At 72.8% G+C, this 115343-nt stretch carries 97 protein-coding genes (1 of these 97 running past the window's edge); 49 read left to right on the forward strand and 48 right to left on the reverse strand.

Annotated features, from left to right (window positions below):
- Positions 1–2978: polarized growth protein Scy (gene scy / locus ACX9I7_RS14760; RefSeq protein ID WP_459387662.1), on the reverse strand; the 2978-nt coding region annotated here is incomplete at its 3' end.
- 185 nt (positions 2979–3163) lie between these two features.
- Complete coding sequence (gene mce / locus ACX9I7_RS14765; RefSeq protein WP_189451386.1) at positions 3164–3604, reverse strand: methylmalonyl-CoA epimerase; 441 nt, start codon at positions 3602–3604, stop codon at positions 3164–3166.
- Between the two features lie 140 nt (positions 3605–3744).
- Here mce and ACX9I7_RS14770 point away from each other — a divergent pair, with 140 nt between their 5' ends.
- A complete protein-coding gene (locus ACX9I7_RS14770) occupies positions 3745–4962 on the forward strand; it encodes an acetyl-CoA C-acetyltransferase (protein WP_126916111.1) in 1218 nt (405 codons plus the stop codon).
- 37 nt (positions 4963–4999) lie between these two features.
- The gene (gene meaB / locus ACX9I7_RS14775) at positions 5000–5977 is read left to right on the forward strand and encodes a methylmalonyl Co-A mutase-associated GTPase MeaB (RefSeq protein ID WP_459387585.1); all 978 of its coding nucleotides are present in this window, start codon (positions 5000–5002) and stop codon (positions 5975–5977) included.
- A gap of 90 nt (positions 5978–6067) precedes the next feature.
- Here meaB and ACX9I7_RS14780 read toward each other — a convergent pair whose 3' ends face one another.
- The 4 genes from ACX9I7_RS14780 to ACX9I7_RS14795 all read right to left on the reverse strand — a co-directional run bounded on the left by ACX9I7_RS14780 (position 6068) and on the right by ACX9I7_RS14795 (position 8701).
- Positions 6068–6541 (reverse strand): MarR family winged helix-turn-helix transcriptional regulator, encoded by a 474-nt coding sequence (locus ACX9I7_RS14780; protein ID WP_126916113.1) that lies wholly within the window; start codon positions 6539–6541, stop codon positions 6068–6070.
- 107 nt (positions 6542–6648) lie between these two features.
- Positions 6649–7416 (reverse strand): AIM24 family protein, encoded by a 768-nt coding sequence (locus ACX9I7_RS14785; protein ID WP_126916114.1) that lies wholly within the window; start codon positions 7414–7416, stop codon positions 6649–6651.
- On the reverse strand, positions 7413–8063 hold the full coding sequence (locus tag ACX9I7_RS14790; RefSeq protein ID WP_459387586.1) for an AIM24 family protein: 651 nt from the start codon (positions 8061–8063) through the stop codon (positions 7413–7415). The genes ACX9I7_RS14785 and ACX9I7_RS14790 overlap by 4 nt, the downstream gene beginning before the upstream one ends.
- Positions 8063–8701 carry an AIM24 family protein gene (locus ACX9I7_RS14795; RefSeq protein ID WP_189451382.1) on the reverse strand — a complete coding sequence of 213 codons (639 nt, stop codon included), beginning with the start codon at positions 8699–8701 and terminating at the stop codon, positions 8063–8065. Before ACX9I7_RS14795 ends, ACX9I7_RS14790 begins: the two co-directional genes overlap by 1 nt.
- A gap of 170 nt (positions 8702–8871) precedes the next feature.
- Here ACX9I7_RS14795 and ACX9I7_RS14800 point away from each other — a divergent pair, with 170 nt between their 5' ends.
- The 3 genes from ACX9I7_RS14800 (at position 8872) to ACX9I7_RS14810 (ending at position 10176) form a co-directional block, all read left to right on the forward strand.
- Complete coding sequence (locus tag ACX9I7_RS14800) at positions 8872–9216, forward strand: DUF3817 domain-containing protein (RefSeq protein WP_189451381.1); 345 nt, start codon at positions 8872–8874, stop codon at positions 9214–9216.
- On the forward strand, positions 9213–9509 hold the full coding sequence (locus tag ACX9I7_RS14805; protein WP_189451380.1) for an MTH1187 family thiamine-binding protein: 297 nt from the start codon (positions 9213–9215) through the stop codon (positions 9507–9509). Before ACX9I7_RS14800 ends, ACX9I7_RS14805 begins: the two co-directional genes overlap by 4 nt.
- A 97-nt stretch (positions 9510–9606) precedes the next feature.
- Positions 9607–10176 (forward strand): Uma2 family endonuclease, encoded by a 570-nt coding sequence (locus ACX9I7_RS14810; protein ID WP_459387587.1) that lies wholly within the window; start codon positions 9607–9609, stop codon positions 10174–10176.
- Between the two features lie 21 nt (positions 10177–10197).
- Here ACX9I7_RS14810 and ACX9I7_RS14815 read toward each other — a convergent pair whose 3' ends face one another.
- Positions 10198–11178: an ArsR/SmtB family transcription factor gene (locus ACX9I7_RS14815; protein ID WP_459387588.1), complete on the reverse strand. Its 981-nt coding sequence runs from the start codon at positions 11176–11178 to the stop codon at positions 10198–10200.
- A 71-nt stretch (positions 11179–11249) separates the two neighbouring features.
- Here ACX9I7_RS14815 and ACX9I7_RS14820 point away from each other — a divergent pair, with 71 nt between their 5' ends.
- The 5 genes from ACX9I7_RS14820 (at position 11250) to ACX9I7_RS14840 (ending at position 15715) form a co-directional block, all read left to right on the forward strand.
- A complete protein-coding gene (locus ACX9I7_RS14820) occupies positions 11250–12476 on the forward strand; it encodes an MFS transporter (protein ID WP_459387589.1) in 1227 nt (408 codons plus the stop codon).
- Positions 12477–12502: 26 nt separating this feature from the next.
- Positions 12503–12853 (forward strand): hypothetical protein, encoded by a 351-nt coding sequence (locus tag ACX9I7_RS14825; RefSeq protein WP_387566128.1) that lies wholly within the window; start codon positions 12503–12505, stop codon positions 12851–12853.
- An 84-nt stretch (positions 12854–12937) separates the two neighbouring features.
- Entirely contained in the window at positions 12938–13477 is a 540-nt protein-coding gene (locus ACX9I7_RS14830) for a MarR family winged helix-turn-helix transcriptional regulator (protein ID WP_387566125.1), read from the forward strand.
- A gap of 70 nt (positions 13478–13547) precedes the next feature.
- Positions 13548–13886: a DUF3817 domain-containing protein gene (locus ACX9I7_RS14835; RefSeq protein ID WP_126916123.1), complete on the forward strand. Its 339-nt coding sequence runs from the start codon at positions 13548–13550 to the stop codon at positions 13884–13886.
- 128 nt (positions 13887–14014) lie between these two features.
- Positions 14015–15715, forward strand: coding sequence for an acyl-CoA mutase large subunit family protein (locus ACX9I7_RS14840; protein WP_459387590.1), 1701 nt, complete (start codon positions 14015–14017; stop codon positions 15713–15715).
- 9 nt (positions 15716–15724) lie between these two features.
- On the opposite strand, the gene ACX9I7_RS14845 is transcribed toward ACX9I7_RS14840, so the two are convergent.
- Complete coding sequence (locus ACX9I7_RS14845; RefSeq protein WP_459387591.1) at positions 15725–16354, reverse strand: TetR/AcrR family transcriptional regulator; 630 nt, start codon at positions 16352–16354, stop codon at positions 15725–15727.
- Between the two features lie 194 nt (positions 16355–16548).
- On the opposite strand from ACX9I7_RS14845, the gene ACX9I7_RS14850 reads away from it, so the two are divergent.
- The 4 genes from ACX9I7_RS14850 (at position 16549) to ACX9I7_RS14865 (ending at position 20786) form a co-directional block, all read left to right on the forward strand.
- Complete coding sequence (locus ACX9I7_RS14850; RefSeq protein ID WP_387566116.1) at positions 16549–17511, forward strand: tetratricopeptide repeat protein; 963 nt, start codon at positions 16549–16551, stop codon at positions 17509–17511.
- A 605-nt stretch (positions 17512–18116) separates the two neighbouring features.
- Positions 18117–18767: a DUF6230 family protein gene (locus ACX9I7_RS14855; protein WP_459387592.1), complete on the forward strand. Its 651-nt coding sequence runs from the start codon at positions 18117–18119 to the stop codon at positions 18765–18767.
- Between the two features lie 209 nt (positions 18768–18976).
- Positions 18977–19447, forward strand: coding sequence for a DUF6114 domain-containing protein (locus ACX9I7_RS14860; RefSeq protein ID WP_387566110.1), 471 nt, complete (start codon positions 18977–18979; stop codon positions 19445–19447).
- Positions 19437–20786: a hypothetical protein gene (locus ACX9I7_RS14865; RefSeq protein WP_459387593.1), complete on the forward strand. Its 1350-nt coding sequence runs from the start codon at positions 19437–19439 to the stop codon at positions 20784–20786. The genes ACX9I7_RS14860 and ACX9I7_RS14865 overlap by 11 nt, the downstream gene beginning before the upstream one ends.
- Before the next feature lie 98 nt (positions 20787–20884).
- Here ACX9I7_RS14865 and pyk read toward each other — a convergent pair whose 3' ends face one another.
- The 3 genes from pyk to pta all read right to left on the reverse strand — a co-directional run bounded on the left by pyk (position 20885) and on the right by pta (position 25792).
- Positions 20885–22312, reverse strand: coding sequence for a pyruvate kinase (pyk, locus tag ACX9I7_RS14870; protein WP_459387594.1), 1428 nt, complete (start codon positions 22310–22312; stop codon positions 20885–20887).
- 83 nt (positions 22313–22395) lie between these two features.
- Positions 22396–23607, reverse strand: coding sequence for an acetate kinase (locus tag ACX9I7_RS14875; protein WP_387566101.1), 1212 nt, complete (start codon positions 23605–23607; stop codon positions 22396–22398).
- Positions 23608–23695: 88 nt separating this feature from the next.
- Positions 23696–25792, reverse strand: a complete 2097-nt coding sequence (pta, locus tag ACX9I7_RS14880; RefSeq protein WP_387566098.1) for a phosphate acetyltransferase — start codon at positions 25790–25792, stop codon at positions 23696–23698.
- 224 nt (positions 25793–26016) lie between these two features.
- On the opposite strand from pta, the gene ACX9I7_RS14885 reads away from it, so the two are divergent.
- Positions 26017–27042 (forward strand): ATP-dependent 6-phosphofructokinase, encoded by a 1026-nt coding sequence (locus tag ACX9I7_RS14885; protein ID WP_358627176.1) that lies wholly within the window; start codon positions 26017–26019, stop codon positions 27040–27042.
- Positions 27043–27189: 147 nt separating this feature from the next.
- On the opposite strand, the gene ACX9I7_RS14890 is transcribed toward ACX9I7_RS14885, so the two are convergent.
- The 5 genes from ACX9I7_RS14890 to ACX9I7_RS14910 form a co-directional block, all read right to left on the reverse strand.
- On the reverse strand, positions 27190–29727 hold the full coding sequence (locus ACX9I7_RS14890; protein ID WP_459387595.1) for an ABC transporter permease: 2538 nt from the start codon (positions 29725–29727) through the stop codon (positions 27190–27192).
- 34 nt (positions 29728–29761) lie between these two features.
- Complete coding sequence (locus ACX9I7_RS14895) at positions 29762–30547, reverse strand: ABC transporter ATP-binding protein (RefSeq protein WP_358627182.1); 786 nt, start codon at positions 30545–30547, stop codon at positions 29762–29764.
- A gap of 178 nt (positions 30548–30725) precedes the next feature.
- Entirely contained in the window at positions 30726–31559 is an 834-nt protein-coding gene (locus ACX9I7_RS14900) for a carbohydrate ABC transporter permease (RefSeq protein ID WP_387566089.1), read from the reverse strand.
- Positions 31560–31701: 142 nt separating this feature from the next.
- Positions 31702–32124 carry a CBS domain-containing protein gene (locus ACX9I7_RS14905; RefSeq protein WP_387566086.1) on the reverse strand — a complete coding sequence of 141 codons (423 nt, stop codon included), beginning with the start codon at positions 32122–32124 and terminating at the stop codon, positions 31702–31704.
- A gap of 19 nt (positions 32125–32143) precedes the next feature.
- A complete protein-coding gene (locus tag ACX9I7_RS14910; RefSeq protein WP_387566083.1) occupies positions 32144–32593 on the reverse strand; it encodes a CBS domain-containing protein in 450 nt (149 codons plus the stop codon).
- Positions 32594–32813: 220 nt separating this feature from the next.
- On the opposite strand from ACX9I7_RS14910, the gene ACX9I7_RS14915 reads away from it, so the two are divergent.
- Both ACX9I7_RS14915 and ACX9I7_RS14920 read left to right on the forward strand, forming a co-directional pair.
- On the forward strand, positions 32814–33605 hold the full coding sequence (locus ACX9I7_RS14915) for a VOC family protein (RefSeq protein ID WP_387566080.1): 792 nt from the start codon (positions 32814–32816) through the stop codon (positions 33603–33605).
- Between the two features lie 68 nt (positions 33606–33673).
- Positions 33674–34141 (forward strand): hypothetical protein, encoded by a 468-nt coding sequence (locus ACX9I7_RS14920; RefSeq protein ID WP_459387596.1) that lies wholly within the window; start codon positions 33674–33676, stop codon positions 34139–34141.
- Between the two features lie 15 nt (positions 34142–34156).
- Here ACX9I7_RS14920 and ACX9I7_RS14925 read toward each other — a convergent pair whose 3' ends face one another.
- The 4 genes from ACX9I7_RS14925 to ACX9I7_RS14940 form a co-directional block, all read right to left on the reverse strand.
- Entirely contained in the window at positions 34157–35038 is an 882-nt protein-coding gene (locus tag ACX9I7_RS14925) for a carbohydrate ABC transporter permease (RefSeq protein ID WP_459387597.1), read from the reverse strand.
- Positions 35035–36399, reverse strand: a complete 1365-nt coding sequence (locus ACX9I7_RS14930; RefSeq protein WP_459387598.1) for an extracellular solute-binding protein — start codon at positions 36397–36399, stop codon at positions 35035–35037. Before ACX9I7_RS14930 ends, ACX9I7_RS14925 begins: the two co-directional genes overlap by 4 nt.
- Before the next feature lie 68 nt (positions 36400–36467).
- Positions 36468–37199, reverse strand: a complete 732-nt coding sequence (locus ACX9I7_RS14935; RefSeq protein WP_459387599.1) for a response regulator — start codon at positions 37197–37199, stop codon at positions 36468–36470.
- Entirely contained in the window at positions 37196–38842 is a 1647-nt protein-coding gene (locus ACX9I7_RS14940) for a sensor histidine kinase (RefSeq protein ID WP_459387600.1), read from the reverse strand. The genes ACX9I7_RS14935 and ACX9I7_RS14940 overlap by 4 nt, the downstream gene beginning before the upstream one ends.
- Positions 38843–38977: 135 nt before the next feature.
- Between ACX9I7_RS14940 and ACX9I7_RS14945 the strand changes: the two genes are divergently transcribed.
- Positions 38978–40348, forward strand: a complete 1371-nt coding sequence (locus tag ACX9I7_RS14945; RefSeq protein WP_459387601.1) for a cation:dicarboxylate symporter family transporter — start codon at positions 38978–38980, stop codon at positions 40346–40348.
- Between the two features lie 184 nt (positions 40349–40532).
- Here ACX9I7_RS14945 and ACX9I7_RS14950 read toward each other — a convergent pair whose 3' ends face one another.
- The gene (locus tag ACX9I7_RS14950; RefSeq protein ID WP_459387602.1) at positions 40533–40991 is read right to left on the reverse strand and encodes an ATP-binding protein; all 459 of its coding nucleotides are present in this window, start codon (positions 40989–40991) and stop codon (positions 40533–40535) included.
- A gap of 168 nt (positions 40992–41159) precedes the next feature.
- Between ACX9I7_RS14950 and ACX9I7_RS14955 the strand changes: the two genes are divergently transcribed.
- Together ACX9I7_RS14955 and ACX9I7_RS14960 are read left to right on the forward strand one after the other, a co-directional pair.
- Positions 41160–42011: a helix-turn-helix domain-containing protein gene (locus tag ACX9I7_RS14955; protein ID WP_459387603.1), complete on the forward strand. Its 852-nt coding sequence runs from the start codon at positions 41160–41162 to the stop codon at positions 42009–42011.
- A gap of 22 nt (positions 42012–42033) precedes the next feature.
- Positions 42034–42504 carry a DUF397 domain-containing protein gene (locus ACX9I7_RS14960; protein ID WP_459387604.1) on the forward strand — a complete coding sequence of 157 codons (471 nt, stop codon included), beginning with the start codon at positions 42034–42036 and terminating at the stop codon, positions 42502–42504.
- Here the strand turns inward: ACX9I7_RS14960 and ACX9I7_RS14965 are convergent.
- The 3 genes from ACX9I7_RS14965 to ACX9I7_RS14975 form a co-directional block, all read right to left on the reverse strand.
- Positions 42486–43721: a serine hydrolase domain-containing protein gene (locus tag ACX9I7_RS14965; RefSeq protein WP_459387605.1), complete on the reverse strand. Its 1236-nt coding sequence runs from the start codon at positions 43719–43721 to the stop codon at positions 42486–42488. The two genes, ACX9I7_RS14960 and ACX9I7_RS14965, sit on opposite strands and share 19 nt — an antisense overlap.
- A 63-nt stretch (positions 43722–43784) precedes the next feature.
- Positions 43785–44855 carry a serine hydrolase domain-containing protein gene (locus tag ACX9I7_RS14970; RefSeq protein ID WP_459387606.1) on the reverse strand — a complete coding sequence of 357 codons (1071 nt, stop codon included), beginning with the start codon at positions 44853–44855 and terminating at the stop codon, positions 43785–43787.
- A gap of 19 nt (positions 44856–44874) precedes the next feature.
- Positions 44875–45546, reverse strand: a complete 672-nt coding sequence (locus ACX9I7_RS14975; protein WP_459387607.1) for a DUF4097 family beta strand repeat-containing protein — start codon at positions 45544–45546, stop codon at positions 44875–44877.
- Between the two features lie 226 nt (positions 45547–45772).
- Between ACX9I7_RS14975 and ACX9I7_RS14980 the strand changes: the two genes are divergently transcribed.
- The gene (locus tag ACX9I7_RS14980) at positions 45773–46555 is read left to right on the forward strand and encodes a helix-turn-helix domain-containing protein (protein ID WP_459387608.1); all 783 of its coding nucleotides are present in this window, start codon (positions 45773–45775) and stop codon (positions 46553–46555) included.
- Positions 46556–46558: 3 nt separating this feature from the next.
- Here the strand turns inward: ACX9I7_RS14980 and glgB are convergent, their stop codons facing one another.
- The 4 genes from glgB to ACX9I7_RS15000 form a co-directional block, all read right to left on the reverse strand.
- On the reverse strand, positions 46559–48874 hold the full coding sequence (gene glgB / locus ACX9I7_RS14985) for a 1,4-alpha-glucan branching enzyme (RefSeq protein WP_459387609.1): 2316 nt from the start codon (positions 48872–48874) through the stop codon (positions 46559–46561).
- Between the two features lie 52 nt (positions 48875–48926).
- Complete coding sequence (locus tag ACX9I7_RS14990; RefSeq protein ID WP_459387610.1) at positions 48927–50288, reverse strand: maltokinase N-terminal cap-like domain-containing protein; 1362 nt, start codon at positions 50286–50288, stop codon at positions 48927–48929.
- A gap of 332 nt (positions 50289–50620) precedes the next feature.
- Positions 50621–52327 (reverse strand): maltose alpha-D-glucosyltransferase, encoded by a 1707-nt coding sequence (gene treS / locus ACX9I7_RS14995; RefSeq protein ID WP_387566034.1) that lies wholly within the window; start codon positions 52325–52327, stop codon positions 50621–50623.
- Positions 52324–54312, reverse strand: coding sequence for an alpha-1,4-glucan--maltose-1-phosphate maltosyltransferase (locus ACX9I7_RS15000; RefSeq protein WP_459387611.1), 1989 nt, complete (start codon positions 54310–54312; stop codon positions 52324–52326). The genes treS and ACX9I7_RS15000 overlap by 4 nt, the downstream gene beginning before the upstream one ends.
- A 552-nt stretch (positions 54313–54864) precedes the next feature.
- Here ACX9I7_RS15000 and glgP point away from each other — a divergent pair.
- Positions 54865–57492 (forward strand): alpha-glucan family phosphorylase, encoded by a 2628-nt coding sequence (glgP, locus tag ACX9I7_RS15005; RefSeq protein ID WP_459387612.1) that lies wholly within the window; start codon positions 54865–54867, stop codon positions 57490–57492.
- A 172-nt stretch (positions 57493–57664) separates the two neighbouring features.
- On the opposite strand, the gene ACX9I7_RS15010 is transcribed toward glgP, so the two are convergent.
- The 4 genes from ACX9I7_RS15010 to glgX form a co-directional block, all read right to left on the reverse strand.
- Entirely contained in the window at positions 57665–59956 is a 2292-nt protein-coding gene (locus ACX9I7_RS15010) for a M4 family metallopeptidase (protein ID WP_387566025.1), read from the reverse strand.
- Positions 59957–60220: 264 nt separating this feature from the next.
- Positions 60221–62074, reverse strand: coding sequence for an ABC transporter ATP-binding protein (locus ACX9I7_RS15015; protein ID WP_459387613.1), 1854 nt, complete (start codon positions 62072–62074; stop codon positions 60221–60223).
- Positions 62071–63891: an ABC transporter ATP-binding protein gene (locus ACX9I7_RS15020; RefSeq protein ID WP_387566019.1), complete on the reverse strand. Its 1821-nt coding sequence runs from the start codon at positions 63889–63891 to the stop codon at positions 62071–62073. Before ACX9I7_RS15020 ends, ACX9I7_RS15015 begins: the two co-directional genes overlap by 4 nt.
- A gap of 34 nt (positions 63892–63925) precedes the next feature.
- Positions 63926–66184 (reverse strand): glycogen debranching protein GlgX, encoded by a 2259-nt coding sequence (gene glgX, locus ACX9I7_RS15025; protein ID WP_459387663.1) that lies wholly within the window; start codon positions 66182–66184, stop codon positions 63926–63928.
- Between the two features lie 309 nt (positions 66185–66493).
- Here glgX and ACX9I7_RS15030 point away from each other — a divergent pair, with 309 nt between their 5' ends.
- From ACX9I7_RS15030 to ACX9I7_RS15055, 6 genes are all read left to right on the forward strand, one after another.
- A complete protein-coding gene (locus ACX9I7_RS15030; protein ID WP_387566016.1) occupies positions 66494–67699 on the forward strand; it encodes a L,D-transpeptidase in 1206 nt (401 codons plus the stop codon).
- 340 nt (positions 67700–68039) lie between these two features.
- Positions 68040–69218, forward strand: a complete 1179-nt coding sequence (locus ACX9I7_RS15035; protein ID WP_387566013.1) for a L,D-transpeptidase — start codon at positions 68040–68042, stop codon at positions 69216–69218.
- An 88-nt stretch (positions 69219–69306) separates the two neighbouring features.
- Positions 69307–70074 carry an enoyl-CoA hydratase/isomerase family protein gene (locus ACX9I7_RS15040; protein ID WP_126916163.1) on the forward strand — a complete coding sequence of 256 codons (768 nt, stop codon included), beginning with the start codon at positions 69307–69309 and terminating at the stop codon, positions 70072–70074.
- A gap of 278 nt (positions 70075–70352) precedes the next feature.
- Positions 70353–70868: an ATP-binding protein gene (locus tag ACX9I7_RS15045; protein ID WP_189451340.1), complete on the forward strand. Its 516-nt coding sequence runs from the start codon at positions 70353–70355 to the stop codon at positions 70866–70868.
- Positions 70869–71098: 230 nt separating this feature from the next.
- Entirely contained in the window at positions 71099–71671 is a 573-nt protein-coding gene (locus ACX9I7_RS15050; protein ID WP_387566009.1) for an N-acetylmuramoyl-L-alanine amidase, read from the forward strand.
- 37 nt (positions 71672–71708) lie between these two features.
- Positions 71709–71921, forward strand: coding sequence for an EF-hand domain-containing protein (locus ACX9I7_RS15055; protein ID WP_387566006.1), 213 nt, complete (start codon positions 71709–71711; stop codon positions 71919–71921).
- Between the two features lie 18 nt (positions 71922–71939).
- Here ACX9I7_RS15055 and ACX9I7_RS15060 read toward each other — a convergent pair whose 3' ends face one another.
- Entirely contained in the window at positions 71940–72251 is a 312-nt protein-coding gene (locus ACX9I7_RS15060; protein WP_358216641.1) for a hypothetical protein, read from the reverse strand.
- Positions 72252–72317: 66 nt separating this feature from the next.
- Between ACX9I7_RS15060 and cutA the strand changes: the two genes are divergently transcribed.
- The 6 genes from cutA (at position 72318) to ACX9I7_RS15090 (ending at position 77384) form a co-directional block, all read left to right on the forward strand.
- Positions 72318–72659, forward strand: a complete 342-nt coding sequence (gene cutA, locus ACX9I7_RS15065; protein WP_459387614.1) for a divalent-cation tolerance protein CutA — start codon at positions 72318–72320, stop codon at positions 72657–72659.
- 93 nt (positions 72660–72752) lie between these two features.
- Positions 72753–74351, forward strand: a complete 1599-nt coding sequence (locus ACX9I7_RS15070; protein ID WP_459387615.1) for an MFS transporter — start codon at positions 72753–72755, stop codon at positions 74349–74351.
- Positions 74344–74910, forward strand: a complete 567-nt coding sequence (locus ACX9I7_RS15075; RefSeq protein WP_459387616.1) for a helix-turn-helix domain-containing protein — start codon at positions 74344–74346, stop codon at positions 74908–74910. The genes ACX9I7_RS15070 and ACX9I7_RS15075 overlap by 8 nt, the downstream gene beginning before the upstream one ends.
- Positions 74907–75314 (forward strand): VOC family protein, encoded by a 408-nt coding sequence (locus ACX9I7_RS15080; RefSeq protein ID WP_387565993.1) that lies wholly within the window; start codon positions 74907–74909, stop codon positions 75312–75314. The genes ACX9I7_RS15075 and ACX9I7_RS15080 overlap by 4 nt, the downstream gene beginning before the upstream one ends.
- A gap of 42 nt (positions 75315–75356) precedes the next feature.
- Entirely contained in the window at positions 75357–76955 is a 1599-nt protein-coding gene (locus ACX9I7_RS15085) for an MFS transporter (RefSeq protein ID WP_459387617.1), read from the forward strand.
- 48 nt (positions 76956–77003) lie between these two features.
- Positions 77004–77384: a VOC family protein gene (locus ACX9I7_RS15090; protein ID WP_459387618.1), complete on the forward strand. Its 381-nt coding sequence runs from the start codon at positions 77004–77006 to the stop codon at positions 77382–77384.
- A 73-nt stretch (positions 77385–77457) separates the two neighbouring features.
- On the opposite strand, the gene ACX9I7_RS15095 is transcribed toward ACX9I7_RS15090, so the two are convergent.
- The 4 genes from ACX9I7_RS15095 to ACX9I7_RS15110 are packed head-to-tail and all read right to left on the reverse strand — an operon-like array spanning position 77458 to position 80792.
- Entirely contained in the window at positions 77458–78720 is a 1263-nt protein-coding gene (locus ACX9I7_RS15095; RefSeq protein ID WP_459387619.1) for an ABC1 kinase family protein, read from the reverse strand.
- Between the two features lie 19 nt (positions 78721–78739).
- Entirely contained in the window at positions 78740–79897 is a 1158-nt protein-coding gene (locus ACX9I7_RS15100) for an FAD-dependent monooxygenase (RefSeq protein ID WP_459387620.1), read from the reverse strand.
- Positions 79894–80358 (reverse strand): ester cyclase, encoded by a 465-nt coding sequence (locus tag ACX9I7_RS15105; protein WP_387565978.1) that lies wholly within the window; start codon positions 80356–80358, stop codon positions 79894–79896. The genes ACX9I7_RS15100 and ACX9I7_RS15105 overlap by 4 nt, the downstream gene beginning before the upstream one ends.
- The gene (locus tag ACX9I7_RS15110; RefSeq protein ID WP_126916175.1) at positions 80355–80792 is read right to left on the reverse strand and encodes an ester cyclase; all 438 of its coding nucleotides are present in this window, start codon (positions 80790–80792) and stop codon (positions 80355–80357) included. Before ACX9I7_RS15110 ends, ACX9I7_RS15105 begins: the two co-directional genes overlap by 4 nt.
- Positions 80793–80945: 153 nt before the next feature.
- On the opposite strand from ACX9I7_RS15110, the gene ACX9I7_RS15115 reads away from it, so the two are divergent.
- Both ACX9I7_RS15115 and ACX9I7_RS15120 read left to right on the forward strand, forming a co-directional pair.
- Complete coding sequence (locus tag ACX9I7_RS15115; protein WP_459387621.1) at positions 80946–81920, forward strand: Rieske 2Fe-2S domain-containing protein; 975 nt, start codon at positions 80946–80948, stop codon at positions 81918–81920.
- 29 nt (positions 81921–81949) lie between these two features.
- Entirely contained in the window at positions 81950–82954 is a 1005-nt protein-coding gene (locus tag ACX9I7_RS15120; protein ID WP_459387622.1) for a Rieske 2Fe-2S domain-containing protein, read from the forward strand.
- Here ACX9I7_RS15120 and ACX9I7_RS15125 read toward each other — a convergent pair.
- From ACX9I7_RS15125 to ACX9I7_RS15140, 4 genes are all read right to left on the reverse strand, one after another.
- Positions 82932–84197 carry a cytochrome P450 family protein gene (locus ACX9I7_RS15125; RefSeq protein WP_459387623.1) on the reverse strand — a complete coding sequence of 422 codons (1266 nt, stop codon included), beginning with the start codon at positions 84195–84197 and terminating at the stop codon, positions 82932–82934. The genes ACX9I7_RS15120 and ACX9I7_RS15125 overlap by 23 nt on opposite strands.
- Before the next feature lie 17 nt (positions 84198–84214).
- Positions 84215–85660 carry an alpha/beta fold hydrolase gene (locus ACX9I7_RS15130; RefSeq protein WP_459387624.1) on the reverse strand — a complete coding sequence of 482 codons (1446 nt, stop codon included), beginning with the start codon at positions 85658–85660 and terminating at the stop codon, positions 84215–84217.
- Positions 85657–87063, reverse strand: coding sequence for an alpha/beta fold hydrolase (locus ACX9I7_RS15135; RefSeq protein WP_459387625.1), 1407 nt, complete (start codon positions 87061–87063; stop codon positions 85657–85659). Before ACX9I7_RS15135 ends, ACX9I7_RS15130 begins: the two co-directional genes overlap by 4 nt.
- Positions 87064–87189: 126 nt before the next feature.
- A complete protein-coding gene (locus ACX9I7_RS15140) occupies positions 87190–88257 on the reverse strand; it encodes a class I SAM-dependent methyltransferase (RefSeq protein WP_459387626.1) in 1068 nt (355 codons plus the stop codon).
- A gap of 116 nt (positions 88258–88373) precedes the next feature.
- On the opposite strand from ACX9I7_RS15140, the gene ACX9I7_RS15145 reads away from it, so the two are divergent.
- The 8 genes from ACX9I7_RS15145 to ACX9I7_RS15180 all read left to right on the forward strand — a co-directional run bounded on the left by ACX9I7_RS15145 (position 88374) and on the right by ACX9I7_RS15180 (position 101362).
- Positions 88374–89090, forward strand: coding sequence for a winged helix-turn-helix transcriptional regulator (locus ACX9I7_RS15145; protein WP_459387627.1), 717 nt, complete (start codon positions 88374–88376; stop codon positions 89088–89090).
- A gap of 77 nt (positions 89091–89167) precedes the next feature.
- Entirely contained in the window at positions 89168–89932 is a 765-nt protein-coding gene (locus ACX9I7_RS15150; protein WP_189451320.1) for an SDR family NAD(P)-dependent oxidoreductase, read from the forward strand.
- Between the two features lie 175 nt (positions 89933–90107).
- Entirely contained in the window at positions 90108–91094 is a 987-nt protein-coding gene (locus ACX9I7_RS15155; protein WP_459387628.1) for a DUF1702 family protein, read from the forward strand.
- 43 nt (positions 91095–91137) lie between these two features.
- Positions 91138–93069, forward strand: coding sequence for a CRTAC1 family protein (locus tag ACX9I7_RS15160; protein WP_459387629.1), 1932 nt, complete (start codon positions 91138–91140; stop codon positions 93067–93069).
- Between the two features lie 23 nt (positions 93070–93092).
- Entirely contained in the window at positions 93093–94070 is a 978-nt protein-coding gene (locus ACX9I7_RS15165) for an enediyne biosynthesis protein (protein ID WP_459387630.1), read from the forward strand.
- Positions 94067–99982, forward strand: a complete 5916-nt coding sequence (locus ACX9I7_RS15170) for an SDR family NAD(P)-dependent oxidoreductase (RefSeq protein WP_459387631.1) — start codon at positions 94067–94069, stop codon at positions 99980–99982. The genes ACX9I7_RS15165 and ACX9I7_RS15170 overlap by 4 nt, the downstream gene beginning before the upstream one ends.
- Complete coding sequence (locus ACX9I7_RS15175) at positions 99979–100419, forward strand: acyl-CoA thioesterase (RefSeq protein ID WP_459387632.1); 441 nt, start codon at positions 99979–99981, stop codon at positions 100417–100419. Before ACX9I7_RS15170 ends, ACX9I7_RS15175 begins: the two co-directional genes overlap by 4 nt.
- A 16-nt stretch (positions 100420–100435) precedes the next feature.
- Complete coding sequence (locus tag ACX9I7_RS15180) at positions 100436–101362, forward strand: hypothetical protein (protein ID WP_459387633.1); 927 nt, start codon at positions 100436–100438, stop codon at positions 101360–101362.
- Positions 101363–101564: 202 nt separating this feature from the next.
- On the opposite strand, the gene ACX9I7_RS15185 is transcribed toward ACX9I7_RS15180, so the two are convergent.
- Positions 101565–102032 (reverse strand): NUDIX hydrolase, encoded by a 468-nt coding sequence (locus ACX9I7_RS15185; protein WP_387565935.1) that lies wholly within the window; start codon positions 102030–102032, stop codon positions 101565–101567.
- 18 nt (positions 102033–102050) lie between these two features.
- On the opposite strand from ACX9I7_RS15185, the gene ACX9I7_RS15190 reads away from it, so the two are divergent.
- Together ACX9I7_RS15190 and ACX9I7_RS15195 are read left to right on the forward strand one after the other, a co-directional pair.
- Entirely contained in the window at positions 102051–102830 is a 780-nt protein-coding gene (locus tag ACX9I7_RS15190; RefSeq protein WP_387565932.1) for a GntR family transcriptional regulator, read from the forward strand.
- A 332-nt stretch (positions 102831–103162) separates the two neighbouring features.
- Positions 103163–103459: a DUF6255 family natural product biosynthesis protein gene (locus ACX9I7_RS15195; RefSeq protein ID WP_387565929.1), complete on the forward strand. Its 297-nt coding sequence runs from the start codon at positions 103163–103165 to the stop codon at positions 103457–103459.
- A 19-nt stretch (positions 103460–103478) separates the two neighbouring features.
- On the opposite strand, the gene ACX9I7_RS15200 is transcribed toward ACX9I7_RS15195, so the two are convergent.
- The 6 genes from ACX9I7_RS15200 to ACX9I7_RS15225 form a co-directional block, all read right to left on the reverse strand.
- Positions 103479–104486: a methyltransferase gene (locus ACX9I7_RS15200; RefSeq protein ID WP_459387634.1), complete on the reverse strand. Its 1008-nt coding sequence runs from the start codon at positions 104484–104486 to the stop codon at positions 103479–103481.
- Positions 104487–104494: 8 nt separating this feature from the next.
- A complete protein-coding gene (locus tag ACX9I7_RS15205; RefSeq protein ID WP_459387635.1) occupies positions 104495–106591 on the reverse strand; it encodes a methyltransferase domain-containing protein in 2097 nt (698 codons plus the stop codon).
- Between the two features lie 61 nt (positions 106592–106652).
- The gene (locus ACX9I7_RS15210; RefSeq protein ID WP_386729427.1) at positions 106653–107324 is read right to left on the reverse strand and encodes a DUF6073 family protein; all 672 of its coding nucleotides are present in this window, start codon (positions 107322–107324) and stop codon (positions 106653–106655) included.
- A 46-nt stretch (positions 107325–107370) separates the two neighbouring features.
- Entirely contained in the window at positions 107371–108696 is a 1326-nt protein-coding gene (locus ACX9I7_RS15215; protein ID WP_358628275.1) for a HEAT repeat domain-containing protein, read from the reverse strand.
- 92 nt (positions 108697–108788) lie between these two features.
- Entirely contained in the window at positions 108789–110138 is a 1350-nt protein-coding gene (locus tag ACX9I7_RS15220) for a KR domain-containing protein (RefSeq protein WP_459387636.1), read from the reverse strand.
- Between the two features lie 85 nt (positions 110139–110223).
- Complete coding sequence (locus tag ACX9I7_RS15225; RefSeq protein WP_459387637.1) at positions 110224–111489, reverse strand: ABC1 kinase family protein; 1266 nt, start codon at positions 111487–111489, stop codon at positions 110224–110226.
- Positions 111490–111657: 168 nt separating this feature from the next.
- On the opposite strand from ACX9I7_RS15225, the gene ACX9I7_RS15230 reads away from it, so the two are divergent.
- The 3 genes from ACX9I7_RS15230 to ACX9I7_RS15240 all read left to right on the forward strand — a co-directional run.
- Positions 111658–112488, forward strand: a complete 831-nt coding sequence (locus ACX9I7_RS15230) for an SRPBCC family protein (RefSeq protein ID WP_459387638.1) — start codon at positions 111658–111660, stop codon at positions 112486–112488.
- A gap of 2 nt (positions 112489–112490) precedes the next feature.
- Positions 112491–113399, forward strand: a complete 909-nt coding sequence (locus ACX9I7_RS15235) for a helix-turn-helix domain-containing protein (RefSeq protein WP_459387639.1) — start codon at positions 112491–112493, stop codon at positions 113397–113399.
- A 151-nt stretch (positions 113400–113550) separates the two neighbouring features.
- Positions 113551–115343, forward strand: partial view of an FG-GAP-like repeat-containing protein gene (locus ACX9I7_RS15240; RefSeq protein ID WP_459387640.1) — the 5' portion only. Its footprint extends 253 nt past the window's final position; 1793 of the gene's 2046 nt are visible here — the first part of the coding sequence; it begins with the start codon at positions 113551–113553; the stop codon falls past the right edge of the window.

Raw genomic sequence — 115343 nt, forward strand, 5'->3', positions numbered from 1 at the left:
TTGTTGGCCGCCTCCCGGGCCTCGTCGACGGTACGGGCGGCCTCGGCGCGCAGCCGGTCGGCGTCCGCCTCGGCCTCCGCGCGGTGGGCGTCCGCCGCCTCCCGCGCCCGCTCCTCGAAACGGACGGCGTCGGCCTTCGCCGTCTCCGTCAGCTCCGCGGCCTCGGCGACGATCTTCTCGGCCTCGGCCGTCGCCTCGGCGATCAGCTCGTCGGCCTGCAGCGCCGCCTCGGTACGCCGGCCGTTGGCCGCCTCGCGCGCCTCGTCCAGCGCGCGCGTGGCCTCCGTGGCCATCTTCTCCGCCTCGGCGATGGCCTCGGCGATCAGCTCGTCCGCCTGCTCGGCCGCCTCGGAGCGCCGCTTGTTCGCGGCCTCCCGGGCCTCGTCCAGGGCCCGCGACGCCTCGGCCGACAGCCGCTCGGCCTCGGCCCGCATCTCGTCCGCGGCGGCCTTGGCCTCGCTGCGCGTCCGGGCCGCGTCCTCGTCCGCGCGCTCCCGCTCGGCGTAGGCGTCGGCACGGACCCGGTCCGCCTCGATCTGGGCGTCCGTGACGGTCCGTTCGGCGTTGTGCTCGGCCGCCGAACGCAGCCCGGCGATCTCCTCCTCGGCCTGCTCGTGCAGCCCGGCCACGGACTCCCGCACCTGCTGGGCGGTCTGCTCGGCGGCGGCCACGAGCTCGGCCGCCCGCGCCTCCGCCTCCTCGACCAGGCGCCGGCCCTCCTCCTGCGCCTCGGCGACCCGCTTGCGCGCCGAGGCCAGCAGCTCCTCGCTCTGCTCGTGCGCCGCCTCGCGCTCCGTGCGCGCCTCCGTACGGGCGTCACCGAGCAGCTCCTCGGCCTCCCGGCGCCGCCGGGCGGCCTCCTCCTGCGCGGCGGCCAGCGCCTCGGCGGCCTCCGCGGCCGTCCGCTCGGCCGCGGCGTTCGCCTCGGCACGCAGCCGGTCGGCGGTCTCCTGCGCCTCCGTGCGCAGCCGCTCGGCCTCGGCCTCCGCCTCCTCGCGCAGCCGCGCGCCCGCGGCCTCGCCCTCGGCGCGGGTCTCCGCCGCCTCCGCCGCCGCCTCGGCGCGCAGCCGCTCGGCGTCGGCCTCGGCCTGGCCGCCGATCGTCCGGGCCCGCTCCGCGGCCTCCGTACGCTGCCGCTCGGCCTCCTCGGCGGCCTCCCGGCGCAGCTTCTCCGCCTCCGCGCGCGCCTCGCGCAGCGCGGTCTCCGCCGCCTCCACGCGCTGCTCGGCCTCGCTCCGCAGCCGCTCCAGCTCGGCGGCGGCCTCCTCGGCCCGTGCCCGGGCCGCGCGCTCGGCCTCCTCGCGCGTCGCCTTCGCCGCCTCGGCGGCCTCGGCACGGACCCGCTCGGCGTGGTCCTCGGCCTCCTCGGCCATCTCCTCGGCCTCGGCGCGGGCCCGCTCCAGGGCCTCCTCGGCCTGCTTGCGCAGGGTCGCGGCGCGCTCGGCCGCCTCCGCCCGCGTCTTCTCGCTCTCGGCGGCCGCGCCGCTCCGGGTCTCCTCGGCGTCCGCCTTGGCCTTGCCCAGCAGCTCCTCGGCCGTCTTCGCGGCCTCCTCGATCTGCTGCAGCGCCTCGCGGCGCGCCTCGCCGCGGATCCGCTCGCCCTCGGCGACCGCGTCCGCCCGCAGCTGCTCGGCCTCGGCCCGCAGCCGGCGCGCCTCCTCCTGGAGCTCGGCGGTCTTCTTGCGGTACTCGGCGGTGTCGTCCTTCGCCTCGCCCTTGAGCTGCTCGGCCGTGTCGGCCGCCTGCGCCCGCAGCCGCTCGGCCTCGGACTCCGCCTCCTTGCGGATGCGCTCGGCCTCGGCGGCCGCCGCCTTCGTCGCCGCCTGGGCGTCCGCGGTGGCCTTGGCCAGCACCTCCTCGGCCGTCCGGGCGGCCTTGGCCAGCGCGGCGGCGGAGTCCTCGGCGACGGCGCTGCGCGCCTCCGCGGCCGCCTCCGTGCGCAGCCGCTCCGCCTCGGCGACGGCGTCGGCGCGCAGCTGCTCGGCCTCGGCCCGCAGCGCCTCCGACTCCTTCGTCGCCTCGCTCACCAGGCGGGCGATCTCCGCCCGCGCCGTGCGCGTGCGCTGCTCGTTGTCCGTCTCGGTGGCGGTCAGCCGCCGGGCCGCGGCCTCCTTCGCCTCCGTGACGAGCTTCTCCGCCTCGGCCCGCGCCTCGCGCAGGGCCGTGTCGGCCTCCTGGATCCGCGCCTCGGCGGTACGCGTCAGCTCGGCCGCGGAGCTCCGGGCCTGGTCGGCCTCGGCCGTCGTGGCCGTCCGCAGCTGCTCGGCGTGGGTGGCGGCCTCCTGCGCCTGCGTGGAGGCGGCCGTCAGCAGCCGCTCGGCGTCCGTGCGCGCCCGGCGCAGGATCGCCTCGGCCTCCGCGCGGGCCTCCTCGGCGGCCGCCCCGAGCCGGCCGCTGGCCTGCTCGGTCAGCCGCTGGGCCTCGGCGCGCGCGGCGGCCAGCGCGGCCTCCGCCTCCGCCCGGGACTCGTCCAGCAGCCGGCGGGCCTGCGCCTCGGTACGGGCCCGAAGCTGCTCGGCCCAGGCCACGTTCTCGTTGACGTGCGACTCGACGGTGCGCCGACGCTCGTTCAGCTCCTCGTCCAGGCGCTGCCGGCGGGCCACCGCCTCGGCGTGGAGCTCCGCCTCCATCCGGGCCTGGCGCTCGGCCTGCTCCTGGAGCAGCCGCTGCGTCTGCGCCCGGGCCTCGCGCACCTCGCGCTCGGCGTCGCTGCGCAGCTGCTCGGCCTGGATCTGGGCGTTGCGGAGCAACTGTTCGGCCTGATAGCCGATGTCCGCCGAGTCATAGGCGGGACGGTGGGCGAGATTGCGGCGCGCCTCGTGGAGCTTGGCGCGCAGAACCTCGACCTGGTAGCCGAGGTCGTCGGCGTGCTGGACCGCCTTCTCCCGCTCCGTCTTCAGCCGCTTCATCTCGGCCTCGAACTGCGAGAGGTGGTCGGCTTCCTCCAGCTGACTCTCCTGGCGCTCGTAGCCCCGCACAGCGCGGTCCATCCGTCCCCTGTATCGCGTCGGCGGCCGGCCCCGTACTGCGTCGGTGGTGAACCCGGAGCCCGCCCTTCCGAAGAAATGGTGTCAGATCATCGGTACAGCCCGGCCCGGGACCCATGGGCGAACCCGTGGTACCCCGGCCGAACCTGCACTCTACCGGCCGGGGCAGGGGAGGGTCAGTGCTCCTTGTGTACGGAAGGTGCCGAGGTGACCAGTTCTGTCAGCACACCGTGGCAGTCCTTGGGGTGGAGGAACGTGATGCGGGAACCCATGGATCCGGTGCGCGGCTCGTCGTAGAGGACCCTTACGCCCTTGTCCTTGACGGCGGCCGCGTCGGCGTCCACGTCGGCGGTGCCGAACGCGATGTGGTGGACGCCCTCGCCGTTCTTCGCGAGCCACTTGCCGACGGGGGAGTCCTCCCGGGTGGGCTCCAGGAGCTGGAGATAGGAGGCGCCGCCGTCCGACGTCCCGTTGATTCTCAGCATCGCCTCGCGCACGCCCTGCTCCTCGTTGACCTCGGTGTGGAACACCTCGAAGCCGTACGTGGCACGGTAGAACTCGACAGTCTTGTCGAGGTCGAAGCAGGCGATCCCGATGTGGTCGATTCGCGTCAGCATGCGTCCAGTGCACCGCCGCGCGCCCGGTTACGCAACGTGCGCGCGATCACACCTTCCGCCCGGTGACCGGGCGGCGTACCGCTCAGTACATTGACGGCAACGACCGTTAACATCCCTCTCCGCTCGAAGGGGCCGCGCCCATGTCTGGTACGCACGGAAAATCCGGTACGACCTCGGTCATCGTGGCGGGTGCCCGTACGCCCATGGGCCGCCTGCTGGGCTCGCTGCGCAGCTTCTCCGGCGCCGAGCTGGGCGCCTTCGCCATCAAGGCCGCCCTCGACCGGGCCGGGATAGGGGGTGACCAGGTCCAGTACGTGATCATGGGCCAGGTGCTCCAGGCCGGCGCGGGCCAGATCCCCGCCCGTCAGGCCGCCGTCAAGGCCGGCATCCCCATGTCCGTCCCGGCGCTCACCATCAACAAGGTCTGCCTCTCCGGGCTGGACGCCATCGCCCTGGCCGACCAGCTCATCCGCGCGGGCGAGTTCGACGTCGTCGTGGCCGGCGGCCAGGAGTCCATGACCAACGCGCCGCACCTGCTCCCCAAGTCCCGCGAGGGCTACAAGTACGGGGCGATCGAGATGCTCGACGCCATGGCCCACGACGGCCTCACGGACGCCTTCGAGAACATCGCGATGGGCGAGTCCACCGAGAAGCACAACACCCGCCTGGGCATCGGCCGCCCCGAGCAGGACGAGATCTCCGCCCTCTCCCACCAGCGCGCCGCCGCCGCCCAGAAGAACGGCCTCTTCGACGCCGAGATCACCCCCGTGGAGATCCCCCAGCGCAAGGGCGACCCGGTCCTCTTCAACAAGGACGAGGGCATCCGCGCCGAGACCACCGCCGAGTCGCTGGGCAAGCTGCGCCCCGCGTTCGCCAAGGACGGCACGATCACGGCCGGTTCGGCCTCGCAGATCTCCGACGGCGCCGCCGCCGTGGTCGTGATGAGCAAGGCCAAGGCCGAGGAGCTGGGCCTCCACTGGATCGCCGAGATCGGCGCCCACGGCAATGTTGCCGGCCCCGACAACTCCCTCCAGTCCCAGCCGTCCAACGCCATCCGGCACGCCCTGCGCAAGGAGGGCCTCGGCGTCGACGACCTCGACCTGATCGAGATCAACGAGGCCTTCGCGGCGGTCTCCGTGCAGTCCATGAAGGATCTGGGCGTATCCCCTGAAAAGGTGAACGTCAACGGCGGAGCGATCGCGCTCGGCCACCCCATCGGCATGTCCGGCGCCCGGATCGTGCTCCACCTCGCGCTGGAGCTCAAGCGCCGGGGCGGCGGGGTGGGCGCCGCCGCGCTGTGCGGCGGCGGCGGTCAGGGCGACGCCCTGATCCTCCGCGTGCCGGGCAACAACAAGTGAGGTAGCCCCGAGGCAGGTCCCCGAGGAGGGAGCCGTGATGGTGGACGTCCCCGCACTGGTCGAGCAGGCCCGGGAAGGGCGGCCGCGCGCCGTGGCCCGGCTGATCTCCCTGGTGGAGGGGGCGTCCCCGCAGCTCCGCGAGGTCATGGCGGCCCTCGCCCCGCTGACCGGCGGCGCGTACGTGGTGGGCCTGACGGGCTCCCCGGGCGTCGGCAAGTCCACGTCCACGTCCGCGCTGGTGAGCGCGTACCGCCGGCAGGGCAGGCGGGTGGGCGTCCTCGCGGTGGACCCCTCCTCGCCGTTCTCGGGCGGCGCGCTGCTCGGCGACCGGGTCCGGATGTCCGAGCACGCGTCCGACCCCGGCGTCTACATCCGCTCCATGGCCACCCGGGGTCATCTGGGCGGCCTCGCCTGGGCCGCCCCGCAGGCCATCCGCGTCCTGGACGCGGCGGGGTGCGACGTGATCCTGGTGGAGACGGTGGGCGTCGGGCAGTCGGAGGTGGAGATCGCCTCCCAGGCGGACACCTCCGTGGTGCTCCTCGCCCCCGGGATGGGCGACGGCATCCAGGCCGCGAAGGCGGGCATCCTGGAGATCGGCGACGTCTACGTGGTCAACAAGGCCGACCGCGACGGCGCCGACGCCACGGCCCGGGAGCTCAACCACATGCTGGGCCTGGGCGAGGCCCGTACCCCGGGCGACTGGCGGCCCCCGATCGTGAAGACCGTCGCCGCGCGGAACGAGGGCACGGACGAGTTCGTCGCGGCGCTGGAGAAGCACCACGCGTGGATGGCGGAGCGGGACGTCCTCGCGGAGCGGCGGCTCCGCCGCGCCGCTCACGAGATCGAGACCATCGCCGTCACGGCGCTGCGCGAGCGCATCGGCGACCTGCGGGGCGACCGGCGCCTGGGCGCGCTCGCGCGACGGGTGGTCGGCGGGACGCTGGACCCGTACGCGGCGGCGGACGAACTGGTGGCGGAACTGACGACGGCGGGGCCGTCGTCGGCGGCGGGCTGACAGCGCGGACCTCCCCTCTCCGTCCGGAGAGTGTGAGGACCGCGCTGCCGACCCGCCGGTCGACTGCTTCGCGCTACGTGCTCCTTCGCGCTACTTCGCGCGCGTGGTGCGCAGGTGCTTCGCGACCGGCGCCAGGGACTCGTGGAGCGCCTTGAGCTCCTCCGGCGACAGCAGGTCGATGAAGTGCTCGCGCACGGAGGCCACATGGTGCGGGGCGACCTCGCGCATGGTCTTCCAGCCGTGGTCGGTGAGGACCGCGAAGAGGCCGCGACGGTCGGACTCGCAGTTCACGCGGCGGACCAGGCCCGCGTTCTCCATGCGGGTGATCTGGTGGGAGAGGCGGCTCTTCGACTGGAGCGTGGCGGTCGCGAGATCGCTCATCCGCATCCGGTGGTCCTTCGACTCCGAGAGGTTGACCAGGATCTCGTAGTCGTTGTTGGTGAGGCCGAACGGCTGGAGATCCCGTTCGAGCTGGTGCATCAGCAGCCGGCTCACGTACAGGTGGGCACGCCAGGCGGCCTGCTCCTCGTCGCTGAGCCAGCGGGTGCCGTTCTCGGTGTCCATAGAGGGAGTCTACCTAAGAAGTTGAAAGATTAACTAATGAAGGTGCGGTGCGCGCATGCGGTGCGGCAGGTCGTGTGTTCGACCCGTCACACTCCGCAGGGTACCGCTCACAGCCCGAAGCGGCGCTGGAGGTCGCCCAGCTGGCCCGGCAAACGCGGGGACATTGACTGATTCCCGGAGGTTCCGTGCGGCACGCCCGCCTCGTCCGGCGGGCCCTCGCCGGTGGCGATGTCGGCCATCAACTGCTCGGTGGACTGCAGCAGCACCGTGCCCGCGCCGACGAACTCGAACTGGTGCTCCTCGCCGGACGCGCCGCCCAGCCCCGTCAGCCGCCGGACACCGCCCATGACGCCCTTGAGGTACTGGTGGTCGTAGTGGTGACAGGGGGACGGGCAGTCGGCCCAGCCCACCAGGGCCTGCGGGTCGACGCGGACCGGGGGCTCGACGAAGACGACCGGCCCGTTGGACGCGGCCACGAACTTCCCCGTGCCGATCAGGGTGAGGAAGCCCGGGATGATCGACTGCTTGAGCGAGAGCGAGGGCTCGAAGGCCAGCAGATTGCCGGAGCGAACGGTGAGGTTGCCGTCCTCGAGGTCGTAGGAGTTGACGTCGAAGGAGCGGTCCGCGAGGAGCATCTTGCCGTGGCCCTCGGCGACGACCCAGTCCGCCGCGTGGAGGGGGGAGTGGAAGCTGCCGGCGATCAGGCGGTCGAGGGGGCCGTGGCCGATGCCATGGAAGTTGATCTGCCCGTAGTAGGCGATCATCTTCCCCTTCTGCAGGAACCACTGCCCCTTGAGGTCGACGCTGAAGGTGTAGGGGTTGACGTTGTCGTTGCTCGGGAGCGTGGACGCGTCGTGGATGACGGGGCCGGTCACAGTTTCTCCTCCGACGCCTGGACGTACACCGTGCCGTGGCCCGAGAGTTCGAGCCGGAAGGCCTCGCCGCTGCCGCGGCCGACGACCTCGCGCCAGCCGATCGCGGCCGACAGCTTGTTGCGGACCTCGCCCCGGTGGGCGACATAGGCCTGCGGGTCGACGACGACCGGGCGCCCGGCGGTGATCGGCAGCTCGATGAAGCCGCCGTGGGCCATCACGGCGACCGCGCCGTGCCCCTTGAGGGTGGTGGTGAACAGGCCCTGCCCGGTCACCTGGCCGCGCACCATGCCCATCACACCGCCCTGGGACCCCATGAACATCGTGCCCTGCTGGAGCGTGCCGTCGAAGGCGAGCAGCCGGTCGGCCTCGACGTAGAGGGTGTCGCCGGTGAGCTCGATGACGTGGACGTGGTGGCCGCCGTGGCCGAACATGACCGTGCCGCTGCCCTCCACGGACATCAGCGGCGTGGCCTCGTTGGCGATCCGGCGGCCGATCATCCCCATGACGCCGCCCTGGCCGCCGGTGATGCTGGGGGTGAAGGAGACGTCGCCCTTGTAGGCGAGCATCGCGCCGCGCTGGCTGAACAGCCGCTGCCCGGGGATCACCTGGGCCTCGACCATCCGTGAGTTGAGGAGCCGGAAGGGCATCAGATGTCACCCCCGATGGTGTTGCGCTCGCTGGGCTGGACGTAGACGAGCCCGTCGCCCTCGAAGCGGATCTGGAACGCCTCGCCGGAGCCCTCGCCGATGAAGGTGCGGAAATTGACGCCCGACTGGAAGTGCTGCTTGAGCCGGCCGGTGTGGGCGATGTACGCGCCCGGGTCGACCTGGAGGGGCGTCTGCGGGGTCACGCGCAGCACGATCGCCGTGCCGTCGGAGAGGATCGCCGCCTGGCCGGTGCCCTCCACGGTCGTGGTGAACAGGCCGTTGCCCTGCGAGGCGCCGCGCAGGCCGGTGAACGTCGTGCCGGTGCGCAGGGCGGAGTCGGTGCACAGAAGGTTGCTCGACTCGACGTAGAGGGTCTCCCCGCGCAGCGCGACGAGATTGATCTCGCTCGCCCGGTCGGCGAAGTAGCAGGTGCCGTGTCCCTTCACCTCCATGACTTCCATCTGCTCGCCGGTGAGCCGGCGCGTCACCATGCCGCGCAGGCCGTCACCGCCGCCCGTCATCTTCTTGAATGCCATCTCGCCCTCGTACGCGACCATCGAGCCGTTCTTGGCCTTGACCGCGTCCCCCGTCATGTCGACGGCGAGGACTTTGCTCCCGTGGAGCCGAAACTGAGCCACGCCCAGACGCTAGCGGGCGGACATACGGCTCCAACAGGCCCCATGGCCCTCGGAACGCCCGGAACGGACCCGGAGCCGGTGATCCGTAGCAGTACTGCGACAATGGAGCGGCTTGTGAACGCCATCACAAGCTGTGACCGTCCCGCCACTAGCGACCGAAGGTGTGCCCCGTGGACCTCAAGACCGCCTCCGCCCTGCGTCGGCTCCGCCTGGTGTCGGTGCCGGAGGGTGTTTCCTTCCTGCTCCTGATGCTCTGCTCGGTGCTCAAGCGGACCACCGACTTCAACGCGGTGCCGGTGATGGGCGCGATCCACGGCATCCTCTTCATCATCTACGTCGTCTTCTGGATCGACGCCTGGTCCCGCACCAAGTGGGAGCTGAAGACCGCCGCCCTCTACTTCGTCCTCTCCGTCCTGCCGACCGGCGGCTTCTTCGCCGACCGCATGCTCCGCCGCGAGGCCGAGGCCACGGTCATCGCGGCGCGCGCCCGCAAGGAAGGCGTGGTCAACGCATGATCGTCGCCTTCTCCGTATCGCCGCTCGGCGTCGGCGAGGACGTCGGCGAATACGTCGCCGACGCGGTACGCGTGGTCCGCGAGTCCGGCCTGCCGAACCGTACGGACGCGATGTTCACGTCCGTCGAGGGCGAGTGGGACGAGGTCATGGACGTCGTCAAGCGCGCCGTAGCCGCGGTCGAGGCCCGCTGCGGGCGCGTCTCCCTCGTCCTCAAGGCGGACATCCGGCCGGGAGTGACGGACGGACTGACGTCGAAGGTCGAGACGGTGGAGCGGTACCTCTCGGAGGGTTGACCGCCGGGTTCGCCGCTCACTGGGCGCCCTTCCCCGTGCGGGGGAGGGCGCTTTCCGTTTTCCGGGCGGGCGGATGCGGCGCCGGTAGAGTCGCCACGTGGTTCCCGTCGGCCCCAAGCCCGATATGACCCCGCTGCGCAGAGCGGCCGAGGCCGCCGAGGCGGCCACCGGCCTGCGGGCCGAGATCATCCGAGGCGTCGTGATGATGTCGCGCACGCGCACGGGCAAGCAGGCCGGAATCGTCAACAATCTCTACAGCCAGTTGCGGCTGACGCTGCCTGGGCGCCTGAGTGCCTTCCAGGTGGCCTCGGTCCCGATGCCTGGCGATCCGGACGACTACACCACCCCGGACCTGCTGGTCTGCGACGCGGGCTTCGCGGACTCCGACGACTGGCTGACGGACCCGGGTGACGTCGAGCTCGTGGTGGAGGTGGTGTCCAAGGGCAACAGCACCAAGGACACCCGGGATCTGGTCGGCTGGTACGCCGACGCGGGGATTCCCGCCTACCTCCTCATCGACCCGCGCGACGGCAGTTGGACCCTGTACACCCTGCCTCGGGACGGCGAGTTCCAGGCGAGGAGGCACGGCCTCTACGGCGAAGACGTCGAGCTGTCCGATCTCGGAGTGAAGATCACCACCGAGGGCCTGACGCGCTACGAGAAGTGACGCCGGCCCGCACGCACTGCGTCAGCCGCTGAGCAGCGCCGTCCCCAGCGGCGTCCGCTCGTACAGCACGCGGTGCCCCTCGCGTCGCGACGTCAGCAGGCCCGCGTCGCGGAGGACACGGAGGTGGGCGGAGACCGAGGAGAGGGCGAGGCCGTGGCGGTCGGCGAGGGTGGTGGTGGAGGCGGGCTCGTCGAGGGTGGTGAGGAGGGCGGCACGGTTGGGGCCGAGGAGACGGGAGAGGGCATCGTCGGAGGCCGGCGGGGGCGGGGTGTGCCAGAGGCCGCCGATGCCGCGTGCCGGGTAGACCAGCGTCGCCTGCCACGGCGGGTCGAAGCCGCCGATCACCTCAGGCCAGGTGAAGACGCTGGGGACGAGCATCAGGCCCCGCCCGCCCAGCCGGCGGCTGTGGTGCCCGGGTCGGCGGATCGTCAGGGTGTCGTCCGCCCAGGTCAGCGAGGGGTGGAGGTCGGTGAAGAGGCGCTCCAGGCCGCCTTCGGCCAGCCGCCGCGCGTGGAAGACCACGTCCGCCTCCAGCAGCGCGCGCAGCCTCGGCCAGTCCGGGGCGAGGACGGTGTGCCACGCCCGTTCCAGCGCCGCCGTCAGTTCGCGCACCGCGCCCGCCGGGTCGGCCAGCATCGCCCGGCCCCGCGCCGAGTCCGCCGCGCCCGGTGTCTCGGCCAGCGAACGGGCGAGTTCCTCGCGCGCCCGGTCCGGGGCGGTGGCCCGTACGCGCGCCAGTTCGTCCTCGAACGAGTCCAGCGGACCGCTCGGCGGAGGGCACAGGAAATCCGGGTGATAACCCCGGTCCGGGACCACCAAGGACAGCCAGGAGACGTCCAGCGACGCCAGCGGCTCCCGCATCCGCCGCAGCCACGGCAGGTGGTACACGTGCCGCCGCGGCCGCAGCAACGTGTAGAGCGCCTGGTGGGTCTCCCACAGCGGGGAGATGCCGAACCGGCAGCGCAACAGGTCGTCCGCCTCGAAGCGCATGTGGAACGGCACGCCGAGATCCTTTCTTTCGGCTGAGGCCGAAAGACTAGAGCGGCCGCCCGTCCCCCAGCACGCTGTCGGGCATGTCCACGACGTCAACCGTTCCGCCGCGCTCGCCCTACAGAGCCGTCTTCGCCGTGCCCGAGTTCCGGGCCGTCTTCGCCGCGCACGTGTTGTCCCTGCTCGGGATCGTCGTCGGTGAGATCGCGCTGTCCGTCCTCGTCTACCGGCTGACCGGCTCGCCGTTGCTCAGTGCGCTCACCTTCGCGCTCGGGTTCCTGCCGTACGTTCTCGGCGGCACGCTGCTCGCCGGGATCGCCGACCGGCGTCCCGCACGCCGCGTCCTCGTCACCTGCGATCTGCTGTGCGCCGCCGGTGCCGTCGTCATGGCGCTGCCCGGCACGCCGGTGGCCGCGCTGCTCGCGCTGCGGTGCGTCAACGCCGCCGTCGCGCCCGTCTTCGCCGGGACGCGCGCGGCGACGCTCGGCGACATCCTCGGCGAGGGCGACCGCTTCGTCCTCGGGCGTTCGCTGCTGCGCGTCGTCGCACAGGGCGCCCAGCTCGTCGGCTTCGCGGCGGGCGGGGTGCTGCTGACGGTCGTCGCGCCCCGCACCGCGCTCGTCGCCACGGCCGTCGGCTTCCTCGCCTCGGCCGCCCTGCTGCGCCTCGGCACCCGGCGGCGGCCCGCCCGTTCCGCCGCCGGTTCCGACGCCGGCGAAGGCGGACTGATGGCGGCCTCCCTGGCCGGGATACGCGAGCTGTTCGCCCACCGCCGGATACGTGCCCTCATCCTCCTCTCCTGGATCCCGCCGTTCTTCCTCGTCACCCCCGAGTCCCTCGCCGCCCCCTACGCCCACGACCTCGGCGCCGGCTCCACCGCCACCGGGCTGCTGCTCTGCGCCATGCCGGTCGGCGCGATCACCGGCGAGGTGCTCGCCGGGGCCCTGCTCCGGCCGCGCACGCGGGAGCGGATCGCGCTGCCGCTGGCGGCCGTGCTGCTCCTGCCGTTCCTCCTCTACGCGCCGCGGCCCTCGCTCGGCTGGTCGCTGCTGCTGGCCGCGGTGGCCGGGGCCGGGACGGCGTACACGCTGGGCGCCGACCAGTGGTTCATCGCCGCCGTACCCGAGGAGCTGCGCGGCCGCGCGATGACGGTGCTGTCGGCCGGGACGATGACGATCCAGGGCCTCGGCATGGCCCTGGCCGGCGCGGCGGCGGAGTTCGTCCCCGTGCACCTGGTGGTCGCCGGGTCCGGGCTCCTCGGGACGGTGGCCGTCACGGCGGTCGTCCGCGAGGTCGTACGATCTCGCTGATCAAGGAACCACCGAAGGGGGAGCGCGTGTTCGGCAAGGGCAGGGACAAGGACAAGGAGAAGGGCGGGAGCCTCGACCTCGGCGTCCTCGTCCTGCGCGACTCGCAGGCCGTGGCCGACGCCGTGCGCGAGGCCCTGGAGACCGCGAGCGAGGCCGAGCGGCCGGGCCTGGAGCGGGCCGCGGCGCTGATCGCGCTGCACGCGGCCCGGCCCGAGCGCGAGGTCCGCGCCGAGTGGACGCGCGGCGTCCTCGCCGCCGCCGGCGTGGACCCGCGCGAGCAGGAGGTGCACGCGGTGCGGGCGGTGCGCCGGGCCGAGCCCGGGCTGAGCCTGAAGGCGGCGGTGCAGCTCGTGCGGGAGGCCACCGGAGCCGCGTAGCGGCGCGTGACGGCGCGTGACGGCGGATGTCCGAATTCCGGGACGGGCCCGGCCGGGAGGGGCCCGGCGGGTACGCTCGATGCCGTGCCGAAGCCGCTCAGCCTCCCCTTCGATCCCATCGCCCGCGCCGACGAGCTCTGGAAGCGGCGCTGGGGGTCCGTGCCGTCCATGGCCGCGATCACCTCGATCATGCGGGCCCACCAGATCCTGCTGGGCCAGGTCGACGCGGTCGTCAAGCCGTACGGGCTGACCTTCGCGCGCTACGAGGCGCTGGTGCTGCTGACGTTCTCCAAGGCGGGCGAGCTGCCGATGTCGAAGATCGGCGAGCGGCTGATGGTCCACCCGACCTCCGTCACCAATACCGTGGACCGGCTGGTCACGGCCGGCCTCGTGGACAAGCGCCCCAACCCCAACGACGGCCGGGGCACGCTCGCCTCGATCACCGACAAGGGTCGTGAGGTCGTCGACGCGGCCACCCGGGACCTGATGGCGATGGACTTCGGGCTCGGCGCGTACGACGCCGAGGAGTGCGCGGAGATCTTCCGGGTGCTGCGGCCCCTGCGGGTGGCGGCGGACGACTTCACGGAGGAGGGCGGCGACAGCGCCGCCGACGAGAACGCGTAGGGCGGGGCGGGGCAACGCGTAGGGCGGGGCGGCGAAGATCGCCCCGGAACATACCGTTACGCTCGCCTGCATGAAGAAGAGCGTGCTGACCCGCTACCGCGTGATGGCGTACGTCACCGGTGTCCTCCTGGTCCTCCTGACGATCGGCGTCATCGCCAAGTACCTGCTGGACATGGACGGCGCCGCGGGCCCGACCCGGGTCGTGGCCATCGCCCACGGCTGGCTGTACGTCCTCTACCTGGTCTTCGCCTTCGACATGGGCTCCAAGGCCCGCTGGCCGTTCGGCAAGCTGGCGTGGGTGCTGATCGCCGGCACCATCCCGGGCGCCGCCTTCGTGGTCGAGCGCAAGGTCTCCCGCGAGCTGGAGCCGCTGGTCACGGACGAGGCGGCCGGTCCCGTACGGGCCTGACGGCCCCGGCCGGAAGTCACCTCGGCGGCTCGGCTCGCGCGCCCCGGACACGTCCCTTGTGTCCGGGGCGTTCTTGCGCGAGGATTTACTAGGACGTCCTACTAAACGCCGAGGCGGCGGAGGCCCCCATGGACGCAGACGCGATCGAGGCGGGACGCCGCCGCTGGCAGGCCCGGTTCGACGCGGCGCGCAAGCGCGACGCCGATTTCACCACCCTCTCCGGAGTGCCGGTCGACCCGGTCTACGGACCCCGCCCCGGCGACGCCTACGAGGGCTTCGAGCGCATCGGCTGGCCCGGCGAGTACCCCTTCACCCGCGGCCTGTACGCCTCCGGCTACCGCGGCCGCACATGGACCATCCGCCAGTTCGCCGGCTTCGGCAACGCCGAGCAGACCAACGAGCGGTACAAGAAGATCCTGGCCAACGGCGGCGGCGGGCTGAGCGTGGCCTTCGACATGCCCACGCTCATGGGCCGTGACTCCGACGACGGCCGCTCCCTCGGCGAGGTCGGCCACTGCGGCGTCGCGATCGACTCCGCCGCCGACATGGAGATCCTCTTCAAGGACATCCCCCTCGGCGACGTCACCACGTCGATGACCATCAGCGGCCCCGCCGTCCCCGTCTTCTGCATGTACCTCGTCGCCGCCGAGCGCCAGGGCGTCGACCCCGCCGTCCTCAACGGCACGCTCCAGACGGACATCTTCAAGGAGTACATCGCCCAGAAGGAGTGGCTCTTCCCGCCCGAGCCCCATCTGCGCCTGATCGGCGACCTGATGGAGCACTGCGCCCGCGCCATCCCCGCCTACAAGCCACTGTCCGTCTCCGGCTACCACATCCGCGAGGCCGGGGCCACGGCCGCGCAGGAGCTCGCCTACACCCTCGCCGACGGCTTCGGCTACGTCGAGCTGGGCCGCAGCCGCGGCCTCGACGTCGACGTGTTCGCCCCCGGCCTGTCCTTCTTCTTCGACGCCCACGTCGACTTCTTCGAGGAGATCGCCAAGTTCCGCGCGGCGCGCAGGATCTGGGCCCGCCGGCTGAAGGAGGTCTACGGGGCGCGCACGGAGAAGGCCCAGTGGCTGCGCTTCCACACCCAGACCGCCGGGGTCTCCCTCACCGCCCAGCAGCCGTACAACAATGTCGTGCGGACGGCCGTCGAGGCCCTCGCCGCCGTGCTCGGCGGCACCAACTCCCTCCACACCAACGCCCTGGACGAGACCCTGGCCCTGCCCAGCGAGCAGGCAGCCGAGATCGCCCTGCGCACCCAGCAGGTCCTGATGGAGGAGACGGGCGTCGCCAACGTGGCCGACCCGCTGGGCGGTTCGTGGTACGTCGAGCAGCTCACCGACCGCATCGAGGCCGACGCCGAGGAGATCTTCGAGCGGATCGAGGAGCGCGGCCTGCGCTCCCACCCCGACGGCCGGCACCCCATCGGCCCCATGACCTCCGGCATCCTCCGCGGCATCGAGGACGGCTGGTTCACCGGCGAGATCGCCGAGAGCGCCTTCCGCCACCAGCAGGCCCTGGAGAAGGGCGTCAAGCGCGTCGTGGGCGTCAACTGCCACCGGGGCTCGGTCACCGGCGACCTGGAGATCCTGCGGGTGAGCCACGAGGTGGAGCGCGCACAGGTGCGCGTCCTGGCCGACCGCAGGGCACGCCGCGACGACGCCCGCGTCCGCGCCGCCCTGGACGCGATGCTGACCGCCGCCCGCGACGGCTCCAACATGATCGCCCCCATGCTGGCCGCCGTCCGCGCCGAGGCGACGCTGGGCGAGATCTGCGACGCGCTGCGGAACGAGTGGGGGACGTACACGGAACCGGCGGGTTTCTGAGTCCTGCGGTCAGCCGTACGTGGCCGTCAGTCCGCCCACCAGGAGTGCGGTGAAGCCCCGCGCCCACTCGGCGTCCACCGGTTCCGCGCTCACCAGGGTGCGGTGGACGACCGCGCCCGCGATGACGTCGAAGATGAGGTCGGCGTTGCGGGCCGCCGAGGTGGGGTCGGGTTCGTGGGGGAGCTCGCCGCGGGCCTGGGCGCGGGCCCGGCCGAGGAGGACGAGGGACTTCTGGCGGTCGACGATCGCGGAGCGGATGCGCCTCCGCAGCGCGTCGTCGCGAGTGGATTCGGCCACCACCGCCATCAGGGCCGTCCTGGTCTCCGGGCGTTCCAGGAGCGCGGCGAACTGGAGGACGACGCCCTCGATGTCCGCCCGGAGGCTGCCGCGGTCGGGGAGCTCCAGGTGCTCGTCGAAGAGGGCGGCCACCGCGTCCACGACCAGTTCGTTCTTGCCCGCCCAGCGGCGGTAGAGGGTGGTCTTGGCGACCCCGGCGCGGGTCGCGACGTCGCCGAGGGTCAGCTTGCCCCAGCCCAGCTCGACCAGGGCCGCGCGGGTCGCGTCGAGGATGGCGCGATCGGCCTCGGCGCTGCGTGGGCGGCCCGTACGGCGGGCCGGGGGAGGGGCGGCGGAGCTCATGGAGAGACCTTACCGCCGAGTAGGTCGCCAGGTATGAGGCAGATCACAGGGTTGAGGAGGGGGCGTTGCGGTTACGCTACGGGTCGTAGCGTAAGAGCGACAGCCACTGGCGCCGGGTGGGGACCCGGCGCGGAACAGTCAGCCGCCGTCCGCCGGTTTTCCGGTTCGCCGTGCCGAGGGGGGAGGATAGGGCCATGCAGCCACGGAACATGTCCATGAGTGGAGTGGTCGACCTCGCCGCGGTGAAGGCGGCCGGGGAAGCCAAGCAGAAGGCGGAGCAGGCGCGCGCGGACGCGGCGCGCCACGGCGTGGCCCCGGCCGCGGGCCGCCTCGTCTTCGACGTCGACGAGGCCGGCTTCGAGATGGAGGTCCTCCAGCGGTCCGCCGAGGTGCCCGTCGTCATCGACTTCTGGGCCGACTGGTGCGAGCCGTGCAAGCAGCTGGGCCCGCTGCTGGAGCGGCTGGCCGACGAGTACGCGGGGCGCTTCGTCCTCGCCAAGGTGGACGTCGAGGCCAACCAGCTGCTCTTCCAGCAGTTCGGCGTCCAGTCCATTCCGGCCGTCTTCGCCGTGGTGGCCGGCCAGGCCCTGCCGCTGTTCCAGGGCGCGGCGCCCGAGGCCCAGATCCGTCAGGTGCTGGACCAGCTGATCGCGGTGGCCGAGCAGCGCTTCGGTATCGTGGGCGCGCCCGTCGCGCCGGGTGAGGGCGAAGAAGCGGCCGCCCCGACGGTGCCCGCCGGCCCCCATGACGCCGCCCTGTCCGCCGCGCACGACGCGCTGGACGCGGGCGATCTGGGCGGTGCCGTCCGTGCCTACGAGAACGTGCTGTCCGACGACCCGGCCAACGCCGAGGCCAAGCTGGGCCTCGCCCAGGCGCGGCTCCTCGAGCGCGTCCAGGGCATGGACGCGCAGGCGGTGCGCAAGGCCGCGGCCGACGCGCCGGGCGACGCGGCCGCGCAGATCGCGGCGGCCGACCTCGATCTCGTCGGCGGCCATGTCGAGGACGCCTTCGGGCGGTTGATCGACACCGTGAAGCGGACGGCCGGGGAGGACCGCGACGCCGCGCGGATGCGGCTGCTGGAGCTCTTCGAGGTGATCGGTCCTGACGACCCCCGGGTGACGGCGGCGCGTACCGCGCTGTCCCGCGCCCTGTTCTGACAGCCGCTCGACGGGCACTCGACACGCGCTCGACGGGCACTCGTCCCTCCCGCGTCACATACGGAACGGGCGACCGCGCTTTACCAAAACTTGGCAAACGCGGCCGCTGTTACGCGCGGTAAGGAAAACCCGGGCTTTCGCCCGGGTTTTTCTGTTGTGCCCCCTCGGCCTCGATCACGTTCCGGCGCCGGGCGGTCCGGTGGCGATACATACCGGCCGCTCGTTGGTTATCCGCTCGTTACTCGCAAGTAATCAACCTCTTGTGCCCCGGCCCCCGATGGACCACGATCGGGCCAGCCCGGTCCGCTCCCCGCCCGGCCATCGGTCGTGCGCGGGTCGCGGGTCCCCACCGGGCGGGCCGGCGGCACCGTCCGCCGGTCCTGGGACAGGGGGGTCCCCGTGCGCCAACGGCGGGGCCTGTTCCGGAGGTTGCGCGAAGGCGTGGCCAGTGGTTGTCGCTCGGGGGTGATCGCCGGTGTGTGACGGGCGCGGCAGGCGCCAGCGGATGCGACGGCGCTCTTCTTCCCGAGGACGTAGCTCTTCTCCCATCCCCGCACGGGCAGCCGGCCCGTACCGGGGGTGTACGTCCGAGAAGGAGGACAGTCGTGAAGGACCGGACTCGTGGCGGGACCAGATGGCGCAGGTTCGCCGTCGTGATGGTGCCCGGTGTCGCGGCGTCGGCCGCGGTCGGTGTGGCCGTCGCGCAGGGCGCCCTCGCGGCGTCGTTCAGTGTTTCGGGCCAGCAGTTCAAGGTCCAGGCCGGGAAGATGGTGGGCGAGGACTTCGTCCAGTACGGCGCCCTTGACCAGAACTCGAAGGGTGCCCACCCGGTGGCGGTCGTCGGCGTGAACCACGCGACGATCAACAACCTCTGCCAGTCCGTCGTCGTGCCCATCCCGCTGATCGGCCAGGATGTGTCGATGAAGCTCACGGCGGGCGACAAGGAAGCCGTCGACGCCAAGCAGCTCTACATCGACGCCGAAGCCCTCAAGGCCGACGCGCAGTTCGAGGACATCGACATCGGCGTCTCGGTGGACGACACCCTCAAGGGCAAGGGCGCCGGCAAGGGCCCCGGCCCGCACGCCGGCGACAAGTACGTGCCGGGCTCGTTCGCCCAGCAGGCCAAGCGGGTCACCTTCACCGACGCCAAGCAGCGGGCATGGGCGACCACCGCGGGCACCTTCACCCTCAAGGGCCTGAAGATGAAGGTCGGCTTCGGCAAGGACGAGTGCTTCAAGGACTCGGAGCTCGACTGACGGGACGGGCGTGGGACCGGGCCGCCCGGCCCCACGCCCGTCACCGGCCGCCTTCCGCGACCACGACCGCGCCCATGAGCACGACCGCGTCCGTGAGCACGACCGCGTCCGTGAGCACGACCGCGCCCGTGCGCGCCACGCGTCACTGAGCGCACCTGTCACTGAGCGCCACGCACCACCGATTCGCCAGTCCCGAGGAGCTGTACACCATGAGCGCCGATACGCGACCACGGCTGATCGACACGCTCGGCCGCACCCGCCGTTCGTTCTGGGACTGGCGGGGCCGACGCCCCTTCTGGGGCGGCCTGTTGTGCATCCTGGCCGGGGTCCCGGTCATGTACATCCCCTACCAGACGGTCTCGCTGGGCGATCTCCAGTTCCGGATGGCCACGACGGCCGGCGCCGGATCGCTGATCATCGGCGTACTGCTGATCGTGCTGGGCCTGACCATGTGGTACCAGCCGCAGTCGAGGGTCTTCGCCGGCGTCGCCGCGATCCTCCTCGCGCTGGTCTCCCTCGTCGTCTCCAATTTCGGCGCCTTCCTGGTGGGATTCCTGCTGGCGCTGATCGGCGGCGGCCTCGGGGTGTCCTGGGCGCCGGGAGAGGCGCCGGGGGAGCCGCGGTCCGAGTCGGCCGTCCCGGCGGCCGGTGAGCCCGACGGGAGGCACCGTGCCGACTGACCACGCGCACGGCGGCGGGAGCGGTCCGCGCCACGCGGCGCCGAGAAAGCCGCTGCTGGCCCGGCTGAACATGCCGGCCGGCAAGGCGGTCGCGCTCGCGGCGATGCCGACCGCCGTACTGATGGGCATGGGCCTCACGCCGACGCTGGCGCAGGCCAGGCCCGCGCAGCCGCTGAACCCCTTCGGGGAAGCGGGATGCGTGACCGCGCCGGACACGGTTCCGGAGCCGGACGCGGCGGAGCGCGGGACGCCCTCGCCGACACCGTCGGCCGCGGGTACGGCCGCGGGTACAGGTACGGGTACAGGTACGGCCGCGGGTGCGGACTCGGGCACGAACGAGCGCCCCGGGGCCGGGGGTACGGCCCGGTCGAAGACCACGCCCGGCGCCGAGGAACGGTCGTCGGCACCGGTGGACCGGGGTCAGGAGCCCCCCGCCTCGTCGTCCGGCTCGCGGCCCGCGACGAACTCGCCCGTGCCGGATCGCGGTCCGGCAGCGGTCACCCCGCCCTCCGGGACGGTCAACCCGCTGGATCCGCTGGGTCTCGGCAAGAAGCTCACCGACATCCTGACCGGTGGGAAGAGCGGTACGCAGCCGGTCACGCCGGTCGCGCCGACCGCCGGGACCGGTCCGTCGGCGTCACCCTCGCCCTCGACGTCACCCTCGCCATCGGCGCAGGGGGCGTTGCCGAAGCCGCCGAAGCCGGGCAGGGCCGCGGCAGGGCCGACGGCCGAGCCGAAGCCGCCCGCGTCCGCGACGCCTTCCCCGTCCGCGACCTCTTCGCCCCCCGCTTCCGCGCCGGAATCGCCCTCGCCCACTGCCTCGCCCTCCGGCGGGACCGGTGGCAAGCAGCCGGGGCCCTGCCCCAAGGGCACGGTCGTCGACGAGAACGAGGGCCACGCCTTCCCCGACCAGCCCTGGTACCTGGAGGCGAGCAAGCTCACCCTGACCGGTCTCACCTATGAGGGCGTCAAGCGCGTCACGATGGCGAACAAGCAGCAGAAGACCGTGCTCAAGTTCACCGCGGACGCCCTGGAGATCAGGGACCTCCACCAGATCGTCAACAACCAGGGCAAGCAGTACCACGTGGCCGGCATGGGGACGACCTCGACGCTCACGGGCGGCAAGGTCACCATGTACACGGAGGAGCTGAAGGGGAAGCTCCTCGGGATCCTCCCGTCCACCCAGTCGCCGACGAGCCTGCCGCCGCTGATCCCGGGACTCAAGCTGCCGATCCCGATCTTCTTCACCAATGTGAAGATCCGTCAGGCGGGGCAGTTCGGCGGGACGCTGCACATCCCGAACCTCCACCAGTACCAGACGGACGGCACGTATCCGTAGGCCGGAGCCGGAGAGGCCGGTACGACGCGGCCGTGGCCCGCCGCCCCCGCGAGGGGGACGGCGGCCACGGCCGTCGTTACGCGTACCGGCGCCGGAACCTAGCGGTTCTCGCCGCCCAGGTGGTGCACCCGCACCATGTTGGTGGTGCCGGGGATGCCGGGCGGGGAGCCCGCCGTGATGATCATGATGTCGCCCTCGGTGTAGCGCTTGAGCTTGAGCAGCTCGGCGTCGACCAGGTCGACCATCGCGTCCGTGTTGTCCACGTGCGGGACGACGAAGGTCTCGACGCCCCAGCTCAGGGTGAGCTGGTTGCGGGTCGCGGCGTCCGTGGTGAAGGCCAGGATCGGCTGTGTCGTGCGGTAGCGGGACAGGCGACGGGCGGTGTCACCGGACTTGGTGAAGGCGACGAGCGCCTTGCCGCCCAGGAAGTCCGCGATCTCGCACGCGGCGCGGGCGACGGAACCGCCCTGCGTGCGCGGCTTCTTGCCCGGGACCAGCGGCTGGAGGCCCTTGGAGAGCAGCTCCTGCTCGGCCGCCTCGACGATGCGGGACATCGTCTTGACGGTCTCGATCGGGTACGCGCCGACCGAGGACTCGGCGGAGAGCATGACCGCGTCCGCGCCGTCCAGGATGGCGTTGGCGACGTCGGACGCCTCGGCGCGCGTGGGGCGGGAGTTGGTGATCATCGACTCCATCATCTGGGTCGCGACGATCACCGGCTTGGCGTTGCGGCGGCACTTCTCGATCAGGCGCTTCTGCACCATCGGGACGCGCTCCAGCGGGTACTCCACCGCCAGGTCGCCACGGGCCACCATCACACCGTCGAAGGCCATGACGACCTCGTCCATGTTGTCGACGGCCTGCGGCTTCTCGACCTTGGCGATGACCGGTACCCGGCGGCCGACCTGGTCCATGACGCGGTGGACGTCCTGGACGTCCTTGGCGTCGCGGACGAAGGACAGCGCCACCATGTCGCAGCCCATGGCGAGCGCGAACTTCAGGTCCTCGACGTCCTTCTCGGACAGCGCCGGGACGTTCACCGCCGCGCCGGGCAGGTTGATGCCCTTGTGGTCGGAGATGACGCCGCCCTCGATGACGATCGTCTTCACGCGCGGGCCGTCGACCTCGGTGACCCGCAGCTCGACGTTGCCGTCGTTGATGAGGATCTGGTCGCCCTTGGCGACGTCGCCGGGCAGGCCCTTGTAGGTCGTGCCGCAGATCGTCCGGTCGCCCGGGACGTCCTCGGCGGTGATGGTGAACTCGTCGCCGCGCACCAGCTCCACGGGGCCGTCCGCGAAGGTCTCCAGGCGGATCTTCGGGCCCTGGAGGTCGGCCAGCACGCCCACCGCGCGGCCGGTCTCCTCCGAGGCCTTGCGGAGGCGGTTGTACCGCTCCTCGTGCTCCGAGTGGGACCCGTGGCTCATGTTGAAACGGGCCACGTTCATACCGGCCTCGATCAGCGACTTCAGCTGGTCGAAGGAGTCGACGGCAGGGCCCAGGGTGCAGACGATTTTGGAACGGCGCATGGGGCAGATCCTATCGGTTTGTTTCGGAGCGGAATATTCGAGCTGTGGGAAAGACCAAGGAACGGATCATGACGATCCGCTGATCAAGAGCTGACCAGCGCGTACGTCTGCGTGGCGATCTCCAGCTCCTCGTCCGTCGGGACCACGGCGACCGCGACCCGCGCGTACTCGGGGGAGATCAGCCGCGGCTCGCCCGAACGGATCTCGTTGAGCCCGGCGTCCACCACGAGGCCCAGCTCCGTAAGGCCCGCCACGGCGGCCTCGCGGACCGGGGCCGCGTTCTCGCCCACGCCCGCGGTGAAGGCCACGGCGTCGACCTTGCCCAGGACCGCGTAGTAGGCGCCGATGTACTTCTTCAGCCGGTGGACGTAGATGTCGAAGGCGAGCGCCGCCCGCTCGTCGCCCTCGTCGATCCGCCGGCGGATCTCGCGCATGTCGTTGTCGCCGCACAGTCCGATCAGACCGCTCTTCTTGTTGAGGAGCGAGTCGATCTCGTCGACGGACATCCCGGCGTTGCGGGACAGGTGGAGCAGCACCGCCGGGTCCAGGTCGCCGGAGCGGGTGCCCATGACCAGGCCCTCCAGCGGGGTGAGGCCCATGGAGGTGTCGACGCAGCGGCCGCCCTTCACCGCGGAGGCCGAGGCGCCGTTGCCCAGGTGGAGCACGATGACGTTGACCTCTTCCGGGGCCTTGCCCAGCAGCTTGGCGGTCTCGCGGGAGACGTACGCGTGCGAGGTGCCGTGGAAGCCGTAGCGGCGGATCATGTGCGCGTCGGCCGTCTCGGTGTCGATCGCGTAGCGCGCGGCCGACTCCGGCATCGTGGTGTGGAAGGCGGTGTCGAACACCGCGACCTGCGGCAGGTCGGGGCGGAGGTGCCGCGCGGTGCGGATGCCGGTGATGTTGGCCGGGTTGTGCAGCGGCGCCACCGGGATCAGGCGCTCGATCTCCGCGACGACCTCGTCCGTGATCAGGGTCGGCTCGGTGAACTCGCTGCCGCCGTGCACGACCCGGTGGCCGATCGCGGCCAGCTCCGGGGAGTCCAGGCCCAGCCCGTCGGCGGCCAGCTCCTCCCCGACGGCCTGGAGCGCGGCGTCGTGGTCGGCGATCGGGCCGGTGCGCTCGCGCTTCTCGCCGCCCGAGGCCAGCGGGGTGTGCGCCAGCCGCGAGGTCTCCTCGCCGATGCGCTCGACCAGGCCGGCGGCCAGCCGGGCGCCGTCGGCCATGTCGAGCAGCTGGTACTTGAGCGAGGACGAACCGGAGTTGAGGACGAGTACTCGGGTGGCGTTGGAAGTCATCGGGGCTTTCCGTGTGGGGGTGCGGGTGCGAGGAGGGGGCTCAAGGGTCGCGGGGCCGGGGCGGCGTGCCCCGGCCCCGCGGGCCGGGTCAGGGCTCGACGCGCTCGCCGCGCTGCTCGCCCTGGGCCTGGATGGCGGTGATCGCCACGGTGTTCACGATGTCCTGGACCAGCGCGCCGCGCGACAGGTCGTTGACGGGCTTGCGCAGGCCCTGCAGGACCGGGCCCACCGCGACCGCGCCGGCCGAGCGCTGGACGGCCTTGTAGGTGTTGTTGCCGGTGTTCAGGTCGGGGAAGACCAGCACCGTGGCCTTGCCCGCGACCTCGGAGCCGGGCAGCTTGGTCGCGGCGACCCGGGCGTCGACGGCGGCGTCGTACTGGATCGGGCCCTCGACCAGCAGGTCGGGGCGGCGCTCCCGGACGAGCTCGGTGGCCTTGCGGACCTTGTCGACGTCCGCGCCGGAGCCGGAGGTGCCGGTGGAGTACGACAGCATCGCCACGCGCGGCTCGACGCCGAACTGCTGCGCGGTCTCGGCGGACTGGATGGCGATGTCCGCGAGCTGCTCGGCGTTCGGGTCGGGGTTGACCGCGCAGTCGCCGTAGACCAGGACCCGGTCGGCCAGGCACATGAAGAAGACCGAGGAGACGATCTGGGCGCCCGGCGCCGTCTTGATGATCTCGAAGGCGGGGCGGATGGTGGCGGCGGTGGAGTGCACCGCGCCGGAGACCATGCCGTCGGCCAGGCCCTCCTGGACCATCAGGGTGCCGAAGTAGGAGACGTCGGCGACGACGTCGTGGGCCAGCTCGACCGTCATGCCCTTGTGGGCGCGGACCTTGGCGTAGATCTCGGCGAAGCGCTCGCGCAGCGGCGAGGTCGCCGGGTCGATCAGCTGGGCGTCGGCCAGGTCGATGCTCAGCTCGGCGGCGCGCTTGCGGATCGCGTCCTCCTCGCCCAGCAGGATCAGGTCGCAGACGTCCCGGCGCAGCAGCACGTCGGCGGCGCGCAGCACCCGCTCCTCGGTGCCCTCGGGGAGGACGACGCGGCGGCGGGCGGAGCGGGAGCGCTCGATCAGCTCGTGCTCGAACATCATGGGCGTGACGCGCTCGGAGCGGGCCACGGAGATGCGGTTCGTCAGCTCGGCGGTGTCCACGTGGCGCTCGAAGAGGCCGAGGGCCGTCTCCGCCTTGCGCGGCGAGGACGCCTCCAGCTTGCCCTCGACGGCGAAGAGCTCGGCGGCGGTCGGGAAGGACCCGCCCGGCACGGAGACCACCGGCGTGCCCGGGGCCAGCCGGCCGGCCAGGGCGAGGATGTCCGGGCCCGGGCGCTCGTCCAGGGTCAGCAGCACACCGGCGATGGCCGGGGCGCCGGCGCTGTGCGCGGCCAGCGCGCCGACGATCAGGTCCACGCGGTCGCCGGGGGTGACCACCAGGCAGCCCTCGGTCAGGGCGGGGAGGAAGACCGGCAGCATGGCGCCGCCGAAGACGAAGTCCTTGGCGTCGCGGGCCAGCCCGGACTCGTCGCCGAGCAGCACCTCGGCGCCCAGCTGCTGGACGATCTGGCGCACGGTCGGCGCGGACAGCGCGCTGTCCTCGGGCAGGGCGTAACAGGGTACGGGCAGGCTCGCGGAGAGCCGCTCCGCGACGGCCTCGCGGTCGGCCGGGGCGACCCGGTTGACGACCAGGGCGACGACGTCGCAGCCCAGCGAGTGGTAGGCGCGGAAGGCGTTGCGGGCCTCGGCGCGCACCGACTCGGCCGACTGCTCCTGGCCGCCGACGACCGTGATCACGGACGCGGCGAACTCGTTGGCCAGCCGGGCGTTGAGGGCCAGCTCGTCGGGGAGGGTGGTGCCCGCGAAGTCGGTGCCGAGGACGAGCACGTACTCGTGGTCGCGGGCGACCGCGTGGAAGCGCTCGACGAGCTGGGAGACCAGCTCGTCCGTGCCGCGCTCGGCCTGGAGGGCCGCAGCCTCGTTGTAGGTCATGCCGACGACGCTGTCGGGGGACTGTGCCATCCGGTAGCGCGACCGCAGCAGGTCGACGAGGCGGTCGGGGCCGTCGCCGTGGAAGAGCGGACGGAAGACGCCCACCTTCTCCACATGGCGGGTCAGGAGCTCCATGACTCCCAGCTCGATGACCTGGCGCCCGTCGCCCCGGTCGGTCCCGGTCACGTACACGCTGCGCGTCACGCGTGCTCTCCTACTCGTATTCGGCTACTCGTACTCGGCCAGAACTCGGCTAGTTCTCGACTGAAAATAAACCCGTTAGGGTGGGCTTGACCTCTTGACAATACCTGCGCTCGTGGATAAGGCGCTCGTCAGGAGGGTGATGGCGGAATGCGACGCGGGCCGTCGGCCCATGAAACAATCGGCCTGGCTCACAGGTACCAGTAGCGAGCAGGAGAAACAGCACGATGCGCATCGGAGTCCTCACGGCAGGCGGCGACTGCCCCGGCCTGAACGCTGTCATCCGCTCGGTGGTACACCGGGCGCTCGTCGGCCACGGCGACGAGGTCATCGGCTTCGAGGACGGCTTCAAGGGCCTGCTGGACGGCCGCCACCGCAAGCTCGACCTGGACGCCGTCAGCGGCATCCTGGCCCGCGGCGGCACCATCCTCGGCTCCTCCCGCCTGGAGCGCGCCCGGCTGCGCGAGGCCTGCGAGAGCTCCAAGGAGCTCGCCCGCGACCTCGGCATCGACGTGCTGATCCCGATCGGCGGCGAGGGCACGCTCACCGCGTCCAAGATGCTCTCCGACGCGGGCCTGCCCGTCGTCGGCGTCCCGAAGACCATCGACAACGACATCTCCTCCACGGACCGCACCTTCGGTTTCGACACCGCCGTCGGCGTCGCGACGGAGGCCATCGACCGGCTCAAGACGACCGCCGAGTCCCACCAGCGGGTGATGGTCGTCGAGGTCATGGGTCGCCACGCCGGGTGGATCGCCCTGGAGTCCGGCATGGCCGGCGGCGCCCACGGCATCTGCCTGCCCGAGCGCCCCTTCGACCCGGCCGACCTCGTCAAGATGGTCGAGGAACGCTTCGCCCGGGGCAAGAAGTTCGCCGTCATCTGTGTCGCCGAGGGCGCCCACCCGGCCGAGGGCTCCATGGACTACGCCAAGGGCGCCATAGACCAGTTCGGCCACGAGCGCTTCGCCGGCATCGGCACCAAGCTCGCCACCGAGCTGGAGCGCCGCCTCGGCAAGGAGGCCCGCCCGGTCATCCTCGGCCACGTCCAGCGCGGCGGCACGCCGACCGCGTACGACCGCGTCCTCGCCACCCGCTTCGGCTGGCACGCGGTCGAGGCCGCCCACCGGGGCGACTTCGGCAAGATGACCGCGCTCAAGGGCACGGACATCCACATGGTGCCGCTGGCCGACGCCGTCACCGAGCTCAAGCGCGTCCCGGAGGACCGCATGGACGAGGCGGAGTCCGTCTTCTAAGCCTGAGCGCTCCGCTGGAGGTCCGATAGGTCATCCGCGGGTGCGTCGTGGCCGGTCGCGCAGTTCCCCGCGCCCCTTCGGGGCGCTGTACGTCGAGGGCCCCCTTCCGACCAGGTCGGAAGGGGGCCCTCGTTCATGGGCCCGGCGCTACTGCGCCCCGATCGCCTCCAGCGTGTCGAGCTTCGCCGCCCGGCGGGCCGGCCAGACCGCGGCCAGCACCCCGACCGCGAGGGCCAGCAGCAGGAACACCGCGATGCGGCCCCACGGCACGACCATCTCGTACTGCGGGAAGGACGAGCGCAGCAGGTGGCCCGTCGACCAGGCGAGGAACACCCCGGCCCCGACGCCCAGCACCGCGCCGAACATCGCGATCATCACGGACTCCAGCCGGACCATCCGCTTGACCTCGCGCCGGTCCAGGCCGATCGCGCGCAGCATCCCGATCTCCCGGGTCCGCTCGAAGACCGACATGGCCAGGGTGTTGACGACGCCGACGACGGCGATGACGACAGCCATGCCCAGCAGCCCGTACATCAGGTAGAGGATGTCGTCGATGCTCCCGGCGTCGTGGCGGCGCAGGTCGTCCTGGCTCTGGACCTTGATCAAGGGGTTCTTGCCGAGCGTCTCCTTGATCTTCCCGGCGAGGTCCCCCGCCTTGCCCGGGGCGGCCTTGACCAGCACCTGGGAGTCGCGCACCTTCTCCTGGTGCGGGTCGACGAGGGCGGGGGCGGCGAGGACGGAGGACAGGAGGGCGGTGTCCTTGTAGACGGCCACGACGCGCGGGGCGGCCTTCTTGCCGTCGTAGAACGCCATCGGCAGCGTGGATCCCACCGTCAGGCGGTGCTCCTTCGCGAACTTGTCCGAGACGGCGACGGCGGTCGTGCCGCGTACGCCGGCGAGCGAGCCGCCGACGACGCTCACGTCGAGCACCCTGCCGAGGGCCGTCACGTCCGTGGCCGTGACCATCCCCGGGTTCCCGTCCGCCTGGAAGCCGACCGAGCGCAGCGGCACGGCCGCCGCGACGCCGGGCTGACCGGCGAGCGTCCTGGCGATCTCGGGGGAGAGGCCGAGGTAGCTGGTGGAGCTGACCTTGTAGTCGGCCGTCATGTCCGGGGCGCCCATCGTGGACATGCCCCGGTCCGCCGAGACGGCGCCCACGGTCAGGCCGGTGATCAGGGTGAGGCCGATCATCAGCGCGGAGGCGGTGGCGGCGGTGCGGCGCGGGTTGCGCAGGGCGTTCTCCCGGGCGAGCTTGCCGCTGACGCCGTGGAGCCGGATCGCGAGGCGGCCGAAGAGCCGCACCAGCGGGCGGGACAGCAGCGGGGCCAGGACGATCAGGCCGGCGAGGGTGAGCGCCGAGCCCGCCATCGCGTAAGTGATGCCGCCGCTGTCCTTGAACCTCGTGACGTACAGCATGACTCCCACGCCCAGGGCGGTGAGCGCCGCGCCGAGGGAGTTGCGCAGCACGAGGCTCCGGACGGCGGGTGCCGCCTCGACGGAGGCGAGCGCCTCGACGGGGGCGATCCGCGCGGCCTTGCGGGACGGCAGCCACGCGGCGAGGACGGTCACCACGACGCCCACCCCGAGGGCGGACAGCACGGCCGAGGGCGTGATGACCAGCGGCCCGTCGGGCAGGCTCGCGCCGGTCGCGTTGAGCACGGGGTGGAGGCCGGTGGCGACGCCGATGCCGAGGACGAAGCCCAGGGCGGAGGCGATCAGGCCCAGCAGCCCGGCCTCGATCAGCACCGAACGCACCACCTGGCGGCGGGAGGCGCCCACGGCGCGCAGCAGCGCGATCTCACGGGTGCGCTGGGCGATCAGCATGGTGAAGGTGTTGGCGATGATGAAGACGCCGACGAAGAGGGAGATGCCCGCGAAGATCAGCAGGGTCTTGCGGATCGAGCTCGTCTGCTCGTCGATCATCTTCGCCTGGGTGGCGGCGAGTTCCTGGCCGCTGCGGGCCTCGAAGGTCTTCGGCAGCATGGCGCGGACCTTGGCGGTGAGCGCGGTCTGGTCGGTGCGGGGGGCCGCGGAGACGACGAGCTCGGTGAACTCGCCGGGCTTGCCGAAGAGTTTCTGCGCGGTCGCGGTGTCGAAGAGCGCCAGGCCGGCGCCCGCGCTCACACGGGGATTGTCGGTCGTGACGACGCCCACGAGCTTCTTCTCGATGACCGGGCCGTCGACGGCCAGCCGCACGGTGCCGCCGAGCGTGACGCCGGCCTTCCCGGCGGTCTTCGCGTCCAGGGCGATCTCGCCCTCGGCGGCGGGGCCGCGGCCCTTGACGAGCGGGTAGCGGCTGTCCTTGCCGTCCTTGCCGGGGACGTAGTTGGCGCCGTCGCTGCCCCAGTCGCCGCCGACGGGGTCGCCGTGGCGGTCGGCGATCATCGGCATGCCGTTGACGGACGGCCGTACGGAGGCCACGCCCGGCAGGGCGGCTATCCGCTTCACCATCGCGTCGTCGAGGGCGGTGGCCTGCTCCTTCGGGTCGGTGCGGGGACCGCCCGCCGTCACGGAGACGGCGACGTCGTCGAGGCTCTTGGACAGCCGGTCGCGGTAGGCGCCGCCGACGGAGTCGCTGAAGACGAGGGTGCCGGAGACGAAGGCGGTGCCGAGGAGGACCGCGAGGGCGGTCATCATCAGCCGGGTCTTGTGCGCGAGGAGATTGCGCAGGGCGGTACGGAACATGGGGTTCAGTCCTGGGATTCGGATCCGGCGGTGATCAGCTGGTACGGCCCTTGGCGTCGAACGCCTTCATTCGGTCGAGGACGGCGTCGGCGGTGGGCGCGTGGATCTCGTCGACGATCCGCCCGTCGGCCAGGAAGACCACGCGGTCCGCGTAGGAGGCGGCGACGGGGTCGTGGGTGACCATGACGATCGTCTGCCGGAGCGCCTGGACGGACTCGCGGAGGAAGCCCAGCAGCTCGGCGCCGGAGCGGGAGTCGAGATTGCCGGTGGGCTCGTCGGCGAAGACGATCTCGGGCTTGGCGGTCAGCGCCCGGGCCACGGCCACGCGCTGCTGCTGCCCACCGGACAACTGGCTCGGCCGGTGCGCCAGCCGCCCCGACAGGCCCAGCGTGGTGACGATCCGCTGGAGCCACTCGGGATCGGCCCGGCGGCCCGCGATGTCCAGCGGCAGCGTGATGTTCTCCAGCGCGGAGAGCGTGGGCAGCAGGTTGAACGCCTGGAAGACGAAGCCCACGCGGTCCCGGCGCAGCCGGGTGAGCTGCCGGTCCCCGAGCGAGCCGAGCTCGACGTCCCCGATCCGGGCGGAGCCCGAGGAGATGGAGTCCAGGCCCGCCATGCAGTGCATCAGCGTCGACTTCCCGGAACCGGACGGCCCCATGATCGCGGTGAACTCGGCACGCCGGAACTCCACGGACACCGAGTCCAGGGCGGCCACCCGGGTCTCGCCCTGCCCGTAGACCTTGCTCAGCCCGGTGGCACGGGCGGCGACGGCACCGCCGGCGGGCGAGCGGGGGACGGCGTAAGCGGCCGTGTGGGACACGGGTCTCCTCCGGAGGGGTGGGGTAAAGGGGGAATCAGCACCTCCAATTCTTGGCGCGCCCCACCCGCGAAACGTCAGCCGAACGACCGGAATGCGGCGTCGGTCTCGGGTCTCGTGGGGGCGCGGACGCGTAGTACTTCAGACGGACGGGGTCATCCCGGGGACGGGTGGGACGACCTCATCCCTTCACCGCCCCGCCCAGCGCGAAGCCGCCGCCCAGGCGGCGGGCGATGAGGGCGTACAGCAGGACGACGGGCGTCGAGTAGAGGATCGAGAAGGCGGCGAGCTGGCCGTAGGCCACCTGGCCGTAGTTCCCGAAGAACGTGAAGATGCTGACGGACGCGGGCAGCTGGTCCGGGGTGAGCAGCAGCATGAAGGGGACGAAGAAGTTGCCCCACATCATGATGAAGCAGTAGATGGTGACGACCGCGAGGCCCGGCCCCATCAGCGGCAGGATGACGCGCACGAGCGTCTGGAGGCGGCCCGCGCCGTCCGTCCACGCCGCTTCTTCGAGGACGACCGGCACGCCGTCCATGAAGTTCTTCATCAGCCAGATCGCGAAGGGGAGTTGCGCGGTCGCGAGGAAGAGCGCGGTGCCCTGGATCGTGTCGATGAGGTCGATCCGGACGAACAGCCCGTACACCGGCACCATGACCGCCGTGATCGGCAGGCACGTCGCGAAGAGCACGCCGAGCAGATAGGGCCTGGTGAAGCGTGAGCGGTGGCGCGAGAGCGGGTACGCGGCGAGCGCGGCGCACACGATCGTGATCAGGGTCGCCCCGCCGCACAGCAGCAGGCTGTTGAGCATGGGCGTGAAGGTGATCTCGTCGGTGAGGACGGCGGAGAAGTTCTCCGCCGTCGGCCCGGCCGGCATCCGCACCCGCAGCCCGGCCTCGGCGTCGACGGAAGCCAGCAGCAGCCAGACGAGCGGGGCGGCGAAGGCCGCCAGCAGCACGAGCAGCGCCGCGTCGGCGGCCAGCCGGTGACGGAAGCGGCGGGTGGACGGGCGCATGGCACCTCCGTGCGCGACGCGCGCGGCTCCGCGCGCGTCAGCCGCTCGGAGCGTAGCGCGCGCACGGGCCGGGCAGCAGAGGGCGTGCCCGCCGGGGCCCGGGGCTACGAGAACGGCGGCTCCGGCCCGCGCGCCGCGCCGGTCACTTCGCCGTCGAGTAGATCATCCCCGCGAACTCGGCGACCTGGCTGTCCGGCAGGTGCCGGGCCACGTCCGCCTCGCTGATCATGCCGACCAGCCGCTTGTTCTCGATGACCGGCAGGCGGCGGATCTTGTGGCTCTCCATCTCGTGCAGCACGTCCTCCACATCCGCGTTCGCGTCGATCCACCGTGGTGTCCCCTCGCAGAGGTCGCCCGCCGTGGCCCTGTCCGGGTTTCCTCCCTGGGCGAGGCACTTCACCACGATGTCCCGGTCGGTGATGATGCCGCACATCCGCCCGTTGTCGTCGCTGACGGGCAGGGCGCCCACGTCGAGCATCTGCATCACCTGGGCGGCCCGGGTCAGCGTTTCGTCACGCGTGATCCACTGGGCGCCCTCGTGCATGATGTCCTTGGCTCTGGTCATGATGACCAGCCTCCAGTCGTCAGGGGGCCGCGAAGACCCGTCCAGCGAACTCCGCGATCTGCTCGTCCGTGAGGTTCTTGGCGAGCTCCGACTCGCTGATCATGCCGATCAGGCGGTGGCCGTCCGCCACGTCGATCACCGGGAGCCGTTTGATCCGGTGGATCTCCATGGCCTCCAGCGCCTCCGCCGCGTTCGCGTCCGCGTCGATCCAGTGCAGCGCGCCGCCCAGGGCGCCGGCCTCCACGGACGCCGGGTCGCGCCCGGTGGCCACGCACTCCACGACGATGTCGCGGTCGGTGACCAGGCCCTTGAGCCGGTTGTCGTCGCCGCAGATCGGCAGCGAGCCCACGTTCAGCTCGCGCATCAGCTTCGCGGCCTCGAAGAGGGACTCGTGCGCTCCGATGCACCGCACACCCTCGTGCATGATGTCGCGGCAGGTGAGCGGTCGTCCGCCGGTGGTACGGGCCATGACCGAAACTCCCTTCGTCGCTCCGGGCACGACCGGCCGGTGCGCCCGGCACCTCCATCCTCTCCCGCGCCGCGCCGCCCGGCCATCGGAGGGCTGCTCCGTTCGGGTGACGTCCGGGTGGGGCGCGGCCCCGCCACTCCCCGGGCGCGTGTCAGTGGCCGGTGCGAGACTGAAATCCGGCCGGGGAAACCCGAAGGAAGTCCCGAAGGAGCACGCCACCATGCTCACCACGAACTTTGTCACCGGCGCCCCCAACTGGCTCGACCTCGGCAGCCCCGATACCGACGCGGCCGCCGCCTACTACGGCCGCGTCTTCGACTGGTCCTATGAGTCGGCCGGCCCCGAGGCCGGGGGATACGGCTTCTTCAAGCTCGGCGGCAGCACCGTCGCCGCCCTCGGCCCCCTCACCGACGAGGGCGCGAGCTCCGCGTGGACGGTCTACTTCCGGACGCCCGACGCCGAGGCCACGGCCAAGGCCGTCGAGCAGGGCGGCGGCACGGTCCGCGTGGCGCCGTTCGACGTGATGGAGGCCGGGCGGATGGGCTGTTTCACCGACCCGGGCGGCGCGGAGTTCGCCGTCTGGCAGCCCGCGGCCGTCGCCGGCCTGGAGAAGGCGTCCGACGAGGGCGCCCTGTGCTGGGCCGAGCTCCACACCGGCGACCCCACCGCCGCCAAGGCCTTCTACCGGGGCGTCTTCGGCTGGCGCTCCGAGGACATCAAGGTCCCCGGCATGACGTACACGGTCCTCTCCACGGCGGAGGGCGACCAGCAGGACGCCTCCTTCGGCGGCGTCGTCCCCCTGCGGGACGAGTCGGAGGTCCCCCGCTGGATCCCGTACTTCTCGGTGACCGACGTCGACGAGGTCGTCACCAACACCCAGGGCGCCGGCGGGTCGGTGCTGATGCCCGCCTCCGACGTCCCCGACATCGGCCGCATGGCCTGGCTCGCGGACCCCTTCGGGGCGCCCTACGCCGTCATCAAGCCGAACCCGCCGATCCAGGTGGCGGCCTAGCCCCGCGGCATGACGTCCGCGCCGGTCAGGCCAGGTCAGGACAGGTCAGGACAGTATTCTTCCCCCTCATGGATCTCGTACTCGACCCGCCGCACGGCGTCGCGCCCGTGCGGCTCGGCATGACCTACGCCGAGGCCCTCGCCGCCGTCACCCAGACCTTCGGGGCGCCGCGGACCGCCCGCGAGGGGCTCATCTCCACGAGCCTGGACGGCATCGGCTTCCAGGTGCTGCTGGAGAAGCGGGACCGCGTCACCGCCGTCGAGCTGTGGTGGCCGGGGGAGGGCAGGACCTCGAGCACGCGCGTCCTCCTCGACGGCGACGACGTCTTCACCGTCCCGGCCCGGGACGTCCTGCGCCGCGCGGCCGCCCGGGGCTGGACGGTCGAGGACCCGGACGAGGAGTACACCAGCATCCCCGGCGTGACCCTGGGGTTCACGCGGATGACCTCGCAGGAGGTCCCGCGCGAGCGCGACGGCCTCCCCGTGTGCTTCACCTCCGTCCTCGTCGCCGACGAGCGCTACTACGACGGCCCCTAGGCGTAGTCCAGGTGTCTAGACGTCCTCCCTCAGCAGCCGCACGTACACCGCCGCGAACAGCGCCCCCACCACCAGCAGCAACAGCGCCACCGCCGTGCCGTAGCCGATCAGCGACTTCAGGAACGCCTGGTCGTACATGAACACCGGCAGCGTCTGGCTGCGGTTCCCCGGGCCGCCGCGCGTCATGGCCCAGATCAGGCCGAACACGGACAGCGTCTGCAAGGTGTTGAGCATGAGGTTCGTGCCGATCGAGCGCCGCAGCAGCGGCAGGGTGATGTGCCAGAGGCGGCGGAGGCCGCGCGCGCCGTCGACCTCCGCCGCCTCCGTCACGTCCTGCGGGATCTCCGCCAGCGCCGCCGAGTAGACCAGCATCGAGAACGCCGTGCCACGCCAGACGTTCGCGAACGACACCGCCAGGATCGGCAGTGTGAACAGCCAGTTCTGCTGCGGGAGATGGAGCATCTCCAGCACCGCGTTGAGCGTGCCGCGCCGGTTGAAGAACGTGTACAGCAGGAACCCCGCGACGATCTCCGGCACGACCCAGGCCGCGACCACGACCGTGCCCGTCGCCGTCCGGACGGCCTTCGACGCATGCCGCATCAGAGCGGCCAGCGCGAATCCCAGCGAGTTCTGCCCGAGAAGGGAGGAGACCACGGTGAAGACCAGTGTCAGCACCACCGCGTTACGGAAGTCCGGATCCCCGAACGCCCGGCGGAAGTTGGCCGGTCCGACGAAGGACGCGGTGGCCTGGCCGGTCAGCTGGGTGTCGGTGAAGGCGAGCCACACGCAGTACGCGACCGGGCCCGCCAGGAAGAGGATCAGGAGGGTGGTGGCCGGGGCGAGGGGGAGCCAGCGCGCTGCCCGGCGGGCGGAGGAGGCGGACCTGGAGGACGTCATCGCGTCGTCACACCCGGCCCGCCCACGATCGACCGCAGCCGTTCGTCGTAGGTCCGCGCCGCCTTCGCCGCGTCGGCGTCGCCCGTCGTGACGGACTCCATGGCCTCCTGAATGGCGTTCGACACCCGGGGGTAGACGGGCAGCGCGGGCCGCCAGTGGGTGTCCTTGACCAGGTCGGTGAAGAAGCCGATGCCCGGCATGGACGAACGGTACTTCGTGGAGGCGGCCACGTCGTCCCGGACGGCGATCTGGCCGTCGCGCACGGTCCACTCCGTCGCGTTGTCCGGCGTCTGCAGGAACGCGATGGCCCGCCAGGCCAGGTCCGCCTTCGCCGACTTGGCGCCGATCGACCACGTCCAGCCGCCGGAGAGGCTCACCCGGCCCGGGTCGCGGCCGTCCTGGGTGGGGAAGGCGGTACGGCCCATGACCGTCGTCCAGCGGGGCCATGGCTTCGCGCCGGAGTCGATCCAGTACTTGCCGAGCCAGTTCCCGTCGAGGTCGATGGCGAGCTTGCCGGCGGGGAGCCAGTCGGTGGCGACGTGGGTGGAGATGTTGGGGTCGAGCGCGTCGGACGGATCCGGGCCGAGCTTCTCGGCGTAGACGGTGCGGACGAATTCCAGGGAATCGCGGAAACCCTTGCTCCCCACGACCCATTTCCTGCTCGCCGGTACGTACAGCGGGTCCGGGCCCGTGCCGTACAGCAGCATCTCGAAGCCCTGCATCGTCGCGGCCTCGCCGGCGCCCTTGCCGGTGTAGACGTTGAGGGGGACGACGCCGGGGACGGCGCGCTTGACGGCGCGGGCGGCGTCGAGGACGTCGTTCCAGGTCCGGGGCCGCCAGTCGGTGGGGAGCCCGGCCTTGGCGAAGATCTCCTTGTTGAACCACAGGGCGCGGGTGTCGGTGCCGTCCGGCACCCCGTACGTCTTCCCGTCCACGCCCCGCGCGGACGCCTTCGCGGCCGGCACGAAGCGGTCCCAGTCCTTCCAGCCGGCCAGCCTGTCGTCCAGGGGTCTCAGATAGCCGCTGGTGATGTCGGAGTTGATGAGGAAGGTGTCCTCGCGGACGACGTCCGGGGCGGTCTTCGCGGACCGCATCATCTGCTGGATCTTGGCGTAGTAGTCCTCCAGCGAGGCCTGGATGGGCAGGAGCCGCAGCTTCTTCCCGGGGTTCTCCTGCTCGAACCGCCTCTTGACCATGGCGAGGTAGGTATCCATGATCCGGACCTTGTTGTCCGTGCTGCGCTGGTAGGCGACCTTGACCGTGTCCGGGTCGTCGTCGCCGGAACCGCTCCCGCACGCCACCACGGAGGTGGCGGCGAGAGCGGTGAGGGCGATGAGGCGTACGGGGGTGGTGGGGCGCACGGCTCGACCTCCTGCACCTACGGCACCTGTCGAGTACTGCGTTCCCCGGGCCGCCCTGCGGAACCCTTTCAGCGTGGCGTGGACGCCAGCCAGCGGTAGCGCAGTTCGGGTCGGCCGATCTGCCCGTACTGCGGGGCGCGGACGGCACGGCCGGTGTCCACGAGGTGCTCCAGATAGCGCCGGGCCGTGATCCGCGAGACACCCACGGCGGTGGCGGTCTCGCCGGAGGAGACCCCCGCCGGACCGGCCGCCCGGACGTTGTCGATGACCGCCTGGAGGGTGTCCCCGGCCAGCCCCTTCGGCAGCGCTGCGGGCTGCGGGGCGCGCAGGGCGGCGAGGGCGCGGTCCACCTCCTCCTGGCCGCTCGCCTCGCCCGCGGCGGCGCGGAACTCCGCGTACCGGGTGAGGCGGTCGCGCAGGGTGGCGAAGGTGAAGGGCTTGAGCACGTACTGGACGACGCCCAGCGAGACGCCCTCCCGGACGACCGCGAGGTCGCGCGCGGACGTCACCGCGATGACGTCCGCCGTGTGCCCGGCGGCGCGCAGCGACCGCAGGAGCTGGAGGCCGTGGCCGTCGGGGAGGTACATGTCGAGCAGCAGCAGGTCGACCGGCGTGCGCTTGAGGAACTGCGAGGCGTCCCCGCGCGAGTGGGTCACCCCCGCGACCGTGAACCCCGGCGCCCGGCCCACGTACAGCGCGTGCGCGTCGGCGGCGACGGGGTCGTCCTCGACGATCAGCACACGGATCCCCTGCGGGGCGTTCGTGGGAACGTCCGGACCCGTCGGTCTCACGGTGGTCATACGGGGACTCCTTCGGTGGTGCGGACGTGCTGAAGCGGCAGCCGGACGGTGAACTCGGCCCCGCCGTCGGGGGCGTCGGCCAGCGCGACGGTGCCGGCGTTGCGGCGGGCGGCCTGGCGGACGAGGGCGAGACCGAGACCACGGCCCCCAGGGGTTTCGCCCCCGGGCGGCGTCGTCTTCGTCGACCAGCCGCGGCGGAAGATCTCGTCGGCCGCCTCCGGCGGTACGCCCGGGCCCGTGTCGGCGACGCGCAGGAGGAGTTCGGCGCCGTCCGCCCGGACCGTGACGGTGACCCGGGGCGGCCGGGCGCCGCTCGCGCACGAGGCGTCCACCGCGTTGTCGATCAGGTTGCCCAGCATCGTCACCAGGTCGCGGGCGGACAGATCGGGCGGCAGCAGCCCGTCGTCCACGTGGCTGTCGTCGGTGAGGACGAGCTCGACGCCGTGCTCGTTGGCCTGGGCGGCCTTGCCCAGCAGCAGCGCGGCGAGCACGGGCTCGGCGACGGCGGCGACGACCCGGTCGGTCAGGGCCTGGGCGAGCTCCAGTTCCGCGGTGGCGAACTCCACGGCCTCGTCCGCGCGGCCCAGTTCGATGAGCGAGACGACGGCGTGCAGCCGGTTCGCCGCCTCGTGCGCCTGCGAGCGCAGCGCCTCGGCGAAGCCGCGCACGGAGTCCAGCTCGCCGGAGAGCGCCTGGAGTTCGGTGTGGTCGCGCAGGGTGACGACCGTGCCGTGCCGTTCCCCGCCGGCCACCGGCGAGGTGTTGAGGACGACGACCCGTTCGTCGGTCAGGTGCACCTCGTCCACGCGCGGCCCGGGGGCGAGCAGGGCCTCCGTCAACGACGGCGGCAGCCCCAGCTCGGTGACGGGCAGGCCGATGACGTCCCCGTGCAGGCCGAGGAGTTCCCGGCCGCCGTCGTTGACGAGGGCCACCCGGTGCCGTCCGTCGAGCATCAGCAGCCCCTCGCGGACCGCGCGCAGCGCGGCCTCGTGGTAGTCGCGCATCCGGGCGAGCTCGGCGGCGTTCATGCCGTGGGTGTCCCGGCGCAGCCGGGCGATCAGCAGGTAGGTCCCGGCGCCGCCGAACGCCAGCACGGTCAGGGCCACCGCGAGGAACACCAGGACCTGGTCGCGTACCTGGGCGCTGATCGCGTCGACGGTGATACCCGCGCTGACGAGCCCGGCCACCCGGCCGTCCTCGTCCCGCACGGGCGCGACGGTCCGCACGGACGGGCCGAGGGTGCCCGTGTACGTCTCCGAGAACGTATGGCCTTCGAGGGCGGGCTCGGTGTGGCCGAGGTAGCGCTCGCCGATGCGGAGCGGGTCGGGGTGGGTCCAGCGGACGCCGTCGGGGCTCATGATCGTCACGAAGTCGACGCCCGTGTCCCGGCGGACCTGCTCGGCGTACGGCTGGAGGTGGACGGCCGGGTCCCGCTCCCGTACGGCCGTCTGTACGGCGGGGGAGGCGGCGACGGCGGCCGCGGCCGCGGTCACCTGGCGGCGGGCGGACTCCTCGGCCTGGTCGCGGTCGGCCAGGTACGCGAAGACCGCGCACCCGGCCACCACGGCGGCGACCAGCGCGATCTGGGTCGCGAAGAGCCGGCCGGCCAGGCTGTGGGGGAGGCGGATGCGAGGTGTGCGCATGGCCGACAGTGTGCCTGTTGGCCGGTTCGTGAACGTAATGCACATAAGGGTGACCACCGTCACAGGGCCGTGCATAGTCTCCGGGACCCCACTTTCCTCGGGAGAACCCCACGATCACCCTTTGAGGAGCCCACCGTGAGCACCACGACAGCGCAGTCACCCCCACCACCATCGCCCGCCCATCGGGACCGGTCGCACTATCTGTACCTCGCGGTGATCGGCGCGGTCCTCGTCGGCGTGGTGGTCGGTTTCGCCGCGCCGGGTGTGGCGGTGGAGCTCAAGCCGCTGGGCACGGGCTTCGTCAACCTCATCAAGATGATGATCGCGCCGGTCGTCTTCTGCACGATCGTGCTCGGCATCGGGTCCGTGCGGAAGGCCGCCAAGGTCGGCGCGGTGGGTGGACTGGCGCTGGGGTACTTCCTGCTGATGTCCACGGTGGCCCTGGCCATCGGCCTGGTCGTCGGCAACCTCCTGGAGCCGGGCAGCGGACTCCACCTCACGGACGCACTGCGGCACGCGGGCGAGGCCCAGGCCAAGGGCGCCCACGAGTCGACGTCGGACTTCGTGCTCGGCATCATCCCGACCACGATCGTGTCCGCCTTCACGGGCGGCCAGGTGCTCCAGACGCTTCTCGTGGCCCTGCTGACGGGCTTCGCGCTGCAGGCGATGGGCCCGGTGGGCGAGCCGGTGCTGCGGGGGATCGGGCACATTCAGAAGCTGGTGTTCCGGATCCTCGCCATGATCATGTGGGCGGCGCCGGTGGGCGCGTTCGGCGCGATCGCCGCGCTGGTCGGGGCGACGGGCATGGACGCGCTGAAGTCCCTGGCCGTCATCATGCTCGGCTTCTACGTGACGTGCCTGATCTTCGTCGTCGTGGTGCTCGGGAGCCTGCTGCGGCTGGTGGCGGGGGTGAACGTCTTCGCCCTGCTGAAGTACCTGGGGCGGGAGTTCCTGCTGATCCTGTCGACGTCCTCGTCGGAGTCGGCGCTTCCGCGCCTGATCGCGAAGATGGAGCACCTCGGCGTCAGCAAGCCGGTGGTCGGCATCACGGTGCCGACGGGGTACTCCTTCAACCTGGACGGGACGGCCATCTACCTCACGATGTCCTCGCTCTTCGTGGCCGAGGCGATGGGGAATCCGCTGTCTCTGAGCCAGCAGGTCTCCCTGCTGCTCTTCATGATCGTCGCCTCGAAGGGCGCGGCGGGCGTGACGGGCGCCGGCCTCGCCACCCTCGCGGGCGGCCTCCAGTCCCACCGCCCGGAGCTCGTGGACGGTGTCGGCCTGATCGTCGGCATCGACCGCTTCATGAGCGAGGCCCGCGCCATGACCAACTTCGCGGGCAACGCGGTGGCGACCGTCCTCATCGGCACGTGGACGAAGGAGATCGACACCGCCCGCGCCCGCGAGGTGCTCGCGGGGAGGCTCCCCTTCGAGGAGACGTCCCTGGCGGCCGACGCCGGACACGGCGTGGCGCCCTCAGTGCAGGGGGCCGTCGCGGCCGCCTGACCCAGACCACCCCCACGGCGTGGCCGCCACTCCCCACCGGCGGCCCCCGGGCCCGGAACGGCACCGCCGGGCCGCGCCGTGGGGGTTCCCCGCCGTCGCGGCGGGAGGAGGGCCCCGGCCCCGCCCGGGGCAGACCCCACCCCCCACCCTCCTCCCGCCGCGTCGGCGTCGACTTTTTCTTCGCTCACGCGTAGTCGCTCTCGCGGAGTTCGAACCAGACCTGCTTGCCGACCACGTCGAGCTCGTCCCACACCAGCGTCACGCCGGAGGCGGACGCGAGGTCGCGCACGAGCGCCAGGCCCCTGCCGCGCTCGTCGCCCGCGGCGGCCTGGCCCTGCCGGCGGTACGGCCGCCGGACCGGGTCGTCGTCGCGTACGGCGACGACGACCCGGTCGCCGTACACCGTCACCTCGACGGACAGCACGGCCACGCGGGCGTGCTGCACGACGTTCGCGACGGTGTCGGACACGCAGATCCGCGCGTTCTCGATCAGCGGATTCCGATTCGCCGCGACGAGTACCGCGGTCACGAACTCGCGCGCGACGCGGGCGGTTGTGGCGGTGGCCGGAGCGGTGAATTCGTACCGCTCGCCGGGGTGGGGGTCGTACCCCGTTCGGGGGGCGAGGAGTGATGCGGTGGCCATGGTTTACCTCCAGGCGGGAGCCGCCAACTGCCCGTAGGGCAGGTGGCTTTGTGCCTTCGACGGTAGGGCATGAGGTACAACGCGTGTGACTCGTTCCGTCCAATGAGTGGAACGAGTGGACCCCCGTCCGGACACGGGCCACACTGAGTCCCGACAGGAGGGGAACGGATGCCACCGAGAAAGGCCCCAACCGCCCGTCAGCGGCGGCTGGGTACGGAACTCCGCAGGATGCGTGAGCAAGCGGGCCTGTCGCTTGTGCAGGCTTCCGCCCTGCTGGGTACCGACCGCACCAACATCAGCAACGCCGAATCCGGCCGCCACGGCGTGAGCGGCGAGCGGGTCCGGGCATGGGCCTCGCACTACGGCTGCCCGGACGCGGCCTATGTCGACGCGCTGGTTGCCATGACCGAGGAGCGCGGCAAGGGGTGGTGGGAGGAGTACCGCGACGCGCTACCTGCCACAGCGCTGGACCTTGCCGAGCTGGAGCACCACGCCAAGGCGTTCCGGGCGCTGCAGATCATGCACATGCCTGGCCTCTTGCAAACCGAGGAATACGCCAGGGCGGTTTTCGATCAGGCGGTCCCACCCCTCAGCCCGCAGATCTTTCGGCGCAGGCTCTCGCATCGGATGCGACGGCGTGATGTTCTCGATCGTGCGCAACCACCGACGTGTACGTACCTGATCCATGAAGCGGCACTTCGTCTCCGGTTCGGAAGCCGAGCCGTACTGCGTGCGCAACTCGACCACCTATTGAAGGAATCAGAGCGCGACAACATCACGATCAAGGCGATTCCGTTCTCCGTCGGCGGCTTTCCCAGCGCTGGCACTGCGCCGCTCTACGTATCGAGCGTGGTGCGGCAACTCGATACCGTGCACATTGACACGCCGACCGGGTCGGCTTTCCTGGACGGGGAGTCGCGGCTCGCCAACTACCGGTCCGTTCTCGACCGCGTCGAGGCGTTGGCGCTCGGCCCGGAAGAAACCCGCGATTTCATCCGCAAGATGGCAGCGCAAGTGTAGAGGCGTACAGACCATGCGAATCATGTGGCAGAAGTCATCGTTTTCGACAGACACTCAGGGCGACTGCGTCGAGCTGGCCCGCTGTGGCAACGGCATAGCCATACGCGAGAGCGACGCCCCGGCGACGGTCTTACAGGCCCGTGGCCGGAGCGTCGCGGCGCTGATCGAGTGGCAGAAGTCCTCGTTCTCCACCGAATCCAGCGACTGTCTGGAATTGGCACGAACGCGGCGAGGTGTCGCCATCCGCGAGAGCGATGCTCCGACGACGGTCCTACAGACCCGTGGCCGGAGCGTCGCAGCGCTCATCGAGTGGCGGAAGTCGTCGTTCTCGGGCGATCGCGACGACTGCGTCGAACTCCGCAGGCGCGGCGACCGCGTCGCCCTCCGTGAGAGCGACGCCCCCGCGACCGTCGTCGCGACCACCCCGCCCGGCCTGCGGGCGCTCCTGGCCGCCGTGAAGGCCGGGGCGGCAGGTCAGTCGTCGATCGCCTGATAGAGCGTCGTCCAGAAGTCGTGGATGGCCCGTGCCGAGTCCGGCGTGGACATCCCGGTCTGGGTGAGGAGGATGCCGACGAGCCCGTTGTGCGGGTCGGCATACGTCGTCGTGCCCGATCCGCCGTCCCAGCCGAACTGGCCGACGGGCGCGTAGTCGCCGCGGTAGGTGCGGACCGTCATGCCGAAGCCCCAGCCGCCCTGCTGCCCCTGGCCGTATGACATATGGACGAGGTTGCGGGCCAGGGCTTCCCGCGTGGCGAGCTGCTCGGGCGGGAGGCGGTTGCCGGTCATCAGCTCGACCGCGGGCCGGGACAGGATCCGTTCGGTGCCGTGCGTCCCGCCGTTGAGCAGCATCCGGAAGTACGCGTGGTAGTCGTCGACGGTGGAGTCGAGTCCGCCGCCGCCGGACTGGAACGCCGGGGGCCGGCTGTGGTGGCCCCCGGCCGCCTCGTCCCCCACGTGGAACTCCCCGGTCTGCGGATCGGGGGAGTACAGGGGCGGCAGCCGGTCGATCTTGTCCGCGGGCACGTGGAAGCCGGTGTCCTTCATGCCCAGCGGAGCGAAGACGCGCTCGCGCAGGAACGCCTCGAAGGACTGGCCCGTGACCCTTGCGACGAGCACCCCGAGCACGTCGTCGCCGATGTTGTACTGCCACCGCTCTCCGGGCTGGTACATCAGCGGGAGCGTGCCCAGGCGGCGCATCCACTCGTCCGGCTCCACCGCCGGCAACAGCCATCCGTTCTCGCCGTAGACCTTCCGCGCGAAGAGCTCCCTCATCATCGGCGAGCCCATCGCCGTCGTCTCCAGGCCGAGCCCGAACGTGGAGGTGAGCAGGTCCCGCACGGTGATCGGGCGCCGCGCTGGCACGGTGTCGTCCAGCGGGCCGTCGGCCCGCTTCAGCACCTGCCGGTCGGCGAGTTCGGGCAGCCACGGGTCCACCGGGTCGTCCAGCCGCAGCCGGCACTCGTCCAGCAGGATCATCGTCGCGGCGACGGCGACGGGCTTGGTCGTCGAGGCCATCCGGAAGATGGTGTCCCGGCGCATCGGCGCGCCGCCCTCGTGGCGCATCGTGCCGATCGCTTCGACGTGGGTCTCCTCGCCCCGGCTGACCAGGGCGACGAGCCCGGGTATCCTCCCGGACTCCACATGCCGTGCCAGGACCTCGCGCAGCCTGCGCAGCCCTGATTCGGAGAAGCCGTCAGTGCCTTTTCCCATCGTGAATCTCCTTGTAAACGGTGTTCGATCTGGAGGATTTCGCTGGTATGCGGCGGGAGCTGGCTAGAACACCGCCCTGACGAGCCGGTCCAGCGCCTTCGGGAACTCCCGTGCCGGGTCGATCGCGGCGTCCCCGGTCGTCACCGACGCGGTGAGCGTCCTGCCGCCGTCGGGCGTGCTGTACATGAGCGACCCGTAGCCGCCGGGCGGGCTGCCGTTGTGGTGGTAGACGGTGCCGCCGTCCGGGCCCAGGTCCTGGACGAACAGGCCGAGGCCGTAGTGGAAGTCGCCGCTCTTGGGGTGCGGCGTGCGCATCTCGGCCAGGAGCGGGGCCGGCAGGAGCTTGCCGCTCATCAGCGCGGAGAAGAACGTGTGGAGGTCCGCCGTGGTCGAGACCATGTTGCCGGCGGCGGGCAGCAGGGAGAGGTTCTGACGGGTCACGTCGGCGACCTTCCACTCACCGCCGTCCTGGTAGCGGTAGTAGCCGTGGGCGTGCGGCCCGGGGAGGTCCGGTGAGGCGCCCGGCACCACGGTGTCGTGCAGGCCGAGCGGCCGGAGGATCCGTCGCCGCATCTCCTCGGCGTAAGGGCGGCCGGTGACCTGCTCGATCAGCAACTGGGCGAGGGTGTAGTTGGTGTTGGAGTAGTTCCAGTCCGTCCCCGGCTCGAACCGTGCCGGTTTGGACAGCGCCAGCCGTATCAGTTCCTCCGGCCGGTAGGTGTGGAACCGGTTCTCCACCCACTCCTTGCCCGTGGCGGGTATTCCCGGCGCGAACGTCCCGTCGGCGTAGTACTCGCCGGTGTAGTTGAACAACCCGCTGGTGTGCTGCAGCAGCATCCGCGCGGTGATCCGCCGGTCCAGTCCGAGTCCGGTCAGGTGGTCGGCCACCGGGGCGTCGAGCCCGAGCCTGCCGTCGGCCACCAGGCGCAGCACCAGCGTCGCCGTGAACGTCTTGGTGGAGCTGCCCGTCCAGAACCGCCCGTCCGTCGGTGGTTCGGCGCTTCCGCCCAGCTCGCGCACCCCGGCGCTGCCGACCCACTCGCCCCGCTCGTCGTGCACGCGCATCTGGATCCCGGCGAAGCCGGCATCGACGAACTCCTGTAAGGCTTTCCGTAGTTCGGGCCTGTCGGTCATGAAACGTGCTCCTTGTCGATCAGAGGCTGCGGGCGGTGATGTCGCCGTAGGCAGTGGTCGCGTGGATGGTCAGGCCGGCGGCGGCGCCTTCGGCGTTCTTGAGCGTGTTGTGGATCCGGCCGTAGCCGGTGCCGGCGTCCAGGGAGGCGGAGACGCCCCGGGCGGCGCCGACCGAGATCCGGCCGTGCTCGGTGCGCAGCGTGACCGCGCCGCGCACGGCCTCGGCGACGCGGAGGTCGCCCTTCTGGGTGGTGATCTCCGCGGGGCCGCCCAGGCGGCCGACCGAGACGTCGCCCGCGAGGAGGGCGAGGTGGGCGCTCGCCGTCTCGTCGAGCTTGACCGAGCCGTGCGCGCTCTCGAAGGCGACGTCGCCGAGCCGTCCGACGCCCCGGAACTCGGCGCTGGCCGCCTTCGCCTCGACGCGGGAGCCGGCGGGCACCTGGACGGTGACCTCGATGGAGCCGGAGTTGCCGAGGACCCGGTTCCTCGCCTCCGGGGCCTCGATCCGCAGGACGCCGTCGTCGTACGCGACCCGGGTCTCCTCCGCCGCCTTCACGTCGCGGCCCTTCGAGGCGTCCAGGGGCAGGACCTCGACCGTGGTGTCGGCCCGGTCGGCGGCGATGAACCGGATGTGGCCGGCGGGGACGTCGAGGACGGCCGAGACGGGGGCGGGGGTGTCGAACTTTCGCATCGTGTTCTCCTGCGTTCGGTCGTTGTTTCCGATGCGGGAAAAGCTACGTTGCGTTTGTGGGTGCGGCAATGAGCGCGTTGCGCCCTGTGGTCATTAGTGCAGGTCAGGCGGTGGAAATCGTTGCAACGGCGATGAATTCAATGCAACGTCATCCTCGTCAAGCGTTGCAATGGGAATGGATCGAACGCTACGCTGGACCCCTCAAGGACGCACGAAGGAGACCGTGGTGCCGGGAGGCAGACTCACTCAGCAGGAACGCCAGCAGATCGCGCTCGGGCTGGCCGACGGGCTCGCCTACGCGGAGATCGCCCGGCGTCTCGACCGGCCCACCTCGACGGTCACGCGCGAGGTGATGCGCAACGGCGGCCCCACCGACTACCGCGCCGACCTGGCCCACCGCGCCACCGAACGCCGCGCCCACCGGCGCAGGCAGCCCGCGCCCCGGGGGGAGCGGGCGCCCTCGCGGGAGTACGGGCGCGACGCCGGGGCGGTGCGCGAGTACGAGGAGGCGTTCACCACGCTCCTCATGCAGTCGGGCCTGCCCAAGATGATGGCCCGGGTGCTGACCTGCCTCTACACCACCGACGCGGGCAGCCTCACCGCGTCCGAACTCGTCCAGCGCCTCCAGGTCAGCCCGGCGTCCGTCTCCAAGGCGATCACGTTCCTGGAGAGCCGGGACCTCATCCGCCGGGAGCGTGACGAACGCCGCCGCGAGCGCTACATCGTCGACAACGAGCTCTGGTATCAGGCGATGATCGCCAGCGCCAAGGCCAACGCCCAGCTCGCCGAGACCGCGCGGCAGGGCGTCGGCATCCTCGGTCCCGACACCCCGGCCGCCGTCCGGCTCGAGAACATCGCCCGCTTCGTCGACTTCGTCGGCGAGAGCATCATCCGCGCGGCGGAACAGGCCCGCGAGGTCCTCTACACCGCGCCCGACGCCACGCCCGACCCCGCGCCCGACCTCGCGCCCGGCCTCGCGTCGGATCCCGCTCCGGACCCCTCGGCCTGAGCCCTACCCCGGCCGCAGCCACACCGTCGCCAGCGGCGGCAGCACCGCCACCACGCTCACGCGCCGCCCGTGCCACGCCGTCGGTTCCGCCTTCAGCGGGTCGGGGTTGCCGACGCCGCCGCCGCCGTAGCCGGCGGCGTCGGTGTTGAGGACCTCGTGCCACACCGGCTCGCCGGGCGGGACGCCCAGCCGGTAGCCGTGCCGGACGACCGGGGAGAAGTTGCAGACCGCCAGCAGCGGCGAGCCCTGCGCGTCGTAGCGGACGAACGCCAGGACGTTGTCGTCCGCCGCGTCGCCCACGATCCACTCGAAGCCCTCCGGCACGGTGTCCCGCTGCCACAGCGCCGGAGTCGCCCGGTAGTGGGCGTTGAGGTCGCGGACGAGGTTCCGTACGCCACGGTGGTCGGCCTCGGCGGAGTACGAGGGGTCCAGCAGCCACCAGTCGGGGCCGTGGGCCTCGGACCACTCCGCGCCCTGTGCGAACTCCTGGCCCATGAAGAGGAGTTGCTTGCCCGGGTGGGCCCACATGAAGCCGAGGAACGCCCGGTGGTTGGCGCGCTGCTGCCACCAGTCGCCCGGCATCTTGGAGACCAGCGACCGCTTGCCGTGCACCACCTCGTCGTGCGAGATCGGCAGGACGTAGTTCTCGCTGTACGCGTAGACCATCGCGAAGGTCATGTCACCGTGGTGGTACCTGCGGTGCACCGGCTCCTTCGTCATGTACTCCAGCGAGTCGTGCATCCACCCCATGTTCCACTTCAGGCCGAAGCCCAGCCCGCCGAAGCCCCCGGGGCCCGTGTGGTGGGTGGCGCGCGTGACGCCGTCCCAGGCGGTGGACTCCTCGGCGACCGTCACCACGCCCGGGCAGCGGCGGTACACCGTCGCGTTCATCTCCTGGAGGAACGCCACCGCGTCGAGGTTCTCCCGGCCGCCGTGCTCGTTCGGCGTCCACTGGCCCGGCTCCCGCGAGTAGTCCAGGTAGAGCATGGACGCGACGGCGTCCACGCGCAGCCCGTCGATGTGGAACTCCTCGCACCAGTAGACCGCGTTCGCCACCAGGAAGTTGCGCACCTCCTTGCGGCCGTAGTCGAACTCCAGCGTCCCCCAGTCCGGGTGGGCGGCCCGGACCGGGTCCTGGTGCTCGTACAGCGGCCGGCCGTCGAACTCCGCCAGCGCCCAGTCGTCCCTCGGGAAGTGCGCCGGCACCCAGTCCATGAGCACGCCGATGCCGGCCCGGTGGAGGGAGTCGATGAGGTGCTTGAAGTCGTCGGGGGTGCCCAGGCGGGCCGTGGGCGCGTAGAAGCCCGTCACCTGGTAGCCCCACGAGCCCCCGAAGGGGTGCTCGGCCACCGGCATCAGCTCCACGTGCGTGAAGCCGAGATCCTTGACGTAGGCGGGCAGTTGCTCGGCCAGTTGCCGGTAGGTGAGCCCCGGGCGCCAGGAGGGGAGGTGGACCTCGTAGACCGAGAACGGAGCCTCGTGGACGGGGCGCGCGCCCCGCCGTGCCATCCAGTCCGCGTCACGCCACACGTGGTGCGACGTCTCCACGATCGACGCGTTCGCGGGCGGCACCTCGGCGCGCCGCGCCATCGGGTCCGCGCGCAGCGTGCGCGAGCCGTCGGGGCGGGTGAGCTCGAACTTGTACAGCGCGCCTTCCGTGACGCCCGGGAGGAACAGCTCCCACACCCCCGTGCCGCCCAGCGAGCGCATCGGGTGGACCGTGCCGTCCCACACGTTGAAGTCGCCCACCACCCGTACGCCCAGGGCGTTCGGCGCCCACACCGTGAACCGGGTGCCCGCCACGCCCTCGTGCGTCATCGGACGGGCGCCCAGCGCCCGCCACAGCTCCTCGTGCCGGCCCTCCCCGATGAGGTGGAGATCCAGCTCCCCGAGCGCGGGGAGGAAGCGGTACGGGTCGTCCAGGGTCACTTCCGTGTCCTCGTACGTGACGAGGAGGCGGTGGTCCTTGGGGATCTCGCGGAGGGGGAGGATCGCGGCGAACAGGCCGTCGCCCTCGTCGATGAGCTCCGCGCGCAGGCCCTTGGCCACGACCGCCACGCCCTTCGCCCACGGGCGCAGGGCGCGCACGACGATCCCGCCCGGCACGTGGTGCGCGCCCAGCACGCTGTGCGGGTCGTGGTGGGTGCCCTGGAGGAGGCGGGCGCGGGTGAATTCGTGCAGGGGGGGTGCGGGGCGGATGCCGCTTCCCTTGGCGTTTTCCCGGGTGGGGGGCTTCGTGGGTGGCTTCGTCGGTGTGGGTGTGGTCTTGGGGGTCGGCGCCGGCAGGAACGTTGCCGGGATCGGCGGTCGTGCTGTCACAGGTGGTCCTCCGGGGGCGTACGGGGCGTACGGGCGTACGGGGGCGTACGGGTCAAGGGGCGTGGACGCCGGTCGCACGGTGGCCTCCGGCCAGGCGGTGGATCGCGGACATCGGCACGGACAGCCAGTCGGGGCGGTGCCGGGCCTCGTAGAGCACCTCGTAGACGGCCTTGTCCGTCTCGTGCGCCCGTAGCAGCCCGGGGTCCTCGCGCGGGTCCTCGTGGACGGTCGCGTAGCCCTCGCAGAACGCGGCCCGGGAGCGCTCGGCCCAGTCCGTGCCGGTCGCGCGGCCCACCGCCGCCGCGTAGTCGAAGGAACGCAGCATCCCCGCGATGTCCTGCGCGACCGGCTGCGGACGGCACCGCTCCGCCAGCGGGCGGGCCGGCTCCCCCTCGAAGTCGATGAGCGACCAGCGGCCGTCCGAGGCCGTGCGCAGCGCCTGGCCCAGGTGGAGGTCGCCGTGGACGCGCTGGGCCCTGCGGGTCCGCCCGTCCCGGCCCAGCGCCGCCAGCTCGTCGTAGGCGTCGCGCAGCGCCAACCGGTACGGGCGCAGTGCCGGGACGGCCTCCGCCGTCACCTCCAGGCGCCGCGTCATCGCGGCGGCGAGCCGCTCCAGCTGGGGGCGGTCCAGGACGGTCGTGGGCAGCGCCTCGGCCAGGGCCAGGTGCACCTCGGCCACGGCGTGGCCGAGGGCGCGCGCGGAAGCGGTGAAGTCGGCCTGGACGGAGAGGGCGCCCAGCGCCAGTTGCCAGCCGTCGGCCGAGCCGGCCAGGAAGGGCTGCAGCACGCCCAGGGTCATCGGCATCGTGCCGGGGAGCTCCGCCTCGAACCAGGCCGCCGGTGCCGGGACGCGGGTGCAGCCGGTCTTCGCGAGTGCGCGCGGCAGTTCGAGATCGGGGTTGGTACCGGGGCCCACGCGACGGAAGAGCTTGAGGATATACGTTTCGCCGTAGACCGCCGAGGAGTTGGACTGCTCGGCGCCGAGGAGGCGGGGCGTCAGGTTCGGTGCGATCTCCGCGTCCGGTTCGCGGCTGAAACGGAGGGGGCCCAGGCGGCCCGGGAACCGTAGGCGCTCCAGGAGGAGCGTCGCGAGGCGGGGGTCGGCCAGGCCCTCGTAGACGGTGCGGCCGCGCAGGGGGCCGTCCGCCGGGCGGCCGATCAGGGCGGGGGAGAGGTGGGGTGGGAGGACGTCCTGGATGCCCAGGAGTAGTTGGTAGCAGTCGTTCTGGGTGCGGGTGCGTTGGTGGGTGCGCACCTGTACGAGCAGGTGCAGGAGGTCCGGGGTGAGTTCCGTCGCCGCCACGGGCGTGAGGCCGTCGATGGGGCGGCCCTTGCCGGCGAACCAGCGCTGCCGGGGCAGCCATTCCGTGAGCAGGGGGGCGAGCGAGGCGAGCGGCGGTGCGGCTTCCGACATGCGTCGCGTCCTTTCCCCGGGGCACACGACGGATGGGGCAAAGTGTCCCGGATTACGGCTTTGACCAGGGTATGGTGCGGGACCGGTTGCGGGTGCGCTTTCGCTTGCGGGGTGCGTCGGGGCCGGGGCGGGGTGGGGCGGGGCCGGGGTGGGGCGGACGGGCCCTTACGGGGCTGAGCTCTTCGCGGTGCCTGGTACTTCGGTGCCGGGTGCCCCGCACTTGGCTCCAGCGGCGAAGAGCTCTTTACGCCCCTGCCAGGGCCCGTCCGCCCCACCCCGGCCCCTCCCGTCGGTTCGGCGCCTGCCCCCCTGTGCGGGGTGGGAAACCGCCTTCAGGTGTTCGGTGCCGTGCGGCGCAGGCGGAACCAGTAGAAGCCGTGGCCCGCCAGGGTCAGGAGGTAGGGGAGCTCACCGATCGCCGGGAAGCGGACTCCGCCGATCAGTTCCACCGGGTGGCGGCCGTTGAACGCCCGTAGGTCGAGTTCGGTCGGCTGTGCGAACCGGGAGAAGTTGTTCACGCAGAGGACCAAGTCGTCGCCGTGTTCGCGGAGGAAGGCCAGGACTGCCGGGTTGCTTGAGGGGAGTTCTGTGTAGGAGCCGAGGCCGAAGGCTGGATTTTGCTTGCGGATCTCGATCATTCGGCGGGTCCAGTGGAGGAGGGATGATGGGCTGCTCATCGCCGCTTCCACGTTTGTTACCTGGTAGCCGTATACCGGGTCCATGATCGTGGGGAGGTACAGCCTTCCCGGGTCGCAGGAGGAGAAGCCCGCGTTCCGGTCCGGTGTCCATTGCATGGGGGTCCGGACCGCGTCCCGGTCGCCCAGCCAGATGTTGTCGCCCATGCCGATCTCGTCGCCGTAGTACAGGATCGGGCTGCCGGGCAGGGAGAGGAGCAGCGCCGTGAACAGTTCGATCTGGTTGCGGTCGTTGTCCAGGAGGGGTGCCAGGCGGCGGCGGATGCCGATGTTCGCGCGCATGCGGGGGTCTTTGGCGTATTCGGCCCACATGTAGTCGCGCTCTTCGTCCGTGACCATTTCGAGGGTCAGCTCGTCGTGGTTGCGGAGGAAGATTCCCCACTGGCAGCGGGAGGGGATCTCGGGGGTTTTCGCGAGGATTTCCGAGACCGGGTAGCGGGATTCGCGGCGGACCGCCATGAAGATGCGCGGCATGACCGGGAAGTGGAACGCCATATGGCATTCGTCCCCGCCGTTCTCGTACGAGCCGAAGTAGTCGACCACGTCCTCCGGCCACTGGTTCGCCTCGGCCAGGAGGAGGGTGTCGGGGTAGTGGGCGTCGATCTCCGCTCGGACGCGCTTGAGGAATTCGTGCGTCCGGGGGAGGTTCTCGCAGTTCGTCCCCTCCTCCGCGAAGAGGTAGGGGACCGCGTCCAGGCGGAAGCCGTCGATGCCGAGGTCCAGCCAGAAGCGGAGGGCGGCCAGGATCTCCTCCTGGACGGCCGGGTTCTCGTAGTTGAGGTCCGGCTGGTGGGAGAAGAAGCGGTGCCAGTAGTACTGCTTGCGTACCGGGTCGAAGGTCCAGTTCGACGTCTCCGTGTCCACGAAGATGATGCGCGCGCCCTGGTACTGCTTGTCGTCGTCGGCCCAGACGTAGTAGTCGCCGTAGGGGCCGTCGGGGTCGGTGCGGGACTGCTGGAACCAGTCGTGCTGATCGCTCGTATGGTTCATGACAAAGTCGATGATGACGCGCATGCCGCGGGTGTGGGCGGCGTCCACGAACTCGACGAAGTCGGCGAGGTCGCCGAACTCCGGCAGGACCGAGGTGTAGTCGGAGACGTCGTAGCCGCCGTCGCGCAGGGGCGACTGGAAGAACGGCGGGAGCCAGAGACAGTCGACGCCCAGCCACTGGAGATAGTCCAGTTTCGCCGTCAGTCCCTTGAGGTCGCCGATGCCGTCGCCGTCGCTGTCCTGGAACGAGCGGACGAGGACTTCGTAGAAGACGGCCCGCTTGAACCAGTCGGGATCCAGGTCCTTGGCCGGAGTGTCCTCGAAGGTGTCCTGGACGGGCTCATTGACGATCATGGTGTGGGTGACCCTCCGATCTGAGAGGACGGTCGCAGCGAGAACACGTGCGCGGGCGGGCGTCCCGGCTCCAGGCGCACATAGTTGTCCCTGCCCCAGTGATAGGTCTCCCCGGTGAGCTCATCGCGCACCGGGACGGTCTCGTGCCAGCCGAGGCCGAGCTCCGGCATGTCCAACGAGACCGTGGCCTCCTGGGTGTGGTGGGGGTCGAGGTTGACGACCGTGAGGACGCAGGAGGGGCCCGTGCGCTTGGAGTACGCGATGACCGCGTCGTTGTCCACGTGGTGGAACCTGAGATTGCGGAGGTGCCGGAGGGCGGGGTGGCGCCTTCTGATCCGGTTGAGGGCGGTGATCAGCGGGGCGATGCTGCGTCCTTCGCGTTCCGCCGACTCCCAGTCCCTCGGGCGGAGTTCGTACTTCTCCGAATTCAGGTACTCCTCGCTGCCCGCGTGGGCCGGGGCGTTCTCGCAGAGTTCGTAGCCGGCGTACATCCCCCAGGACGGGGAGAGTGTTGCCGCGAGGATCGCGCGTGCCTCGAAGGCCGGACGGCCGCCCTCTTGGAGGTACGCGTGGAGGATGTCCGGCGTGTTGACGAAGAGGTTGGGGCGCATGTGGGCCGAGGACGGGCCTGAGAGCTCCGTCAGGTATTCCGTCAGCTCCTGTTTGGTGTTGCGCCAGGTGAAGTACGTGTACGACTGCTGAAAACCGATCGCCCCCAGGGTGCCCATCATCGCGGGCCGGGTGAACGCCTCGGCCAGGAAGATCACGTCCGGGTCGGTGCGGCCGATCTCGGCGATCACCTTTTCCCAGAAGGAGACCGGTTTCGTGTGGGGATTGTCCACACGGAAGATGCGTACCCCGTGTGCCATCCACAATCGCAGGATCCTTAGCGTTTCGGCCACGAGGCCGTCGAAGTCCGCGTCGAAGGCCAGGGGGTAGATGTCCTGGTACTTCTTCGGCGGGTTCTCGGCGTACGCGATGGAGCCGTCCGCGCGGTGGTGGAACCACTCGGGGTGCTTTCCGACCCAGGGGTGGTCCGGGGAGCACTGGAGGGCGAAGTCGAGGGCCACCTCAAGGCGCAGGTCGTGCGCCCGGCTCACGAAGTGGTCGAAGTCCTCCATCGTGCCCAGATCGGGGTGGACCGCGTCGTGGCCGCCGTCCGGGGAGCCGATGGCCCAGGGGCTGCCCACGTCGTAAGGGCCCGCGCTCAGCGCGTTGTTGGGGCCCTTGCGGTGGGAGGTGCCGATGGGGTGGATCGGGGGGAGGTAGACGACGTCGAAGCCCATCGCCGCGATGGCGGGGAGGCGGCGGGCCGCCGTGCGGAGGGTGCCGGACCTGGGCGGCCGGCCGGGGACCAGCCGGGCGCCCTCGGAGCGGGGGAACATCTCGTACCAGGAGCCGAAGAGGGCCCGTTCGCGCTCCACCAGCACCGGCACCGGGCGGGAGCTGGTGACCAGCTCGCGGAGGGGGTGGCGGGTCAGGGTAGCCGTGACCTCGGGGGTCAGGGCGGCCGCGAGCCGGGCCGAGGCCGGGCGGGTGGCGTCGCGCAGGGCGTCCACGGCGGCCAGTACCGCTTCCCTGCCGTCGCTCTTGGGGACCCCGCCGGCCGCCCGTTCGTGGAGGCGGGCGCCCTCCTCCAGGACCAGTTCGGTGTCCATGCCCGCCGGGATCTTGATCGAGGCGTGCTCCCGCCAGGTGGTGACCGGATCGCCCCAGGACTCGACCGCGTACGTCCAGCGGCCCGTGGCGTCCGGCGCGACCGTCGCCCCCCAGCGGTCGGTGCCGGGGGCCAGCTCGCGCATCGGCGTCCAGGGGCCGCAGCGGCCCGCGGGCCCGCGCAGCACCACGTTCGCCCCGACCGCGTCGTGCCCCTCCCGGAAGACCGTGGCGATGACCTCGAACTCCTCGCCCACCACGGCCTTGACGGGCCTTCGGCCGCAGTCGACGAGCGGGCCTAGGTCCAGGACGGGGATACGACCGATCATGGGATCACCTGGCGAGCCTTGGGGGTCCGGGGAAAGGGTTCCGTCAGTTCTATCTGTTCCGTCGACGGTCGGGAGGGTGCGGGCATGACTGCTCCTGTCCGCGTTCACTCGGGCGGGCGGAAGAAGGGATGTCGGCTGTCAGCAGGGCGACGGACGGTCGTCCCGGTACACCGGGTGAGCTTTCCCACCGGGTCCGCCCGGGCATGCCCGGACTGTATGAACTACTCGTGCGTAGTTCCCCTGACCCCGCGCGCGGAGGTCGGCCGTCCCCCCGTCACCCGTAGGGAGTCTGCTCGATGGTCCGATCGCGTGCAATGTGGCGAAACGGCGCTGTTGAGGGCCGGACGGGGGAACGGGCGCCCCGCTGCGGCCTTCGAAGGCCGTAGCGGCTTTTGGCCTTGGACAGTGCTGTTGTACGCGCGGCGTAAATCCACCTAGTACTAATCGTCTAGTGCGAAGACGTGAGCCGGCCTGCGCGCGGGACCGCCCCGGTGCGGTGGAACCGGTCCATTGCCCCCTCCCGTGCCGACGCCTGCCGCTACCGTCGGATCCGTGAAGGCCATTCGTCGATTCAGCGTGCGTCCCGTCCTTCCGGAACCCCTACGACCGCTCAGCGAACTGGCGCGCAATCTGCGCTGGTCCTGGCACCCCGAGACCCGCGAACTGTTCCAGTCCGTCGACCCCGAGGGCTGGCGGGCCGCCGGGGGCGACCCGCTGCGGCTGCTGGGTTCCGTCTCCGCCGACCGGCTGGCCGCCCTGGCCGAGGACCGCCGGTTCCGGCGGCGGCTGGCGGCGGCCGCCGACGATCTCCACGACTACGCGACCGGCCGGCGCTGGTACCAGGAGCAGCCCCCCGGGCTGCCGGCCGCCGTCGCCTATTTCTCCCCCGAGTTCGGCATCACCGCCGCCCTCCCGCAGTACAGCGGGGGCCTGGGCATCCTCGCCGGCGACCACCTGAAGTCCGCGAGCGACCTGGGCGTTCCCCTCATCGGCGTCGGACTCCTCTACCGCCACGGCTATTTCCGGCAGTCCCTCTCCCGTGAGGGCTGGCAGCAGGAGCACTATCCCCTGCTCGATCCCAACGAGCTCCCGCTGTCCCTGCTCCGCGAGCCCGACGGCACGCCCGCCCGCGTCGCTCTCGCCCTGCCCGGCGGCCGATGTCTGCGCGCGTACGTCTGGCAGGCGCAGGTCGGCCGGGTGCCGCTGCTGCTGCTCGACTCGGACGTGGAGGACAACGGCGCCGGGGAACGGGACGTGACCGACCGGCTCTACGGCGGCGGCAGCGAGCACCGGCTGCTCCAGGAGATGCTGCTGGGCATCGGCGGGGTGCGGGCCGTACGGGCCTACTGCCGGATCACCGGGCACCCCGAGCCGGAGGTCTTCCACACCAACGAGGGGCACGCGGGCTTCCTGGGGCTGGAGCGCATCCGTGAACTGGCCGAGCAGGGCGCCGAGTTCGACGCGGCGCTGGAGTGCGTGCGTGCCGGCGCGGTGTTCACCACCCACACCCCCGTGCCCGCCGGCATCGACCGTTTCGAGGCCGCGCTCGTCGCCCGGCACTTCGGCGACGGCGGGGAGCTGCCCGGCATCGACGTCGAGCGGGTCCTGGCCCTCGGCCGGGAGGACTACCCCGGCGGCGAGCCCGGCCTGTTCAACATGGCCGTGATGGGCCTGCGGCTGGCCCAGCGCGCCAATGGCGTCTCCACGCTCCACGGCAAGGTCAGCCGGGAGATGTTCGCCGGGCTGTGGCCCGGCTTCGACCCGGAGGAGGTGCCCATCGCGTCGGTCACCAACGGGGTGCACGCCCCCACGTGGGTGGCCCCCGAGGTCTTCCGGCTCGGCGCCCGGCAGATCGGCGCCGGGCGCGCCGAGGACGCCCTGACCGTCGGCGGCTCCCAGCGCTGGGACACCGTCGCCGACATCTCCGACGCCGCCATCTGGGAGCTCCGCCGCATCCTGCGCGAACAGTTGGTGGAGGAGGTGCGGGAGCGGCTGCGGGCCTCCTGGCGGGAGCGCGGCGCCGGGACGGCCGAGCTCGGCTGGATCGACGGGGTGCTGGACCCGGACGTTCTCACCATCGGCTTCGCCCGGCGGGTTCCCTCGTACAAACGGCTGACCCTGATGCTGCGCGACCGCGAACGGCTCACCGAGCTGCTGCTCCACCCGGAGCGGCCGCTGCAGATCGTGGTCGCGGGCAAGGCGCACCCGGCCGACGACGGCGGCAAGCGGCTGGTGCAGGAGCTCGTCCGCTTCGCGGACGACCCGCGCGTACGCCATCGCATCGTCTTCCTGCCGGACTACGGCATGGCGATGGCCCAGAAGCTCTATCCCGGCTGCGACGTGTGGCTGAACAACCCCCTGCGGCCGCTGGAGGCCTGTGGTACCTCCGGGATGAAAGCGGCGCTCAACGGCTGTCTCAATCTCTCCGTCCTGGACGGCTGGTGGGACGAGTGGTACGACCCTGACTTCGGCTGGGCCATCCCCACCGCCGACGGCACGGCCATGGACGAGGACCGCCGCGACGACCTGGAGGCCGCCGCGCTCTACGACCTGCTGGCCCAGCGGGTCGCCCCCCGCTTCTACGACCGGGCCGCGGGCGGGCTGCCCGGCCGCTGGATCGAGATGGTCCGGCGGACGCTGGCGACGCTCGGGCCGAAGGTGCTCGCGGGGCGGATGGTCCGCGAGTACGTCGAGCGGCTCTACGCGCCCGCGGCCGAGGCCCACCGGGCGCTCGACCCGATCGCGGCGCGTGAGCTCGCCGCGTGGAAGGCGCGGGTGCGGGCGGCGTGGCCGGCGGTCGCCGTGGACCACGTGGAGGCCGTCTCGGACGGGCCCCTGAACGGCACGGCCGAGCTGGGCTCCACGGTCTCGCTGCGCGTGAGCGTGACACTGGGCGAGCTCGACCCGTCGGACGTCGAGGTCCAGGCCGTCGCGGGGCGCGTGGACTCGGCGGACCGGCTGTCGGCGGCGTCGGCGTTTCCGCTGAAGGCGACGGGGGCGGTGGGGTTGGACGGGCGGCGGCTCTATGAGGGGCCGCTGACGCTCGACCGGACCGGTCCGTTCGGCTATACGGTCCGTATCCTGCCCGCGCATCGGTTGCTGGCGGACGGGGCCGAGCTGGGGCTGGTGGCGATGCCGTCTGAGGGTGCGGGGGAGGGCGCGGGGGTCTTGATGCGCTGACGCGCGGTGTCCTCAAACGCCGGACGGGCTGAAATCAGCCTGTCCGGCGTTTGAGGACCGGGGGTCTGGGGGCGGAGCCCCCAGGAACGGCACCCGCACATGAGTCGGGCGCCGTCCGGGGGAGGCGGTGCTCACCCCGGGCGGCGCCCAGTTCGTGGGAGGAAGCCGACGGCTAGAAGCTGAGCTTCCAGCTGTTGACCGTGCCCTCGTCATTCGCGTACAGGTCCTGGACCTGGAGTTTCCACGTGCCGGTCGCCGAGACCGCCGACGCGTCGACCGTGTAGGTCTCCTTGACGTCCGCCGCCGAGTCCCACGAGTCCGCGTCCTTCAGCCGCCACGTCTTGCCGTCGGGGGCGACCAGGTCGATCTGGAGGTCACCGCGGTAGGTGTGGCTGATGTTGACGTCGACCTTCAGGGCCGAGGAGCCGTTGCCGCTGCGGGTGACGACGATCGGGGAGGTCACGGCCGGGCCCGCGTCCGGGATAGCCACGGGGGTGGTGTTCTCGAAGACGCTGCCGCCGCCCGAGGTGTTCACGGTCCACTTGAAGGAGGCGGTGCCGGTCTTGCCGCCCGCGTCCTTGACCGTCACCGTCACATTGCTGGAGCCGGTGGTGGTCGGGGTGCCGGAGATCAGGCCGGTCGAGGAGTTGATCGTGAGGCCGGCGGGCAGGCCGGTGGCCGAGTAGGTCAGGGCGCCGGTGGTGGAGCTGGACGCCTTGATCTGGAGGGAGACGGCGGTGTTGACGATCGAGGTCTGGTCGCCGGGGCTGGTGACCGAGACGCCGGTCGACAGCCGGCTGCCGACGTTGATGGCCGCCCAGGCGTTCGCGGCGTTGTTGTACGTCTCGCTGCCGACGCCGAAGAGCTCACCGGCGGCCCACAGCGTGGCGTCGCGCGCGCCCGCGTAGTTGGTGTTGGACTGCATGCGCTGCGTCAGCGCCTTGAACCAGATCTTCGCCGCGTTGTCCCGGCCGATGCCGGTGACCGGCAGCCCGTCGGAGGTGGGGCTGTCGTAGTGGACGCCGTTGATGTCCTTGGGGCCGCTGCCCTCGGACGCCAGGTAGAACCAGTGGTTGGCCGGGCCCGACGAGTAGTGGACGTCGATGCTGCCGATGCCGGAGTACCAGCTGTCCTTGGACCGGCCGTCCCGGCTGGGCTTGTCCTGGTAGCGCAGCGGGGTGCCGTTGCCGTTGATGTCGATCTTCTCGCCGATGAGGTAGTCACCCGGGTCGCTGGGGTTGTTCGCCCAGAACTCCACCGCGGTGGCCATGATGTCCGAGGTGGCCTCGTTGAGGCCGCCGGACTCCCCGCTGTAGGTGAGGTTGGCGGTGGCGGAGGTGACGCCGTGCGTCATCTCGTGCGCGGCCACGTCGATCGCGGTCAGCGGCTTGGCGTTGCCGGAGCCGTCGCCGTAGGTCATGCAGAAGCAGGAGTCGGACCAGAAGGCGTTGACGTAGCTGTTGCCATAGTGGACGCGGCTGTACGCGCCCACGCCGTCGCCCTTGATGCCGGTGCGCCCGTGGACGTTCTTGTAGTAGTCCCAGGTGAGCTGCGCGCCATAGGCGGCGTCGACGCCCGCCGTGGCCGCGTCGCTGTTGCTGCCGTTGCCCCAGACGTCGCTGGAGTTGGTGAACAGCGTGCCGGTGCCGGACGAGCCGTGGTTGAGGTTGTACGTCTTGTGGCCGCCGCGCGAGCCGTCGGTCATCTGGTACGAGCCGGCCGAGCCGGAGGTGCCGATGGTGACCTGGCCGCTGTACTGGCTGTTGCCGGTGCCCTGCTTGACGCCCTGGAACTCGAAGAGCTTCTTGCCGCTCTTCGCGTCGGTGATGACGTGGAGCTCGTTGGGCGTGCCGTCCTCCTGGAGGCCGCCGACGACCGTCTCGTAGGCCAGCACGGGGCTGCCGTTGGCGGCCCAGATCACCTTGCGCGGGGCGCGGTCGGCCTTGGCGGCCTTCGAGCCCTTGGCCTGGGCGGAGGCGACGGCGTCCTTCTCGGCGGTGGCGGCCGCGAACGAGGGGGCGGTCGTGGCGACGGCCAGCTTCGCCTTGTTGGCCTTGGCGACGGACTTGACCGTGCCGGTCTTCGCCGCGTCGACGACGAGGTCGCCGCCGAGGACGGGCAGGCCCTCGTAGGTGCGCTCGTAGCGGGTGTGGACGGTGCCGTCGACGTCGCGGGTGACGTCGCGGACGACCAGCTGCTCCTTGTCGCCGAGGCCCAGCTTCTTGGAGGTCTGGGCCTTGGTGGCGTTGGCCTCGCGGATCAGTTCCGCGCGCTGGGAGGGCGTGAGCTTGGCCGGCTGGGCGCCGGGGGCGGCCTTGGCGATGATCTGCCGGGGCTGGCCGGTGGCGGCCGAGTCGTCGGGGCGGGCGTTCGCGGTGCCCGTCTGGGCCCCGACGGCGAGCATCGCCGTGACGGCGACGAGCGCGCCGGTGGCGACGGCGCGGCGATGGGGGGTGGGTCTCACTCTGACTCCTTCTGCGGGGCCACCACGGGGCGGGTGGGCCGATGGAACGGCCGGGCGGCGAACTGGGTGGCCGTCCGGGCGGAGCGCGGCAGAACACATGGAGAGAGGGGGGAGATCGCCGTCGCGGAGGGGTGGGGATGTGGGGGTGCTCCGCGCCAGTTGAGGTGAAGAGTGCCATCGCCTCCCCGGGCATGTCAGGGGCGCGTCAACAACTTGGCCGGAAACTGTTCGTTGGCCAAAGATCGTTGTCCGTATACCGGGCGTTCAGACCAGGCTGTCCCGCCAGGCACGGTGCAGTCCGGCGAAGTGCCCGCCGCGCCCGGCGAGTTCGGCCGGAACACCATCCTCCACCACCCTGCCGCCGGCCATCACCAGCACCCGGTCCGCGATCTCCACGGTCGACAGCCGGTGGGCGATCACCACGGCCGTCCGCCCGCGCAGCACCGTGCGCATGGCGCGCTGCACCGCCCGCTCGCCCGGGATGTCCAGGGAGGACGTCGCCTCGTCGAGGATCAGCACGGCCGGGTCGGCCAGCAGGGCGCGGGCGAAGGCCACGAGCTGCCGCTGACCGGCGGAGATCCGGCCGCCGCGCTTGCGGACGTCCGTGTCGTAGCCGTCGGGCAGGGCGGTGATGAACTCGTGGGCGCCGATGGCCCCGGCCGCGCGCTCGATCTCCGCGCGGCTCGCGCCGGGACGGCCGATGGCGATGTTCTCGGCGACCGTGCCGGAGAAGAGGAACGCCTCCTGCGTCACCATCACCACCCCGCGCCGCAGCTCCGGGCCGGCCAGGTCGGAGAGCGGGACGCCGTCCAGCAGGATGCGGCCCTCGGTGGGGTCGTAGAACCGGGCCAGCAGCTTGGCCAGGGTGGACTTCCCCGCCCCCGTGGAGCCGACGACCGCGACCGTCTCCCCGGCGCGCAGCGTCAGGTCGAGCCGGGGCAGCACCGGGGTGCCCGCGCGGTAGGCGAAGCGCACCCCGTCGAAGACCACCTCGCGACCGGGGCGCCCGGGCGGGCGGACGGGCAGCGCCACCGGCGCCTCCGGCTCGCGGACGGAGGGGCGCCGGGCCAGCAGGCCCGCGATCTTCTCCAGGGAAGCGGCCGCCGACTGGTAGGTGTTGAGGAACATCCCCAGCCGGTCGATCGGGTCGTAAAGCCGCCGCAGGTACAGCACCGAGGCGGCCAGCACCCCCAGGGCCAGGCTCCCGTCGGCGACCCGGTAGGAGCCCCACACCACGATCGCGGCCACCATGCTGTTGGCCACCAGCCGCGAGCAGACCACGTAATGGGCCATGGCCAGGGCGGTGGCGGTGTTGGTCCGCTGGTGGACGCGGTTGAGCCCGTCGAAATCGGCGTCGTTGGCGCGCTCGCGACGGAACGCCTGCACGGGCCGGATGCCGTTCATGGTCTCGGTGAACTTCACGATGACCGCCGCGATCGCCGTGGACCGCCGGCGGTGGGCGATCAGCGAACGACGCCGGTAGGACGTCACGAGCAGCGCCAGCGGCAGGAACGACAGCAGCGCCGCGCCCCCGGTCGCCGGGTCCAGGTACAGGAGCATGGCGGAGACGTAGAGCACCGACAGGGCGACGCCGATGAGCTCCTGGAGGCCGTCGTTGAGCAGCTCGCGGATCGACTCCACGTCGGTGGTGGCGCGGGAGATCAGCCGCCCGGAGGTATAGCGCTCGTGGAAGTCGAGACTGAGTGCCTGGGAGTGGCGGAAGATCCGGCCGCGCAGCTCCAGCAGCGCGTCCTGGCCCACCCGCGCCGCCAGCCGCACGAACGCCATCTGCAGCAGACCGGAGGCCAGCGCGCAGACGAGGTAGCCGGCGGCGACGGCCACGAGCGGCCCGTGGTCGTGCCGGCGGACGGCGGGCACGCCGGAGTCGATGGCGTAGGCGACGAGCAGCGGACCCGCCTGCACGGCGGCCTGCTGGAGCAGCAGCAGGACGGCCGCGAGCCGCACCCGCCCCCGGGCGGGGGCCAGGAGGGAGCGCAGCAGCGCCCGGGAGGCTCCCTTGGGGGTGGGCAGGACGTCCCGGTCGAAGGGGTCGCCGGGCGGCGGCTCCTCGGGCCGGTCGTCCTCCGCGGCCGGGCGGCCGGAGACGGTGGTGGTCATCGTGGATCGCCCCCTTCGGGCCCCGCCGGGCCGGACATCAGCGACGCGTACTCCTCATGGGTGTGCAGCAGTTCGTGGTGGGTGCCCACCGCCGCGATACGGCCCCGCGACAGCAGGGCGACCCGGTCGGCGAGCAGTACGGTGGACGGCCGGTGGGCGACGACCAGGGCCGTCGTCGTGGCCAGCACCTCCCGCAGCGCGGCCTCGACGAGGGCCTCGGTGTGGACGTCGAGCGCGGACAGCGGGTCGTCCAGGACGAGGAAACGGGGCTCGCCGATCACCGCGCGGGCCAGCGCGAGCCGCTGCCGCTGCCCGCCGGACAGGCTCAGGCCCTGCTCCCCGAGGCGGGTGCGCCGGCCCTGGGGGAGCTCGTGGACGAACTCCGCCTGGGCGACGGCCAGGGCGGCGAGGAGCCGCTCCTCACCGGCGTCGGGCGCGCCCATCAGGACGTTCTCCGCGGCGCTGGCGGAGAACAGGGTCGGCTCCTCGAAGGCCACCGCCACCAGCTCCCGCAGCCGCTCGCGGGACAGCCCCGTGATGTCCCGGCCGTCGAGGACGATCCGCCCGGCGGTCGGCTCGTGGAGCCGGGGGACGAGCGCGGTGAGGGTGGTCTTGCCGCTGCCGGTGGCACCGACCAGGGCCATGGTCTCGCCGGGGCGGACGCTCAGATCGACGCCGCACAGCACGGGCGGGGCGTCCTCGGGCGCGTCGGGATAGCGGAACCAGACGTCCTCCAGGCGCAGTCCGGCGTCCTTCACCCGCGCCCCGGCGAGCACCGGGGCCGTGGCGACGACGTCCCCCGCGGACGCCTCGGCCGTGTCCATGACCTCGAAGAAACGGTCCGTGGCCGTGGCCGACTCGTTCGTGATCGCCAGCAGGAAGCCGATCGACTCCACCGGCCAGCGCAGCGCCAGCGCCGTCGACAGGAACGCCACCAGCGTCCCCGCCGACAGCTCGCCGTCCCCGACCTCCACCACGCCGAGCACCAGCGCCGCGCCGATGGCCAGCTCGGGAAGGATCACGATCAGCGCCCAGAGGGCGCCCAGCAGACCCGCCTTGCGCAGCTCGGTCTCCCGCAGCCGCCACGACAGCGCCCGGAACGCCCGCTCCTGGCCCCGGTGCCGGCCGAAACCCTTGATGACGCGGATGCCGAGCACGCTCTCCTCGACGACCGTCGTCAGATCGCCGATCTGGTCCTGCGCCTTCCGCGCGGTGCGCGCGTAGCGCTCCTCGAAGACCGAGCACAGCACCACCATCGGGATCACCGGCGCCAGCAGCACCAGGCCCAGCGTCCACCGCTGCTGGAGCAGGATGACGCAGCCGACGACGATCGTCACCCCGTTGACCAGCAGGAAGGTCAGGGGGAAGGAGAGGAAGATGCGCAGCAGCATCAGGTCCGTCGTGGCGCGCGAGAGCAACTGGCCCGACGGCCAGCGGTCGTGGAAGGAGACGGGCAGCCGCTGGAGGCGCGCGTAGAGCGCCGCCCGCATGTCCGCCTCGACCCGCGCCAGCGGACCGGCCACGATCATGCGGCGCACCCCGAACAGCCCGGCCTCGGCCACGCCGAGCACCAGCAGGGCCAGCCCGCCCAGCCACACCCCCGAGGGGTCGCGGCCGGCCACCGGCCCGTCCACGATCCACTTGAGCGTCAGCGGGATCAGCAGGCCCAGGCAGGACGCCACCACGGCGGACAGCGCGCCCACCACGAGCCGCCCGCGCACCGGGCGCACGTACGGCCACAGGCGCAGCAGGGACCGCGCGGCGGAGTGGCGCCCGGGGCGCGGTGCCGCGCTGGAGGGTTCACGGGTCACGGTCATCAGTGGGGAGACTACGACCCGCCACCGACACCGCTCACTCGCCTTTTGGGCATAAATCCGCGTCGGGAGACGGCAGTTCGTCGCCGTCCCGCACCACTCGCCACAGCAGCACCGAGCGGGCCCGGACCGAAATCCGGCTGCCGCCCTCCCGGCGCAGGCCGGGGGCCGTGTGCTGCTCCTCCAGGGCGGTGTTGACCAGGAGTTCGTAGGACTCGGCCCAGGGCGGCCCCGGCAAGGTGAAGCGCAGGGCGCGCGGCCCGGCGTGCAGCACGGCCAGGAAGCTCTCGTCGGTCACCGGCGCGCCCCGCCGGCCGCGCTGGGGGATGTCCCGCCCCGAGAGGTACATGCCCAGGGTGGCGGTGGGGGCGTACCAGTCGGCCTCGGTCATCTCGGTGCCGCCCGGCGTGAACCAGGCGAGGTCGCGCAGGCCGTCCGCGCCCTGGGGCCGGCCGGAGAAGAAGGAGCGGCTGCGCAGCACGGGGTGGGCGCGGCGCAGCGCCAGCAGCCGGGAGCAGAGCCCGGCCAGGTTCCGCCAGCCGGGGTCGTCCAGCAGCGACCAGTCGACCCAGCCGGTCTCGTTGTCCTGGCAGTAGGCGTTGTTGTTGCCGCCCTGGGTGCGGCCCATCTCGTCGCCCGCCACGAGCATCGGCACGCCGGTGGAGAGCAGCAGGGTGGTCAGCAGGTTGCGGGCCTGGCGGCGGCGCAGGGCGGTGACGCGCGCGTCGGTCGTCTCGCCCTCGACCCCGCAGTTCCAGGAGCGGTTGTCGTTCGTGCCGTCGCGGTTGCCCTCGCCGTTGGCCTCGTTGTGCTTGCGCTCGTAGGAGACCAGGTCGCGCAGGGTGAAGCCGTCGTGCGCGGTGACGAAGTTGACGGAGGCGTACGGGCGGCGGCCGCCCCAGGCGTAGAGGTCGCTGGAGCCCGACAGCCGGTAGCCGAGGTCCCGTACGTCCGGCAGGGCGCCGCGCCAGAAGTCGCGCACGGCGTCGCGGTAGCGGTCGTTCCATTCGGTCCACAGCGGGGGGAAGGCGCCGACCTGGTAGCCGCCGGAGCCCACGTCCCAGGGCTCGGCGATCAGCTTGACCCGGCGCAGCACGGGGTCCTGGGCGATGACGGCGAGGAAGGGGGAGAGCATGTCCGGACCGTCGACGGCGCGCATCGTGCGCACCAGCGCCGCCGCGAGGTCGAAGCGGAAGCCGTCGACGCCCATCTCCGTCACCCAGTAGCGCAGCGAGTCGGTTATCAGCCGCAGGACGTTCGGCTGGACGACGTGGAGGGTGTTGCCGCATCCGGTGTAGTCGTCGTAGCGCCGGGAGTCGGACTGGAGCCGGTAGTAGCGGCGGTTGTCGATGCCGCGCAGCGAGAGCGTGGGGCCCAGCTCGTTGCTCTCGGCGGTGTGGTTGTAGACGACGTCGAGGATGACTTCGATCCCCGCCGCGTGGAGGGCCCGGACCATCCGTTTGAACTCGCCCACCTGCTGGCCGCGCGTCCCGGTCGCCGCGTAGCCGGCGTGGGGGGCGAAGTAGCCGATGGAGTTGTAGCCCCAGTGGTTGGTGAGCCCCCGCCGCAGCAGATGGTCCTCGTGGGCGAACTGGTGCACCGGCAGCAGCTCCACGGCCGTCACGCCCAGCCGGGTCAGGTGCCCGACGGCCGCCGGGTGCGCCAGGCCCGCGTAGGTGCCGCGCAGCCGTTCGGGCACGCCCGGGTGGCGCATGGTGAAGCCCTTGACGTGCAGTTCGTAGATGACCGAGTCGGGCCAGGGGGTCTTGGGGCGGCGGTCGTCGGACCAGTCGTCGTCATCGGCGACGACCACGCCCTTGGGGACGTGGGGGGCCGAGTCCCGTTCGTCGCGGACGGTGTCGGCGACGTGCTGCTGCGGCCAGTCGCGCACATGGCCGTACACCTCGGCGGGCAGCCGGAAGTCGCCGTCCACGGCCCGGGCGTAGGGGTCCAGGAGGAGCTTGGCGGGGTTCCAGCGGGCGCCGGTCCAGGGGTCCCAGCGGCCGTGGACGCGGTAGCCGTAGCGGTGACCGGGCAGTACGCCGGGGACGAAGCCGTGCCACACCTCGTGCGTCAGCTCGGTCAGCGGGCGGCGGGTCTCCCGTCCGTCCTCGTCGAACAGACAGAGGTCCACGGCCTCGGCACCGCCCGCCCACAGCGCGAAGTTCGTGCCCACCGCGCCGTCCGCGCCGTCCTTGAAGCGCGCCCCGAGCGGCTCGGGGGCACCCGGCCACACGGGTGACGGTTCGGGCTCCGGCGTCGGGGCGCGCCGGGGACGGCCGTTGACGCCGGCCACCGGGGCCCCCGGACCCGCCGGGGGAGCCTCGCCGCGCCCGGCCGTCGGGGGGCGCGGCGGCCGTACCGCACCGTCGGCGTCCAACTCGCCCTGGTGCCGTGTCTCTTGCTCGGATGCGCTCGACACGTTGTCGCCTCCGGCGGCTCTCTGGTAGCGCGCCGGGCACCCGGCGTCCCGGGACCGGGTGACTGGCGACGGGGTCCTTCTCCCCGTTCTTCCCTCATCCACGCATGCGCTCACACGTGTGATCGGCCGCAGCAAGCGAGTGCAGGCACGTTTCCCCGGAGGGGCCCCGTCGTTGGGCCGGGTGTGACACTTGCCCTCTCGCGTGCCGTACGGGGTCTGGTCGCACTGGCGGCCCTGGTCGGGCTCGCCGGGTGCGCCACCGTCACCCCGGAGGCCGCGCTCATGGACGACGCGCGCCCGGCGGTGCGCGAGCTGATCCACATCAGCCCGCCCGACCGGGCGCGCGACGTGGTGTCGACGGAGCCGTTCGAGGTGCGGGTGCCGCACGGGCGGCTGGAGCGGGTGACCGCCGCCGCCTCGCACGGCGGCGAACGGCTGGCCGTGCCGGGCCGGATCTCCGCCGACGGCCACACCTGGCGGCCCGCCACGAGCCCGCTGACGCTCGCCGCGCGCTACACCGTGGACGCGGTGGCCGTGGACGCCTCCGGGCGGCGCACGGCCCGGCACACGAGCTTCACCACCTATGTGCCGGAGCACCGGTTCATCGGCTACTTCAGCCCGGAGCCGGAGAGCGTCGTCGGCACCGGCATGATCGTTTCCTTCGGCTTCAGCCGCCCGATCACCGACCGGGCCGCTGTGGAGCGCGCCATCCGGGTCACCGCCTCGCCGCCCGCCGAGATCGCCGGGCACTGGTTCGGCGCCACCCGGCTGGACTTCCGGCCCCGGACGTACTGGCGGCCCGGCACCCGGGTGACGCTGGACCTCCGGCTGCGCGATGTGCGGGGCGCGCGCGGGGTGTACGGGATCCAGCGCAAGACGGTCGGTTTCTCGGTCGGCCGGAGCCAGGTGAGCCGGGTCGACGCGGCCGGGCACACGATGCGGGTCGTCCGGGACGGCAGGATGCTCGCGACCGTGCCCATCACGGCGGGCGGCCAGGGCAACGACACCTACCGCGGCAAGATGGTCATCAGCCAGAAGTTCGCGGTGACCCGGATGAACGGGGACACAGTCGGCTTCGGCGGCGAGTACGACATCTCGGACGTGCCCCACGCGATGCGGCTGACCGGCTCCGGGACGTTCCTCCACGGCAACTACTGGGCGCCGCCGGGGGCCTTCGGCACCCGCAACACCAGCCACGGCTGCATCGGGCTGCCCGACGTACAGGGTGGCGGGCCGTCCACTCCGGCGGGCTGGTTCTACGACTCCTCCCTGGTCGGGGACGTGGTGGAGGTGGTCGGCTCCCCGGAGCGGGTGGTCGCTCCCGACAATGGCCTGGGTGGCTGGAACCTGACGTGGGAGGAGTGGAAGGCGGGCTCGGCGCTGAGCTGAAACCCCGCCGGATTCCCCCGCGGATTCCCCGGGCGGAAACCGGCTCGAATGCCGGTTTCCGGGCGGCTCGCTGAGCTCTTTTAGCCGGCCTTTGAACACCAGTTTGACCTGGCCGGATTCAGGCGCTTCACTTCGGTCACCGCCTTCACCACAGGCGCACGGTTCGTATCACCGCTCCCATTTGGGACTGAACGGTGACATTCACGAGGTCAGCGTTGTCGGTGGCGTGTGGTTATCTATCGACAAAGCGCGTATCACGCGCTCAGGGGTGCCGCGTGGCCGCGGGCCGTGCGAGGGGAGACGATCCGTTGTGAACGTGCATCCGATATCGGGGAGCCGGATGCGCCGAGGCGCGCTGCCGGCCCTGCTGCTCGGAGCCGTGCTGACGCTGGTCAGCGGCTGCAGTGGGGACGACGACGGCAAGAAGGGCGGCAAGGTTCCCGACGGCCCCTCACAGGCCGTGGTGAACATCGCGCCCACGGACGGCTCGGGGAACGTGGCCACCAGCGGCGCCCTCAAGGTGACCGCGGAGAAGGGCACCATCTCCTCCGTCAAGGTGGCCGACGACAAGGGCCACACCATCGACGGCAAGATCGCCGACGGTGGCGCAGCGTGGGAGCCGACGACCCATCTGGCCGCCTCCACCAAGTACACGGTCGACGCGATAGCCAAGGACAAGGAGGGACGTACGTCCGCGAAGCACGCGGCGTTCACGACCCTCACCCCGGACAACACCTTCGCTGCCTATTTCACGCCGGAGGACGGCAGCACGGTCGGCGTCGGCATGCCGGTGTCGCTCAATTTCAGCCGCGGCATCACCGACCCGAAGGCCGTCGAGAAGGCCATCAAGGTGACCGCCGAGCCCGCCGTGGAGATCAAGGGCCACTGGTTCGGCAACGACCGCCTCGACTTCCGGCCCGAGAAGTACTGGGCGCCCGGCACCAAGGTGACGATGACGATGGACCTCAACGGCGTCCAGGGCCGTGAGGGCGTCTACGGCACCCAGAGCAAGACGGTGAAGTTCACCATCGGCCGCTCCCAGGTGAGCACGGTCGACGCCGAGACCCACCAGATGGTGGTCATGCGGGACGGCAAGCCGCTCAAGACCGTCCCGATCTCCGCCGGCGGCCCGGGCCACTCGACCTACAACGGTCAGATGGTCATCAGCGAGAAGCTCGAAGTGACCCGCATGGACGGCCGCACCGTCGGCTTCGGCGGCGAGTACGACATCCCGGACGTGCCGCACGCGATGCGCCTGTCCACCTCGGGCACCTTCCTCCACGGCAACTACTGGTCGGGCTCCTCGACCTTCGGCTCCGAGAACGTCAGCCACGGCTGCGTGGGCCTGGAGGACGAGCGGGGCGCGGGCGACCCGTCCACGCCGGCCGCCTGGTTCTTCAACCAGTCCCTCATCGGCGACGTCGTCATCGTCAAGAACTCCCATGACAAAACGATCCAGCCGGACAACGGCCTCAACGGCTGGAACATGTCCTGGGCGGAGTGGAACAAGGACAGCTGACGTCTCCTCGTGGAGACGGCCTCGGCCCGGTGCACCGCGTTTGCGGTGCACCGGGCCGCTTTCCGTTAACCGGTACTAACCTGCTGTCATGACTGTGCATCTTGAGGTAGCCGAGGGCGTCGGGACCGTGCGGCTGGACCGACCGCCGATGAACGCGCTGGACATCGCCACCCAGGACCGGCTCCGTGAGCTCGCCGACGAGGTCACCCGCCGCGACGACGTGCGGGCCGTCGTCCTGTGGGGCGGGGAGAAGGTGTTCGCGGCCGGCGCGGACATCAAGGAGATGCAGCACATCGACCACGCCGCCATGGTGGCGCGCTCGCGCGGCCTCCAGGACTCCTTCACCGCCGTGGCGCGCGTTCCCAAGCCCGTGGTCGCCGCCGTCACCGGCTATGCCCTGGGCGGCGGTTGCGAGCTGGCCCTCTGCGCCGACTTCCGGATCGCCGCCGACAACGCCAAGCTCGGCCAGCCCGAGATCCTGCTCGGCCTCATCCCGGGCGCCGGCGGCACCCAGCGGCTCGCCCGGCTCGTCGGCCCCTCCAAGGCCAAGGACCTCATCTTCACGGGCCGCCAGGTCAAGGCCGACGAGGCGCTCGCCATCGGCCTCGTCGACCGGGTGGTGCCGGCGGCGGAGGTCTACGAGCAGGCGCACGCGTGGGCCGCCCGGCTCGCCGCAGGGCCCGCCATGGCGCTGCGCGCGGCCAAGGAGGCGGTGGACTCCGGGCTGGAGACCGACATCGACACCGGGCTCGCCATCGAGCGCAACTGGTTCGCGGGCCTGTTCGCCACCGAGGACCGCGAGATCGGTATGCGCAGTTTCGTGGAGGACGGTCCGGGCAAGGCCAAGTTCGTCTGAGCCGCCTGGGGTTGACCGCCAACGCCCGGAGGGAAGCCCTCCGGGCGTTGCCTCTTGTGGGGGAATTCCCCGGGGTGCGTGACACCCTGTGCGCGACCCCGGCGCTCACCCTCGGCGATCTTTTGCGCACAGGATGTCGGCGCAGGTCAGTCCGGGTGCGGTGGAGGGCCCGGCGCCGCTGGCATATGTCGCCCCGGCGCCCCGGAACGAGGTGCTCCGCTGAACCGAATCCCCGGGTTCCACTCCCTGGCGCTCCGGCGACGGCCATGATGGGGGCCATGGCGGGCCTGGAGGGAATGGAGCAGTCGCGGCAGCGGGCCGGTACGGCGGCCCCCGCGCGATGGACCCCGATGGTAGAGGACGAGCTGACGCGCAAGGCCTTCGAGCTGTTCGGTGATCCGGCCCTCGGCGAGGTCCGGCTGCCCTCCCGACCCGAATCGGCCGCCGCCGCCCGCCGGCTGACCCAGGCGGTGATGCTGCGTCACTGGGGCCTGTCCGCCCAGCTCGCCGAGCACGCCGTGCTGCTGGTCTCCGAGCTCGTCGGCAACGCCGTCCGGCACACCGGGGCGCGCCAGTTCGGGCTGCGGATGGCGCGGCGGCGCGGCTGGGTGCGCGTCGAGGTGCGCGATCCCTCCCGGGGGCTGCCGTGTCTGCTGCCGGTGCGGGAGACGGACGTCAACGGGCGCGGGCTGTTCCTGGTCGACAAGCTCTCCGACCGCTGGGGGGTGGACCTGCTGGCGCGCGGGAAGACGACCTGGTTCGAGATGCGGGTCGGGGAGCGCGGCGAGCGCTGAGGCGTGGGTGCCGCACACGCGAAGAGGCCCCCTTCCGTCGTCCTGCGACGGGCCGGGGGCCTCTTCGGGTGGCCGCGGGGAAAATGGGGTGTGCCCCCGCGGCGAAATGACGACCTGGCCCGGGTCAATGGGGGTCGCTGGCCTCGACTATGTCACGCGTGATGTGCCGGGACCAAAGCGAGGCCAGGGCAATCCAAGGTGACGTGCGACACTGACCTTGAAATCCATGAATGAAATGCCGGGGCCACTTATCTTTATGCGGTGGTGTCGTGGTCCTTGCGGACCGCCGCCCCCACCGGTCTCATGTCCCCATGACGGCCCCGTATCCCCCCACGCACTGGATCCCGGCGAACAGGGCGAACTACACGGTCTCGAACCGCCCCCGCGCGTACCCCGTGGAGTTCGTCGTCGTGCACGTCACCCAGGAGACCTTCCAGGACGCCCGGAGAATCTTCCAGGACTCCCGCTCCAAGGTCTCCGCGCACTACATGGTGGCCTCGGCGGACGGCTACATCGCGCAGTTCGTCCGCGAGAAGGACATCGCCTGGCACGCCGGGAACTGGGACTACAACACCCGCAGCATCGGCATCGAGCACGAGGGCTGGATCGACCGCCCCGAGTACTTCACCGACGCCCTCTACCGCGCCTCCGCGAAGCTCACCGCCGCCGTCTGCGACCGCCACGGCATCCCAACGACCCGAGACCACATCATCGGCCATGTCGAAGTGCCCGGATCCACCCATACCGACCCAGGCCCCCACTGGGACTGGGACCGTTATCTGGAGTTGGTGACCGGCGGCTAATCTGTGCCGGTCCACCAAGCACCAAGGGGAGGCCCACATGGCCAGCATCGAGGAAGCCCGTAAGGCTTTCGACCGTTTCGACGTCGACGGCGACGGCTTCATCACGGCCGAGGAGTACAAGAGCGTCATGGCTCAGCTCGGCGACCACAACGTCACCGTGACCGTGGCCCAGGCCATCATCAACAAGAAGGACGGCAACGGCGACGGCGTCCTGTCCTTCGAGGAGTTCTGGGCCTCCCAGAACCGCTGACCTCCCCGCCCGGGCGGGTCAGCGCCAGCCCCTGCGCTGCGCGCCCGCCCGGCGCCGCCGGTCGTTGCACAGCAGACAGCGGCCCCAGCCCGGCGGCAGCGGATCCTCCCGGTCCCCGGCCAGCGGGTCGACGGGCCCCTTGGGATGCTCCGCGCACCCGGTGGCGCCCAGCCCCGCGCCCAGCGCCCCGGCCGCCGTCAGCGCCCTGCGCAACGCGTCCAGGAGCTGCTCGGCCTCATGGGGCGAAGGGGCGGCGGCGTCGAGGGAGAAGGCGATGTCCGAGGCGGTGTTCAGCGCGCTCTGGAGTTCGCGCAGGTCTGCGTAACTCATGCTCGCGAGCCTACGCGCCACCACTGACACCGGCCGCCCCCCGGCCCCTGCGGTACGGTCGGCCGCATGCCGCAGCAGCCCCCGCACGACGACCGTTGCCTCATGGTGGCCACCACCACCGACAACGAGAAGGCCGCGCGCGACCTCGCCACCACCGCCGTCGAGCACCGCCTCGCCGCCTGCGCCCAGATCGACGGCCCGGTCACCAGCGTCTACCGCTGGCGGGGCGCGCTCGAGACCGCCACCGAATGGCGCGTCCTCCTGAAGACCACCGCCGCCCGCTACCCCGAGCTCGAGAGCCGGATCAGGGCCGGCCACCCCTACGACGTGCCCGAGATCGTCGCCACGGAGATCACCACCGGCGGCGCCGACTACCTGGAGTGGCTGCGGGCCGAGACCGCGCCGTAACCCTTGTCGGCGCCCCGCGCCGCTGCTAGGAATACCGCGGGCATTCCGTCGTACGCGCCGGCTCCGCCGGGCGGCGCAGGCAGGGGGAATCGCATGGGCTCCTTCGCCCGCCCCGCGTTCTTCTGGGCCGGCGCCGCCGCCTGCACCACGGGCGCCCTGCTCCACCTCCCCATGTACCTCCACGCCCGGCACATGGGCTACCGCATGGCCGGCATGCCCGTCGACACCCCCATGCTCATCGGCATGCTGCTGATCGTCACCGGCCTGGCCGCCGTCCTCCACGGGCTGCTGCCCCGGGGCTCGGACGCCCTGCGCCGGCAGGTCGCCTCCGTACGGGTCCGGGCCGTCGACGACGCCCCGCTGCGCCCGGCCCACGTCGCGCTCCTGGCGGTGCTCTCCCTCGCGGTGACCATCGACGTGATGAAACCGATGACGCTGTCGTTCGTCGTGCCCGGCGTCGCCAAGGAGTACGGGCTCGCCTCGCCGCTGAACCCCGGCGGCGACGTCCCCGTCTCCTGGCTGCCGCTGTCCGGCATCGCCGGCACCATGACCGGCTCGTTCCTCTGGGGATGGCTGGGCGACCGCATCGGGCGGCGCGGCTCCATCCTCCTGGCCGGGGTGCTGTTCGCCACCACCGCCGTCTGCGGTGCGATGCCGAGCTTCGGCTGGAACGTCGCCATGTGCTTCCTGATGGGCACGGCGGCCGGCGGGCTGATCCCCATCGCCTTCACCCTCCTCGCCGAGACCGTCCCCCAGCGCCACCGCGGCTGGCTGATGGTCCTCATCGGCGGGAACGTCACCGTCGCCTACGTCCTCACCAGCTGGCTCGCCGCCACCCTCACCCCCACCTACGGCTGGCGGATCCTCTGGCTCGCCGGACTGCCGACCGGCCTGCTGCTGATCGCCCTCAACCACTGGATCCCCGAGTCCCCCCGCTACCTCCTGGCCACCGGCCGCACCGAGGAGGCCCGACGGGTCCTGGCCCGCTACGGCTCGACCGTGCGGGACGCCCCCGCCCTGGCGGCACCGGCCGGGACGGGCCCGGCCCGCCCCGGCTACCGCGGCCTGTTCGCCGCCGCCTTCCGGGGCCCCACCCTCGCCCTGACCGTCCTCGCCGTCGGCGCCGGGCTGATGTCCTACGGCTTCCAGATGTGGCTGCCCACCAACCTCGGCCGCCTCGGCATCACCGAGGTCTCCTCCGACCGCGTCCTGCGCGACAGCGCCCTGATCAGCCTGCCCCTCAACCTCCTCACCGCCCTGCTCTACGGGCTGTGGAGCAGCAGACGCACCGTGATCGCGCTGGCCGGGCTGACCGCCGCCGCCCTCGTCGCCCTCGCGACACTCGCGGAGACCGCCGCCGGGCACGGACTGCCGCTGCGGCTGCTGCTGCTCGTCCCGCTGTGGGGCATCAGCGCGACCGCCGCCGTCCTCGCCGCCTACAGCTCGGAGGCGTACCCCACCCCGCTGCGCGCGCTGGGCACCAGCTGGGCGGCCGGCACCAGCAAGGCCGGCGGCGTGGCCGTCCTCGGCCTGTCGGTGGCCGCCGTGGCGGTGCCCCCGCTGGGGGTGACGGCCCTGCTGGGCGCCGTACCGCTGGCCCTCGCGGCGGTCGCCTTCGCCCTCTACGGACCCGAGACCCGGGGCCGCCGGCTGGACGAGATCGTCCCCGGCCAGGTGCCCGCCCGTGCCTGACAGGAATCCGCACCGGCGGTCACGGCGGTGGCGGACCGCCGATACCGGCGGCGTGCCGGGCCAGGAACCGCTCTCCTCCGCGCTGTTGCCGTACCTGCGACGGGCGAAGGACCTGATCGACCGCTCCTACGCCGACCCGCTCGACCTGGCGACCCTGGCCGCCGAGGCGGGCTGTTCGCGCTTCCACTTCCTCCGCTCCTTCCAGGCGGCCTTCGGCGAGACCCCCGGCCGCTATCTGACGCAGCGTCGCATCGAGCGGGCGCGCGACCTGCTGCGCGCCACCAACCTGACGGTCGCGGAGATCTGTCACCTCGTCGGCTATTCCAGCGTGGGCTCCTTCAGCTCCCGTTTCTCCGAGGTGATGGGCGTCCCGCCCACCCGCTACCGCGAGCGGATCGCCCGCGAGGGCGGCCCCCCGCCCATTCCCGGCTGCTACCTGTTCATGTGCGCCCGGCGGACCGGCGGAAGCGGAACGCAAGACCGCAATCCAGGAGATGTCACCGCCGGGGAGCCGTCGATAGCGTCTGATCACGGCTCTCCGGCGGAAGGAAACCCATGAGCACGCGGCTGTCGCACGTCACCGTCCCCGTCCTCGACCAGGACTCCGCGAAGTCCTTCTACACGGAAAAACTGGGCTTCGAGGTCCGCGACGACATGACGCTCGGCGACCTGCGCTGGCTCACGGTCGGCCCCAAGGACCAGCCCGACGTGGTGCTGGTGCTGCGCAAGGTCGGGCCGCCCGAGTACGACGAGGAAACCGCCGGCCAGCTGAGGGACCTCGTCTCGAAGGGCGTGATCGGGGTGGGGGTGCTGCACGTCGACGACGTCCGCGCCCTCCACAGGAGGCTCAGGGCGGCGGGCGTGACGTTCGTCCAGGAGCCCGTGAAGCGGCCGCACGGCACCGAGGCCGTCTTCCGCGACGATTCCGGCAACTGGTTCAGCCTCACCGACGCCCGCGGCTGAGCCGGACACCGGAGGAGCATCGAGAGGAGAGCAGGCTCAGCCATGGCTCACCAAGCGCAACCGGCCCCGGACGGCGGGGCGTTACCGGACCGGCCCGGCGCCGGGAACCCCTGGGTGGTGCTCGTCGCCGTCGCCCTCGGCACCATGATGGAGGCCCTCGACGGCACGGTCGTCGCCGTCGCCAACCCGGTCATCGCCGTCGACCTCGACACCGAGCTCACCACCCTCCAATGGGTCACCAACGGCTATATGCTCGCCGTCGCCTGCGCCCTGATCACCGCCGGCAAACTCGGCGACCGCTACGGGCACAAGAAGGTCTTCCTCATCGGGATGACGGGCTTCGCCGCCACCTCCGTCCTCGCGGGACTGTCGAACAGCATCAGCATGCTGATCTTCTGGCGGGTGCTCCAGGGCATCAGCGGCGCCGTCCTCGCGCCCAGCGGGCTGGCCGTGCTCAAGACCTCCTTCCCCCAGGACAAACTGAAGATCGCCATCGGCGTCTGGAGCGGCGTCGGCGCCCTCGCGCTGGCCGCCGGCCCCTTCATCGGCGGCGTCACCGTCGACCAGCTGGGCTGGCGCTGGGTGTTCTTCATCAACGTCGTGGTGTGCGCCGCCGCCCTCGCCCTCGGCGGCCCCGCGATCCGCGCGGTACGGCCCCAGGGCGCCGACCGGTCCTTCGACACCCCCGGCGTCCTGCTGCTCACGGCCACCCTGTTCGCCCTGGTCTGGGGCATCATCCAGGTGCCCGGCCACGGCTGGACCGCGTTCCGCGTGCTCGGCCCGTTCGCCGCCGCCCTCGTCGTCGGCACCGCGTTCGTCCTGCGCGAGCGCCGCGCCCGCGAGGCGCTGCTGCCCCCGGCCCTCTTCCGCGCACGGGCCGTCTCCACCGGCACCGCCACCCTGCTCATCGGCGGCTTCGCCACCTTCGGCGCCTCGTTCTACCTCGCCCTCTACCTCCAGCAGGTGCACGGCTTCTCCCCGATGCGGGCCGGGCTCGGTCTGCTGCCCTTCACCGTCCTCTTCGGCGTCGGCGCCCCCCTCGGCGCGGCCCTCAACGAGCGCTTCGGGCCCAGGGTGCCGCTCGCCGCGGGCATGGTCCTCATCAGCGTCGCCCTGCTGGGCCTCTCCCGGATGACCGAGGTCTCTTCCTACAACGCCATGTGGCCGTTCCTCGCCCCGCTCGGCGTGGGCATGGGCATGGTCGCTCCCACGGCCATCGAGATGATCGTCGGCAGCGCCCACGACGAGCTCGCCGGCGTCGCCTCCGGCCTCCAGCAGACGGCCCTGATGCTCGGCGGCGTCCTGGGCACGGCCGTCCTCGGCTCACTGATCTCGTCCCGGGTCTCCGGGGTCCTGCCCGGACACCTCGCCGACGAGGGCGTCGGCGGCGCCCTGGCCCGGGCGCTGCGCCGGATGACGGACGTCATCGCGCAGGGCGTGGTGCCCGTGCCCGACGGCACCGCGCGCCCCCTCGCGGAGGCGGCCGCCCGCGCCGGGCACGCCGCCTTCATGGACGGCTTCCACACGGCGATGCTCGGCGGCGCGGTCGTCGTCCTCGTCGGCGCGGGCGTCGCCCTGCTGGCCCCGCGGCTGGAGGCCGCGACGGCCGCCGGGGACGTCGACGTCGCGACCGGCCACTGAGCACGTCCACCTGTTCATCCGAGACTCATCGAAGACAGGAGAAACTCCGTGATCTCGCACATCGGTACCGTCGACGTCTTCGTCAACGACCAGGACAAGGCCGTCGACTTCTTCGTCAACACCCTCGGCTTCGAGCTCCGCGAGGACCTGAGGTTCGGCCCCATGCGGTGGATCGAGGTGGCCCCCGAGGGCTCCCAGACCCGCATCGTGCTGTGCACCAAGGACTTCCCCGTCTACCGGGAGGGCAACATCGGCCGCTTCACCGACATCCAGTTCGTCACCGAGGACATCAAGGCCACGCACGACGAGCTCGTCCGGCGCGGGGTGCGGTTCACCCACGAGCCGCAGCAGATGCCGTTCGGCGGCTCGACCGCGACGTTCGCGGACCCCTACGGCAACGAGTTCAACCTGGTGCAGCCCGCCGGCTGAGTACCCGTCGGCCCCTGAACGTGCTGCCGCCGCCTTCCCCCGGGGCCGGCGGCAGCACCGCGCCCGGGGTCGTTCACGGTGTCGCGACACCCACCCGCGTGAAGTCCGCCCCCGGCCACAGGCCCCGGACCGTGCTCTCCAGGATCATCAGCGCCATGATGGGGAAGGCGAAGTCCGAGGCGGCGTAGAGCCGGTGGGCGCTCTGCACCTCGAAGACGCCGTTGCCGAAGGACGCCATGTCGAAGGCCCGGTCCGGTCCGGCGCACCGCCCGACCAGCGCGGCGATGTCGGCGACGAACGGCTCGGGGTCGGCGATCCGGCCGTCGGCATCGGCCATGCTCGCCAGCATGATCTCCCCGCAGCGCCGTCCGTCGCCGGTGGCGAGCGCCGCGAAGAACCCGGCGATCAGCTCCCGCACCCGCTCGGGCAGCCGGACGCTGTAGCCGGCGTCCAGGATCACGGCCGCGTCGCCCTCCGGCAGCAGATACACATTGCCCGGGTGCGGATCGCAGTGCACGAACCCGTCCACGAACATCATCTTGTGCGCGGCCGCCAGCACGGCCGAGGCGAGCCGCGCCCGCACCGGGTCGGGGAGGGTCGCGGGCGTCCGCGTGTCCAGCCCCGGGACGAAGTCGAAGACCAGGCACGCCGACCGGGACCACTCGGGGCGCAGCCGGGGCACCACCACGCCGGGGACGTCCGCGAGGTTCGCGCGGAGCGTGACGATGTTCTTCGCCTCGCGCCGGAAGTCCAGCTGGCCGAGGACGGCCCGGCTGACGTAGCCGACGAGATCGGCCATCGGCATCCCGCGCAGTGCCGGCAGCCGCTCGGCGCGGCGCGTCAGGGCGCGGATCAGCGCGAGGTCGGCCCGCATCGTCGCGTCGATGCCGGGGCGCTTCAGCTTGAGCGCCACGACCTGGCCGTCCGGCAGCACGCCCCGGTACACACAGGCGATGCTGCCGCCCGCCACCGGCTCGGGATCGAGCCGTGCCAGGAACGGCGGCATCGCCCGCCCGTACGCGGCGCGCAGCGCGCTTGCCGCTTGTCGCGGCGGGAGGGGGCGGACGGAGTCGTGGAGGCGGGACAGCTCGTCGCAGAGGGCGGCGGGGAGCATGTCGCGGCGCGCGCCGGCGATCTGGGCGAATTTGATGAAGGTGGGGCCGAGGGATTGGATGCGGTGGGTGAGGCGGCGGTAGAGGTAGTGGTGGGTGGTGGGGCGGCCGCGTAGCAGCCGGATGGCGAGCGCGGCGGGGAGGGTTGTGGTTGCCTCCACGATGGCCGCGAGGGCGAGGGCGCACACGCGGAGGGCGAGGCGGTGGGTGGGCACTCGGTCCATGGGGGCTGCTCCTTGGGCCTCATCCGAACGTGAACGACGAACGCAGCGCGCCCAGCAGGGCGGAACGGGGCGTCGCCCTGATCAAGCCGTCGCGCACGGCGCAAAGTGCCGGCGCCCGCCACTGCCCCACCCGCCCCGCCCAGTGCGACTGGACGGTCACAGCGCGGGCCCGCCCCCGCCGCCGCGCGGCGTACGCGCGCAGCGCTGTCGGAACGTCGTCCGTCGCCGCCAGCGCCCGCGTCAGCACGACCGCGTCCTCCAGCGCCTGGCACGTGCCCTGCCCCATGGCCGGCGCGGCAGGGTGCGCGGCGTCGCCGACCAGGGCCACCGCGCCCCGCCCCCAGCGCCGCAGCGGCGACCGGTCGTGGATGGCGGTGACGGTGACTGCGGCCGGGTCGGTGGCCCGCAGCACGGCCGGGACAGGGTCGTGCCACGCGGCGAAGTGCCGCTGGAGGAACGGCAGGGACGACGGGCCCGCCCTGGCCCCGCCCTCGGGCACCGCGAAGGCCGCGAACCAGTACATCCGCCCCTCCGGCAGCGGGAACAGCCCGAACTGCCGTCCCGGGCCCAGAGCCAGCAGCGCCGGATGGCCGGGGCAGGCGTACGCGGCGACGCCCCGGGCCACCGCGTAGCCGAGGTAGCGCAGATCGCCGCCGCCCGTGTCCCCGGGGGCGCCGAAGAGGGCCGCGCGCACCCGGGAGCGGATGCCGTCGGCGCCGATCAGCAGGTCGCCCTCCACCTCGGTGCCGTCCGCGAGCCGGGCGGCCACCGTCGCGCCGTCCTGCCGTACGCCGACGCAGCGCGCCCCGAAGCGGATCGCGTCCGGGGGCTGGAGGTCGTGGAGGGCCCGGAGCAGGGCGGCGCGCGGCAGCGCCCGTCCGTTGCCGCCGCACCGGGCGTCCAGCACCCCGGCCGGCAGGGACAGCAGCGTCGCGCCGCGCGCCGTGCGCATCGCCAGGCCCGCCGAGGGCGCGCTGCCGGCCCGGACGGGCCCGTCGGCGCCGAGCACGGCGAGCGCGGAGAAGGCGTTGGGCCACAGGGTGAGGGCCGTTCCGGCGACGCCGACGTCCGGGGAGCGCTCCAGCAGCGACACCTCCAGCCCGGCGCGGCGCAGCAGGGCGGCGGTGGCCAGGCCCGCGGGCCCGGCCCCGACGACCAGGGCGCGCCGGGCTCTCACGCGGGCGCGCCCGGCCACATGGACGACCAACTTCCCTGGGCCGGGCCGCCCAGCAGGTCCGGGATCTTCGCCACGTCGAACACGCCCCAGTGCTCGGCGATCCGCCCGTCCCGGAAGCGGAAGGTGTTGGAGCCGCCGATGGCGAAGGACCGGCCCGTGGGCGGCAGCCCCATGAACGCGCCCGTGTGCTCGAAGTGCAGCAGGATCGCCTGGGCGAGGACGTCGCCCTCGCACACCGAGGTGAGCACCTCCACCCGGCGCGTCGTCAGGGCCTCGGCCGCCTGCCCGAAACGGTGGGCCACCCCCTCGCGGCCCGGCGGATCCCACGGCGGGGCGAAATGGTCGACGAAATCGGGGGTGAGTACCTCGGAAATGGCCGAGAAATCGTGGGTGAACAGCACGGCGCCCCGGAATTTCCGGACGGTTTCCTCGTAGGCGGATTTCCTGTCCGGCCGTGTCACGCCGTGGCCCGCAGTAATTCCGGGGGCAGCAGCCCGAGCTGTTCCAGGAGATACAGCCCGTCGGCGACGCCCCAGTGTTCCACGACGGCGCCGTCGACGACCCGCAATTGGCCCAGCAGCGGAACGCGCACGGCGCGGCCGGTGGCCGGCACGCCCAGGTATTCCCCTTTGTGGGTGGCCTCGACCGTCAGCCGGGTGGCCACGAGGTCGCCCTCGGCGACCATGGCGTGCACGGTGAGCCGCAGGTCGGGGAAGGCGTTCATGAAGCGGGCCATCTCGGCGGCGACGTCGGTGCCGGGGAGCGGCTCGCCGTCGCGGCCGTAGTGGACCATGTCCGGGGACCAGAACCGCGTCATCGCCGCGAGGTCGCCCCTGTTCCAGGTGTCGATCAACTCCCGTACCAGCGCCTTGTTCGCCTGCTCGGTGGACCCCATGCCGGCTCCTTCCGCGCGGTTTCGCAGAAAGGCTAGTGGGATTCCGGGACGGTCACTTCTCCCAGATTGCGGTGCGGATCGCCCTTCCGGGCGGGGTTGACGCCACGGAGGGCCGTGGAAACAATTCCCCACGGACAACGGAGGGTTGTCGTCATGACCGAGGGATTCCCCGGCCTTCCCGCCGAGGGCGCGGACGGCCTGTACAGCCAGAGCTGGTTTCCCCTGTGCCTGTCCGAGGACGTCCCCGCCGGCGCGGTCCTCGGCGTCGAGTTCCTCGGCGGCAAGGCCGTGGTCTTCCGGGGCCGCGAGGGCGGCCCCGCCCGCGTGCTGAGTGGCTACTGCGTCCACGTCGGCGCGGACCTGTCGGTGGGCGAGGTGGTGGGGGAGCGGCTGCGGTGCCGTTTCCACGGCTGGCAGTACGACGGCGACGGGGCGTGCGCCGCCACCGGCATCGGCGACCCGGTGCCGCCCCGGGCCCGGCTGTTCCGCTTCCCGGCCGTCGAACGGCACGGCGTCGTCTGGGCGTTCAACGGCGAGGAGCCGCTCTTCGGCGTGCCCGGCCTGCCCTACCGCGAGGACGAGCTGACCGTCCGCCGCTCCGTCCTCCCGGAGCTGCCCGTCGAACCCTGGCTGGTCCAGGCCCACACCATGGACCTCCAGCACCTGTGCCTGCCCCACGAGTTCGTCCTCGACGACGACCCCAACGACTCGGTGCGCGTCGGCGACCATCGCGTCGGCTTCGACCTGCGGGCCCGGATGCGCGACGGCGAGCGCTTCGACGTCCGCGTCGACATCCACGGCACCAACATCTTCCGGCAGACCGGCACCCTCGACGGCCGCTGGTTCTTCTGGCTCGCCTCGCTGAACATCCCCGGCCCCGGCCGTTCCCGGGCCGTCTTCGTCTACGGCGCCCGCCGGGAGGACGACGAGGACCCCAAGATCACCGAGGAGTTCCTCGACCGGGCCCGCACGGCCATGATGAACCTCTTCGACGACGACACCCCCGTCCTCGGCACCATCCGCTTCCGCCCCCGCCACCTCACCCACGGCGACCGCACCCTCGCCCGCTACCTCGACTACGTCCGCGCCTACCCCCGGGCCAACCCCGCCCGGGAGTACCTCACATGAGCGCGCGGAGCGAGAAAGGGGCCGCCGCCGTGACCACGCGCCCGCTCGGCCGTCCCGTCCCCGCCGAGGGCCTGGACGGGACGTACAGCCAGAGCTGGTTCCCGCTGTGCCTGTCCACCGAACTGCCCGCCGGGCAGGTGCTGGGGGTGGACTTCCTCGGCGGCCGGGTGGCGGTCTTCCGGGGCGCGGCCGGCGGGCCCGCCCGGGTCGTCAGCGGCTACTGCGCCCACCTGGGCGCGGACCTGTCCGTCGGACACGTGGAAGGGGAGCACCTGCGATGCCGATACCACGGCTGGCGCTACGACGGCTCCGGCGCCTGCGCGGCGACCGGTACGGGCGAGCCGGTGCCGCCGCGTGCGCGGCTCTTCTCTTTTCCCTCGCGGGAATCGCACGGCATCGTCTGGGCCTTCAACGGGCGGCGGCCCTTGTTCGACGTGCCCGGCCTCCCCGTCCCCCCGGACGAGCTGCTCCTGCGGCACACCGTCCTTGACGAGGCCCCTGTCGACCCCTGGCTGGTGGCGGCCCAGACCATGGACGTCCAGCACTTCCTCCTCCAGCACGGCTTCGCCCTGGACGACGGCGACGACCCCAACGACGCCGTCACCGCCACCGCCCACTCCATGGGCTACCCGCTGCGCCTGACCACCCCGGACGGGCAACGGCTCGACCTGCGCGTCGAGATCCACGGAACCAGCGTGTTCCGGCAGACCGGCACCCTCGACGGCCGCTGGTTCTGCTGGCTCACCGCGCTGCGTTCCATACGCCCCGGGGCGTCCCGCCCGTACTTCGTCCGCGGCGCGCGGCGCGCGGAGGGCGGCGCGGACCCGGCGGCGGACGAGGCGTTCCTCGACCGGGCCATGGGCGTGATGATGGGCATGCTCGCCGACGACGCCCCCGTGCTCCTCACCCTCCACTTCCGCCCCGGCCTGCTCACCCGCAGCGATCGCGCCCTGGGCCGCTATCTGGAGTACCTCCGCCGCCATCCCCGGGCCGATCCGGGCTGTGGTGAGATCAGCCGAGACGCTCCGGGGTGAACCGCACCGGCAGCGACTCCAGGCCGCGCAGCACGCCCGTGGGCCGCCAGCGGAGGAGGCCCGCCGACTCGTCCAGGGCGATGTCGGGCAGCCGCCGCAGCAGCGTCCCCACCGCGATCCGCCCCTCCATCCGGGACACGGGCGCGCCGACGCAGAAGTGGATGCCGTGCCCGAAGCCCAGGTGGGAGCGGTCGCCGCGGGTGATGTCCAGCCGGTCCGGGTCGGCGTAGCGGTCCGGGTCGCGGTGGGCGGAGGCCACGCCCACGGTGACGATCGCGCCCCTGGGCACGGGCGTACCGCCGATCTCCAGGTCCTCCGTGGCCACCCGCAGCATGGCCCGCTCCACCGGCCCGTCGTAGCGCAGGAACTCCTCGACGGCCGCCGGCAGCAGCTCGGGCCGGGAGCGCAGCAGCTCCAGCTGGTCCCGGTGGCGCAGCAGCGCCAGCATGCCGTTGCCGATGAGGTTCACCGTCGTCTCGTGCCCGGCCACCAGCAGCAACCCCGCCGTGGAGACCAGCTCCAGCTCGGTCAGCCGGCCCTCCTCGGTGGAGGCCACGACGAGCGCGCTCAGCAGGTCCGGCTGGGCCTCGGTGTCGTCCCCGGCCGAGCGCAGCGCGCGGCGGCGCTCGGCGACGAGCGCCGTGAAGTACTCGCGCAGCAGCCGGTTCGCCTCGTGCGGCGGCATCGTCGCGCCCTCGGTATAGGTGGGGGTCAGCGCGGCCGTGCTCCACTCGCGGAACGGCGCCCGGTCGGCCTCCGGCACGCCGAGGAGTTCACAGATCACGGTGATGGGCAGCGGGAACGCCAGCGCGGTGATCAGGTCCGCGGTGCCACGTGGGGCGAAGGCGTCGATCAGCCCGTCGGTGATCTCCTGGACGCGCGGCAGCATGGCGTCCACCCGGCGCGGCGTGAACGCCTTGGCGACGAGCCTGCGCATCCGTGTGTGGTCGGGCGGGTCGCTGTTGAGCATGTGCGGCTCCGAGCCCTCCCCGCCCTCGGGGTAGAGCCCGGAGCGGCGCAGCGCCTCCCACGCGTGCTTGGGGTCGCGGGAGAGCCGGGGGTCGGCGAGGGCGGCGCGCGCGTCCTCGTAGCGGGTGACCAGGTAGTGCTCGATGCCGTTGGGGTCGCGGATCGGGTGGACGGGGGCCTCGGCGCGCAGCCGCGCGTAGACGGGGTAGGGGTCGACGCGGGACTCCGGCGCGTACACCTCGTGGGGCTCGGGCATCTCGCGGGGCTCGGGCATGTCCGTGGGCCCCTCTCTCACACCTGCGGCCGGGGGTTGGGGCAGACGACGTCGGTCTTCGGCAGGGCGCCGTCGACCAGGTAGGCGGTGGCCACCTCGTCGGCGCCGGGGTTGCCGTAGAAGGGGAAGACCCGGTGGTGGGCGGTGTCGGCGACGGTGACCAGCCGGGAGTTGTGCCGCAGCACCTCACGCATCCGCACGGCGGCCGCGTGCGGCGTGGACATGTCTTCGGCGGACTGGACGAGCAGGACGCTCCGGGCGCGGTTGCCCGCCCCCAGCCGGGTCACCGGCTCGCTCGGCGGCACCGGCCAGAACGCCGTCGCCTTGATCCCCGACAGCGCCGCCCCCGTGAACGGGTACTCGCGTGCCGCGCGGGCCATGTCCCGCTCGTACGGGCCCAGCCGGCGCGGCCAGGACCAGTCGCCCGCGAGGATGGCCAGCTGGGCGACCGTGCCGCTCTCCTCCTTCGGCTGCCCGAACATCGTCGCCAGGAAGGAGAGGGTCGCGGGGGTCAGCGGCGCGCCGTGCACGGCGGAGCGCAGGACGTCGCCCAGGTGCGCGTAGTTGAGGTCGCTGTTGAGCATCCCCACGACGATCAGCCGGGCGAGGGTGCGGTCCAGCGGGAAGCCGTTGACCGTCACCGCCTCGTCCGCGTCGACCCGGGCCAGCAGCCGGTCGTAGGAGGCCCGGACCTCCGGCGGCGTGGCGCCCAGCGCCAGCTCGTCGTGGTGCCGGGCGGCCCAGCGGGTCCAGCGGCCCAGCGCGCGCTCGCCGTTGGGCGGGAAGTCGGTGAACAGCCCCCGCCACACCCAGTCCGGGCTGCACAGGCTGTCCAGGACGACCCGGTCGGCGTGTTCGCCGAACATCTGCGTCCACACCGCGCCCAGGTACGTGCCGTAGGAGTAGCCCAGGTAGGACAGCCGCTCCTCGCCCAGTGCGCCCCGGATGACCTCCATGTCGCGGGCGATGTTCCGCGAGTTCGCGAACGGCAGCACGTCCAGGGCCTGTTCGGCGACCTTCGCCGCGACCTCCGCCTGGAAGCGGACCTCGTGGGCGAAGTCGCGGGGCTGGTGGAACACCCAGAAGCGTTCCTCCGGCTCCAGCCCGCACACGACCGGGCTGCTGCGGCCCATGAACCGGTGGTCGAACGCCACCACGTCGTAGCGTGCCAGCACCTCCTTGGGCAGCGCCCGCGCGAGCTGCGCGCCGAGCAGCGTGCCCCGGTTGCCCAGGTCGTCGCCGGGCCCGATCAGCAGCACGCCGCGCCGCCGCTCGGGCGCCGCCGCCGGGGACCGCACGAGGCCCAGGGTCAGGGTGCGGCCGGTGGGGTCGGCGTAGTCCAGCGGCACGGTCAGCTCGGCGCACTCCAGGCCGGTGAGGGCCTCCTCATCGGCCGGGTGCCAGGACAGGGACTGCTTCTGGAAGTCCCGGATCGCGTCGGCGCGCAGGGCGGGGTCGTTCATGAGGCGTCCCTCCCATGACCGGTGGTGAAGGTGAGGTCCGTGTCGGGCAGCTTGCTGGTGAGCAGGTACTCGGTGACCGTCCCGTCGACGCCGGGGTGGCCGTGGAACGGGAACACCCGGTGGGCGCCGGTACCGGCGGCGGTGACCAGCCGGGAGTTGTGCGCCAGCAGCTCCCTCAGCCGCGCGGCCCCGCGCGCGGGGGTGAACATGGCGTGCTCGGCGCGCACGAGCAGCACGCTCTCGGCGTGGTTATCCCGGCCGAAGACGGCGGTGGGCGCGCGGCGCCCGTCGAGCTCCCGGGGCCAGAAGGTGCCGGCCTTGGGCGCGGCCATCGCCGGCCCGATGAACGGGTGCCGTTCGGCGGCCGCCGCCATGTCCCGGCGGTAGCCGGCCGGGTCGCGCGGCCACGGCGCGTCGCCGCCGAGCACCGCGAGCTGGGCGACGGCCCCGCTCTCCTCCTTGCCGCGCCCGAACATCGCGCCCAGCGCCCGGCGCGCCTCCGGTGACGCCTGCCCGCCGTGGACGGCGGCGCGCAGCACGTCGCCGAGGAAGCCCCAGGCCAGGTCGTCGGCGAGCAGCACCATGGTGAGCAGGCGGAGCATCGTGCCGTCGACGGGGAGGCCGGCCACCTCCGTCCCTTCCCGGTCGGCGCGCGCGGTGAGCCGGGCGACCGCTTCGCGCACGGCCGTCGGGGTCGTGCCCAGCGCCAGCTCCTCGTGGCGCCGCGCGGCCCACGCCGCCCACCGGCCGAGCGCGGTCTCGCAGCTCGCGGCGTAGTCGAGGAACATCCGCCGCCACACGGAGTCCGGGTCGATCACGCTGTCGAGGACGACCCGGTCGGCGCGCGCGCCGTACAGCTGCGTCCACAGCGCGCCGAGGTGACTCCCGTAGGAGTAGCCGAGCAAGGAGATCCGCTCCTCGCCGAGGGCGCGGCGGATCACCTCGATGTCATGGGCGATGGCCCGTGAGGTGAGGTGGGGGAGGAGGTCACCGGCCTCGCGGAAGCAGCGTTCGACGATGCGCTGCTGATAGCGGGCCTCGGTGTCGGCGTCCTGGGGAGTGTGGAAGATCCACAGCCATTGGTCGGGGGTGAGCCCACAGGAGAGGGGGTGGCTGCGGCCGCTGAAGCGGTGGTCGAAGCCGACGATGTCGTACTGGTCGAGGACGGGGGGCGGGAGTTTCGCGACGAGTTGAGGGACGAGGAGGGTGCCTCGGTTGCCGGGGTCGTCCGGGGGGACGAGGAGGGTGCCGAGGCGGCGGGTGGGGGTGCGGGCGGGGTGGCGGGCGAGCGCCAGCTCGATGGACGGGCCTTCGGTGTCGGCGTGGTCGACGGGGACGGCCACCGTCGTGGTTTCGAGGCCGGTGAGGGCCTCCTCGGTGGCGGGGTGCCAGGTGGGGCGCACAGGTTCCCCTCTCGGGTGGGTTCTTGGCCCCGGTCCCGCCCTTTCACCGTTTCCTGGGGCTCCGCCCCAGACCCCGCGCCTCAAACGCCGGCGGGGCTGAATTTGTCGGGCGGGACCGGGGCACTCTCAAAGCCTGATCTCGTACAGCGCGTTGAGCGGCGTCGGCGCCGGAAGCCGCCGTACCGACCGCAGCCCGGCGTCATGGCAAAGGCGCCGCAGCTCCCCCGCCGGCAACCCCAGCATCCCCGGCGCCCTCCCCTTCGCCGCCAGCGACACCGGCACGCTGTACAGCACACTCGCCCCGTACAGCAGCGCGGCCGCCGCGCCGCGGTTGTCCGTGGCGCGTTCGGCGCCGGCGCTCTCCAGGAGGAGGAGCACCCCGTCGTCGGCGAGGGCGGCCCGGACCGCGTGGAGGGCCGCCGCCGGGTCCGGGGCGTCGTGGAGGACGTCGAGGGCGAGGACGAGGGCGTGGTCGCCCGTGGCGGGCAGCAGGTCGGCGGCGTCGCCGTGGACGAACTCCACGCGGTCGGACACCCCGGCGTCCGCCGCCTCCCGGCGCGCGCGGTCGACGTGGAGCCGCAGCCGGTCGTAGCCGGTGCAGCGGGCGCGCGGGAAGGCCCCGGCGATCAGCACGAGCGCGTGGCCGCCGCCGCTGCCCAGATGGGCGACGCGGCCGCCGGCCGCCAGGCGCCCGGCGAGGCCGTCGATCGCGGGGATCCACTGGGGGAGCAGCAGGGTGCCCAGCCAGCTGGCGCTCATCCGCCACATCGTCCGGTAGAGGCCCTCGGGGTACGCCTCCTGCGGGACGCCGCCGCCCGAGCGGAACGTCTCGGCGACGGGCTCCAGCATCGCGGCGAGCGCGGGCACGAGCCCGGCCGCGCCGCCCAGGAAGAACGGCGAGTCGTCGTGGGCCAGTACGGCGGCGTGCTCAAGAGGGAGCGAGAAGACGGCGTCCTGCCCGGCTTCCAGATAGCCCGCGCTCGACAGGCCCAGGAGCCACTCGCGGACGTGGCGCTCGTCCAGCCCGGCGCGGGCGGCGAGCTCCGCGCTGCTCGCCGGGCCGCCGTCGGCGAGCGCGCGGAAGAGGCCCAGACGGTCGCCCAGGGCGACGAGGACGCTGGTCATCCCACCGCTCACGTCGTCCAGGAAGCGGCCGGCGAACGCTTGCACGGCAGTGCTGTCGCATCCGTCCATGGCGCCCGACTGTAGTGAACGGCCCGGAGGGTCGCCTTCTCCCAGGTTGCTCACGCCGTGGCGGGCCCATTGCTACCATGAAGTGTAGTAATGGGGGCGGAAGCTGAGGGTGCGTCATGAGCGGCAAGCGGAATTACGGGCAGTTCTGCGGTCTCGCCGCCGGCCTCGACGTCGTCGGCGAACGCTGGGCGCTGCTCATCGTCCGGGAGCTCCTCATCGGCCCGGCGCGCTTCAACGAGATCCTGGGCAACCTGCCCGGCCTCGGCCCCAATCTGCTCTCCGACCGGCTGCGGGCGCTCGCCGCGCGCGGGGTGCTGGAGTCGGCGGCCGTGCCCGGCGACGGGCGGGGCAGGCGCTACCGCCTCACCGCGCGCGGCGAGCAGCTCAGGGAGCCCCTGCTGGCGCTGGCCCGGTGGGGGATGGCGTTCCTGGGCGAGGAGGAGGCGCGCGGCGGCGCCGTCCGCGCCGCCTGGGGCATCCTGGCCGTCCAGGCGATGATCCACGGACGTCCGGTGCCCGAGGTCGACGAAGCCTACGAATTCCGCGTGGCCGACGAGACGTTCCACATCGAGGTGGCCGCCGGCCGCGCCGTCACCCGGCGCGGTCCCGCCGGCGCCCCGGCCCTGGTCGTCGTCACGGACGCGGAGACGTTCGTGAGCATCGGCGCCGAGATGCGCACGCCCTTCGAAGCGCTGATCTCCGGCCGGCTGCGGATCGACGGCGATCCCGAGGCCGCCCGGCGCTGCGTGGAATTCATGGGGCTGCTGGACGCCGCCGCCCGCCGCCCCGACGGGAGCGGGGAACCGGTGGCGGCCGCCGCCCCGCCCGGCTGACGGACGGGGCGGCCGCACCCGCCGGTCGTCCCGAGGAAGTCGTCCCCGAGGACGTCCCCGAGGAAGGGATCACCGTCGTGAGCGACGCACTGGCAGGGACCACCGCCCTGGTGACCGGCGCCTCCAGCGGCATCGGCGAGGCCACCGCCCTGGCGCTGGCCGCCGAGGGCGCCCGGGTGACCCTCGTCGCCCGGCGCGGCGACCGCCTCCTGAAGGTCGCCGAGGCCGTCGAGGCGCTGGGCGGCCGGGCGTTCGTCGCCGAGGCCGACCTCGCCACCGAGTCCGGCGCGGTCACGGCCGTCGAGGCGGCCCTCGCCGCCCACGGACGGCTCGACATCGTGGTGAACGCCGCCGGCGTGCTGCTGCTCGGCCCCGTCGACGGCGCGCCCACCGAGGAGTGGCACCGCATGGTCGGCGTCAACCTGCTGGGCACCGCCCTCGTCACCCGCGCCGCCCTGCCCCACCTGCTGCGCGCCGCCGCCGACGGCCCCCGGCGCGTCGCCGACGTCGTCAACGTCAGCTCCAGCGGCGCCCGCGCCGCCACGCCCCATACCGCCCTCTACGACGCCACCAAATCCGGGGTGAACGGCTTCAGCGAGGCCCTGCGCCAGGAGGTCGCCCGCCGCCACGTGCGGGTCTGCGTCGTCGAGCCCGGCTTCGTCGCCACCGAACTCCCCACCCACTCCCGGCCCGAGGTGCTCGCCGCCCTCGCCGACGGCTTCGACCCCGGCACCCCGCTGCGCCCCGAGGACGTCGCCGGGACGATCGTCCACGTCGTCACCCGGCCCCGCCGCATGGCGATCGGCGAGGTGCTGCTGCGCCCGGCCGAGCAGCTGCGGTGAACGGCCGGGGAGGGGGCCGTCTTTTCGGCCGAATCGCCGGTGGCGCGAACCGGATGTGTTGACCGTCACTTCCATAACTGATAGCAATACGCACTGTGTTCGAGTCCGGTCGCCGACCCGCGCCGGAGAACTCCCCGGCAGCGCACCACCCTTGAGGACAGGACGGGGGTCGCACATGCCCGGAAAGCCTTCAGCCCCGCCCCGCTCGCGCACCCGTGCGCGGCAGGGCCCCGCGGCCCCCCGGTGGGCCCGCCGGCTGTGTCTGCGCGAGGAGACGGCCGACTTCGCGGTCCGCGGCTTCCCCTGCGACAGGCCGGAGAGCCGGCACGTCCTGGAACGCCACGGCCGTTCCTTCCTCACCGGCTTCAACACGGCCCTGACGGCCGCCCCCGGCGCCGTCCAGGAGCGGCTGACGGACCTCGACCCCGTCGAGCGCGGCTTCGCCTACGAGGGCGCGGGCATGGCCTGCGCCCTCCTCGACACCCTCGCCCTCACCGGAGGGCGCCGCGTCCGCGCCCTGCTCAGGGGGCCCGGCCGGGACTACGTCCACCTCGTCCACGTGGGCGTCGGCTGGGCGCTGGCCAAGGCGCCGCTGCCCGGGGCCCGCCGCCTGCTCGGCCTCGACCCGCTGCTGGGCTGGCTCGCGCTGGACGGCCTCGGCTTCTCGTACGGCTACTTCGGCGGGCGGACGGCGGTGGCCCGGATCGCCCGCAAGAGCCCGCCCCGGCCCGGCGGCACCGTACGCCACCAGGGCCTCGGCCGGAGCCTGTGGTTCGTCGAGGCGGCCGACCCCGACCGCATCGCCGAGACCGTCGCCGCCTTCCCCGAGGACCGCCGCTCCCATCTGTGGAGCGGCGTGGGCCTGGCCGCCTGCTACGCCGGGGGAGCCGCCGACGCGGAACTGGACCGGCTGCGCGAGCGCTCCGGCCCCTACTGGCAGCACCTCGCCCAGGGCGCCGCCTTCGCCGCCGAGGCCCGCCGCCGGGGCGGCCACATCCCCGAGCACACCCACCGGGGGGTCCTCCGGCTCGTGGGCGTCGACGCGGTGACGGCCGCGGGCTGGACGCTGGACGCGGAACGCCGGCTGCGCGGCGACGGCAGCCTCGGCGACTTCCTCGCCTGGCGGGCCCTGATCAGCGGGAGCGCGCTCGCCTCCCGGTGACGCCCCTCACCTGGACGCCCGGTCGGCCGATTACGGAGGGAACATGCCCCGCACGCCCCGCTGGCCCCGCATCGAGTGGCGAGCGCTCGCCGCGCCCGTCGTCGCCGTGGTGATCGCGTCCTGCCTGGGCGTGGCGGCCGTCCGGCCCGGCACGTCCGGGGCGGAACGGGACCGGATGGCCGAGCGCTTCCGCTTCACCTCCGAGTACCTCAACGGCGACCCCGCCGGGGCCCGGACCGAGCGGCAGGTGCAGCCCGCCCTGCGCAGGATCTCCGCGTGGATCTCGGCCGTCGGCGCGAGCGTCGCCGTCGGCGACATCGCCGGCACCGGCCGCGACGCCGACGCCTGCCTCGTCGACCCCCGCGACGACTCCGTGACCGTCCGCCCCCTGCCGGGCTCCGCCGGACGGTACGCGCCCTTCACCCTCACCCCGGAAGGGCTGCCCTGGAACCCGCGCACCATGGCCCCCATGGGCTGTGTCACCGGCGACTTCGCCCAGAACGGGCTCACCGGCGTCCTCGTCTACTACTGGGGCCGCTCCCCGGTCCTCTTCCTGCGACGGACCGGCCCCGACGGCAAGCCCGTCGCGCCGTCCGCCGCCGCCTTCCACGCCACCGAACTCGTCTCGCCCATGAGCGTGTGGAACACCACCACCGTCGACTTCACCGACGTCGACGGCGACGGCCACCCCGACCTGATCGTCGGCAACTACTTCCCGGACGGCGCCAAGGTCCTCGACACCGAGGCCGCCGACGACCCCCGGATGGCCATGCAGGACGGCATGTCCAACGCCCGCAACGCGGGCAGCACCCACGTCCTGCTGTGGCACTCGGGCCGGAGCGGGCCCGACCCCGAGGCCCGCTTCCGGGACGCGCCCGACGCCCTGCCCGCGGGCGTCCGCCACGGCTGGGCCCTGGCGCTCGGAGCCCAGGACCTCGACGGCGACGGACTGCCCGAGCTCTACATCGCCAACGACTTCGGCCCCGACCGGCTGCTCGTCAACCACTCCCGGCCCGGCCGGCCGTCCTACTCCCTCGCCGAGGGCCGCCGGACCTTCACCACCCCCAAGTCCAAGGTCCTCGGCCACGACTCCTTCAAGGGCATGGGCGTCGCCTTCGCCGACCTCACCGGACGCGGCGAACCCGACATCCTCGTCAGCAACATCACGCTCCCCTACGCCCTGGAGGAGAGCAACTTCGTCTTCACCCGCAACGGCCCCCTCTCCGACCTCGCCAAGGGCATCGCCCCCTACCACGACCGCAGCGAGGACCTGGGACTGTCCCGCTCCGGCTGGTCCTGGGACGTCAAGACCGGCGACTTCGACCACAGCGGCACCCCCCAGATCCTCCAGGCCGTCGGCTTCGTCAAGGGCGGCACCAGCAAATGGCCCGAGCTCCAGGAGCTCGCCATGGCCAACGACAGCGTGCTCCACTCCCCGCTGAGCTGGCCCCGCGTCAAACCCGGCGACGACCTCTCCGGCGCCGCCGGCAACCGCTTCTGGGTGCGCACCGCCGACGGCCGCTACACCGATCTGGCCAAGGCGACCGGGCTCGACGAGAAGGTGCCCAGCCGCTCCTACGCCCTCACCGACGCCGACGGCGACGGACGCCTCGACATCGTCGTGGCCAACCAGTGGGGCCGGTCCGTCCACCACCGCAACACCGGCCCCACCGCCGGGCCGTATCTGGCGCTGCGCCCGGTCGTGCCCGCCGCCGTGCCGGGCGGCACGGCCACCACCCCGGCCATCGGCGCCCACGTCACCGTCCGCACCGACGACGGCCGGACGTGGACCCAGCAGCTCCAGCCGGCCAACGGGCACACCGGCGTCAACAGCTCCGAGCTGCTCTTCGGGCTGGGGGCCGGAGCGGACGCGAAGCGACCGGTCGCCGTCGAGATCACCTGGCGCGACGCCACCGGGCCGCACCGGACCACCCGGTCCCTGACGCCCGGCGCCCACACCGTCGTCCTCTCCTGAAGGTCTTCCGAAGAGGTGCCCCCGTGACGACCACCGCCCCCGCCTCCCCGACCGCCCCCGCCACCGGGAAACCCGCCGGCCCCACCCCGGAGAAGCGCCGCAGCAAGGCCCTGCGCCGCTTCGCGCTCTCCATCACCGTCCTCAACATCGTCGGCCTGACCTGGCTGGGCTTCGAGCAGGCGTACGCGACCCCGTTCGTCGCCGTCGGCACCGCCTACGCCACCGAACTGCTGCTGGAGACCGTCGACGCGGCCGCGCGCCGCCGCCGGCCGCGCTACCTGGGCCCGTTCGGCAAGGTCCTCGACTTCATGCTGCCCGCGCACATCACCGGCCTCGCCTGCTCCATGCTGCTCTACGCCAACGACCGGCTCTGGCCCATCGCGTTCGCCGCCGCCGTCGGCATCGGCTCCAAGTACGCGGTGCGCGCCCGGGTGCGCGGCAAGCCCCAGCACGTCCTCAACCCGTCCAACACCGGCATCGTCGCCACCCTGCTGATCTACGACTGGGTGGGCATCGCCCCGCCGTACGAGTTCACCGAGTACCCGCCCGGGGTGCTGCGCTGGATCATCCCGTTCGCGGTGCTGGTGGCCGGCACGATGCTCAACGCCAAGCTGACGCTGAAGACGCCGCTGCTGCTGGGCTGGGCCGGCGGCTTCGTCCTCCAGGCGCTGCTGCGCGCCGCGTTCACCGACGCCTGGCTGCCCGGCGCGCTGTCGCCGATGACCGGCGTGGCCTTCATCCTCTACACCAACTACATGATCAGCGACCCGGGGACGACGCCGTTCGCGCCCCGCCGTCAGTTCGCCTTCGGGCTGGGGATCGCGGCCGCGTACGGGACGCTGATGGTGCTGCACATCACCTTCGGCCTGTTCTTCGCGCTGGCGGTGGTGTGCGTGGTGCGGTGGGTGGCGCTGGTGACGCTACCGCTGACGGCGCCTTTGATGGAACGTTTCTCCAGTCGTCGTCCCGCTCATCCTGCTGTGGTGCGGGAGGCTCGGTGAAGTGCCCTGTCGCCATCGTGGGGATGGCCTGTCGCTATCCGGACGCCGATGGCCCCGACGAGCTGTGGCGGACCGTGCTCGCCGGGCGCCGGGCGTTCCGCCGGATCCCGCCCGAGCGGCTGCGGATCGCCGACTACGCGCCGGGCGTCTCGGTGGCCGGCGACGACATCGTCGCCGAACGGGCGGCCGTGCTTGAGGGCTGGACCTTCGACCGGCAGGTTTTCCGGGTGCCCGGCGGCGCCTTCCGCGCCGCCGACCTCACCCACTGGCTCGCCCTCGACGTCGCCGCCGCCGCGCTGCGCGACGCGGGCCTGGCGGAGGGGGAGGGGCTGGAGGGGCTGACGGGGCTCGACCGGGACAGGGTGGGAGTCGTCATCGGCAACTCCCTCACCGGCGAGTTCTCCCGCACCGGGCCGCTGCGGCTGCGCTGGCCGTACGTCCGCCGCACGGTCGATACCGTCCTCGGCCGGCGCGGCCTGGCGGAGGGCGAACGGCGGGAGCTGCTGGGCGAACTGGAGGAGCTCTACAAGAGCCCCTTCCCCGTCCCCGGCGACGAGTCCCTGGCCGGCGGCCTCGCCAACACCATCAGCGGCCGGATCTGCAACCACTTCGGCTTCCACGGCGCCGGCTACACCGTCGACGCCGCGTGCGCCTCGTCGCTCGTCTCCGTCGTCACCGCCTGCACGGCGCTCGCGGCGGGCGACCTCGACCTCGCCCTGGCCGGCGGCGTCGACCTCAGCCTCGACCCCTTCGAACTCGTCGGCTTCTCGCGCCTCGGCGCGCTCGCCCGGGGCCCCATGCGCGTCTACGACCGGAACCCGACCGGCTTCCTGCCCGGCGAGGGCTGCGGCGTCCTCGTCCTCGCCCGCGCCGAGGACGCCCGGCGCCTGGGCCTGCGCGCCTACGCCGTCGTGGAGGGCTGGGGCCTGTCCTCCGACGGCCACGGCGGCCTCACCCGCCCCGAACGCACCGGCCAGGCCCTCGCTCTGCGCCGTGCCTACGAACGCGCCGGCTTCGCCCCGGCGACGGCCGGCCTGATCGAGGGCCACGGCACGGGCACGGCCGTCGGCGACGAAGTGGAGCTCGCGGTGCTGGGGGCCGCGCTGGGTTCCGAGGGCGGCCCGCCGGTGGCGCTGGGCAGCGTCAAGGCGAACATCGGGCACACGAAGGCGGCGGCGGGCGCGGCCGGGCTGATCAAGGCCGCCCTCGCCGTCCACCACGGCGTCCTGCCGCCCACCACCGGCTGCGACGACCCCCACCCGCTGCTCACGGGCCCCCTGCGGACCCTCGGCGAGCCGGAGGACTGGCCGGGCCGCGCGGTGCCGCGCCGGGCGTCCGTCAACTCCGTGGGCTTCGGCGGCGTCAACGCCCACGTCGTCCTGGAGAGCGCGGATGCGCGACGGCATCCGTACGCGTATCCACGGCCGTATGTGCCCGCGCCCGGGTGGGAGGTCTTCCCGGTGGGCGGGGACGACCCCGGGGAGGTCGCGGGACGGCTGGTGCGACTGGCGGGGACGGCGGAGTCCTTGTCGGAGGCGGAACTGACGGACCTTTGTGTCGAGTTGGCTGCTTCCGCGGACGGGAAGGGGGCCGCTGTCCGGGTGGCGGTGACCGCCTCCTCGCCCGGCGAGCTGGCGGAGCGGCTGAGAGCGGCGGCGGGCTCGCTCGGCGGGCGGCCGGGGTTCCACGGGGACGCGGCCGCCGGGGTGTTCACGGGCGTGGGCCCCACGGCCCGGCTCGGTCTGCTCTTCCCGGGGCAGGGCGCGGCGGGCGGACGCGTGGGCCCGTTGGGGCGGATGGTGGGGGTGGGGGACCTGCTGGCGGAGGTACCGGAGGGGCGGGGCGGTGACGTCGACACGGCCGTCGTGCAGCCCGCCGTGGTCGCGGCCTCGCTGGCCGGGCTGCGCTACCTGGACCGGCTGGGTGTCCGCGCCCGCGCCGCGCTCGGCCACAGCCTCGGCGAACTCACCGCCCTGACCTGGGCCGGCGCCCTGCCACCGGCCGCCGCCGTCCGGCTCGCCCGCGCCCGGGGCGACCTCATGGCCCGGTACGCCGAGGGCGGCGGAGGGATGCTCGCGGTGGCGGCGCCGGTGGCGACGGCGGAGTCCCTGCTGGCGGGCACGGACGCGGTGATCGCGGCCGTCAACGGCCCCGACCGGCTGACGGTCGCGGGCCCCGTGCCGTCCCTGGCGCTGGTACGGGCGGAGGCGCGCCGCCGGGGCGTCGCCGTCGTTGCTCTGGCGGTTTCCCACGCGTTCCACTCGGCGGCGATGCGACCGGCGCTGCCGGAGCTGGAGAAGTGCTTCATGGAGGCCGGCTTCGGCTGGCTCTCGGGCACGGTGGTCTCGTCGGTGACGGCCGCCGTTCTCGGGCCGGACACGGATGTGGCCGCGCTGCTGACGGAGCAGGTGACGGCACCGGTCCGGTTCGGGGAAGCGGTGGGGGAGCTGGCGCGGCACGTGGACGTGCTGATGGAGGTGGGCGCGGGCACGACGGTGTCCGCGCCGGCGCGCGACAACACAACAGCGCCCGTCCTGACCCTCGACGTCACGGGTGGCGTGGGCGCGCTGGCGGCGACGACGGCGGCGCTGTACGCGGCCTGCGGCGCGGACGTCCGCGCCTGGACGGCGGGGCGCTTCCACCGGCCGCTGGACCTGTCCCGGCCACGGGTGTTCCTGTCGAACCCGTGCGAGGTCGACTTCCCCGACCCCGCCCCCTCACCGTCTCCCCCGGGGGCGAGCCCCCGGCCCCCCGAGGCGCCGCCGCGGCCCGGGCGCGGGGGTGCGCGCGGGGGTGCGAGCGCTCGCGGGGGCGCGGACGGGTCCCCCCTGCCCCTCGCCGGGGCCACACCCGGAGCGGCGAGTGCGCCGGGATTGCCGCCTTCCGGCAGCGGGGTCCTCCCTCCGGAGCCGACGACGCCTGCGGAATCCGCTGGCGGAGCGGCCGGCACGGAGGTCGTCGGGGGCCCGGGGGCGGAGTCCCCGGCTGCACGAGGGGGTGGCCCCCTCACTACCATCCGCACGCTCATCGCCACCGCCCTCGAACTCCCCGCCGACGCCATCCGCGACGACGACCTCCTCCTCTCCGACCTCCACGTGAACTCCCTCCGCCTCGCCCAGATCGCCGCCGACGCCGCCCGCGCGCTCGGGCGGGAGGCGCCCGTCGACACGGGGGCGCTCGTCACCGCCAGCGTGGCCGGGCTCGCCGCCCACATCGCCGCGTTGCCGGCGTCCCGGGGCGAGGGCGAGGGCGACGTGCCCGTCGAAGGCGTCGCCCCCTGGGTGCGGGCCTTCACCCACCGGCTCGTCCCCCGCCCGGCCACCGCGAACGGCCGTGCCACGAGGGCCCACACCTGGACCCGCCTCGTCCCCGACGACCATCCCCTCGCCGACGTCATCCACGCCGCCTTCCCCACCACGGACGACGCCGACGCCGTCCCCGCCATCGTCGTCGCCCTGCCCCCCGGCCCCACGCCCGAGGAGTGCGTAGTCGCCCTCCACACGGCGGCGGCGAACGCCGAAGCGCCCCTGCTCCTCCTGCACCACCGCGCCGTCGGTGACGTCGTCGCCCGCTCGGTCGCCGCCGAACGCCCCGGCCTGTCCTGTCTCGTCGTGGACGCGCCGCCCCACCCCGACGGCATACGGCAGGCCGCCGACGAGGCCGTGGCGCGGGGCATCGCCGGCTACGCCGAGATCGTCCTCGACGACACCGGCCGCCCCCACGCGCCCGTCACCGAACACCGGCCCCTGCCTGAGCCCGACGCCGCCGCGATCCCCCTCGGGCCCGGCGATGTGTGCCTGGTGACCGGCGGCGCCAAGGGCATCGGCGCCGAGTCGGCGCTCGCCCTCGCCCGCGCCACCGGAGCGCGCCTCGTCCTGCTGGGACGAAGCGCACCGGGCGACGACGCCGAAGTCGACACATGGCTACGCCGCTTCGACGACGAGAAGGTGACCGCGCTGTACGTCACGGCCGATGTCACCGACCCCGCCGCCGTGCGCCGCCGCGTCGCCGAGGCCGAGGCGCGCCTCGGGCCCGTGACGGCCGTCCTGCACTGCGCCGGGCGCAACGAGCCCGGGCGGCTGGAGACCGTCACCACCGATCGGCTGCGCGCCGCGTGCGCGCCCAAACGGGACGGGCTGGACGCGGTCCTCGCCGCCGTGGACACCCGGCGGCTGCGCCTCCTCGTGGCCTTCGGCTCGGTGATCGCCCGGATCGGGCTGCCGGGGGAGGCCGACTACGCCCTGGCCAACGACCTGATGCGGCGCCGCGTCGACGAGCTCGCCGAGGCCCTGCCGCACTGCCGCTGCCTGACCGTCGAGTGGTCGCAGTGGGAGGGCGCGGGCATGGCCCAGCGGCTCGGGGCCGTCGAGACGCTGCGCCGCCAGGGCGTCGCCCCGATCCCCGTGGCCGACGGCACGAGGATCCTGCTGTCCCTGCTCGGCGCCCCGGACCTGCCGTCCACCGTGCTGGTCGCCGGGCGGCTGCCCCGCGCCGAGACGCTCCGCCACGCCGACGAGTCGCTGCCGCTGCTGCGGTTCCTGGAACGCCCGTTGGTGCACCAGCCGGGCGTGGAGGTGGTGGCCGACTCCCGCGTGGGCCTCGGCGGCGACCCGTACCTGGCCGACCACGCCCTCGACGGCGTGCCCCTGCTGCCGGCCGTCGTGGGGCTGGAGGCCATGGCCCAGGCGGCGGCCGCCGTCACCGGGCACGACGGCGTGCTCACCGTCACCGAGGCCGCCTTCGAACGGCCGGTCACCGTGCCGCCGGACGGCTCCCGCACCGTGCGCGTCGCCGCGCTGCGGCACGACGACGGCACGGTGGTCGCGGTGGTGCGCAGCGACGAGACGGGCTTCTCGGCCGACCACTTCCGCGCGGTGTACCGGACGGGCGGTGAGTCCGCTCGCGCACCGGTGGCGGCCCCCGCCCCCGCCGCGCGCTCGCCCCACTACGGCGAACTGTTCTTCCACGGCCCGCGCTTCCGCCGCGTGGTGCGCTACCGGCGGCTCAGCGGCCGCCACTGCGTGGCGGAGGTGGCGGCGGGCGGCGCGGGGGAGTGGTTCAGCGGCTTCCACAGCTCCCGGCTGCTGCTGGGGGACGCGGCCCTGCGCGACGCGTACGTGCACGTGCTGCAGGGCTGCGTGCCGCACCGGCGGGTACTGCCGGTGGGCGTGGACGCCGTACGGTTCCACGGCCCGGCACCCGGCGAAGGCACCGTGATCGTCCACGCCCACGAGACGGCGCGCGACGCCGACGGCTACCGCTACGACCTGCGCGTGGAGTCCGAGGCCGGGACGATCCTGGAGACGTGGCACGGCCTGCGGCTGAAGGACGTGGGCCCGCTGCCCCGGCCCGCCGACGCGCCCTGGCCCGCCGAACTCCTCGGTCCGTACCTCACCCGCGTCCTGGACGGCCTCCTGCCCGAGGCCCGCGCGGATCTCGCGGCGGGGCCCACGGCCGACGACCCGTTCCTCGAGACGGACGGCTTCCGCCGCATCGCCCACCTGGGCGACCGGGCCCTGGCCGCCGTCGCCGGCCGGCCCGTGGCCGTGGACTGGGCACCCGTGCCCGACGCGCCCCCCGAGCGCTGGCGGTCCCTGCTGGGCCCGCGCGCCGCCGCCGTGGCCGAGGAGGCGGACCGTGCGACGGGCGGGGAGCCGGGGCACGGCTACGCCCGTCTGCTGACATGCCGTCAGGTCGTGCTGGCCCTCGGCGCCCGCCCGGACGCCCCGCTGCGCGTCGAGCGCACCGCCGCCGACGGCTGGGTGCTGCTGCGCGCCGGCGACCTGGCCGTCGCCACGGTCGTCGTCCGCGTCGCGGGCGTGCCGTCTCCCGTCGCGGTGGCGGTCGGCAGCGGGCCACCTGTCCGCGTACCGCGGTCCGTCCGGGTGGGCGTCGCCGGAGGCCGCGCATGACGACGCCCGGGCGGCGCGCCTACGTCCACCGCCACCACGTGCCGTTCGAGGAGACCAACCTCGCCGGCAACGTCTACTTCGCCCACTACGTGCGCTGGCAGGGCCACTGCCGCGAGCGCTTCCTGGCCGAACACGCGCCGGGCACGGTCGCGGCCTTCGCCCAGGGCCTCACGCTCGTGACGGTCTCCTGCGACGTGGAGTACCTGCGCGAGTGCCGGGCGCTGGACGAGATCGACATCCACATGTCGCTGCGCCACCTCGCCGGCAACCGCGTCGAGATGGCCTTCGACTACGTGCGCGCCGGCAGCCCGCCGGAACTGGTGGCCCGCGGCCACCAGACCGTCGCCTGCATGCGCCGCACCGGTGACGGCGGCGACATGGAACCCGAACCGGTACCGGAGGAACTCCTCCACGCCCTGCGGCCCTTCAGCGCCTGACCGAGGGGGACACGCCATGGCACGGACCCACGCGGCCGTCACGACGGCCACGGACCGGCGCGCCACCGCCACCACCGCCTGCGCGGTCGCGGGCGTCGTGCTCGCCGTCGTCTGGTCGGCGCGGCTCGTCGACGGGCTGGGCGTCGACACGGCCGACGGCCTCCTGGGCCGGGACTCCCTGAAGGACGACATCCCCGGCAGCGGCGCGGGCGTCGTCTTCACCTTCGTCGTGGGCCTGGCGGGCACGTTCACCGCCTGCAACGTGGCCGCGTTCGGCGCCCTCGCCCCCATGGCCGGCACCGGCGACACCCGTGGCGGCCGTCCGGCCGCCGTCCTGCGCCCGCTGGCCCGGGTCACCGCCGCGGCGGTCGCGGTGGCGGCCGTATACGGCGGGATCTGCGCCGCGATCGGCCCGGACGTGCCCCAGCTCTCCACGGCCACCGGCGGTGGCGGCATACCGCCGCGCGCCCTCCAGGCCCTGATCGTCTTCACGGTGATCGGCCTGGCCATGGTCTGGCTGGGCCTCTCCGCCCTCGGCCTGGCCCCCGACCCCCTCGCCCGCCGCACCCGCGACCCCGAACGCCTGCGGCTCCTCCTGATCGGCGCCCTCATCGGCGGCTTCGTCATCGGCCGCCCCTACCCCCTCTTCCGCAAGGCGTTCGCCTACGCGGCCGACACCCACAACGCCCTCTACGGGGCGCTACTGTTCGCCCTGATCGCGCTCGGCAACGTGGTGGTCGTCGCCGTCCTCTTCCTAACCCTTGCCCTGGCCGCCCACGGCCGCGTCCCCCGCTGGCTCAACGCCACCCCCACCCGCGCCGCCCGCGTCACGGGCACGGCCCTGCTGCTGTTCGGCACCTTCACCGTCGTCTACTGGGGCATCCGCCTGCCGGCCCGCTACGACTGGTGGTGGTTCCCGGTGATGCCCTGGAACGGGAGCTGACGCGGTCACGTCCGAGGCGGCACACGGGCTGGATACGCCCGGATCGCCACGCCGTGGATCAGGGGTGCGTGATACTGCCCGCCATGGACGACAGCGCAGAAGACGGCGGGGTCGCGCCGCCGACTCCGGAATGAGCGGCGGCGGTCCGCCAGGCCCGTGACGAGACCGGCTACCGGGGGCCGGACGTCCCGCACACGGTCGCTCAGGCAGCGTTCAGCACGCTGCGCCCGTCGTGGATGCGCACGTGGGGCGCGTCGTCGCTGAGCGCGTCGAGCAGGCGGACCGCGTAGGCCTCCGTCATCGTGGCGGTCACCTGCTCGGGAGTCAGCCACGACACGGCGGCGGACTCGTCGGAAGCACGCTCGGAGCCACCGATCGGCCGGCAGCGGAAGACCAGGGCCACGATGCCCCGGGCCATGTTCTTGTAGACGCCCGTGAGGCGCTCCACGCTGACCTCTATGCCGGTTTCCTCCAGCACCTCCCGGCACGCGCCGGCCTCCGGGGACTCCTGGATCTCCAGGACTCCGCCAGGAAGCTCCCAGTTCCCGTTGTCGGCCCGCTGGATGGCGAGGACGCGGCCGTCGTCGCGCACCACTGCTCCCGCCACCGAGACGGAGTGGAGAGGGGTGGACCTGGAAGACTGGGCCGCTGTACTCATGCGGTTGAGCATAGGAGGGCGATCGGGCACATGGGGAACGAGGCGTCGCGGGACTCCGGCAAGCCGCGTTATCTGCAGATCGCGGACGATCTGGCCGAACAGATCCGTGCGGGAACCCTGCCGTCGGGCACGCAAGTGCCCAGTGAATCCGAGGTCATGGAACGCTATGGCGTTTCCCAGGGAACGGTCCGCAAAGCAGTCGCCGAACTGCGGACAGCGGGGCTTGTGGAAACCCACCACGGACGTGGTTCGTATGTGATGGCCTCGCGCCCTGTCCACAGGAAGTCCTCGGACCGTTTTCGCCGGTCCCACCGCAGAAGCGGGAAGGCCGCCTACCTGGCGGAGGCCGAGCAGGCGGGCCAGAAGCCGAACGTCCAGGTGCTTTACGTCGGGCCGACCGAGGCTCCGGTCGAGATCGCCGAACACATGGGCGTGCCCGCAGGCGAGAAGGTACTTGCGCGGCGTCGACGCTATTTCAGCGACGGAGCACCCACGGAGGAAGCCACCTCCTATCTCCCGTGGGACGTGGCCGAAGCCATCCCGGAGCTGTCGCACGAGAACCCCGGTCGAGGCGGCATCTACGCTCGTCTTGAGGAACACGGCCACACTCTTCACGAGTACGTCGAGACCGTACGGGCGCGCCTCGCCACCAAGCAGGAGGCGTCGGCCCTGCACCTCAGCCCCGGCTCGCCCGTCATTCACCTCGTGCGCGACGCTGTGACAGACGACGGCCGGGTCGTCGAGGTCTGCGACACGGTCATGGTGGCGGACCGCTTCGTCCTCGAGTACCGCATCACAGCCCACGACTGACGGTAAGTCAGCGATCGGGCTCGGCTGTCACGCGTTCGGCTGACCGCCTTGACTCATGTAGAGGAGCTACGCCACTCTCGAATCTGCACTCATATACATGAGTGCATGAGTTGCCCTCCCTTGTCGCGATCAGGAGGCTCGATGAATGACCTTGCCGGTGGCCACGCCCCAGGGCCGTTCCCGCAGCAAGCAGATCAAGAGCTCAGTCACCAGCCCTGCGCGCAATGCAGAACGATCAAGGCGACGCGTTACGAGGCTGTCCGTCAGGGTGATAGGCGGAGGGCCGAGGCCATGGCCACGGTCATGGGTCGGCATCTGCGGGCGGCGCACCCGTGACAGGGGTCCTGAGCCCGCACGAGTGGCGTGCGACGTACGCCAACTGCCCGCACCCCGAGACAGAATGCGTCACCCGCTTTGGGGCGAAGACATGCGGGAGATGTGGGACACAACGCATCATCGATTACCGAAGCCTCGCTCACGCCCTGGAGCTCCCCGAGCGGGCGGCACTGTGCGCGCCGACGACTTCCGGCGTCGGCCGCGTCGGGGCCGTTACCACAGTGGTCCGTCGTGGTGAACTCCTCCGCAAGCTGCGCGATACCAATCGCCGGAGCCGTATGGGCAGGCCGTAGGCGGCGGCTGACATGGCGATCAGAGGAGCAACTCCAGCAGGCTCAGCCCACCCCCCACCTCCGTCACCCCACCCAGCCGCAGCCCCGCCCGTTCCCCGAGTTCCCGGAAGTCGGGCAGGTTCCGCTCGCGGCCGCCGTAGACCAGGAGCATGAGGAGGTCCAGTTCCAGCAGGCCCGCGGTCGCCCCCGCGTCGTCGTCGCGAACGTGCTCGGCGATCAGGACGCGTCCGTCCGGCGGAAGAGCCTCCGCGCATCGGCGCAGGATCGCCACCGCGTGTTCGTCCGCCCAGTCGTGGATGACGCTCACCAGCAGGATCACGTCCGCGCCGGGCGGCAAGGCGTCGAAGAAGCTGCCCGGTGTGAACGCGCAGCGGCGTCCCTCCGCCGTGGCGCCCCAGCTGTCGCGGGCCGCCGTTACGGCAGGGGCGCGGTCCAGGAGGGTGCCCCGTAAGTGGGAGTGGGTGCGGAGGAGTTCGGCCAGGACGGTGCCCGTGCCGCCGCCGGCGTCGAGGACGTGGCGGGCCGACGGCCAGTCGTAGCCGGTGGCCACCGCCGGGGCGAGGGCTGTGGCGCGGGACGCCATGGCCGTGTCGAAGGACGCCGTCAGGGCGGGGTCCGCCGCCAGGTCCTCCCAGACCGGGCGCCCGTAGGCCCGCTCGTACACCGGCAGACCCGTGCGCAGCGCCTCCAGGATGTGGACGCAGGCGCGGTCGCCGCGCCCGATGGCGCCGTCCAGGTCGAGCCAGGGGTGGAGGCTCATGCAGCGTTGGCCGGATTCGAGCAGTCGGGAGAGAGACGTGGGGGCGAAGACGCCCGGGGCCGGTTCGGTGAAGACGCCGCGGGCCGTGAGCAGTCGCAGGACCCGGTGGAGGGCGTCCGGGACGACGCCCGTGCGCCGGGCGAGCTCGGCGACCCCGAGCTCGCCGTCGGCGAGCAGGTCGGGGACGCCGAGGGTCACCACGGCCCGCAGGGCCCATGGGGTCATCGTGTCCTTCAAGGACAGGAGACGCGCGAAGTTCTCGTCCATGGACAAGGTCACGGCCGCAGCGCGTACAGGGCGTTGAACGGGCTCGCCGTCGCGATCCGCTCCACGCGCCCGAAGCCCGCCGCGTCCGCGAGCCGGTGGAGTTCCGCCGGTGGCAGGCCCAGGGTGCCCAGACCGGGGGCGCCGTCGGCCAGCGCGGTGGGCAGGCAGTACAGGGTGCTGGTGGCGTAGAGGACGGTGGCCTGCGGGCCGGTGTTGTCGGCCGGGTCGTCCGCCGACAGTGACTCCAGGACGAGCAGGACGCCGTGCTCCGGGTCGAGGGCCTCGCGCACCGTCCGCAGCAACTCCTCCGGCGCGGCCGCGTCGTGGAGGACGTCGAACATCGTGACCAGCGTCAGCGGCCCCGCGCCCGCCAGCGCCGTCGCCGCGTCCGTCGCCTCGATCGTCACCCTGTCCTCGACCCCCGCCTCGCGCGCGGCCTCGCGGGCCCTTCGTGCGTTCGGTTCGTGGAGGTCGTAGCCGGTGAGACGGCTGCTTCCGAAGCGCTCCGCCAGCCTGACCAGCGCCCGGCCGCCGCCGCAGCCGATGTCCACCACCGTCCCGCCCTTCTCCAGCGCGGGCGCCAGCCCGGGGACGGCCGGGATCCACCGGTCGGTGAGCTCGGTGTCCAGCCACGTCGCGCTCATCCGCTCCATGGCGGCGAAGAGCCGTTCCGAGTAGGCGGCGCGGTCGACGCCCTTGCCCGTGCGGAAGTCCTCCGCGACGTCCTCCACGGCCGCCGCCAGCGGCGGCAGCAGCTCGAAGCCGGGGGCGAGGTGCACGGGCGAGTCCTCGAAGGCCAGGACGGCGGCGTGCGCCGGCGGCAGGGCGAAGCGGTCGTCGGCGCGGTCGTGGTCCACGTAGCCGGCGGCGGCCAGGCCGCGCAGCCACTCCCGCAGATGGCGCTCCGACAGGCCGGTGCGCCCCGCGAGTTCGGCCGCCGTGGCCGGACCGCCCGTGCCCAGTGCCGTGAACAGCCCCAGCCGGACGCCCAGCGCCACCAGCACCCCGGACATGGCCGCGCCGAGGTCGTCGACGACCCGGCCCAGGAAGTCCTGGACGGCCAGGGGGTCCAGCCCCTCCGGCATGCCGAGAGGCTGCCCGCCTCCCATCGACCAGCCGTGCGGGCCCGCCGGCGGGCCCTGCGGGAGGAACAGCGCGCGGGCCCGGTCCGCCGCCGCCGTCCAGTAGCCGGTGAGGATCCGGCGTTCGGTGAGCGGGTCGGCGATGTCGAGGTTCTCCCAGCCGAAGTGGCAGACCTGGAGCAGCGAGGAGGTCAGCCCCGCCGGCTCGATCCACAGCCGGCCGCCGAGCGCCGCCGTCCAGGCGGGCCGGCGCAGCTCGAACTCCAGGTACGGGAGGTAGGAGGGGAACTCCTGGGCGGCGTCCACCATCCGCGTCACCCGCATCCGGGCGGTGCCGCTGGCGTCCCCCATGACCAGGCCGAGTTCGCCGCCGGGTTCGAGGGCGCCCGTGGAGCGCTGGAGCCAGTGCTGGACGCCCGCCGGGGAGGTGAGCTCCTGCCAGGCCCGGTAGGCGGGTACGGGCAGGGGGATCTGGACGTACGGGCCGACCCGGCGCCACGGCCAGCGCCAGGTGGTGCCGGTCCGCAGGTGGGCGGCGAGCTGGTCGAGGATGCCGGGCCAGCCCATGCCGTTCCAGGACCGCCAGTCGGAGGGCGGGTTGTCGGCCTCCTCGACGACGGTGACCACGCAACCCCCGGCGTCCCCGGGGGCGATGGTCCAGGTCACCGCCGTGGCCGGGCCCACGCCCACCCAGCGCCACAGCAGCCGCAGCGAGCCCGCCCGGTGCCCGCGCGGCGGGACGGCGCTCAGGGTGCGGCACCAGAAGAACTCGCCGTCCTCGAAGTCCAGCGTCGACTCCCGCCCGGCGACCGCCCACGGCCCCCGGCAGACCGCCAGCCAGCGCGCCACCCGGTCCGGTTCGGTGAGCGCGGCCCACACCGCCTCCGGCGGTTCGGGCAGGGTGACGGTGCTGACCAGCCGTTCCCACCGGTCCTGGGCGACGGGACGGGCGCTGCCGGCCAGGGGCGGGAACGCGGCGGACTCGCGGGCGAGGCCGCGCGGGCGGGGGTCGTGGGGCGTCATGGGCACCTTCCTCGAAAGAAGCGCTCGTGCGACTGCTCGCGCGACTACTTGCCGAACTCCGCTACTTGCCGAACTCCTTGTACTCGGGCCCGAAGCGCTCCCAGGGCAGATAGCCGCCCATGGTGAAGCGCAGACTGGTGACGTACGCGACCGGCGAGTCGTCCATCCGCTCCACGTCGTGCAGCGGCAGCATCCGGTAGATCTGCCCCTTGCCGGGCGAGCCGGCGGGCGGGATCTGGCGGACGTCGTCGATCGTGAGGATGATCGGTTCCTTGTTGGCCAGCCGCAGGCCCAGTTTGGGCATGTCGAAGATGGCGCCGACGGCCATGCGGCACGCCTTGGCGGCCGGTCCCTCACCCGCGTACGGGTCGAAGGGGGTGCGGATCTGGCCGGTCGACAGGCAGTCCGGGTTGAGGGTGACCGTGATGTGGCCGAGCTCCTCGCAGGAGCCCTCCATCTTCATCTCGATGAGGTTGGTGTACACCTCGGCCTTCGACCACTCCTCGGACGTCGGCTGCGAGCGCACCACGCGGACGAAGCCGTCGAAGGGCACCGTGTACTCGCCGACGCCGGGGACGGCGAAGGTGTCGACGGAGGTGATGCCGAGGTTGTCGATGCCGGGAACCGGCGGGGTCCAGGGTTTCACGCTGGTGCCGGAGTACAGGTTGGGCACACCGTCCGTGGTGACCGGGCGGCCATAGACCACGGACGGCCGCTGCGTCGGAGCGGACATCTCTCCCCTTTCAGGGCGGTGGGTGACGAACGCGCGCGGTGGCGCGTCAGGGCAGGGGCTGCCGTACGGTCCAGTCGCAGCAGGTCAGGCCGGGCTCGTCGGGGACGCCGTCCTGATCGGAGTCGATCTCGCCGTCGACGGTGGAGTACACGTCGCGGGAGTTGAGGTCGATGACGCCGTCGCCGTCCCAGTCGTTGAGCTTGCCCTTGAACGTGCCGAGGATGAAGGCGTTGGTCATCGGGCCGACCTCGGGGTCGTGGAGCGTGGACAGCACGCCGTTGCCCGGGGTGAGCACCTCCTCCAGCGGCCTGCCCGCGATCCGGGCGAGGTTGACGTGCCCCCAGCCCTGGAAGCGGCCGCGGACGTAGCGGATCGCGTACTCGTCGTGGACCCGGAAGCGGGGCTCCAGGTGCCAGGTGCCGTAGCGGGCGAAGCCGATCTGGGCCTGGCGGACGCCCTGGGACGGGTCGTCGGCGCGGCCGGACTTGAAGAACGGCCGGGGCACCAGCGACTCGAAGAAGAAGTTGCCGCGGTCGCGGCGGCTGCGGTCGGTGAAGCCGCGGAAGAGGTAGTTGTCGACGTGCGGGGAGCCGTCCGTGTGCAGCCCGGAGATGGTCTTGGCGATGACGAGCTGCCTCTCGCGGGTGGCGACGTTGGGGCAGGCGTGGGCCTGTCCGTAGACCCGCGCGAGGCCCTGGGGCGACAGGGAGATCTTGCCCCAGTGCTGGTTGGAGTCGTCCAGCCGGACGTACAGATCGCAGTGGATCAGCAGGAAGATCGTCTCGTCGAAGGTCCGGCCCGGTGTGGAGCGGCCCTCGCGGCCGTCGAAGGCCGGGTCGCCGGTCTGGAGTTCGCTGATGAACAGCCGCGACCACTCGGCGATCTCGGGGTCGGCGTCCTTGAGGAAGGACTGCAGCGTCGCCACGGCCCGCGCGCCGCCCAGCTTCTCCACGGCCCACAGCGCGTCCCAGCGCACCTGACGGTCGGTGTCGTCGCGGACGGCCTGGGCCAGCAGGTCGATGGCGTCCGCGTGGTCGCGGTCCGCGTACTCGAACAGGGCCTGCTCGCGCATCGCCGGGTCGGGGTGGTTCAGGGCCTGCTCGCGCAGCTCGTCGTTGCCGCGGTTGTCCAGCCGGATCGCCACGCGGTCCAGCGCGTAGCCGAAGTCGCTGGCCCAGGCGGCCGGGTCGCCGGCGACGAAGCGCGGGTCGACGTTGCTGAGCGTCGTGCGGTAGGCGAAGTTGAGCGCGTCGCGCTGCTCGGAGCCGAGGTCCTCCAGCAGGACCGGGTCCTCGGGGGCCGCCTCGGCCCAGGAGCCGGGGTCGCCCTCGGCCAGCGCGGCCGGGGACTTGTTGCACAAGTCGATAGCCATGTGTGAGCTTCCTTCCGACAGGGCCGGTCGGAACCGGCAGAGGGAGAACTCGCTATCGGTAAGTTATGCGACCCCGGGCCGCTTGCCTTCTCTCAAGTTGGGCTGTTGCCACACTCGTCGGGGCCCTCCGGCGGGAAGGTGCTGTCCTCGCCCGGCCCTGTGAGGACGACGGCACCGGCCGCCCGCGCCCCCGCCGGCCACCGCAACAGCCGCAGCAGCGCGGCCATGCCGGGCGCGAGCGGCACCGGCGCCATGCCCATCCGGCGGGCCTGCCCCACGGCGCCCATCTCGTGCGCCCGGCCCGCCCCGCTCCACAGCGACCATTCGGCCACCACCGTCGCACAGCGCGGCAGCGCCGCCGCCCGGCGCAGCGCCTCCCGCCGCAGCAGCTCGTTGGCCAGCCCGTAGCCCCCCAACTGCCGGTGCGCCACCCGCGCGGTGACCGACCCGAAGACGACCAGGTGCCGCAGCGCGCCGGTGTCGAGGACGTCGAGCACGGTGCCCAGCCCGTCCGCCTTGGGGGCCGCGAGCGCGTCCAGGTCCCGGGCCCGGGCGCCGGCGACCGGGCCGCCGGCGACGACGCCGGCGCAGTGGACGACGGCCCGCACGGGCAGCGGCACCCGGCCGAGGACCCGGGCGACCGCCCGGTGGTCGGTGACGTCGGCGGTGAGCACGTCGGCGCCGGGCGGGGCGTCGCACAGCCGGCTCAGCAGCGCGGCCGGGCGGGGCGGCAACTCCCCGGGGGCGGTGGTGTCGAGGAGGACGGGACGGTAGCCGCGGACCGCCGACAGCACGGCCGCCGCCCGCAGCCCCAGGCCCCCGAGACCGCCGGTGATCAGAGCGGCACCGCCCGGCCGGGCCGGGCCGTCCGGCGCCACCGGCGGCTCGGGCAGCGTCACGGCCCGCCAGCCGGTACGGGTGACCGCGCCGTCCCCCGCCACCCGCAACTCGGCGCCCGGGGCGGCGCCCCGCGCGAGGCGGGCGATCCGGGCGGGGAGGCCGGGGCCGGCGTCCCGCACGGGCAGTTCGAGGACGGCGACCCGTAGCCCCGGCGACTCCAGCGCAGCCGAGCGCAGCAGGCTCCCGCCCCCGGCGCCCCGGTGCAGCAGCACCAGCCGCCGCCCGCCGGACGCGCCGGCGCGGGCGATCCCCTCCAGCAGCACGGCGCTGTCCCCGGACCGGTGCGCGGGGCCGAGGACGACGGCCACGGCGGGTTCGGCGTCCCGGCGGGAGGCGTGCCGCAGGGCCACGGCGAGCGGGTCCCGGGGGTCGCCCGCCACGTCCCAGCGGAACGCGGCGGCCGGGACGGGCCCGCCGCCGTCCGTCCGCCCGCCGCCGTCCACCCGCACGGGGACGGGCCGGAACGCCCGTACGGCCCGCGCCACGTGGTCCGCCCGGGCGTTCCGCGCGGCCGACGCGGCCGGCGCACCCGATCTGTCCATGGTCGGTCCTCCTCCTCGCCCGCGCGCACGGGAGCCGGCCGGGGAACGTGCCCGCCCGGTGCGCCCGGTCCGGCGCCGCCCGGCGTCAGTACGTGTTGAGCGCGGTGAGCAGGGTCGGGATGGCCTCGCCCTGGAAGTCGACGTCCACGTCGAACTCGTTGATCATTCCCTCGAGCACCAGCAGGGACATCAGCGGGAAGACGAAGGCCGGGGCCGCCGCGATCCCGGAGCGCCGCTGGAGGTCGAACAGCCGGGTGGCGAAGGGCGCCAGCCGGAACTGCCCGGCCGTCCGCCCGGCCGCCTCCGCCACCAGCTCCACGATCCCGGACCGGAATCCGGCCAGATCGCACCCCGGCGGAATGCGCTCGGCGCTGCGCAGCACCACGTCGGCGCACTCCGGGCCCCGCCCGAGGGACATGTTCATGAAGAACTCCGCGAACAGCCTGCGCACCGGGGGCTCCAACTGGACGACGAAGCCCGCGTCCAGCAGCACCACCACCCCGTCGGGGTTGAGGTACAGGTTCCCCGGGTGCATGTCGCAGTGCACGAGCCCGTCGATGAACAGCATCCGGTACACGCCCTGGAGGACGTTCCGGACGATGCGCCGCCGCTGCTCGCGGTCGAGCCGGCCGGCCTGGAAGCGGTCGAGCGGCTCGATCAGGTCCATCACCAGCGCGTCCGGGCCGGACGCCTCCGGGATGGGCGCGGGCAGCCGGAAGTACGGCAGCCGGGAGAGGTTGGCGCGCAGCGCCGCCAGCGAGCGCGCCTCCCGCTCCAGGTCGAGCTGGCCGAGGACCGCGCCCCCGACCTCCTCCACGATCCGCCGCGCGGGCACCTCGCGCAGCGGCGGCAGCCGCTCCATCAGCCGGGCCCCGGCCCGCAGCAGCGCGAAGTCCGTGTGCATCCGGTGCTGGATGCCCGGTCTGCGGACCTTCACGGCCACGCCGCGCCCGTCGGCCAGCTCGGCGCGGTAGACGCAGGCGATGCTGCCGCTGGCGGCGGGCGTCCAGTCGAAGGAGACGAACGGCCAGGGCCGCCGGGAGCCGTAGGTCCGGCCGAGGGACTCCGCCGTCTGCGCGCGGGTCATCGGCGGCACCCGGTCGTGCAGCCGGCCCAGCGACCGGCAGATCCTGGGCGGCAGCAGGTCGTGCCGGGTGCTGAGCAGCTGCCCGCCCTTGACGAACGTGGGCCCGAGCCCCGACAGCAGCCGCGCCGCCCTGCCGCCGATCACCTCCGGCAGCCCGCCCGGCCCCGCGCGCACCGCGTCGAGGGTGCCCGCGGCGGCGTGCCGGGCGGTGACGACGGCGACGGTCGCGAGCCGGCCGGCGAGCGCCGCGTGGCTGACCTCCATGGCCTCCCGGCCTCCTCCCGGCGTTCGGGCGAGTGGCTGAACGTACCTGGAGACGCGCTGAGTTGGAGCGTTGACAGCGAACAGAGGCTACATAATATGGGAGCGATCCCTCCGGCGGTAGCACGGTACCGGCGAACGGCCCGGTATCGGCGGCGAGAGGAGGACGAGGTGTCGGACGCGGTACGGGTCACCGCCCGCCTCCCCGCACCACCGGCACGCGTGTGGCCGGCGCTGACCGAACCGGCCCGGGTGGCCCGGTGGTTCGGCGATCTCGCGGGCCCCCTGACCGTGGGCGAGGACAACCGCCTCGGCTTCGACGACGGCGACTTCTTCACCCTGCGGCCCACCGCCCTCGTCCCCGGCCGTACGGTCGAGTTCGACTGGCGCTTCCTGGGGGTGGGCAAGCGGCAGCGCGTCGTCTGGACCCTGGAGCCGGCCGGCCCCGGCGCCGCCCTGCTCACCGTCGCCGACCACGACGACACCCGCACCCCCGCCGAGGCGGCACAGCTCCACGAGGGCTGGACGGACTTCCTCGACCGCCTCGCCCGCCACCTGAGCACCGGCCGCGACGCCCGCTACGCCCTGCGCGACGACATCGACGGCGCGGTCGACCTCCCGGCCGGCCCCTACCGGCCCCTGGCCCACCCCACCCTGCTGGACTGGCTCCCCGTCGCCGAGGACGGCTTCCGTCCGGCATGGTTCTTCGTCATCGACGACGAGGGACCACGAAGGTTCGCGCTGCGGGAATGGGAGCTGCGCGAGGACGAGGAGCTGACGTTCACCGTCGAGATCCCGGGGACCGCCCAGGCCGCGGCCGCGAGGGTGGCCCTCGCCCCCGCCGGAGAGGGCCTGCGGCTGTCCTTCGCCCACCGCGGCTGGACGGCCCTCGGCCTCCCGGACGGCCGCGCCCAGGAGCTGCGCCGCCGCTTCACCGCCACCTGGGTCGCCTCCCTGGCGAGCGCCCGCGACCGGGCCCGCGCCGCCGCCGGGCCGGGCTGACCGTGCGCGCCGCCGCCGCGCCCCCGGCGCCCGCCCCCGCCGTCCGTCCGTCGCCCTCGGCGGAGCAACTCGCCTCGGTCGAACGGGCGATCCGCCGGATGCGCGACCACCTGGGCGAGACCCAGTGCCTGACCGACCACGCCGAGGCCGGCCTGTTCAGCCCCTTCCACTTCCACCGCGTCTTCCGCAGCGTCACGGCCGTCACCCCGGGGCGCTTCCTGGCCGCGCTGCGGATGGCGGAGGCCCAGCGGATGATGATCCGGGGCAGCCCCAGGGTGACGGACGTGTGCACGGCCGTCGGCTACGCCAGCCTCGGCACGTTCACCACCCAGTTCACCCGCCTCGTCGGGATGTCCCCGAGCCGCTTCAAGGCGCTCGTCGACCGCCACGGCGACCGGGGGATCGGCGAGCTCGTGGACGCCTGCGGGCTGACCGGTCCCACCGGCCCCACCGACCCCGGCCTCGCGACCGGGATCACCGGCCGGGCCGTCGGCACGGCCCCCGCCGACGCCGCGCTCCGCGACGCCGTGCTCTTCACGGGCCTCTTCCCGCACGGCGTCCCCCAGGACCTCCCCGTGGCCTGCGCGGTGACCCCCGCCACGGCCACCGTCCGGCTGCGCCCGCCCGGCGACGCGGAGCACCACGTCCTGGCCGTCTGCTTCGACCGCGCCACCCGCGTGGCCGACGCCCTCGACGACCCGGCGGGCGCCCGCCGCTCGGTCGCGACGACCCGCGCCCCCACCCACGGCTCCTTCCACCTCCACCTGCGCGCCCCCGCCCCGAGCGACCCGCCCATCGTCCTGGCCCTCCCCCTGCTCCTCGCCCGGGACGCGACAGACCGGACGCCGACGGACCGGACGACGGACCGGGTTCCCACCGGACTCACGGCGCTCGCGGCGGAACCCGGCTGAACTCCCCGTGGCCGCGCGGCGAGCCCCCGTCGACCAACGGGAGTCGTGGCGTCCGGGCCCTTCCCCGGGCTCCGCCGGGCCTCCATGATGTGTGCGCCCGGCAGCTCAACGGCAGTTCGTCCGCCGCGTCGCCCGGAGGGAGACGGCACCCATGGCACGGCACACTCGCACCCGTTCGATCCGTACCCGTTTAAGACGATCCCTGGTGACGGCCGTGGTCACGGCGCTCTGCGCGGCGGCCGTCCCCCTGCTCGCCGCCTCCCCGAGCGCCGCCGCCGACGGCTCCCCCGGGACCGCGGCCTGGACCAGGACCTGGGGCACGGCCATGGGCACCGCCGGGCCCGCCTCCCGTACCGGGGTGGCCGGGCGGCAGACGCTCCGCATGGTCGTCCACACCAGCATCGCCGGGTCCGCCGCGCGGATCCAGCTCGTGAACACCTTCAGCCGTGAACCCGTCACCATCGGGCACGCCACCCTCGCCCACCAGGACCGGGGAGCCGGCGCGGCCGCCGCGCCCGTCACCCTCACCTTCGGCGGGGGAAGGCGGGGCACCGTCATCGGGCCGGGCGGGAGCGTCCTCAGCGACCCCGCCGCCTTCCGCGTCACGGCCGACGAGAACCTCCTGGTCAGCGTCTATCTGCCGGAGGCCGTCCGCACCGCGCCCTTCCACGCCTACACCCTGACGACCTCCTACGCGTCCGCCCCCGGCGACGCGGCGGACCACGCCTCCGACACCGGGGGCGGCGGCTTCCCCACCCGGTTCCCGTTCTGGGCGTTCCTCGGCGGCGTCGACGTCCGCCCGACGCGCGGCGGCGGGACGGTGGTCCTCCTCGGGGACTCGCAGACCGACGGCGGGCACACCACCCCCGACACCGACCGCCGCCTGCCCGACGACTACGCGCGCGCCCTGCAGGCCCGGCCCCGGCCCATGGGCGTCGTCAACGCCGGGATCTCCGCCAACCACCTGCTGCGCGGCACCGAGCCCACCGAATCGGGGCAGAGCGCGCTGCTCCGCTTCGACCGCGACGTCCTCGCCCAGCCGAACGTGCGGTCCGTCGTCCTCTTCGAGGGCGTCAACGACATCATCTTCGCCGACGCGGGCAGCGCGGAACTCGTCGCCGGGATACGGCGGCTCGCCACCCGCGCCCACGCCGCCGGGCTGACCTTCGCAGCCGCCACCGTCCCGCCCTTCCGGGGCTACGAGAACGCGTACACCCCCGCCAGGGAACGCGTGCGGCAGGAGGTCAACGCCTACCTCCGCGCCACCCGCGACATCGACTCCGTCGTGGACTTCGACGAGGCGTCACGCGATCCCCTGGACCCCACCCGGCTCTTCGCCGCCTACTACAACCGGGGCGGCGACCGCCTCCACTTCGGCGACAACGGCAGCCAGGCCCTCTCCGACGCCCTGCTCCCCGCGCCCGTGCCCGCGCGGGTTCCGCTCGACCACACCCAGACCACGGCCGCGGACGTCACCGGCGACGGCATCCCCGACGTCCTCGCCGCCGACCGGGAGGACGATCTGTACCTCTGGCCGGGCAACCCCGACGTCGACGACGCCCGGCACGGCGACGGCACCTTCGCCGCCCGGCCCCGACGGCTCACCGGCGGCTGGGAGTTCACCCAGACCGTCGCCGCCGACTTCACCGGCGACGGGAAGGCCGACCTGATCGCCAAGGATGACTCCGACACCCTCCACCTCTGGACCGGCAACGGCGACGGCACGTTCGGCCGCCCCCGCACCCTCACCCACGGCTGGCACTTCACCGAGACCACAGCCGGTGACGTCACCGGCGACGGCATCCCCGACCTCGTCGCCGCCGACGCCGACGGGACGCTCCGCGTCTGGCCCGGCGAGGGGAACGGCACGTTCGGCCGCCCCCGCGTCCTCATGCGCGGCCGGCACGCCACCCGCACCCGCGCCGGGGACTTCACCGGCGACGG

Source organism: Streptomyces sp. L500, assembly GCF_054551825.1.

Coding starts and splice junctions, on each gene's coding strand:
- ACX9I7_RS15155 (WP_459387628.1), top strand. CDS start 90,108: ATGCCCGGAAAGCCTTCAGCCCCGCCCCGCTCGCGCACCCGTGCGCGG.
- ACX9I7_RS15205 (WP_459387635.1), bottom strand. CDS start 106,591: ATGACGCCCCACGACCCCCGCCCGCGCGGCCTCGCCCGCGAGTCCGCC.
- ACX9I7_RS15060 (WP_358216641.1), bottom strand. CDS start 72,251: ATGAGTTACGCAGACCTGCGCGAACTCCAGAGCGCGCTGAACACCGCC.
- meaB (WP_459387585.1), top strand. CDS start 5,000: ATGGTGGACGTCCCCGCACTGGTCGAGCAGGCCCGGGAAGGGCGGCCG.
- ACX9I7_RS15200 (WP_459387634.1), bottom strand. CDS start 104,486: ATGGACGAGAACTTCGCGCGTCTCCTGTCCTTGAAGGACACGATGACC.
- ACX9I7_RS14965 (WP_459387605.1), bottom strand. CDS start 43,721: ATGGGAAAAGGCACTGACGGCTTCTCCGAATCAGGGCTGCGCAGGCTG.
- ACX9I7_RS14820 (WP_459387589.1), top strand. CDS start 11,250: ATGTCCACGACGTCAACCGTTCCGCCGCGCTCGCCCTACAGAGCCGTC.
- ACX9I7_RS15050 (WP_387566009.1), top strand. CDS start 71,099: ATGAAATGCCGGGGCCACTTATCTTTATGCGGTGGTGTCGTGGTCCTT.
- ACX9I7_RS15185 (WP_387565935.1), bottom strand. CDS start 102,032: ATGCTCAACCGCATGAGTACAGCGGCCCAGTCTTCCAGGTCCACCCCT.
- ACX9I7_RS14950 (WP_459387602.1), bottom strand. CDS start 40,991: ATGGCCACCGCATCACTCCTCGCCCCCCGAACGGGGTACGACCCCCAC.
- ACX9I7_RS14860 (WP_387566110.1), top strand. CDS start 18,977: ATGAGCGCCGATACGCGACCACGGCTGATCGACACGCTCGGCCGCACC.
- ACX9I7_RS15040 (WP_126916163.1), top strand. CDS start 69,307: ATGACTGTGCATCTTGAGGTAGCCGAGGGCGTCGGGACCGTGCGGCTG.
- ACX9I7_RS15110 (WP_126916175.1), bottom strand. CDS start 80,792: ATGGGGTCCACCGAGCAGGCGAACAAGGCGCTGGTACGGGAGTTGATC.
- ACX9I7_RS14955 (WP_459387603.1), top strand. CDS start 41,160: ATGCCACCGAGAAAGGCCCCAACCGCCCGTCAGCGGCGGCTGGGTACG.
- ACX9I7_RS15210 (WP_386729427.1), bottom strand. CDS start 107,324: ATGTCCGCTCCGACGCAGCGGCCGTCCGTGGTCTATGGCCGCCCGGTC.
- ACX9I7_RS15015 (WP_459387613.1), bottom strand. CDS start 62,074: ATGACCACCACCGTCTCCGGCCGCCCGGCCGCGGAGGACGACCGGCCC.
- ACX9I7_RS14805 (WP_189451380.1), top strand. CDS start 9,213: ATGATCGTCGCCTTCTCCGTATCGCCGCTCGGCGTCGGCGAGGACGTC.
- ACX9I7_RS14850 (WP_387566116.1), top strand. CDS start 16,549: ATGCAGCCACGGAACATGTCCATGAGTGGAGTGGTCGACCTCGCCGCG.
- ACX9I7_RS14840 (WP_459387590.1), top strand. CDS start 14,015: ATGGACGCAGACGCGATCGAGGCGGGACGCCGCCGCTGGCAGGCCCGG.
- ACX9I7_RS15045 (WP_189451340.1), top strand. CDS start 70,353: ATGGCGGGCCTGGAGGGAATGGAGCAGTCGCGGCAGCGGGCCGGTACG.
- treS (WP_387566034.1), bottom strand. CDS start 52,327: ATGATCGTCAATGAGCCCGTCCAGGACACCTTCGAGGACACTCCGGCC.
- ACX9I7_RS14875 (WP_387566101.1), bottom strand. CDS start 23,607: ATGACTTCCAACGCCACCCGAGTACTCGTCCTCAACTCCGGTTCGTCC.
- ACX9I7_RS14940 (WP_459387600.1), bottom strand. CDS start 38,842: ATGCGCACACCTCGCATCCGCCTCCCCCACAGCCTGGCCGGCCGGCTC.
- ACX9I7_RS15080 (WP_387565993.1), top strand. CDS start 74,907: ATGAGCACGCGGCTGTCGCACGTCACCGTCCCCGTCCTCGACCAGGAC.
- ACX9I7_RS14905 (WP_387566086.1), bottom strand. CDS start 32,124: ATGACCAGAGCCAAGGACATCATGCACGAGGGCGCCCAGTGGATCACG.
- ACX9I7_RS14845 (WP_459387591.1), bottom strand. CDS start 16,354: ATGAGCTCCGCCGCCCCTCCCCCGGCCCGCCGTACGGGCCGCCCACGC.
- ACX9I7_RS15125 (WP_459387623.1), bottom strand. CDS start 84,197: ATGCCCGAGCCCCGCGAGATGCCCGAGCCCCACGAGGTGTACGCGCCG.
- ACX9I7_RS15070 (WP_459387615.1), top strand. CDS start 72,753: ATGGGCTCCTTCGCCCGCCCCGCGTTCTTCTGGGCCGGCGCCGCCGCC.
- ACX9I7_RS15055 (WP_387566006.1), top strand. CDS start 71,709: ATGGCCAGCATCGAGGAAGCCCGTAAGGCTTTCGACCGTTTCGACGTC.
- ACX9I7_RS15225 (WP_459387637.1), bottom strand. CDS start 111,489: ATGGAGGTCAGCCACGCGGCGCTCGCCGGCCGGCTCGCGACCGTCGCC.
- ACX9I7_RS15215 (WP_358628275.1), bottom strand. CDS start 108,696: ATGGCTATCGACTTGTGCAACAAGTCCCCGGCCGCGCTGGCCGAGGGC.
- ACX9I7_RS15175 (WP_459387632.1), top strand. CDS start 99,979: ATGACGACGCCCGGGCGGCGCGCCTACGTCCACCGCCACCACGTGCCG.
- ACX9I7_RS14790 (WP_459387586.1), bottom strand. CDS start 8,063: ATGCCCTTCCGGCTCCTCAACTCACGGATGGTCGAGGCCCAGGTGATC.
- ACX9I7_RS15145 (WP_459387627.1), top strand. CDS start 88,374: ATGAGCGGCAAGCGGAATTACGGGCAGTTCTGCGGTCTCGCCGCCGGC.
- ACX9I7_RS14910 (WP_387566083.1), bottom strand. CDS start 32,593: ATGGCCCGTACCACCGGCGGACGACCGCTCACCTGCCGCGACATCATG.
- ACX9I7_RS14935 (WP_459387599.1), bottom strand. CDS start 37,199: ATGACCACCGTGAGACCGACGGGTCCGGACGTTCCCACGAACGCCCCG.
- ACX9I7_RS14835 (WP_126916123.1), top strand. CDS start 13,548: ATGAAGAAGAGCGTGCTGACCCGCTACCGCGTGATGGCGTACGTCACC.
- ACX9I7_RS15020 (WP_387566019.1), bottom strand. CDS start 63,891: ATGACCGTGACCCGTGAACCCTCCAGCGCGGCACCGCGCCCCGGGCGC.
- ACX9I7_RS14990 (WP_459387610.1), bottom strand. CDS start 50,288: ATGTCGGAAGCCGCACCGCCGCTCGCCTCGCTCGCCCCCCTGCTCACG.
- ACX9I7_RS15095 (WP_459387619.1), bottom strand. CDS start 78,720: ATGGACCGAGTGCCCACCCACCGCCTCGCCCTCCGCGTGTGCGCCCTC.
- ACX9I7_RS15140 (WP_459387626.1), bottom strand. CDS start 88,257: ATGGACGGATGCGACAGCACTGCCGTGCAAGCGTTCGCCGGCCGCTTC.
- pyk (WP_459387594.1), bottom strand. CDS start 22,312: ATGCGCCGTTCCAAAATCGTCTGCACCCTGGGCCCTGCCGTCGACTCC.
- ACX9I7_RS14890 (WP_459387595.1), bottom strand. CDS start 29,727: ATGTTCCGTACCGCCCTGCGCAATCTCCTCGCGCACAAGACCCGGCTG.
- ACX9I7_RS14970 (WP_459387606.1), bottom strand. CDS start 44,855: ATGACCGACAGGCCCGAACTACGGAAAGCCTTACAGGAGTTCGTCGAT.
- ACX9I7_RS14975 (WP_459387607.1), bottom strand. CDS start 45,546: ATGCGAAAGTTCGACACCCCCGCCCCCGTCTCGGCCGTCCTCGACGTC.
- ACX9I7_RS14960 (WP_459387604.1), top strand. CDS start 42,034: ATGTGGCAGAAGTCATCGTTTTCGACAGACACTCAGGGCGACTGCGTC.
- ACX9I7_RS14770 (WP_126916111.1), top strand. CDS start 3,745: ATGTCTGGTACGCACGGAAAATCCGGTACGACCTCGGTCATCGTGGCG.
- ACX9I7_RS14900 (WP_387566089.1), bottom strand. CDS start 31,559: ATGCGCCCGTCCACCCGCCGCTTCCGTCACCGGCTGGCCGCCGACGCG.
- ACX9I7_RS15220 (WP_459387636.1), bottom strand. CDS start 110,138: ATGGACAGATCGGGTGCGCCGGCCGCGTCGGCCGCGCGGAACGCCCGG.
- ACX9I7_RS15000 (WP_459387611.1), bottom strand. CDS start 54,312: ATGATCGGTCGTATCCCCGTCCTGGACCTAGGCCCGCTCGTCGACTGC.
- ACX9I7_RS14925 (WP_459387597.1), bottom strand. CDS start 35,038: ATGACGTCCTCCAGGTCCGCCTCCTCCGCCCGCCGGGCAGCGCGCTGG.
- ACX9I7_RS14780 (WP_126916113.1), bottom strand. CDS start 6,541: ATGGACACCGAGAACGGCACCCGCTGGCTCAGCGACGAGGAGCAGGCC.
- cutA (WP_459387614.1), top strand. CDS start 72,318: ATGCCGCAGCAGCCCCCGCACGACGACCGTTGCCTCATGGTGGCCACC.
- ACX9I7_RS15160 (WP_459387629.1), top strand. CDS start 91,138: ATGCCCCGCACGCCCCGCTGGCCCCGCATCGAGTGGCGAGCGCTCGCC.
- ACX9I7_RS15035 (WP_387566013.1), top strand. CDS start 68,040: ATGCGCCGAGGCGCGCTGCCGGCCCTGCTGCTCGGAGCCGTGCTGACG.
- ACX9I7_RS15130 (WP_459387624.1), bottom strand. CDS start 85,660: ATGAACGACCCCGCCCTGCGCGCCGACGCGATCCGGGACTTCCAGAAG.
- ACX9I7_RS14915 (WP_387566080.1), top strand. CDS start 32,814: ATGCTCACCACGAACTTTGTCACCGGCGCCCCCAACTGGCTCGACCTC.
- ACX9I7_RS15085 (WP_459387617.1), top strand. CDS start 75,357: ATGGCTCACCAAGCGCAACCGGCCCCGGACGGCGGGGCGTTACCGGAC.
- ACX9I7_RS15190 (WP_387565932.1), top strand. CDS start 102,051: ATGGGGAACGAGGCGTCGCGGGACTCCGGCAAGCCGCGTTATCTGCAG.
- ACX9I7_RS14920 (WP_459387596.1), top strand. CDS start 33,674: ATGGATCTCGTACTCGACCCGCCGCACGGCGTCGCGCCCGTGCGGCTC.
- ACX9I7_RS15180 (WP_459387633.1), top strand. CDS start 100,436: ATGGCACGGACCCACGCGGCCGTCACGACGGCCACGGACCGGCGCGCC.
- ACX9I7_RS14885 (WP_358627176.1), top strand. CDS start 26,017: ATGCGCATCGGAGTCCTCACGGCAGGCGGCGACTGCCCCGGCCTGAAC.
- ACX9I7_RS15115 (WP_459387621.1), top strand. CDS start 80,946: ATGACCGAGGGATTCCCCGGCCTTCCCGCCGAGGGCGCGGACGGCCTG.
- mce (WP_189451386.1), bottom strand. CDS start 3,604: ATGCTGACGCGAATCGACCACATCGGGATCGCCTGCTTCGACCTCGAC.